General features: G+C 52.6%; 101 protein-coding genes and 1 pseudogene (1 of these 102 running past the window's edge). 51 read left to right on the plus strand and 51 right to left on the minus strand.

The annotated features are described in order from the left end of the window. Positions 1-165 precede the first annotated feature (165 nt). Positions 166-1701 carry a SpoVR family protein gene (locus tag D5398_RS09845; RefSeq protein ID WP_120507464.1) on the minus strand — a complete coding sequence of 512 codons (1536 nt, stop codon included), beginning with the start codon at positions 1699-1701 and terminating at the stop codon, positions 166-168. Positions 1702-2347: 646 nt separating this feature from the next. On the opposite strand from D5398_RS09845, the gene D5398_RS09850 reads away from it, so the two are divergent. Together D5398_RS09850 and dadX are read left to right on the plus strand one after the other, a co-directional pair. Continuing rightward, a complete protein-coding gene (locus tag D5398_RS09850) occupies positions 2348-3649 on the plus strand; it encodes a D-amino acid dehydrogenase (protein ID WP_120507465.1) in 1302 nt (433 codons plus the stop codon). Positions 3650-3721: 72 nt separating this feature from the next. Next, positions 3722-4798 carry a catabolic alanine racemase DadX gene (gene dadX / locus D5398_RS09855; RefSeq protein WP_120507466.1) on the plus strand — a complete coding sequence of 359 codons (1077 nt, stop codon included), beginning with the start codon at positions 3722-3724 and terminating at the stop codon, positions 4796-4798. Positions 4799-4823: 25 nt separating this feature from the next. On the opposite strand, the gene D5398_RS09860 is transcribed toward dadX, so the two are convergent. Together D5398_RS09860 and nadE are read right to left on the minus strand one after the other, a co-directional pair. Continuing rightward, positions 4824-6020 carry a multidrug effflux MFS transporter gene (locus D5398_RS09860; protein ID WP_120507696.1) on the minus strand — a complete coding sequence of 399 codons (1197 nt, stop codon included), beginning with the start codon at positions 6018-6020 and terminating at the stop codon, positions 4824-4826. Between the two features lie 150 nt (positions 6021-6170). After that, a complete protein-coding gene (gene nadE, locus D5398_RS09865; RefSeq protein WP_120507467.1) occupies positions 6171-7001 on the minus strand; it encodes an ammonia-dependent NAD(+) synthetase in 831 nt (276 codons plus the stop codon). Between the two features lie 468 nt (positions 7002-7469). Between nadE and D5398_RS09870 the strand changes: the two genes are divergently transcribed. Then, the gene (locus tag D5398_RS09870) at positions 7470-8234 is read left to right on the plus strand and encodes a DUF481 domain-containing protein (RefSeq protein WP_120133032.1); all 765 of its coding nucleotides are present in this window, start codon (positions 7470-7472) and stop codon (positions 8232-8234) included. 139 nt (positions 8235-8373) lie between these two features. On the opposite strand, the gene D5398_RS09875 is transcribed toward D5398_RS09870, so the two are convergent. The 3 genes from D5398_RS09875 to yeaG all read right to left on the minus strand — a co-directional run bounded on the left by D5398_RS09875 (position 8374) and on the right by yeaG (position 12173). Continuing rightward, positions 8374-8667 (minus strand): YdgH/BhsA/McbA family protein, encoded by a 294-nt coding sequence (locus D5398_RS09875; protein ID WP_120507697.1) that lies wholly within the window; start codon positions 8665-8667, stop codon positions 8374-8376. A gap of 262 nt (positions 8668-8929) precedes the next feature. Then, positions 8930-10204: a YeaH/YhbH family protein gene (locus D5398_RS09880; protein WP_120133031.1), complete on the minus strand. Its 1275-nt coding sequence runs from the start codon at positions 10202-10204 to the stop codon at positions 8930-8932. Between the two features lie 34 nt (positions 10205-10238). Beyond that, entirely contained in the window at positions 10239-12173 is a 1935-nt protein-coding gene (yeaG, locus tag D5398_RS09885; RefSeq protein ID WP_120507468.1) for a protein kinase YeaG, read from the minus strand. A 533-nt stretch (positions 12174-12706) separates the two neighbouring features. Here yeaG and D5398_RS09890 point away from each other — a divergent pair. After that, positions 12707-13456, plus strand: coding sequence for a MipA/OmpV family protein (locus D5398_RS09890; RefSeq protein ID WP_120507469.1), 750 nt, complete (start codon positions 12707-12709; stop codon positions 13454-13456). Between the two features lie 119 nt (positions 13457-13575). Beyond that, positions 13576-14430, plus strand: a complete 855-nt coding sequence (locus D5398_RS09895) for an aldo/keto reductase (RefSeq protein WP_120507470.1) — start codon at positions 13576-13578, stop codon at positions 14428-14430. 102 nt (positions 14431-14532) lie between these two features. On the opposite strand, the gene D5398_RS09900 is transcribed toward D5398_RS09895, so the two are convergent. Both D5398_RS09900 and gapA read right to left on the minus strand, forming a co-directional pair. Beyond that, positions 14533-15402, minus strand: coding sequence for a D-hexose-6-phosphate mutarotase (locus tag D5398_RS09900; protein WP_120507471.1), 870 nt, complete (start codon positions 15400-15402; stop codon positions 14533-14535). A 167-nt stretch (positions 15403-15569) separates the two neighbouring features. Continuing rightward, positions 15570-16568, minus strand: a complete 999-nt coding sequence (gapA, locus tag D5398_RS09905) for a glyceraldehyde-3-phosphate dehydrogenase (protein WP_013575362.1) — start codon at positions 16566-16568, stop codon at positions 15570-15572. Positions 16569-16918: 350 nt separating this feature from the next. On the opposite strand from gapA, the gene msrB reads away from it, so the two are divergent. After that, positions 16919-17332 carry a peptide-methionine (R)-S-oxide reductase MsrB gene (gene msrB, locus D5398_RS09910; protein ID WP_120507472.1) on the plus strand — a complete coding sequence of 138 codons (414 nt, stop codon included), beginning with the start codon at positions 16919-16921 and terminating at the stop codon, positions 17330-17332. 97 nt (positions 17333-17429) lie between these two features. After that, positions 17430-17702, plus strand: coding sequence for a YeaC family protein (locus D5398_RS09915; protein WP_120507473.1), 273 nt, complete (start codon positions 17430-17432; stop codon positions 17700-17702). A 70-nt stretch (positions 17703-17772) separates the two neighbouring features. Here D5398_RS09915 and pncA read toward each other — a convergent pair whose 3' ends face one another. From pncA to sppA, 3 genes are all read right to left on the minus strand, one after another. Beyond that, the gene (gene pncA / locus D5398_RS09920) at positions 17773-18402 is read right to left on the minus strand and encodes a bifunctional nicotinamidase/pyrazinamidase (protein ID WP_120507474.1); all 630 of its coding nucleotides are present in this window, start codon (positions 18400-18402) and stop codon (positions 17773-17775) included. Positions 18403-18421: 19 nt separating this feature from the next. Further along, positions 18422-19435: an asparaginase gene (gene ansA, locus D5398_RS09925; protein ID WP_120507475.1), complete on the minus strand. Its 1014-nt coding sequence runs from the start codon at positions 19433-19435 to the stop codon at positions 18422-18424. A gap of 157 nt (positions 19436-19592) precedes the next feature. Continuing rightward, a complete protein-coding gene (gene sppA / locus D5398_RS09930; RefSeq protein WP_120507476.1) occupies positions 19593-21446 on the minus strand; it encodes a signal peptide peptidase SppA in 1854 nt (617 codons plus the stop codon). Between the two features lie 179 nt (positions 21447-21625). Between sppA and D5398_RS09935 the strand changes: the two genes are divergently transcribed. The 3 genes from D5398_RS09935 to D5398_RS09945 all read left to right on the plus strand — a co-directional run bounded on the left by D5398_RS09935 (position 21626) and on the right by D5398_RS09945 (position 24663). After that, the gene (locus D5398_RS09935; protein WP_120507477.1) at positions 21626-22177 is read left to right on the plus strand and encodes an NAD(P)H nitroreductase; all 552 of its coding nucleotides are present in this window, start codon (positions 21626-21628) and stop codon (positions 22175-22177) included. A 223-nt stretch (positions 22178-22400) separates the two neighbouring features. Continuing rightward, positions 22401-24350, plus strand: coding sequence for a DNA topoisomerase III (locus D5398_RS09940; RefSeq protein WP_162940749.1), 1950 nt, complete (start codon positions 22401-22403; stop codon positions 24348-24350). Beyond that, positions 24343-24663: a DUF1496 domain-containing protein gene (locus tag D5398_RS09945; protein ID WP_120507479.1), complete on the plus strand. Its 321-nt coding sequence runs from the start codon at positions 24343-24345 to the stop codon at positions 24661-24663. The genes D5398_RS09940 and D5398_RS09945 overlap by 8 nt, the downstream gene beginning before the upstream one ends. A gap of 75 nt (positions 24664-24738) precedes the next feature. On the opposite strand, the gene D5398_RS09950 is transcribed toward D5398_RS09945, so the two are convergent. Both D5398_RS09950 and xthA read right to left on the minus strand, forming a co-directional pair. Beyond that, entirely contained in the window at positions 24739-25134 is a 396-nt protein-coding gene (locus D5398_RS09950; RefSeq protein WP_120507698.1) for a pyrimidine (deoxy)nucleoside triphosphate diphosphatase, read from the minus strand. 5 nt (positions 25135-25139) lie between these two features. Next, a complete protein-coding gene (xthA, locus tag D5398_RS09955) occupies positions 25140-25949 on the minus strand; it encodes an exodeoxyribonuclease III (RefSeq protein ID WP_120507480.1) in 810 nt (269 codons plus the stop codon). A 266-nt stretch (positions 25950-26215) separates the two neighbouring features. Between xthA and tyrR the strand changes: the two genes are divergently transcribed. Further along, on the plus strand, positions 26216-27790 hold the full coding sequence (gene tyrR, locus D5398_RS09960) for a transcriptional regulator TyrR (RefSeq protein ID WP_120507481.1): 1575 nt from the start codon (positions 26216-26218) through the stop codon (positions 27788-27790). Between the two features lie 84 nt (positions 27791-27874). Here tyrR and tpx read toward each other — a convergent pair whose 3' ends face one another. Further along, positions 27875-28378, minus strand: coding sequence for a thiol peroxidase (tpx, locus tag D5398_RS09965; RefSeq protein WP_120507482.1), 504 nt, complete (start codon positions 28376-28378; stop codon positions 27875-27877). 118 nt (positions 28379-28496) lie between these two features. Between tpx and ycjG the strand changes: the two genes are divergently transcribed. Both ycjG and D5398_RS09975 read left to right on the plus strand, forming a co-directional pair. After that, positions 28497-29474, plus strand: coding sequence for an L-Ala-D/L-Glu epimerase (gene ycjG / locus D5398_RS09970; protein ID WP_120507483.1), 978 nt, complete (start codon positions 28497-28499; stop codon positions 29472-29474). A 133-nt stretch (positions 29475-29607) separates the two neighbouring features. Beyond that, a complete protein-coding gene (locus D5398_RS09975) occupies positions 29608-31242 on the plus strand; it encodes an ABC transporter substrate-binding protein (protein WP_120507484.1) in 1635 nt (544 codons plus the stop codon). Positions 31243-31314: 72 nt separating this feature from the next. Here the strand turns inward: D5398_RS09975 and D5398_RS09980 are convergent, their stop codons facing one another. After that, positions 31315-32517, minus strand: coding sequence for an MFS transporter (locus D5398_RS09980; RefSeq protein WP_120507485.1), 1203 nt, complete (start codon positions 32515-32517; stop codon positions 31315-31317). A 119-nt stretch (positions 32518-32636) separates the two neighbouring features. On the opposite strand from D5398_RS09980, the gene D5398_RS09985 reads away from it, so the two are divergent. The 3 genes from D5398_RS09985 to D5398_RS09995 all read left to right on the plus strand — a co-directional run bounded on the left by D5398_RS09985 (position 32637) and on the right by D5398_RS09995 (position 35701). Next, a complete protein-coding gene (locus D5398_RS09985) occupies positions 32637-33578 on the plus strand; it encodes a LysR family transcriptional regulator (protein WP_120507486.1) in 942 nt (313 codons plus the stop codon). A 176-nt stretch (positions 33579-33754) separates the two neighbouring features. Further along, positions 33755-34738: a zinc transporter ZntB gene (zntB, locus tag D5398_RS09990; RefSeq protein ID WP_120507487.1), complete on the plus strand. Its 984-nt coding sequence runs from the start codon at positions 33755-33757 to the stop codon at positions 34736-34738. A gap of 285 nt (positions 34739-35023) precedes the next feature. Then, positions 35024-35701: a hypothetical protein gene (locus D5398_RS09995; protein ID WP_120507488.1), complete on the plus strand. Its 678-nt coding sequence runs from the start codon at positions 35024-35026 to the stop codon at positions 35699-35701. A gap of 54 nt (positions 35702-35755) precedes the next feature. Here the strand turns inward: D5398_RS09995 and ttcA are convergent, their stop codons facing one another. The 3 genes and pseudogenes from ttcA to D5398_RS10010 form a co-directional block, all read right to left on the minus strand. Then, positions 35756-36691 carry a tRNA 2-thiocytidine(32) synthetase TtcA gene (gene ttcA, locus D5398_RS10000; RefSeq protein WP_120507489.1) on the minus strand — a complete coding sequence of 312 codons (936 nt, stop codon included), beginning with the start codon at positions 36689-36691 and terminating at the stop codon, positions 35756-35758. 45 nt (positions 36692-36736) lie between these two features. Next, positions 36737-36952, minus strand: a pseudogene (locus D5398_RS10005) (tyrosine-type recombinase/integrase); the annotation flags it as partial. A gap of 106 nt (positions 36953-37058) precedes the next feature. Beyond that, positions 37059-37349 (minus strand): Bor family protein, encoded by a 291-nt coding sequence (locus tag D5398_RS10010; RefSeq protein ID WP_120507491.1) that lies wholly within the window; start codon positions 37347-37349, stop codon positions 37059-37061. Between the two features lie 747 nt (positions 37350-38096). Here D5398_RS10010 and D5398_RS10015 point away from each other — a divergent pair. Further along, positions 38097-39338: a diguanylate phosphodiesterase gene (locus D5398_RS10015; protein WP_120507492.1), complete on the plus strand. Its 1242-nt coding sequence runs from the start codon at positions 38097-38099 to the stop codon at positions 39336-39338. Positions 39339-39425: 87 nt separating this feature from the next. Here D5398_RS10015 and D5398_RS10020 read toward each other — a convergent pair whose 3' ends face one another. The 4 genes from D5398_RS10020 to ycgZ form a co-directional block, all read right to left on the minus strand. Continuing rightward, positions 39426-39683, minus strand: a complete 258-nt coding sequence (locus D5398_RS10020; RefSeq protein ID WP_120507493.1) for a biofilm development regulator YmgB/AriR family protein — start codon at positions 39681-39683, stop codon at positions 39426-39428. A gap of 106 nt (positions 39684-39789) precedes the next feature. Continuing rightward, entirely contained in the window at positions 39790-40125 is a 336-nt protein-coding gene (locus D5398_RS10025; protein WP_244216742.1) for a biofilm/acid-resistance regulator YmgB/AriR, read from the minus strand. Beyond that, on the minus strand, positions 40106-40399 hold the full coding sequence (locus D5398_RS10030) for a hypothetical protein (RefSeq protein WP_120507495.1): 294 nt from the start codon (positions 40397-40399) through the stop codon (positions 40106-40108). The genes D5398_RS10025 and D5398_RS10030 overlap by 20 nt, the downstream gene beginning before the upstream one ends. Before the next feature lie 106 nt (positions 40400-40505). Further along, entirely contained in the window at positions 40506-40745 is a 240-nt protein-coding gene (ycgZ, locus tag D5398_RS10035) for a regulatory protein YcgZ (protein WP_120507496.1), read from the minus strand. A gap of 295 nt (positions 40746-41040) precedes the next feature. Between ycgZ and D5398_RS10040 the strand changes: the two genes are divergently transcribed. The 3 genes from D5398_RS10040 (at position 41041) to D5398_RS10050 (ending at position 41844) form a co-directional block, all read left to right on the plus strand. Then, a complete protein-coding gene (locus tag D5398_RS10040; protein ID WP_244216743.1) occupies positions 41041-41241 on the plus strand; it encodes a hypothetical protein in 201 nt (66 codons plus the stop codon). A 109-nt stretch (positions 41242-41350) separates the two neighbouring features. Continuing rightward, entirely contained in the window at positions 41351-41584 is a 234-nt protein-coding gene (locus tag D5398_RS10045; protein WP_120133004.1) for a YgdI/YgdR family lipoprotein, read from the plus strand. 32 nt (positions 41585-41616) lie between these two features. Then, complete coding sequence (locus D5398_RS10050; RefSeq protein WP_112290154.1) at positions 41617-41844, plus strand: YgdI/YgdR family lipoprotein; 228 nt, start codon at positions 41617-41619, stop codon at positions 41842-41844. Between the two features lie 83 nt (positions 41845-41927). Here D5398_RS10050 and D5398_RS10055 read toward each other — a convergent pair whose 3' ends face one another. Beyond that, positions 41928-43727 carry a sodium:solute symporter family transporter gene (locus D5398_RS10055; protein WP_120507497.1) on the minus strand — a complete coding sequence of 600 codons (1800 nt, stop codon included), beginning with the start codon at positions 43725-43727 and terminating at the stop codon, positions 41928-41930. 265 nt (positions 43728-43992) lie between these two features. Here D5398_RS10055 and D5398_RS10060 point away from each other — a divergent pair, with 265 nt between their 5' ends. The 7 genes from D5398_RS10060 (at position 43993) to D5398_RS10090 (ending at position 54295) form a co-directional block, all read left to right on the plus strand. Next, on the plus strand, positions 43993-45327 hold the full coding sequence (locus tag D5398_RS10060; protein WP_415838462.1) for an alginate lyase family protein: 1335 nt from the start codon (positions 43993-43995) through the stop codon (positions 45325-45327). Continuing rightward, complete coding sequence (locus D5398_RS10065; protein ID WP_120507499.1) at positions 45324-47462, plus strand: heparinase II/III domain-containing protein; 2139 nt, start codon at positions 45324-45326, stop codon at positions 47460-47462. Before D5398_RS10060 ends, D5398_RS10065 begins: the two co-directional genes overlap by 4 nt. Before the next feature lie 10 nt (positions 47463-47472). Beyond that, entirely contained in the window at positions 47473-48249 is a 777-nt protein-coding gene (locus D5398_RS10070) for an SDR family NAD(P)-dependent oxidoreductase (RefSeq protein WP_120507500.1), read from the plus strand. A gap of 94 nt (positions 48250-48343) precedes the next feature. Further along, positions 48344-49054 (plus strand): FadR/GntR family transcriptional regulator, encoded by a 711-nt coding sequence (locus D5398_RS10075; RefSeq protein ID WP_120507501.1) that lies wholly within the window; start codon positions 48344-48346, stop codon positions 49052-49054. 249 nt (positions 49055-49303) lie between these two features. Beyond that, positions 49304-50173: a helix-turn-helix domain-containing protein gene (locus D5398_RS10080; protein WP_120507502.1), complete on the plus strand. Its 870-nt coding sequence runs from the start codon at positions 49304-49306 to the stop codon at positions 50171-50173. Between the two features lie 116 nt (positions 50174-50289). Then, complete coding sequence (locus D5398_RS10085) at positions 50290-51588, plus strand: MFS transporter (RefSeq protein ID WP_120507503.1); 1299 nt, start codon at positions 50290-50292, stop codon at positions 51586-51588. Positions 51589-51634: 46 nt separating this feature from the next. Further along, positions 51635-54295 carry a glycoside hydrolase family 78 protein gene (locus tag D5398_RS10090; RefSeq protein ID WP_120507504.1) on the plus strand — a complete coding sequence of 887 codons (2661 nt, stop codon included), beginning with the start codon at positions 51635-51637 and terminating at the stop codon, positions 54293-54295. Between the two features lie 73 nt (positions 54296-54368). Here D5398_RS10090 and D5398_RS10095 read toward each other — a convergent pair whose 3' ends face one another. Genes D5398_RS10095 through rstA form a run of 3 tightly spaced genes read right to left on the minus strand, consistent with a single transcriptional unit; the run spans position 54369 to position 57905 of the window. After that, positions 54369-55850, minus strand: coding sequence for a carboxypeptidase M32 (locus D5398_RS10095; protein WP_120507505.1), 1482 nt, complete (start codon positions 55848-55850; stop codon positions 54369-54371). Continuing rightward, positions 55834-57177, minus strand: coding sequence for a two-component system sensor histidine kinase RstB (rstB, locus tag D5398_RS10100; protein WP_120507506.1), 1344 nt, complete (start codon positions 57175-57177; stop codon positions 55834-55836). The genes D5398_RS10095 and rstB overlap by 17 nt, the downstream gene beginning before the upstream one ends. After that, on the minus strand, positions 57174-57905 hold the full coding sequence (gene rstA / locus D5398_RS10105; protein ID WP_120507507.1) for a two-component system response regulator RstA: 732 nt from the start codon (positions 57903-57905) through the stop codon (positions 57174-57176). The genes rstB and rstA overlap by 4 nt, the downstream gene beginning before the upstream one ends. Before the next feature lie 387 nt (positions 57906-58292). Between rstA and D5398_RS10110 the strand changes: the two genes are divergently transcribed. Then, entirely contained in the window at positions 58293-58712 is a 420-nt protein-coding gene (locus tag D5398_RS10110) for a hypothetical protein (RefSeq protein ID WP_120132990.1), read from the plus strand. Positions 58713-58779: 67 nt separating this feature from the next. Here D5398_RS10110 and D5398_RS10115 read toward each other — a convergent pair whose 3' ends face one another. From D5398_RS10115 to D5398_RS10125, 3 genes are read right to left on the minus strand one after another with little or no spacing between them, the layout of a single operon-like run. Beyond that, on the minus strand, positions 58780-60015 hold the full coding sequence (locus D5398_RS10115; RefSeq protein WP_120507508.1) for a c-type cytochrome: 1236 nt from the start codon (positions 60013-60015) through the stop codon (positions 58780-58782). After that, positions 60012-61775, minus strand: coding sequence for a GMC family oxidoreductase (locus tag D5398_RS10120; protein WP_120132988.1), 1764 nt, complete (start codon positions 61773-61775; stop codon positions 60012-60014). Before D5398_RS10120 ends, D5398_RS10115 begins: the two co-directional genes overlap by 4 nt. A 15-nt stretch (positions 61776-61790) precedes the next feature. Further along, entirely contained in the window at positions 61791-62540 is a 750-nt protein-coding gene (locus tag D5398_RS10125) for a gluconate 2-dehydrogenase subunit 3 family protein (protein WP_120507509.1), read from the minus strand. Positions 62541-62964: 424 nt separating this feature from the next. Between D5398_RS10125 and D5398_RS10130 the strand changes: the two genes are divergently transcribed. After that, positions 62965-64458 carry a YchO/YchP family invasin gene (locus tag D5398_RS10130; protein ID WP_120507510.1) on the plus strand — a complete coding sequence of 498 codons (1494 nt, stop codon included), beginning with the start codon at positions 62965-62967 and terminating at the stop codon, positions 64456-64458. Positions 64459-64534: 76 nt separating this feature from the next. On the opposite strand, the gene narL is transcribed toward D5398_RS10130, so the two are convergent. Further along, positions 64535-65185 (minus strand): two-component system response regulator NarL, encoded by a 651-nt coding sequence (gene narL, locus D5398_RS10135; RefSeq protein WP_112290142.1) that lies wholly within the window; start codon positions 65183-65185, stop codon positions 64535-64537. Beyond that, a complete protein-coding gene (gene narX, locus D5398_RS10140) occupies positions 65182-66993 on the minus strand; it encodes a nitrate/nitrite two-component system sensor histidine kinase NarX (RefSeq protein WP_120507511.1) in 1812 nt (603 codons plus the stop codon). Before narX ends, narL begins: the two co-directional genes overlap by 4 nt. A 359-nt stretch (positions 66994-67352) precedes the next feature. Here narX and D5398_RS10145 point away from each other — a divergent pair, with 359 nt between their 5' ends. From D5398_RS10145 to D5398_RS10160, 4 genes are all read left to right on the plus strand, one after another. Continuing rightward, entirely contained in the window at positions 67353-68771 is a 1419-nt protein-coding gene (locus tag D5398_RS10145; RefSeq protein WP_120507512.1) for a NarK family nitrate/nitrite MFS transporter, read from the plus strand. A gap of 163 nt (positions 68772-68934) precedes the next feature. Further along, positions 68935-69915: an alpha/beta hydrolase gene (locus tag D5398_RS10150; protein ID WP_120507513.1), complete on the plus strand. Its 981-nt coding sequence runs from the start codon at positions 68935-68937 to the stop codon at positions 69913-69915. A 48-nt stretch (positions 69916-69963) separates the two neighbouring features. Then, a complete protein-coding gene (locus D5398_RS10155; protein ID WP_120507514.1) occupies positions 69964-70884 on the plus strand; it encodes a LysR family transcriptional regulator in 921 nt (306 codons plus the stop codon). 99 nt (positions 70885-70983) lie between these two features. Next, positions 70984-71481 (plus strand): YjjA family protein, encoded by a 498-nt coding sequence (locus D5398_RS10160; RefSeq protein WP_120507515.1) that lies wholly within the window; start codon positions 70984-70986, stop codon positions 71479-71481. 43 nt (positions 71482-71524) lie between these two features. Here D5398_RS10160 and nth read toward each other — a convergent pair whose 3' ends face one another. The 10 genes from nth to D5398_RS10210 form a co-directional block, all read right to left on the minus strand. After that, the gene (nth, locus tag D5398_RS10165; protein WP_120507516.1) at positions 71525-72163 is read right to left on the minus strand and encodes an endonuclease III; all 639 of its coding nucleotides are present in this window, start codon (positions 72161-72163) and stop codon (positions 71525-71527) included. Beyond that, positions 72156-72854: an electron transport complex subunit E gene (locus tag D5398_RS10170; RefSeq protein WP_120507517.1), complete on the minus strand. Its 699-nt coding sequence runs from the start codon at positions 72852-72854 to the stop codon at positions 72156-72158. Before D5398_RS10170 ends, nth begins: the two co-directional genes overlap by 8 nt. Beyond that, a complete protein-coding gene (rsxG, locus tag D5398_RS10175) occupies positions 72847-73479 on the minus strand; it encodes an electron transport complex subunit RsxG (protein WP_120507518.1) in 633 nt (210 codons plus the stop codon). Before rsxG ends, D5398_RS10170 begins: the two co-directional genes overlap by 8 nt. 9 nt (positions 73480-73488) lie before the next feature. After that, entirely contained in the window at positions 73489-74541 is a 1053-nt protein-coding gene (gene rsxD / locus D5398_RS10180; RefSeq protein WP_120507519.1) for an electron transport complex subunit RsxD, read from the minus strand. Then, positions 74542-76647 carry an electron transport complex subunit RsxC gene (gene rsxC, locus D5398_RS10185; protein ID WP_120507520.1) on the minus strand — a complete coding sequence of 702 codons (2106 nt, stop codon included), beginning with the start codon at positions 76645-76647 and terminating at the stop codon, positions 74542-74544. It abuts the gene before it with no gap. 1 nt (position 76648) lies between these two features. Next, a complete protein-coding gene (gene rsxB, locus D5398_RS10190) occupies positions 76649-77215 on the minus strand; it encodes an electron transport complex subunit RsxB (RefSeq protein ID WP_047611978.1) in 567 nt (188 codons plus the stop codon). Beyond that, positions 77215-77796: an electron transport complex subunit RsxA gene (gene rsxA, locus D5398_RS10195; RefSeq protein ID WP_095922116.1), complete on the minus strand. Its 582-nt coding sequence runs from the start codon at positions 77794-77796 to the stop codon at positions 77215-77217. The genes rsxB and rsxA overlap by 1 nt, the downstream gene beginning before the upstream one ends. 40 nt (positions 77797-77836) lie before the next feature. Then, entirely contained in the window at positions 77837-78277 is a 441-nt protein-coding gene (locus tag D5398_RS10200; RefSeq protein ID WP_112291513.1) for a DUF2569 domain-containing protein, read from the minus strand. A 254-nt stretch (positions 78278-78531) separates the two neighbouring features. After that, a complete protein-coding gene (gene dcuC, locus D5398_RS10205) occupies positions 78532-79899 on the minus strand; it encodes an anaerobic C4-dicarboxylate transporter DcuC (RefSeq protein ID WP_120507521.1) in 1368 nt (455 codons plus the stop codon). Between the two features lie 219 nt (positions 79900-80118). Then, on the minus strand, positions 80119-81327 hold the full coding sequence (locus D5398_RS10210) for an FAD-dependent oxidoreductase (protein ID WP_120507522.1): 1209 nt from the start codon (positions 81325-81327) through the stop codon (positions 80119-80121). A 304-nt stretch (positions 81328-81631) separates the two neighbouring features. Here D5398_RS10210 and D5398_RS10215 point away from each other — a divergent pair, with 304 nt between their 5' ends. The 6 genes from D5398_RS10215 (at position 81632) to D5398_RS10240 (ending at position 87789) form a co-directional block, all read left to right on the plus strand. Next, positions 81632-82345, plus strand: coding sequence for a FadR/GntR family transcriptional regulator (locus D5398_RS10215; protein ID WP_120132973.1), 714 nt, complete (start codon positions 81632-81634; stop codon positions 82343-82345). Beyond that, the gene (locus tag D5398_RS10220) at positions 82332-83510 is read left to right on the plus strand and encodes an aminotransferase class I/II-fold pyridoxal phosphate-dependent enzyme (RefSeq protein WP_120507523.1); all 1179 of its coding nucleotides are present in this window, start codon (positions 82332-82334) and stop codon (positions 83508-83510) included. The genes D5398_RS10215 and D5398_RS10220 overlap by 14 nt, the downstream gene beginning before the upstream one ends. Positions 83511-83569: 59 nt before the next feature. Next, a complete protein-coding gene (locus D5398_RS10225; protein ID WP_120507524.1) occupies positions 83570-84850 on the plus strand; it encodes an ABC transporter substrate-binding protein in 1281 nt (426 codons plus the stop codon). A 63-nt stretch (positions 84851-84913) separates the two neighbouring features. Then, complete coding sequence (locus D5398_RS10230) at positions 84914-85837, plus strand: carbohydrate ABC transporter permease (protein ID WP_120507525.1); 924 nt, start codon at positions 84914-84916, stop codon at positions 85835-85837. A 10-nt stretch (positions 85838-85847) separates the two neighbouring features. Further along, positions 85848-86690, plus strand: coding sequence for a carbohydrate ABC transporter permease (locus D5398_RS10235; RefSeq protein WP_120507526.1), 843 nt, complete (start codon positions 85848-85850; stop codon positions 86688-86690). A 4-nt stretch (positions 86691-86694) separates the two neighbouring features. Beyond that, positions 86695-87789, plus strand: coding sequence for an ABC transporter ATP-binding protein (locus D5398_RS10240; RefSeq protein WP_120507527.1), 1095 nt, complete (start codon positions 86695-86697; stop codon positions 87787-87789). A 77-nt stretch (positions 87790-87866) separates the two neighbouring features. Here the strand turns inward: D5398_RS10240 and D5398_RS10245 are convergent, their stop codons facing one another. Next, positions 87867-89159, minus strand: a complete 1293-nt coding sequence (locus D5398_RS10245) for an MFS transporter (RefSeq protein WP_120507528.1) — start codon at positions 89157-89159, stop codon at positions 87867-87869. A gap of 142 nt (positions 89160-89301) precedes the next feature. Between D5398_RS10245 and D5398_RS10250 the strand changes: the two genes are divergently transcribed. The 4 genes from D5398_RS10250 to D5398_RS10265 all read left to right on the plus strand — a co-directional run bounded on the left by D5398_RS10250 (position 89302) and on the right by D5398_RS10265 (position 94115). Beyond that, entirely contained in the window at positions 89302-90201 is a 900-nt protein-coding gene (locus D5398_RS10250) for a LysR family transcriptional regulator (RefSeq protein ID WP_120507529.1), read from the plus strand. Between the two features lie 169 nt (positions 90202-90370). After that, positions 90371-91594 (plus strand): sugar metabolism global transcriptional regulator Mlc, encoded by a 1224-nt coding sequence (gene mlc, locus D5398_RS10255; RefSeq protein WP_120507530.1) that lies wholly within the window; start codon positions 90371-90373, stop codon positions 91592-91594. A gap of 209 nt (positions 91595-91803) precedes the next feature. Continuing rightward, complete coding sequence (gene bioD, locus D5398_RS10260) at positions 91804-92490, plus strand: dethiobiotin synthase (protein ID WP_120507531.1); 687 nt, start codon at positions 91804-91806, stop codon at positions 92488-92490. A 128-nt stretch (positions 92491-92618) separates the two neighbouring features. Next, the gene (locus D5398_RS10265) at positions 92619-94115 is read left to right on the plus strand and encodes an MDR family MFS transporter (RefSeq protein ID WP_120507532.1); all 1497 of its coding nucleotides are present in this window, start codon (positions 92619-92621) and stop codon (positions 94113-94115) included. Here the strand turns inward: D5398_RS10265 and D5398_RS10270 are convergent. The 5 genes from D5398_RS10270 to D5398_RS10295 all read right to left on the minus strand — a co-directional run bounded on the left by D5398_RS10270 (position 94112) and on the right by D5398_RS10295 (position 101479). After that, positions 94112-95770: an ABC transporter permease gene (locus D5398_RS10270; protein ID WP_120507533.1), complete on the minus strand. Its 1659-nt coding sequence runs from the start codon at positions 95768-95770 to the stop codon at positions 94112-94114. The genes D5398_RS10265 and D5398_RS10270 overlap by 4 nt on opposite strands. Before the next feature lie 48 nt (positions 95771-95818). Next, complete coding sequence (locus D5398_RS10275) at positions 95819-96760, minus strand: ABC transporter substrate-binding protein (protein WP_208645933.1); 942 nt, start codon at positions 96758-96760, stop codon at positions 95819-95821. A 77-nt stretch (positions 96761-96837) separates the two neighbouring features. Next, positions 96838-97587, minus strand: a complete 750-nt coding sequence (locus tag D5398_RS10280; RefSeq protein ID WP_120507535.1) for an ABC transporter ATP-binding protein — start codon at positions 97585-97587, stop codon at positions 96838-96840. 655 nt (positions 97588-98242) lie between these two features. Beyond that, the gene (araA, locus tag D5398_RS10290) at positions 98243-99748 is read right to left on the minus strand and encodes an L-arabinose isomerase (RefSeq protein ID WP_120507537.1); all 1506 of its coding nucleotides are present in this window, start codon (positions 99746-99748) and stop codon (positions 98243-98245) included. A 51-nt stretch (positions 99749-99799) separates the two neighbouring features. Further along, positions 99800-101479: a ribulokinase gene (locus D5398_RS10295; protein WP_120507538.1), complete on the minus strand. Its 1680-nt coding sequence runs from the start codon at positions 101477-101479 to the stop codon at positions 99800-99802. Positions 101480-101895: 416 nt separating this feature from the next. Between D5398_RS10295 and D5398_RS10300 the strand changes: the two genes are divergently transcribed. The 4 genes from D5398_RS10300 to araC all read left to right on the plus strand — a co-directional run bounded on the left by D5398_RS10300 (position 101896) and on the right by araC (position 106849). Next, positions 101896-102882 (plus strand): arabinose ABC transporter substrate-binding protein, encoded by a 987-nt coding sequence (locus D5398_RS10300; RefSeq protein ID WP_120132957.1) that lies wholly within the window; start codon positions 101896-101898, stop codon positions 102880-102882. A gap of 247 nt (positions 102883-103129) precedes the next feature. Then, complete coding sequence (araG, locus tag D5398_RS10305; protein WP_120507539.1) at positions 103130-104713, plus strand: L-arabinose ABC transporter ATP-binding protein AraG; 1584 nt, start codon at positions 103130-103132, stop codon at positions 104711-104713. A gap of 18 nt (positions 104714-104731) precedes the next feature. After that, positions 104732-105736, plus strand: coding sequence for an L-arabinose ABC transporter permease AraH (gene araH / locus D5398_RS10310; protein WP_120507540.1), 1005 nt, complete (start codon positions 104732-104734; stop codon positions 105734-105736). A gap of 177 nt (positions 105737-105913) precedes the next feature. After that, on the plus strand, positions 105914-106849 hold the full coding sequence (gene araC / locus D5398_RS10315) for an arabinose operon transcriptional regulator AraC (RefSeq protein ID WP_120507541.1): 936 nt from the start codon (positions 105914-105916) through the stop codon (positions 106847-106849). Between the two features lie 44 nt (positions 106850-106893). Here araC and uxuA read toward each other — a convergent pair whose 3' ends face one another. Next, entirely contained in the window at positions 106894-108078 is a 1185-nt protein-coding gene (gene uxuA / locus D5398_RS10320) for a mannonate dehydratase (protein ID WP_120507542.1), read from the minus strand. Positions 108079-108275: 197 nt separating this feature from the next. On the opposite strand from uxuA, the gene D5398_RS10325 reads away from it, so the two are divergent. Next, a complete protein-coding gene (locus D5398_RS10325) occupies positions 108276-108974 on the plus strand; it encodes a FadR/GntR family transcriptional regulator (RefSeq protein WP_120507543.1) in 699 nt (232 codons plus the stop codon). Between the two features lie 590 nt (positions 108975-109564). Here D5398_RS10325 and bcsG read toward each other — a convergent pair. From bcsG to bcsE, 3 genes are read right to left on the minus strand one after another with little or no spacing between them, the layout of a single operon-like run. Continuing rightward, positions 109565-111211, minus strand: a complete 1647-nt coding sequence (gene bcsG, locus D5398_RS10330; RefSeq protein ID WP_120507544.1) for a cellulose biosynthesis protein BcsG — start codon at positions 111209-111211, stop codon at positions 109565-109567. Continuing rightward, the gene (gene bcsF, locus D5398_RS10335) at positions 111208-111441 is read right to left on the minus strand and encodes a cellulose biosynthesis protein BcsF (protein WP_120507545.1); all 234 of its coding nucleotides are present in this window, start codon (positions 111439-111441) and stop codon (positions 111208-111210) included. The genes bcsG and bcsF overlap by 4 nt, the downstream gene beginning before the upstream one ends. A 5-nt stretch (positions 111442-111446) precedes the next feature. After that, positions 111447-113045: a cellulose biosynthesis protein BcsE gene (gene bcsE / locus D5398_RS10340; protein ID WP_120507700.1), complete on the minus strand. Its 1599-nt coding sequence runs from the start codon at positions 113043-113045 to the stop codon at positions 111447-111449. A gap of 218 nt (positions 113046-113263) precedes the next feature. Between bcsE and bcsR the strand changes: the two genes are divergently transcribed. The 3 genes in view from bcsR to bcsA are tightly spaced (at most 1 nt apart) and all read left to right on the plus strand, a layout consistent with a single transcriptional unit that may run on beyond the window. Continuing rightward, positions 113264-113464 (plus strand): cellulose biosynthesis protein BcsR, encoded by a 201-nt coding sequence (gene bcsR / locus D5398_RS10345; protein ID WP_120507546.1) that lies wholly within the window; start codon positions 113264-113266, stop codon positions 113462-113464. 1 nt (position 113465) lies between these two features. Further along, positions 113466-114191, plus strand: a complete 726-nt coding sequence (bcsQ, locus tag D5398_RS10350) for a cellulose biosynthesis protein BcsQ (RefSeq protein WP_120507547.1) — start codon at positions 113466-113468, stop codon at positions 114189-114191. Continuing rightward, positions 114188-115343: the beginning of a UDP-forming cellulose synthase catalytic subunit gene (bcsA, locus tag D5398_RS10355; RefSeq protein ID WP_120507548.1), read on the plus strand. It continues 1457 nt past the right edge of the window; the window shows 1156 of its 2613 coding nt (coding positions 1-1156); its start codon is at positions 114188-114190; its stop codon lies off the right edge, out of view. Before bcsQ ends, bcsA begins: the two co-directional genes overlap by 4 nt.

A 115343-nucleotide genomic window follows, 5' to 3' on the forward strand; every position in this document is an offset into this window, starting at 1 on the left:
AAATCAAGATGATAAATAAGGTGTGGGACGAGGATAGACCTGATGAGAGGAGTAAACTGCGAGGGGAGTCACAAAGACTTCTGATTTAAGCAGGAGTGAAATATATGCATGCTTTGCGCAAAGAAAAGGGCGCTTAGCACCCTTTTTTAATCAGAAAATGTGAATTTATAGCGGTGTCGGCCGCGGTGGGCAACGCTCGAGTAATTCAACGCTGCCGTCTTCATTGAGCTGCTCAATAAACACATCGAAGCCCCACAGGCGATGAACGTGTTTCATCACTTCACGACGGCTTTTATCGAGCGGCGCGCGATCTTGCGGGATATATCGCAATGTCAGCGAACGGTCTCCGCGTAAATCGACATTCCAGACCTGAATGTTTGGCTCATGATTGCTCAGGTTGTACTGCGCTGATAACTCCTGTCGGATGGCGCGATAGCCTTCCTCGTTGTGAATTGCCGCAATTTCCAGATAGTTATTATGATCGTCATCCAGTACGGTAAATAACCGGAAATCACGCATCACTTTCGGCGACAGAAACTGGCTGATAAAGCTTTCATCTTTGAAATCACGCATCGCAAAATGCAGTGTTTCCAGCCAGTCCGAACCCGCGATATCCGGGAACCAGTAGCGATCTTCTTCCGTCGGTTCCTGACAGATACGTTTAATGTCCTGCATCATCGCAAAGCCCAGCGCATAAGGGTTAATTCCGCTGTAATACGGGCTGTTATAAGGCGGCTGATACACCACATTGGTATGGCTGTGCAGGAACTCCAGAATGAAACGGTCGGAGACTTTTCCTTCATCATAAAGATGATTAAGAATGGTGTAATGCCAGAATGTCGCCCAGCCTTCGTTCATTACCTGGGTTTGTTTTTGCGGATAAAAATACTGGCTGATTTTACGCACGATACGCAATATTTCCCGCTGCCAGGATTCCAGCAGAGGCGCATTTTTTTCCATGAAATACAACAGGTTTTCCTGAGGCTCTGAAGGGAAGCGCCGCGCCTGTTCGGGCGCATCGACGCTGTCTTTACGCGGCAACGTTTTCCACAAAGTATTTACCTGGCTTTGCAGATATTCCTCGCGACTTTTCTGACGCGCCAGTTCTTCCTGTAAGGAGATTTTTTGCGGACGTTTATAACGATCGACGCCGTAATTCATCAACGCATGGCAGGAATCGAGCAGTCGTTCGACTTCGTCCACACCGTAACGTTCTTCACATTCGCTGATATAACGTTTAGCGAACAGCAGGTAATCAACGATGGAACTGGCGTCGGTCCAGCTTTTAAACAGGTAGTTATTTTTAAAGAAAGAATTGTGGCCGTAGCAGGCATGAGCCATGACCAGCGCCTGCATCGTGATGGTATTTTCTTCCATCAGATAGGCAATACACGGGTTAGAGTTGATGACGATTTCATACGCCAGACCCTGCTGCCCGTGTTTATAAAGTTGCTCGGTTTCAATAAATTTCTTACCGAACGACCAGTGAGTATAATTAATCGGCATGCCAATGCTGGAATAGGCATCCATCATTTGTTCGGAGGTGATGATTTCGATCTGATGGGGATAGGTTTCAAGCCGGTAAGACTTGGCCACCCGGTCGATCTCTGCAAGGTAGGTCTGCAATAACTCAAACGTCCAGTCCGGTCCATCGCTGAGACGCTTGTCCTCAGTTTTTTGCTTCTGGGTCACTGTTGTCATAAGCCGCACCCTCATTCAGTTATGGACGCTACAGAGTGTTTGATTCACAACCTTTTCTTAAGATTTCGCACGTCCATTGATAATCGTAGCTCAATCTGAGTGTGCTGTTTGATAAACACCATGGATCCCTTCCAGATTAAATCTATATCCTCATGGCTGATGGCTGTCAATTTCCCTGAAAAGGAATTTCAGCGCAGCAAAAGGCTACTGCTGATAGCGTTTTTCTGGTTTTCAGATTCATATGTCGCTTTTCTTCCCTTTATAAACCCCCGCAGTCCCTGAACCTCAAAATTTCACAATCCGTGAGGTAATAGTATTCTTGTCTTTGTTTATGGTTTTTTATTCTGGTTATTTAGCTTTTATTGAGAATAAAGCTCTGACCAAAAACCTGCTTTAGCGTGCCTTGAAGTTGATGATGTCATTGCTGTCAGTGAAATCACAAAACCATAAATTCCTTCTGTGAACGCCTGAATGTTGCGAGATATCGTTATTTATTTCCGGCTATTGAAATAAATGCTGGTATGAACGATAAATAATTGTGAAAGACCTCACGGTTATGGGTGCCTGTGTTGGTGTTTTTTCTCAGTCAGGTTAATTTCCTGGCATCAGAATATTATGCTTTGATTTGTTGTGGAGTGAAGTCGATATGCGTGTGGTGATTTTAGGCAGTGGTGTGGTCGGTGTCGCCAGTGCATGGTATCTGGCAAAAGCGGGACATCAGGTAACGGTCATTGATCGTCAGTCCGGTCCGGCAGAAGAAACCAGCGCGGGCAATGCAGGACAGATCTCACCAGGCTATGCCGCGCCGTGGGCGGCTCCCGGTGTTCCGGTTAAAGCGGTTAAATGGATGTTTCAGAAACATGCGCCACTGGCGATCCGCCTCGACGGAACTCAGTTCCAGCTGAAATGGATGTGGCAGATGCTGCGCAACTGCGACATGGACCATTATCAGACCAATAAAAGCCGCATGGTTCGCCTGGCGGAATACAGCCGCGACTGTATGAAAGCGCTGCGTGACGATACCGGCATTCAGTATGAAGGTCGTCAGGGCGGAACGTTGCAACTTTTCCGTACTGCGCAGCAGTTTGAAAGCGCGGCCAAAGATATCGCCGTGCTGGAAGATGCGGGCGTGCCCTATCAGTTGCTGGAATCCAGTCAGCTGGGGCTCGCAGAACCTGCACTTGCGCAGGTCGCGCACAAGCTGACCGGCGGTCTGCGATTGCCGAATGATGAAACCGGCGACTGCCAGATGTTTACCCGTAAACTGGCGGAAATGGCGCGTCAGGCGGGCGTGGTTTTCGAATTTAATCGCACAGTGGATAAGCTGCATGTGCAAAACGGGGAAATCACCGGCGTGCAATGCGGCGATGAACGGGTGAAAGCCGATGCTTATGTGGTGGCGTTCGGTTCTTATTCTACCGCATTGCTTCGCGATCTGGTGTCCATTCCCGTCTATCCGCTGAAAGGGTACTCCCTGACCATTCCGATTACCGACCCTGATTCAGCGCCTGTTTCTACTGTCCTTGACGAAACCTATAAAATTGCCATTACCCGTTTTGATGACCGCATCCGCGTCGGTGGTATGGCGGAGATTGTCGGCTTCAATCTTAAACTGGCACAGGCGCGGCGCGAAACGCTGGAAATGGTGGTAAGAGATCTCTATCCGAATGGCGGTAATGTCGAACAGGCTACGTTTTGGACTGGCCTGCGCCCGATGACGCCGGACGGTACGCCGATTGTCGGCCGCACACGTATCAAAAATCTGTATCTGAATACTGGGCACGGCACGCTGGGCTGGACAATGGCCTGCGGCTCAGGGCAATTGCTGTCAGATATTATGTCAGGCGTGACGCCTGCGATCCCATCTGATGATTTATCGGTTGAGCGTTACAGCCCGGATTTTATCGCGCGTCCTGCGGGCCCGCATAAAATGCATCCGGTAGGCTGAGTCTGCGGTCATCTTTTCCCATGCAGTGTCTGACGCTGCATGGGCTTTACATTGCCTATTGCCGGAGCTGGTATGCCTCGCCCGATTTCTGCCACATTATCTCTTTCTGCATTAACCCAAAATCTGAACATCATTCGTGGCCTCGCTCCTGACAGTAAAGTCTGGACCGTTGTGAAAGCCAATGGTTACGGACACGGTATTTCCCGCATCTGGCGCAGTTTGTCGTCCACCGATGGTTTTGCATTACTCGATTTCAACGAAGCCATTTTGCTGCGCGAAGCTGGCTGGCAGGGGCCGATTTTATTGCTGGAAGGATTTTTCACCGCCGAAGATTTGGTTATCGTCGGCAAATATCGCCTGACGACCGCTGTTCATAGCGACTGGCAGATTAAGGCGCTGGCGCAAGCACAATTTAGTCAGCCGGTTGATGTTTATCTGAAAGTTAACAGCGGGATGAATCGTTTGGGATTTTCCCCTGCGCACGCGGGCGCTGCCTGGCAACAGCTGCGTGAGCTGAAACAGGTGGGCGGGCTCACCCTGATGAGCCATTTCGCTACCGCTGACAGTGTCGAAGGTGTGGATGCACAGATGGCGGCGGTTAATCTTGCGGGACAAAATATCAGCGGACCCCGGTGTCTGGCGAACTCAGCCGCGACTTTGTGGCACCCGCAAACTCATCAGGACTGGATCCGTCCCGGGATTATTATCTATGGCGCGTCGCCAAGCGGTGAGTGGAAAGATATTGCGCATACCGGTCTGCAACCGGTGATGACGTTAAAGAGCGAGCTGATTACCGTGCAGGAGCTGAAGGCGGGTGACCGTGTGGGTTATGGTGGCCGCTACCTCGTGACCGGCCCGCAGCGGGTAGGTGTGGTTGCCTGCGGCTATGCGGACGGTTATCCGCGCCATGCACCGACCGGAACGCCGGTATGGGTGGATGGTGTTCGCACAACGACGGTGGGGACGGTATCAATGGATATGCTGGCGGTCGATCTCACGCCGTGTCCGCAGGCGAAAATCGGTTCGCCTGTCGAATTATGGGGTAATCATTTACCGGTAGATGATGTGGCGACGACCTGCGGTACGCTGGGCTATGAGCTGCTGAGTGCGCTTTCGCCCCGCGTACCTGTTTCAGTGACCGGTCAGTAACCGGGCAGAAACTAAAGTCAGATAACTAGTTTTCCAGACGGGTCAGACGGCCCGTCGATTTCTTACTGGCACGACGTGCCAGCATCGCCAGACATCCCCCGGCAAGCATCACCAGAGCCAGACTTAGTTTCGGCTGCAACGGTAACGCCATCGCAATAAAGCCTAGCAACGCGCCACCGGCCATTTGCACTGAACCTACCAGCGCGGAAGCCACCCCGGCTTCTGACGAGAAAGGTTCCAGTGCATAGCTGGTCGCAGGTCCCATCAGGAACGCCAGACCGGCGCAGGCGCTGGCCACCGGCAACATATATAACCAGGTTGCGGTCTGTTCAGCAGGCGGAACCAGGGTTATCCCTGCAATCAATCCCAGGCAGCCTATAAACATCAGAATACCGCCGGTTTTCAGGCACACCGGGCGTCCCACTTTACGGATGATCCGGTTGGCGATAAAACTCATCCCCATGATCCAGAATCCGTTTGCACCAAACACCAGCGAGAATTCCAGCGGCGTGAGTCCGGCAATATTCATCAGTACCGTCGGTGCCAGCGAAACATACGTCAGCGCCATACCCATCGCGCCAGCGTTAACCAGCGCGAAAGTGATAAAGCGGGCATTAAACAGAATGCGTGCATACTGACGAAACGGCAGTCCGGTATTGGCTTGCGTTCCGGCCGGACGGGTTTCAGGCAATTTGAAAATGACCAGCAGCAGAACCGCCAGCGTATAACCTGCCAGAGCCCAGAAAGGCGCACGCCAGCCGTAATATTGCGCAATCAGGCCACCAATCAGCGGCGCAAGAGCAGGAATGATATTGAGCGTGCCATTGAGAAATCCGTACGCGCGGGCGGCATCGTTGCCGCTCATCCGGTCACGGACACCACTGAATATCACCACTGACGTACAACACACCGCCAGCCCCTGAATGACGCGTGAGAGGAGAAACATCCACGGTGCGACGGCGGTTGCGGCAACGATCGCGCCTGCCAGATAAATCACCACGCCAATGATGGCGATAGGGCGGCGCCCAAATTTATCGACCAGCGGCCCGGCAACCAGCTGGCCGAGTCCCATCACCAGAATAAACAATGATATTGAGGACTGAATGACCGCTTCTGTACTGTTCAGGCCCAGGGCAATCGCCGGGATCGCAGGCAGGTAGAGGTCGATACCCAGAGGGCCAAGCAGCACCAGGCTCAGCAGCAGAAAGAGGAATTTTTGCATTGAAAACATCACTATCAGTCGTCCGAAAGGAGGCTAAGGGTAATGATTTAGTTAATGAATGGAAAGCGGCTTGTGATAATCGTGCATTAAGGGCTTGTGAATAAAAACGGACACCCGTCAGTGTCCGTTAACGCGCAGTTGATGGAAGGATTATTTTTTCTTCCAGAAATCATCAAACACCGTCACCGGTGGCTGGCGTTTGTGCTCAGTGCGCAGATACCAGCCTTCAATAATCGCAGCATATTTATCGTCGACTTTCTTGTCTTCAAGATAATCGTCGATCAGTTCGTATGTCACGCCCAGCGCAACTTCATCCGGTAAAGCAGGGCGGTTTTCTTCCAGATCAGCTGTCGGAGCTTTGGTATACAAATGTTCAGGGCAGCCCAGTGCTTTGAGCAACGCTTTCCCCTGACGTTTATTCAGACGGAAAATCGGGTTGATGTCCGTGCCACCATCGCCGTATTTGGTGAAGAATCCGGTCACGGCTTCTGCCGCATGGTCAGTTCCGACCACGACGCCTTTTTTCATCCCCGCAATGCTGTACTGCGCTTTCATGCGCTCACGGGCTTTTTCATTACCTTTAATAAAGTCACTCAACTCGATACCAATTTCGCGCAATGTCGCTTCGCTCGCCAGCACGGCATTCTTGATATTAACCGTCAGAACCTGATCAGGCTCGATGAACGCGATGGCATCCTGACAGTCGGATTCATCGGCCTGCACGCCATACGGCAAACGGACGGCGATGAACTGATAATCGGCTTCGTGCGTTTCTGTGCGTAATTCGTTAATTGCCATTTGGCAAAGTTTGCCGGTGAGAGTAGAATCCTGCCCGCCGCTGATACCCAACACCAGTGTCCTGATGAACGGATGGGCCAGCAGATAACTTTTGAGAAAATCGACGCTGACACGGACTTCCTGTGCGGCATCGATGTGCGGTTTAACGTGTAGAGCCTGAATAATCTCTTTTTGTAAAGCCATGACCACTCCTCCTGAAGGCTGCCTTCGAGGAACCCGAGGCAAAAATAAGACGTTATCAGGATAAAACTACCCCGCATCGCTCAAAAGGACAAGATTCAGCGACGAGTTCGGCGGAAATCTGTACGCTGCCAGCTCGCAACATTTCGAACCAAAGCGGCAGTAAAGAAGTAAAGTGTGGCACATGAGGAGTTATTACCGACCGGCATTGAAATAAGAAATCAATGAAGGGAAACGTAATGATTTTGTATGTTTCTATTGCTGGAAATATATGTCATTCGGAACTATCTAAAAAAGCCGCTTTATTAAGATATCCTGGGCTGAGTGCGTTATATTTGTTGCGGTAGAAATATTTGTATGCATGTGCCATCGAAATGGAGTTGCCAGGCTTGATTAACGGATCCTAATTAATGGCATACATCGTGTGGTTTTAATGTCGTTATTTGCCTTAAGTCTTATTGGGGAAGCAAAATGTTTTTTCGGGTTGTACGTCGTTTACCAGCTTGTGCCATCGTCTGTGGTGCAGCGCTGTTCAGTATCTCAAGCCTTGCAGACACCACCATCTTCACTGCGTTAGATGACCCTGCTCAGGCGAAAAAGCCTTTCGAGGGCAATGTTCAGGCGGGTTACAGCGCGCAAACTGGTAACACCAGCAACTCCACGCTGAATGCTGATACCACCATGACCTGGTTTGATACCAACACGGCTTACAGCCTGTGGGGTTCTGCGCGTAACACTTCTTCTTCCGGTGTGCGTTCATCCGAGAAATATCAGGCCGGTGGCCGTACCCGTTATAACCTTGATAACGCGAACTATGTGTTTGGTCAGGGTAGCTGGCTGAGCGACCGTTATAACGGTTACCGTTCACGTACTGTCGGTACGCTGGGTTATGGTCGTCAGATCTGGAGCGGTCCGGTTCACACGCTGAATCTGGAAGCCGGTCCGGGTGTTCGTCATGATGAATTTGAACAAGGCGGTAACACCACCCGTGCTCTGGCTTACGCTTCAGGCACTTACGGTTACCAGATCAGCGACACTGCACGCTTCACGCAGGGCGTATCTGTTTTAGCGAACGATGAAACCACGCTGAACTCAGAAACCGCGCTGACCGTTGCGATCAACTCCCACTTCTCACTGAAAGTGGCGTATGACGTAACCTATAACACCAAACCACCAGCCAGCGCGCCGGATAAAACCGATACTGTGACGTCTGTAAACCTGGTGTATGGCATGTAATTTCCCGTCCGGGAAATAATGCAAAAAAGCCGGAGGGAATATGCCTCTGGCTTTTTTTTGGATTATATCCAGTCTGTTTGCAGGTTTTTTACTGACAAAAAAACCACGCACTCTGCATGGTTTCGTTATTTCTGTGCAGTTACTTTTTCTCTGCGTCTTTATATACCGTGGCTATCGCTTCAAAATTCGGGCCTTTCTGGCCAGCGGCGATGATATGGTAATATTTACCGCCTTTCTCATCCGCCAGCTTTGACAACTCTTCGTGCAACTCACTTGGAGAACCGACTTTCCCACCTGATTCAGCTACTTTGATGTTGTCGATTTTTACCAGTTTATAGTGTTCGACTTCTTCTTTAGAGACTTGTTCAGCAGCCAAAGCGCTGAAAGAGAAGGCAGAAATAAGCAGGGTAGTAGCTAAAGTAATTTTTTTCATATACAGCATCCTTTTGTAGAGGTAAGTAATTGCTTTGCTCTCCTGAAGTTTAGACTGTATTTCAAAAAAAGACCGAAAGTCTTATTCGTTGTCGGAAATATCCTCTCTTTATCAGTGCGGCCAGCAGAAAAATACTGAAGGAAAGGGGGGTTAAAGTGGGGATGTTCTTTCACTTTGGCCGCGTTGAAAGAACAGAAGGATCCGAACATATAAAAAAACAGCTGGTAATAGAAATTAACCAGCTGTTTTCAAAGACTAAACATCAGTGATCCTGGACTTGCTTGTGAAAAAGCTCCCTGAATACCGGATAAATATCCTCCTGTTCGCGGATATGCTGCATGGCGAAATTATCGAATTTCTCCTGCAATACTTCGTATTCACGCCACAGCGTCTGGTGGGCGCGTCGGGTGATTTCGATATAGCTGTAATAACGCACCATCGGCAAGATCTTCTGTGCCAGAAGCTGGTGGCAAAGAGGGGAGTCGTCAGCCCAGTTATCACCATCGGAAGCCTGCGCGGCATAAATGTTCCACTGCGCCGGATCGTAGCGTTCCTTAATGACATCATCCATCAGTTTCAGTGCGCTCGAAACGATGGTCCCGCCGGTTTCCTGTGAGTAGAAGAACTCCTGTTCATCCACTTCTTTGGCCTGTGTATGATGACGGATATAGACCACATCGACGTTTTTATAGGTTCTGCTCAGGAACAAATAGAGCAGAATATAGAAACGCTTGGCCATGTCTTTGGTTGCCTGATCCATCGAGCCGGAGACATCCATCAGACAGAACATCACCGCCTGGCTCGAAGGCTCGGGGCGACGTTCGTAGTTGCGATAACGTAAATCAAAGGTATCAATGAACGGCGTTTTCGCGATTTTCGCCCGCAACTCGGCGATTTCTTTCCGCAGCCGTTCTTCTTCGAGTAACTGTGCCGGTTCGCTGTGCTCGACCTCGGTCAGCGTCGATTCCAGCTCACGCAGCTCCCGTTTTTTACCCGCAGTCATCGCCGTACGTCGGGCCAGCGAGTTTTGCAAAGAGCGCACCACACTGATATTGGCCGGTACGCCATTAGACGTATAACCGGAGCGGTGGGTTTTGTATTCGTTCAGCTGTTTATGCTGGTTTTTACGCAGGTTAGGCAGCGCCAGATCTTCAAAAAGCAGATCGAGATATTCGTCTTTGGAGATCTGGAATGAAAACTCATCTTCGCCTTCACCGTCCTGACTGGCTTCGCCCTGACCACTGCCGCCGCCACCGCCCCCTTGCGGTCGTTCGATACGGTCATTTTGCACAAAGTGGTCATTGCCAGGGTGAACACGGTGGCGTAAGCCACCGCGACCCTGATGGAACATGGGTTCGTTGATATCAGCATTGGGGATCGAAACTGACTCCCCGCTGTCCACGTCGGTAACCGAACGCTTGTTGATGGCCTCGGCAATCGACTGTTTGATTTGCGACTTATAGCGGCGCAAAAAGCGCTGGCGGTTCACCGCGCTTTTGTTTTTGCCATTCAGCCGTCGGTCAATGAAATACGTCATATTTCCCCCAAACGACGTTGCCAACGATCCTCTGTTACGAGGATTTTCTTACGCGCAGATACCATTCACACAGCAGGCGAACCTGTTTGCGTGTATATCCTTTCTCCATCATTCTGTCGACAAAATCATCATGTTTCTTCTGTTCATCGGTCGACGTCTTGGCGTTAAACGAAATAACTGGCAGCAATTCCTCGGTATTTGAGAACATTTTTTTCTCAATCACCGTGCGCAGTTTCTCGTAACTGGTCCAGTTTGGATTGCGGCCGCTATTGTTTGCGCGGGCACGCAGCACGAAGTTGACGATTTCGTTGCGGAAATCTTTTGGATTGCTGATCCCGGCTGGTTTTTCAATTTTCTCCAGCTCAGCATTCAGCGATTCACGGTCAAACAACTGTCCGGTATCCGGGTCACGATATTCCTGATCCTGGATCCAGAAATCAGCGTACGTAACATAACGGTCGAAAATGTTTTGTCCGTATTCTGAATAGGACTCCAGATAAGCCGTCTGGATCTCTTTACCGATAAACTCTGCGTATTTCGGGATCAGATAGCCTTTTAGATGCTCCAGATATTTTTCAGCGATGTCCTGCGGGAACTGTTCGCGCTCGATTTGCTGCTCCAGAACATAGAACAGATGAACCGGGTTGGCGGCCACTTCCACGTGGTCAAAGTTGAAAACGCGTGAGAGAATTTTAAACGCAAAACGCGTCGAAAGCCCGTTCATGCCTTCGTCCACGCCCGCATAATCACGGTATTCCTGATAGGACTTGGCTTTCGGATCGGTATCTTTCAGGCTTTCACCGTCGTAAACCCGCATTTTAGAATAGCTGCTGGAGTTTTCAGGTGTTTTCAGCCGCGACAAAATTGAGAAGCGCGCGAGCGTTTCCAGAGTTCCCGGTGCACAAGGTGCGTGGGCCAGTTCACTGTTGCTGAGCAGTTTGTCGTAGATTTTCATCTCTTCAGAAACACGCAGGCAGTAAGGCACTTTCACGATGTACACACGGTCAAGAAACGCTTCATTATTCTTGTTGTTACGGAACGTCACCCATTCTGATTCGTTGGAGTGCGCCAGAATAATGCCGTTGAAAGGCAGGGCAGAGATCCCCTCGGTGCCGTTATAGTTACCTTCCTGCGTGGCAGTCAGTAACGGATGCAGCACTTTAATCGGTGCTTTGAACATCTCGACGAATTCCATCACACCCTGGTTTGCGCGGCACAGAGCACCGGAATAACCGTAAGCATCAGGATCGTTCTGGGCGTGGTTTTCCAGTTTACGGATATCCACTTTCCCGACCAGTGCAGAGATGTCCTGGTTGTTTTCATCGCCCGGTTCAGTTTTGGCGATGGCAATTTGTTCCAGAATTGACGGCCAGACTTTCACGACTTTAAATTTCGTGATATCGCCGCCAAATTCATGCAGACGTTTTGCCGCCCATGGCGACATGATGGTGCCAAGATAGCGCGGAGGAATGTTGTATTCTTTTTCGAGAATATGCGCATCTTCCTGCGGATTAAACAGACACAGAGGATGATCGTTTACCGGACTGCGTTCGCCGTTGGCGCTCAGCACATAAATCGGTACACGTTGCATCAGGGATTTCAGCCGTTCGGCCAGTGACGATTTACCGCCACCCACCGGGCCCAGTAAATAGAGGATTTGTTTCTTTTCTTCCAGTCCCTGCGCGGCGTGTTTCAGGTAGGAGACAATCTGTTCGATAGCCTCTTCCATGCCATAAAACTCTTCAAATGCAGGGTAGCGTGCAACAACACGGTTCGAGAATAAACGCGACAGGCGTGGTTCAAGCGCGGTATCTACCATCACTGGTTCACCGATTGCCATCAACAGACGTTCCGCCGCATTGACATAAGCACTGCGATCTTGCCGTGCAATGGTAAGAAATTCCTGCAGTGTGAACTCTTCGTCCTTGGCAGCCTCATAGCGCTGGCGATAGTGGTCAAATATGTTCATACGATGCCCGTCCTTCGTTATTTTACCCTTCGTCTCTGGAACCACCACCTTGCTGTAATTCCAAATAATCGGGTAACGCACAGGTTAATGAGAGGTTTTTTAAGCGCTCCCGGAAGAAAGATCTCCCACCTGAATTACAGCAACCCTTATGCCAACTTGCAGAACCCCTTTGACGCTGACAGTAACGATGGTTTGTAAACTGTCGTGACTCTGTGGGACGGGCGACTGTTCAGGCTAAGTCTTTCATCTATTTATAAGCGTAGTTTGGCATTAAGAAAATTTCCTCTATGGCTTTGCCGTTTTTTAAGTCATATCAATGACTCAGTTCTCGGGAGTGCTCTGAAAAGCCTTGCAGGGCGTGCTTTGCAGAGCGGAAGTCCTTTCTTTAGTCATTTTTATTTCATATTTTGCATATAAATTATGCGATCAACCCGATTTTCTCGGGTAAGTCTTTTTCAAGAACGAGAAAAGCTAAGCGCTTCGTTTATGCTTCATTTACACTAACGGCGTTTTTTACTTAATGGAAATAAGCAATGAAAATTTCGTTTATAAAAACACTGTCCATCGCTGGCGCGGCAGTGATTTGCAGCCATGCTGCCGTTGCAGGGACATGGCAGTTAGGTGCATCTGCTCTGGTCGCTCCGGATCCGTATCGTGGAAATAATGACCACGTATATCCGGTGCCGATCATCAATTACGACAATGATGATTTCTACTTCCACACGCTGATGGCGGGCTACTATCTGTGGAATGACGACGTAAACAAATTCAGCGTGACCGCAAGCTACTTCCCGTTGAGCTTTGACCCAAGCGACAGTGACGATAAGCGCATGAAGCGCCTCGATAAACGTCATGCCACGCTGATGGCAGGCCTGGCTTATTCGCACAACGCCGAGTGGGGTACCCTCCGCGCAAGTTTCAACGCCGATACGCTTGATACCAGCAATGGGATGACTGCGGACCTGGGCTATTTGTATGCGATTAAAGGCTCTAACTGGGCCGTGGTGCCGGGCTTTGGTGTGACCTGGTTCAGCTCGAACCTCAACCAGTACTATTATGGCGTGACTAAAGACGAATCCCGCCGCAGTGGTTTCCACAGCTATTCCCCGGATGACAGCTTCAGCCCGTACGTTGAAGTCTCCGCGAAATACAACTTCACTGCCGACTGGCAGGGCTTTGTGACCGGCCGCTATCTGCGCCTGTCAAGCGAAGTGACCGACAGTCCGATCATTGAAAAAGACTGGACTGGCGTGTTGTGGACTGGTGTCACGTACACCTTCTGATGCAACGCACCTGTCAGGTGCTTACGATGCACATTAATGGGGCGTTTCGCCCCATTTGCACATTTATAGTTCATTAACTTTTTCGCCATTAAGAGTCACGACCCGACCGGAGGAAACAGATGAAAGCGAAGACCGTAAAGCTGCCTGATGGCACGACCGTACCCGCAATCGGACAAGGCACCTGGTATATGGGGGAGCGAAACAGTGAACATCGCTCTGAAGTGAATGCATTAAAGCAAGGGCTGGATGCCGGTATGACGCTGATCGATACCGCTGAAATGTATGCGGACGGCGGAGCGGAAACAGTGGTTGGCGAAGCGATAGCAGGGCGCCGTGATGACGTGTTTCTGGTTTCAAAAGTCTATCCGCATAATGCCGGTGGCGCGAAAGCCATCGTCGCCTGCGAGCAAAGTCTGAAAAGGCTTCAAACTGATTGTATAGACCTGTACCTGTTGCACTGGCGTGGTTCGATTCCGCTACATGACACTGTCGCCGCGATGGAGATACTACAGCAATCAGGAAAAATCCGTCACTGGGGAGTTTCCAATCTCGACACTGACGACATGCAGGCGCTGTGGAAAATCCCCGGTGGCGAACAATGTATGACGAATCAGGTGTTGTATCACGCAGCTGCCCGTGGCATTGAATTCGATTTGCTGCCGTGGAGTGAAGAACACGGCGTGCCGGTGATGGCCTATTGTCCGCTGGCACAGGCCGGAAAGTTACGCCAGGATGTCCTGACTGCGCCGGTGATGCAGAAAATTGCTGAAGGACGGGGAGTGACCAGTTCGCAGATTGCGCTGGCGTGGGTGATCCGTTCGGGTAACGTGATTGCGATCCCGAAAGCCGTTCAGCCGCAGCACGTAAAAGATAATGCCGCTGCAATGATGCTTAGTCTTAGCGATGACGAAATCGCACAAATTGACGCTGCTTTTCCGGCACCGAACTATAAAACGCCGCTGGATATGGTCTGAAATTTGCCATTCTTATCCGAAATCAGACAGCAAAAAGGGGCCCTTTGGCCCCTTAGTCATATATGCTGCATGGCTTGTGCTATATCACTGCTGCTAAATCACTTACTTGCGGACAGAGAACGTCACGACCAAACGCGCCGGGGTGGCGTGCGTAGAAATGTGCTTGTCGGAAACCTGCGCAGTTTCAACACAAACCATGGTTTTGTAACCGTCATCCGGCATATCCGCCATGCTGACAGACAATTCAGAACCCGGATTCCAGGCAACAACGTCAGAGTTGTTTTCATGGGCAACAACCAGCGTGCGTTTAAGCACCGGATCCACGATTTCACTGGTGGACTGCGGCTGGGTGTAGATGCGGTCAGTTTGGCCAGTGAAGGTCAGATCACCTTCAGTCTGTTTGGCTTTTGCGCCATCGACTTTATCGATAAAGCTGTTACCCAGGCCTTTGACGCTGACACTGGCAATATCACCGATATTGAAATAAGTGTGAAGGGCGCTGTTGGCTTCGAAATCACCGGTCGATTCAAGTTCGATATGGCAGGTTGCGCCGAGCGTGAAGCGTGCGGTCAGCGTAAATTCGTGCGGCCACAAAGCCAGTGTTTCAGGAGAGCTTTTCAGCGTTAACGTCAGGACAACGCCTTCGTCAGTTTCCTGATGATCAGTCAGTTCCCACGCCATGTTTCGTGCGAAACCGTGTGAAGGTTTGCCTGCCGGACCAAACCACGGCCAGCAAATCGGAATGCCGCCACGAATAGCGACGCCTTCTTTAAATGCACTGGCGCTGCTCATCCACAACACAGGCTCTTCGCCTTCAGGCTGCCATGACAGCAGATGCGCGCCTTGCAGGGCAATAGCAGCACGAACTTTCGGGTGAGTAACAACGAGCACCGGCAGTTCGTCGATAAGACGCTGGCTGACGGAGGTGGTGATCTGGTTTACGACCGGGAGAGAAAAGAGTTGTTCTGTCATTATCTAAAGTCCTGTCAGGGTTAAAACTTCTAAGATTTAGAACCAAGACTACACATGAACCAAACCCATCTGTTTGACCACACTCATGTGTTGATAAAAAAGTGCAACCGACAGAAAGCAAAAGGGCGACTTGCGTCGCCCTTCAATCAGTTCATTCACATCGCCAATTATTTGGAAACGTGAGCGATCAGATCCAATACTTTGTTTGAGTAGCCAGTTTCGTTGTCGTACCAGGAAACCAGTTTCACAAAGTTGTCGTTCAGAGCGATACCTGCTTTCGCATCGAATACGGAAGTCAGTTTTTCGCCGTTGAAGTCGGTAGATACTACGTCGTCTTCGGTGTAACCCAGAACGCCTTTCAGGTCGCCTGCTTCAGAAGCTGCTTTGATTACTGCGCAGATTTCTTTGTAAGAAGCTGGTTTTTCCAGACGTGCAGTCAGGTCAACAACAGAAACGTTAGGGGTAGGAACGCGGAACGCCATACCAGTCAGTTTACCGTTCAGAGCTGGGATGACTTTACCTACTGCTTTAGCAGCACCGGTAGAAGAAGGGATGATGTTCTGAGATGCGCCGCGGCCGCCGCGCCAGTCTTTGTGAGACGGGCCATCAACAGTTTTCTGAGTTGCGGTTGTTGCATGCACAGTGGTCATCAGAGCTTCAACGATACCGAAGTTGTCGTTGATAACTTTTGCCAGTGGTGCCAGGCAGTTAGTGGTGCAAGATGCGTTAGAAACGATTTCCTGACCTGCGTATTCTTTATGGTTAACGCCCATAACGAACATTGGGGTGTTGTCTTTAGAAGGACCAGTCAGAACAACTTTTTTAGCGCCTGCAGTGATGTGCTTACGAGCAGTCGCATCATCCAGGAACAGACCAGTAGCTTCAGCTACAACGTCAACGTTAACTTCGTTCCATTTCAGGTTAGCTGGGTCACGCTCAGCGGTAACACGGATGGTTTTGCCGTTAACAACCAGGTGACCGTCTTTAACTTCAACAGTACCGTTGAAACGACCATGAGTTGAGTCGTACTTCAGCATGTATGCCATGTAGTCCGCGTCTAACAGATCGTTGATTGCTACGATCTCGATGTCAGAACGTTCTTGAGCAGCACGGAAAACAATGCGACCGATACGGCCAAAACCGTTGATACCTACTTTGATAGTCATATATTCCACCAGCTATTTTTTTAGTGAATAAAAGGTTGGTTGTAAAATTACAAAAACCTTGCTGAGCGTCAAGCGGAATCGTGTCAATTATTGCTGTAAGTCAAAGCGACGACCTACTATTGCTCGCTTATTGCACGTTCCGTTTTCTTAATCGGCTTACAACCACATGGGGGCGAAAAACTGAATATAAAGGTCCGGAAGGTCTGTAGTGTGATCGCCATCACAAGTTGCGAGTCCTGTAACGCTGATGCCATACAGTTTAGGCCAAATGGGGCAGACCTGTTGTTAATTTTTTGTTATTATAAACTGTTATTTTAGTTGATTTTTATATTCGTCAGAGAACGATAAACATGAGTATTGAATTAAAATCTTCCTCTACCCTCGAGCAACTCACTGAAATTCAACGTTATGTCACGCAAGATCACGGTACAGAACCTCCGTTTTCCGGAAAGTTACTGCATAACCGCCGTGAGGGCCTTTATCATTGCATCGTCTGTGGTTCCGCGCTGTTCTATTCAGATACCAAATACGATTCCGGCTGCGGCTGGCCAAGTTTTTATCAGCCGGTACAACCGGAGGCGATTAAATATCTCACTGATAAAGCGCATAATATGCAACGTGTTGAGATACGCTGTTCGGGTTGCGAGGCGCATTTGGGACATGTTTTCCCGGATGGTCCAAAGCCGACAGGCGAACGTTACTGTGTGAATTCGGCCTCAATGCGTTTTACTGATGGTCAGAATGGCGATAAAACCGCCGGGTAGAGTGTCGTGAAAGTACGATGTAATCTACCCGACAAAATCGATTCAGCTATTATTCAAAACCTTTTGAATAATAGCGTGGAGCTGAGGGCTCAGTCAGATGGAAATTAATCAACTCATTGATGTAATGACGCCGGAAATCTATGCACGTCTGGTGCTGGCCGTGGAACTGGGTAAGTGGCCAGATGGTGTGGCGCTGACGCCGGAACAGAAAGAGCATAGCCTGCAAGCTGTGATGCTGTATCAGTCGCGTCACAACGTGGATGCCCAGCACATGAGCATCGGCACGGACGGGCAGATTGTCACTAAAAGTAAGCAGGAACTGAAACAGCAGTTCGCACAGGATACGCTGATAAAGCTTAAACCTGAGTAATTCAGTGACGCTCATGCATATAAAAAGGCGCTAAACAGCGCCTTTTTTGCTTTTACTCGGATGACTAAATTCAGCCAGCGATTTCTTTGGACGTACTGATCACCGCCCCCGCAACCCGCATAGCTTCAACGGCTTGTGCACTGTCTTCTGGCTGCAAATTGACGCCACGGCAGCCGTCGGTCAGCAGGGTGACTTCATAACCCTGTGTGAGTGCGTCGAGTACGGTGAATTTCACGCAGTAATCTGTCGCCAGTCCCATGACATACAGATGCGTCACCTTTGCCGCTTTCAGCCAGTCGTTCAGCACGGTGGCTGCGCGGTGGCCGTTATCGAAAAACGCACTGTAGCTGTCGATGTCGGAATTCGTACCTTTCTGTACGACAAAATCCACTAGCGGCAGATTCAGGGCGGGATGAAATTCAGCGCCGGGTTCCTGCTGAACGCAGTGAACCGGCCACCAGACTTGCGGCAGGCCATTCAGTTCGCCCAGTGTCCAGGGTTCGGCATGCGAATTGGTGGCAAAGCTGCGATGTCCGGCAGGGTGCCAGTCCTGTGACGCCAGTACGGCAATGTCCCGGCTTTTACACCACGCTATCATCTGATTTGCGACCGCAATAGTCGCGTCGCCGTCAGAAACCGCCAGCGCGCCGCCGCGACAAAAATCGTTTTGCAAATCGACCAGCAACAATGCAGATTTCATAGTGCCCCTTAAACGCCAATTATTCGGTGAGTTCGCCGCGCAGATTTTGCTGCATCAGCTCGCGGATTTCTTCCGGAGTATGCGTCTGGCTGAGCAGGTAGTGCAGTTTGGTCAGCGCAGCTTCGACAGTCATATCAAACCCGCTGATCACACCAGAATGGGCCAGTGCGTTACCGGTCGCATAACCGCCCATATTGACACGCCCTGAAATGCATTGCGTCAGATTCACCACTACGATGCCTCGCTCGGAGGCGTCTTTCAGCACTTTCAGCAGATCACCCTTTTGCGGCGCGTTGCCGACGCCATAAGAGCGAAGGATCAGCGCTTTCACCGGCTGCATCAGGAAGTTCTGGACGACTTCGGCAGAAATTCCCGGATAAATAGTCACTACGCCAATCGGCTGCGGGGTGATGTGATGAACTTTCAGCTTCGCAGCAGGCACGACGGGCAGCGAAGGCGTGGAAAGGCGACGGATGTGGATCCCGGCTTCCAGCAGGGGCGAAAGGTTCGGTGATGCAAAAGCATCGAAACCATCGGCATGCGCTTTAGTGCTGCGGTTACCGCGGTATAAACGGTTGTTGAAGAACAGGGTGACTTCGTTGACCGGATGATTGGCGGCGATGTACAGCGAGTTCAGCAGGTTGATCTGGCCGTCAGAACGCAGCGCTTCGAGCGGTATTTGTGACCCTGTCACAATGACCGGTTTGCTGAGATTTTCCAGCATGAAAGAGAGTGCAGAAGCGGTGAACGCCATGGTATCCGTGCCGTGCAGGATTACGAAACCGTCGTACTCGTCGTAATGTGCCTGAATATCATCGGCAATGTGCTGCCAGTCTTCCGGCGTCATGTCGGAAGAATCCATCAGGGGCGCATATTCCTGAATGGTAAATTCAGGCATTTCAGGTCGGTGGAATTCCGGCATCAGCGCCAGCTGACGTTGTAAATGTCCGGAAACCGGGATGTAACCTTGTTCAGAACGCTGCATACCGATTGTGCCGCCGGTATAAGCAACGTAAATAGATTTTTTAGTCATCGAAGATGTTCTTTTTTAGAAAGGTGAAAGCAACTGCGCTAAGTATAAAGGCTTCGTGGCTGGCGTCCCACCATAAAAAAGCCCGGAGTTCTCAGAGACGCTCCGGGCAGTGAATTATGGCGAATCTTTATCCCGCTGTATCACATAGAACGGAACGTTACTTCACGTCACCACAGGTCAGGCAAAGTGCGTAACGATTTTGCGGGTCATTCATGTTGCTGAACAGGTCAGCCTGTGATTTCAGCTCCATCGCCATTTTGCTCACCGGCGCAGGCAGATAAGCCTGAATCGCCGCTGGCAGCATGGCATGCACGGAAGCGCTCACTTGCGAGAACACCAGATCGCTCAGGCTTGGCTCGCTGACATACCAGTTAAGCTGCCATTTCGGCAGTTTCGCCAGATCAGCCGCTTTCTTCACGGCGTCATCGAAGTCACCCAGCTCATCCACCAGACCATTGGCCTTGGCATCAGAACCGATCCACACGTGACCTTGTGCAATCTGGTCAATTTCTTCAGGCGTTTTGTGGCGTGAATCGGCCACCAGACCGAGGAAGGTTTTATAACCGTTCTCGATGTTCAGCTGCATCATCTGCGAGAACTCCGGTGGCAGTGCTTTGGTGGAAGCAATATCCGCCAGCGGCGATGTCGCGACGCCATCAGTGTGCACACCGGCGTAATCCAGCGTGTTCTGATAAGTGTTGATTACGCCAAAGATACCGATGGAGCCGGTGAGGGTGCTCGGGCTGGCGATGATGTAGTTTGCTGGCGTTGAAATCCAGTAACCGCCGGATGCCGCCATGCCGCCCATTGATACCACGACCGGTTTGCCTGAGGCTTTCGCAGCAGCCAGTTCGGAGCGGATCACTTCAGAAGCGCTGACGCTGCCGCCCGGGCTGTTGACGCGGAACACAATCGCTTTCACTTTCGGATCCAGACGGGCATCACGAATTTGCTGGGCCGTAGTGTCACCACCGACTGCACCCGGTTGTTCTTCACCGTCGTTGATGGCTCCGGTCGCGAAGATCACCGCGATTTGCGGATCGTTATTGTCCGGTTTTGGTTTCGGCGAATAGTCGTAGATGCTGGTGTAATTAAAGTCTTTGGCGTCTTTATTCCAGCCAAACGCTTTCACCATATCGTTGTCCGCTTCGGTACGTGAAGCCAGCGTGTCCACCAGTTTGGCTTTCAGCGCGTACTGCGCCATATCGCCGCCGGTCGCCTGCATTCCCGCTAATACACCCGCCGCACCAGGAAACAATTGTTCAGGCGTTATCTGGCGGTTTGCAGAAACGGTATTGAGATAGTTAGTCCACAATCCACCAATCCAGCGGCTGTCTGCTTCCCGTGCCGCAGGGGACATATCGTCACGGATCAACGGTTCAACGGCAGATTTATACGTTCCGACGCGGAAGATATTGGTGGTGACTTTCAGCTTATCGAGCAGGGATTTGTAATACAGATTATTGGTAGCAAAACCGTGCAAGTCCACCGCGCCTTGTGGCGAAAGATAGATTTTGTTGGCATAGCTCGCCAGATAATATTGCGACTGATTATAGCTGTCCCCGATGGCATACACCGGTTTACCCGCGTCACGGAATTCACGCAGCGCCTTGCCGATGTATTGCATAGATGACTGGTCAGTACCGGTGAAATCGGTCAGCTGCAACACGATACCCGTAACGTTTTTGTCATCTTTTGCCGCACGAAGAGTATCGACCAGATCAAACAGGGAATTCTCCTGCAAACGGCTGCTCGACGTGCCCAGCAATTCGCGACCCCACTGACGGACTTTATTATTCACTGAAGGCTTATCTACCACAGAACCGCTGAGATCAACCAGCAGCGCACCCTTAGTTGTTTCAACCGGTTTGTCCTGTACGGCATACCAGATGCCCACGCCAGCCAGAATGATAAGGATCAGAAATACGTTGAGAATGAATTCTCTGACGAAATTAAGAAGACGCCAGGTCCACTTAAAAAAACCGGCGATAATTCGCCACAATGTGCGCATGGTCTCTCCAACAAGACAGATAAGTCCCGCTATCCTAATGACACGCCGGAAAAAAGTCAGCTATAAATCATGTCAGGATTTGGCAACGATGCATTATCTGAAAGCGCCTGATGCGTTGGAAAAAGGCGTAGCGGCTATGTTAACGTAAGGTAAATAGCAATTATTCTCAGGAGATTAAAATGGACGCTTTGGACTTATTACTTAACCGCCGTTCCGCTTCCCGTCTGGCTGCTCCTGCTCCGGCAGGCGAGGCGCTGCAAAACATCATCAACGCCGGTATGCGCGCGCCGGATCACGGTGCTTTGCAGCCGTGGCGTTTTGTGATTGCTGAAAACGACGGTCTGACCCGTTTCAGTGAATTACTGCGGGCTGCCGCCATCAAAGACGGCGCGGATGAAAAAGCTGTCGAGAAAGCCACGCAGGCGCCACTTCGCGCCCCGCAAATCATCACCGTGATTGCGGCGTGCAAAGAAAGCCCGAAAGTGCCGCAATGGGAACAGTTGCTTTCTGCCGGTTGTGCCGTTCAGGCCATGCAGATGGCCGCGCTGGCTCAGGGCTTTAACGGCATCTGGCGTACCGGTGCGTGGACCGATCACCCCGATGTGCGCAAGGCCTTTAAGTGTGGTGAGAACGATAAAATCGTCGGTTTCCTGTATCTCGGTACACCGCAACTGAAAGCGAGCCTGCAGGTCATCCCGACCGACAGCACGCCTTTTGTGACCCATTTCTAAGATTTAGCTGCTCGTTAATTAACCGGTTTTCATCGGGCTTTTCCGATAAAACCGGTTTTTGCTGCCTATTTGAGCGACCACCGTCGCGGATCCTTCTAACCGTCTTACTAATTGCTTCGCCAGCGGCTAACATAGCCATCTCTGCATGATGAGGACGTAGTGAAATGAAGGATGGGATAATGGAAATCTTTGTAGCGATCACCCCGCAGGCAGGTATGGCCTGATGCGTTTGTTCATTGCGGAAAAACCCAGCCTTGCCCGCGCCATTGCGGATGTCCTGCCCAAACCTCATCGCCGGGGCGATGGTTATATTGCCTGTGGCAACGATCAGGTCGTGACTTGGTGCGTCGGCCACTTACTTGAACAGGCGCAGCCCGATGCCTATGACAGCCGCTTTGCGCGCTGGTCGCTGGCCGATTTGCCGATCATTCCTGAAAAGTGGCAGCTTCAGCCACGTTCTTCCGTCGCCAAACAACTCAATGTCATTAAACGTCTGTTGCTTGAGGCGACGCAGGTCGTTCACGCCGGTGACCCGGATCGCGAAGGACAATTGCTGGTGGATGAAGTGCTGGATTATCTCGAACTTACGCCGGAAAAACGTCACGCCACCCAGCGCTGTCTGATTAACGATCTCAATCCGCAGGCCGTCGAGCGCGCCATTGACCGGCTGCGCGACAACCGTGATTTTATTCCGCTGTGCGTTTCCGCACTGGCCCGCGCCCGCGCTGACTGGCTCTACGGCATCAACATGACCCGCGCTTACACCATTCTTGGCCGCAACGCCGGATACAATGGCGTACTGTCTGTTGGCCGCGTACAAACGCCGGTGCTTGGGCTGGTGGTGCGCCGCGACGAAGATATCGAAAACTTCATCGCGAAAGATTTCTTTGAAGTGAAAGCACATATCGTCACGCCTGCCGAAGAGCGTTTTGTGGCGCTGTGGCAACCGAGTGATTCCTGCGAGCCGTACCAGGACGAAGAGGGGCGTTTGTTGCATCGTCCGTTGGCTGATCACGTGGTGGCGCGCATTGCCGGACAACCGGCGATGGTCACCGGCTATAATGATAAACGCGAGAATGATATTGCGCCGCTGCCATTTTCGCTTTCCACATTGCAGATTGAAGGCTCCAAAGCCTTTGGTCTGAGTGCCCAGCAAATTCTTGATATCTGTCAAAAATTGTATGAAACGCACAAATTGATTACGTATCCTCGTTCGGATAGCCGATACCTGCCAGAGGAGCATTTTGCCGGTCGTCATTCGGTCATCAATGCCATTAGCGTTCACCGCCCGGATCTGATGCCGCAACCGGTCCTGGATACCGATATACGCAACCGCTGCTGGGACGACAAAAAGGTCGATGCGCACCATGCGATTATCCCGACGGCACGCAGCAGCAATGTGAATCTGACCGACGATGAACGCAAGATTTATGGCCTGGTGGCGCGTCAGTATCTGATGCAATTTTGCCCGGATGCGGTGTACCGCAAATGCGTTATCGATCTGGATATCGCAGGCGGTAAGTTTATCGCCAAGGCGCGTTTCCTGGCCGAAGCTGGCTGGCGTACTTTGCTGGGCAGTAAAGAACGCGACGAAGAAAATGAAGGCACGCCCTTGCCGGTGGTTGCCAAAGGTGACGAACTGTTATGTGAACGCGGGGAAGTGGTTGAACGCCAGACCCAGCCGCCGCGGCCTTTTACCGATGCCACACTGCTTTCTGCGATGACCGGGATCGCGCGTTTTGTACAGGATAAAGAACTGAAGAAAATCCTGCGTGCGACGGACGGTTTGGGCACAGAAGCAACGCGTGCAGGGATTATCGAACTGTTGTTCCGTCGTGAATTTTTGTACAAGAAAGGGCGCTATATCCATTCCAGCGATACCGGACGCGCACTGATCCATTCATTGCCGGACATTGCCGGGCGGCCAGATATGACCGCCGACTGGGAATCGACGCTGACGCGTATCAGTGAAAAAAGCTGCCGTTATCAGGATTTCATGCAACCGCTGGTCGTGACGTTGCAGAATCTCATCATGCAGGCCAAAACGAACCGGGTGTCTTCGGCATTTCGCAGTCTGCCTTCCAAACCGGCGGGCGCTGCGGCGAAAGGCAAAAGCGCTCCCAAACGCCGTAAAGCGAGCACTAAAGGGAAGGAAGCAAACAGTGATGAATAACGTATTGATGAAAAATGTGCTGATGGCGTTACTGGCCGGTTCCGTGATGCTGTCTGCACCGGCGATGGCGAACCGCAGCAATATCGGTAATGGCGCGGATGTCGTGGTCCCTCTGCCGCCGCAAATCTGGGAAAACAGCGGCAGCAGCAACAATAATAACAGCGCGCCGACCTGCCACAACTGCTGTATCTACAATAATCAGAGTTACAGCGAGGGCGCGGTGGTGACAGCGGACAGCGTGGTGTTGCAATGCTCACGCGATCCGAACGTGGTCGGCACTAATGAACTGAAATGGGAAGTGTTGAAGAAATAACGCTTCCTTGATGACGGATAGAAAAAAGGCGCGGACTGTTTCCAGTTCCGCGCCTTTTTTGTTTGTATTCACATGCTATGAGACGAATTTCGCCAGATAGGCTTCAATCAATGGAATATCTGCCGGTGCCAGATCAAACGACAGCACGTCGGCAGGCGATACCCAGCGGATTTCGGAGTGACACTGTAACGTAAGCGTTCCTGAAAATCCGCTGACCCGCCAGCCGTGCAGGCGAATCAGCCTGGCGGGTTGCTGTAATTCGCTGGTGGCGACAAAATCTTCCACCGTCGCCGCGATACCCATTTCTTCCTGCAATTCACGCATTAATGCGGCTGGCTGGCTTTCTCCGGCTTCCACTTTTCCCCCCGGAAATTCCCATAAACCGGCCTGATCGCTGGACGCATCCCGACGGGCGAGCAGCAATTTCCCCTCGTGTTCTATCATGGCGGCGACCACGTCAATCGTCTTCATGGTCATTATTTCAGGTCAAACGTCGCCCAGATTGGTGCGTGGTCAGAGGGCTTTTCCATCCCGCGGATATCGTAATCGATACCGGTTGCCGTGCAGCGTGTCGCCAGCGGCGTACTTGCCATGATCAGGTCAATACGCAGGCCACGGTTCTCATCAAAACCGCGTGAACGGTAATCAAACCACGAGAACTTATCGGCCGCTTCGGGGTTTGCCGCCCGGAAGGTGTCAATCAGACCCCAGCCTTTCAGGCGTTCCATCCATTCACGTTCTTCCGGCAAGAAGGAACATTTGCCGGTACGCAGCCAGCGTTTACGGCTGTCTTCGCCGATACCAATGTCCAGATCGGTCGGGCTAATATTCACGTCACCCATTACCACTACCGGATTATTCACGGATAAGCTGGTGGTCAGATAATCCTGCAAATCACGGTAAAACTTCTCTTTAGCCGGGAATTTGGTCGGATGGTCACGGCTTTCGCCCTGTGGGAAATAACCGTTAATCACGGTCAGAATGCCCTGTGGTGTTTCGATATCGGTCATGATGATCCGGCGCTGAGACTCTTCGTCGTCATCTGGGAAACCACGGCGTACAGCCACCGGTTCCTGCTTAGTCAGCATGGCAACGCCGTAATGGCCTTTCTGCCCGTGATAGAACACGTGATAACCGTACTGACTGACATCTTCCAGCGGGAACATGTCGTCGTGAACTTTAGTTTCCTGCAAACCGATAACGTCAGGCTGGTGCTGTTCGATAATTGCCGCAAGCTGATGAGGGCGGGCGCGCAATCCATTGATATTAAAGGAGACGAACTTCATAGTCGGGAACCATTTGGCGATGAAATCAGAAGCGCGATAGTAGCAGAAAAAGGGCGTAATGGCGAAATCGCGATGCAGGGATATGTGAGGCCGGCGGCCAGAATAAACGTCTGTAAAAGCAAAACGTCTGCCTGAAAATCATGGCAAATGGATTTCATTCGGAGAATTATTTTGTCAACTTTTCGTGACAGTCTCTTCTTCCCGTGTACATGAAAGAGTATTATGACTGCAGCGATTTCCGCACCGGCTGAAAAAGGTCAACACTGATGCGTCTGGAAGTTTTTTGCGAAGACCGCCTGGGTCTTACCCGTGAACTCCTCGATTTACTGGTTTTACGCAGTATTGATTTACGCGGTATCGAGATTGCCTCGATTGGCCGCATTTACCTGAATTTTTCCCAACTGGATTTTGACACTTTTCGCGCCCTGATGGCTGAAATTCGCCGTATCGACGGCGTGACAGATGTCCGTACCGTATCGTTCATGCCTTCCGAACGGGAGCATCGGGCGTTGCGCGCTTTACTGGTTTCCATGCCGGAACCGGTTTTTTCCATTGATATAAAAGGCAAAGTCGAGCAGGCCAACCCGGCGGCGATGGCGTTGTTTGAACTCGATGAAGATAAAATCCGCAATGCGACGGCGGCGAGTCTGATCACCAGTTACAACGTTACTCGCTGGCTGGAAAGCGACAATGCCCAGCCGCACACTGAACGTATTGTGATCCGCAGCCAGGATTTTCTGATGGATCTCACGCCAATCCATGTAGATGACGAGAACGAAAAAGGCGGGATTGCCGGTGCTGTCGTTATGCTCAAATCGGCTGCGCGCATGGGGCGCCAGTTGCAGGACTTAACAGTTAATGATGACAGCGAATTCGACCACATCGTTGCGGTCAGCACTAAAATGCGTCACTTACTGGATCAGGCACGTAAACTCGCGATGCTGGATGCGCCGCTGCTGATTGTCGGTGATACCGGCACCGGCAAAGATTTGCTGGCTCACGCCTGCCATGTGCGCAGCGCTCGCGGCAAAAAACCTTTCCTCGGCCTTAACTGTGCTTCGTTGCCGGACGACGTGGTAGAAAGTGAACTGTTCGGCTATGCCGCCGGGGCATATCCGAATGCGCTGGAGGGCAAAAAAGGCTTCTTCGAACAGGCGAACGGTGGTTCGGTGCTTCTCGATGAAATCGGTGAGATGTCGCCGAGAATGCAGATCAAACTGCTGCGTTTCCTCAATGACGGTACTTTCCGTCGCGTGGGTGAAGAGCACGAAGTGAAAGTGGATGTGCGCGTAATGTGCGCCACACAGAAAAACCTGGTGGAACTGGTGCAGCGCGGAGAATTCCGTGAGGATTTATATTATCGCCTTAACGTGCTGAGCCTGACGTTGCCTCCGCTGCGCGAGCGGCCAGCTGATGTGATGCCGCTGACCGAGCTGTTTGTGGCGCGCTTCTCCGATGAACAGGGCATGCCGCGACCGAAACTGTCGTCGCAACTGGCAAACTACCTGACGCATTACGGCTGGCCGGGTAACATCCGTCAGCTTAAAAATGCGATTTATCGCGCACTGACGCAGCTGGAAGGCGGCGAACTGCGTCCGCAGGATATCGTTCTTCCGGACTTTGACGCGGAAGTCACAATTGGTGAGGAAGCGCTGAACGGTTCACTTGACGATATCAGCAAACGTTTTGAACGTTCCGTGCTGACCCGTCTTTACCGTACTTATCCGAGTACGCGCAAACTGGCGAAACGTCTGGGCGTCTCGCATACGGCCATCGCCAATAAACTGCGGGAATACGGCCTCAGCAGCCGTCGCGGAGAAACCGGCGAAAGCGAAGAGTAATTTCTTCTGCGGGTTCGCCCCAATAAAAAAGCAACGGATTGCTCCGTTGCTTTTTTTTCATCTGTCGTCTGTAGAAGCAAAAAATTATTTCAGAACAGTCAGCGCAGATTCATAGTCAGGCTCGGTGGTGATTTCGTTCACCAGCTCGCTGTAAAGCACGTTGTCCTGACCATCCAGAACTACAACAGCACGGGCAGTCAAACCAGACAGCGCGCCATCGGTGATGCCCACGCCGTAGTCGGATTTGAAATCACCGCCACGCAGGGTAGACAGAGTGACGACGTTTGACAGGCCTTCCGCGCCACAAAAACGTGACTGTGCGAAGGGCAGATCAGCAGAAATACACAAAACAACTGTGTTCTCGATTTCGCCAGCCAGCTGGTTGAATTTACGCACTGATGTCGCGCAAACGCCGGTATCAATGCTTGGGAAAATGTTCAGGACTTTACGCTTGCCTGCGAAGCTGCTCAGGCTGACATCAGAAAGGTCTTTTGCGACCAGGCTGAAAGGCTTGGCGACGTCGCCTTTTTGTGGGATTTTGCCTGCAACGCTTACCGGGTTGCTCTGAAAGTGTACTGTCTGGGTCATGATTATTTCCTATGTCCATTGGAGTCAAACGGCTTTCAGTTTAGGGTAACAATTGTAGGTTGGATATATAATAATTGCTAAATAGTTGTATCCATTATGCATAACCAAAGGAACTGCTATGAGAAGTGTTCGCTTTTATCCGGAAGCCTGGCCGCTACATACGCCGTTCGTGATCTCCCGCGGAACCCGTACTGAAGCCCGCGTTGTGGCAGTTGAAATCGAAGAAAATGGCATTCGCGGTATTGGTGAATGCACGCCATATCCGCGTTATGACGAAAGCGAAAGCTCCGTAATGGCACAAATCGCCAGCGTGGTGACGGCCATTGAGCGGGGTGCCAGTCGCGAACAGTTGCAACATTTGTTGCCAGCCGGCGCTGCGCGAAACGCACTCGACTGCGCACTGTGGAATTTGGAATCTCAGACCCGCGGCCTCAGTTTGTGGCAACTGACCGATACCCAGCCTCTGGCGTTGGTCAGCATGGCGCAGACGGTCAGCATCGGTACTCCTGAGGAGATGGCTCAGGCTGCACTGGCGCTGCAAAAGCAGGGCGCGACGTTGCTGAAAATTAAACTCGACGACCGCCTGATCGCCGAAAGGCTGGTGGCTGTTCGCGCCGCCGTTCCGAATGCCTCGCTGATTGTCGATGCTAACGAAGCCTGGCAAAGCGACGGACTGGCTGCGCGTTGTCAGTTGCTGGCCGATTTAGGCATTCTGATGCTCGAACAACCGCTTCCGGCTGGGGAAGATTCCGCGCTGGAAAACTTCATTCATCCTCTGCCAATCTGCGCAGATGAAAGCTGTCATACCGTCGAAGGTTTGCCTGCACTGAAAAATCGCTATGACATGATCAACATTAAGCTGGATAAAACCGGCGGTCTGACCGGCGCACTCATGCTGGCGCAGGCTGCGCGTGAAACAGGGTTTGATATCATGCTCGGCTGTATGTTGTGTACATCGCGTGCCATTCGCGCCGCACTGGTGCTCACCGCAGACGCAAAATTTGTCGATCTCGACGGCCCGACCTGGCTGGCGCAGGATGTCGAACCAGCACTGAAGTTTCATTGCGGTGGCATTGATATCGCCGGTTCCGCCTGAATTTTATCTCCTGCTGCTGCGGTTTTGTGCGCGAAGGCAAATCTGTAGCGATTTCTTATAGGGGATTGCGGCAGGTAATGATAAAACTCCTGAATGTTTCAGGGCGTAGCCCTTTGTCCGTTCAGGAGAATTTATGCCGCAGGGAAAATCATTTCCGCTTTTATCCTATTCCGTATGCGCTGCGCTGGTAGCTCTGACCCTTGGTCAGGCTATCGCCGCTCAGGTTCCCGCCGGTACGCAACTCGCTGCAAAACAGGAAATTGTCCGCCACATTAAAGATGAACCCGCTTCACTGGATCCGTCCAGGGTAGTCGGTTTGCCTGAGGCACAGGTTGCCCGCGATTTATTCGAAGGCCTGGTGAATCAGGACGCGACCGGTAAAAGCGTGCCGGGTGTTGCCGAAAGCTGGCAAAACCAGAACAATCAGGTATTCCTTTTCACCCTGCGCAAAGATGCCAGATGGTCGAATGGGGATCCGGTCACGGCGCAGGATTTTGTCTACAGCTGGCGGCGTCTGGTCGATCCGAAAGGTTCCACGACCGGTGCCTGGTTTGCCGCACTGGCCGGAATTGCTAACGCAGATGCCATCATCGCCGGAAAAATGCCCGTCGATAAACTGGGCGTAACCGCCGTCAGCCCGACACTTTTGCGCGTCACGCTGGATAAACCGGTGCCGTATTTTGTTAGTCTGCTGGCGAATTTCAGCCTGTTCCCGGTGCATCAAGCGACGGTTGAAAAGTTTGGCAATGACTGGACCAAACCGGGCAATCTGGTGGGCAACGGCGCGTATGTGCTGAAAGACCGTGTAGTGAACGAAAAACTGGTGCTGGTGCCAAATCCGCATTACTGGGACCACGCGCATACTGTGCTAACCAAAGTGACTTTCGTGCCGATCAACAAAGAGTCCAACGCCACTAAACGCTATCTGGCCAACGATATTGATATCACCGAATCATTCCCGAAAGATCAGTACAAAATGCTGATGCATGATTTGCCGGGACAGGTTTATACGCCATATCAGCTCGGCACTTATTATTACGCTTTCAATACCCGTCGCGCGCCGACCGACGACGCGCGTGTGCGCCAGGCACTCTCCCTGAGTATCGACCGTAAAATCATCGCCGAAAAAGTGCTGGGCACCGGCGAAAAACCAGCGTGGCGTTTCACCCCTGATGTCACCAACGGTTTCAAACCGGTCGAAAGCGAGTTGCAACAGTATTCACAGGAAGAACTGAATGCACAGGCGAAAAGCCTGCTGGCGGCGGCAGGTTACGGCCCGTCAAAACCGCTGCATCTGACGCTGCTGTACAACACGTCTGAAAGCCATCAGAAGATTGCCATTGCGGTGGCCTCGATGTGGAAAAAGACCCTGGGTGCGGATGTGAAACTGGTGAATCAGGAGTGGAAAACGTACATCGACAGCCGTAACACCGGCAATTTTGATGTGATTCGCGCTTCCTGGATCGGCGATTACAACGAAGCTTCGACATTCCTGTCGCTGCTGACTTCGACGCATAACGGTAATATCAGCAAATTCAGCAGTGCGGAATATGACAAAGTGATTTCCGACGCCAGCCGTGAAACCAGCGAGGCGCGCCGCAATGATGATTACAACAAAGCTGAACAGATCATTGCCGGACAGGCACCGATTGCGCCGATTTATCAGTACACCAACGGGCGTTTGATAAAACCGTGGGTGAAAGGATACCCGATCACTAATCCTGAGGACGTGGCTTATAGTCAGGAAATGTACATTCTGAAGCATTGATATCTGGTAAAATCCAGCATAAAAAAGCGCCCGCTGCACTTAACAGCGGGCGCTTTTATTTTATCTCACCGCTCAGCGTTTACGGCTGAACAGACGAACCAGTAACGCGGCACCTGCGGCGATGGTCGCCAGCATCACCACGCCTGACCAACCACCGGCTTCCAGCGCTTTACTGCCCAAAGCCGCACCAGCCGACATGCCGATAAATACGACAGTGAACAGCAGGGCGTTCAGTCTGCCGCGTGCCGCAGGTTCAAGGCCGTAAACCAATGTCTGATGCGCAACCAGCGTGGCCTGAATACCTAAGTCAAAACCGATGGCACTCAGCACAATTAGCGCCAGCTGGGCATGTGGCGACAACAGCGGCAGCAGGAACATCGCCGCAAAAGACACCATTACCAGCGCTGAACCCATCTGAGTGACACGCTCCGGGCCTTTTTTATCCGCTAACGCACCTGCCAGCGGCGCGGCTAGTGCACCTGCGGCTCCTGCCAGCCCGAATGCACCGGCCACAGCACTGCCAAGATGGAACTGTTCGTTAAGCATAATTGCCAGCGTTGACCAGAAAGCACTGAACGCCACCGACAGTAAACCCTGAGCCAGTGCCGCATGGCGCAGCGTTTTGTAACTGTTCCACAAACCAAACATCGAATGCAGCAGACCGGCATAACTGATGCGCGTATCCGGCGTGAAGCGTGGCAGAACCCGCCACAGCGCCACGCCAATCAGCGCAACACTCAGCGCAGCCAGCTGATACATCACCCGCCAGCCGAAATACTCTGCCACAAAACCGCTTAACACCCGCGAGAGCAAAATCCCGACCAGCAGGCCGGTCATCACCGTGCCGACCGTTTTTCCGCGCTGCGCCGGCGGGGCAAGATGCGCTGATGCCGGGACGATATCCTGCGCCATTGTCGCACCAATACCGGTGATCAAACTGGCCACCAGCAGACCGTGAATGCCCGGCACAAATCCGCAGAGCAGCAGGGCGGCGGCCAGTAAAATACTTTTCAGCAGAATAATGGTACGGCGGTCATGACGGTCGCCCAGCGGAATGAGAAATAAAATGCCCAGCGCATATCCGGCCTGTGTCAGCGTCGGGATCAACCCGACCGATGTGGTGCTGGCGTTGAGATTTCCGCCCATAATGCCGAGCATCGGCTGACTGTAGTAAATCGAAGCGACGCTGAGCCCGGCACCGGCGGCCAGAGTAAAAATGATTTTGCCGGAAAGGGCTGAGTCGTTAACAGCGGTAGTACCAGAGAGTTCTGACATAACGTAATTTCCTGATGAATGAGTTCACGGGTGGTGCGCGTTGAAAGCATTCTTCACGGAATTGGTTATAAGTGGTAGCCTGCACAAAGGTAAAACAGTTATACGTGAGGCGTATGAGCATGCCCGTCCAGACCCCCATCACCAGCGGCATTGACCGGATCGATCTGATGCAGACTTTTGTGCGGATTGTTGAAAGTGGCAGCCTTTCCGCAGCCGCTGTGCAGCTGAGCACCAGCCAGCCGACGGTCAGCCGTCGTTTGCAGTCGCTCGAACGCCTGCTTGGCGCGAAACTGATCCTGCGCACCACGCATGCCATGAAGCTTACCGACGATGGTGAACGTTGCTATGAACAGGCAAAACTCGTGCTGGAACGCTGGGCGGCGCTGGAAGACCAACTGAGCGGCGCAGGGGATGCACCGGTTGGGATTTTACGGGTACGCGCGCCGCACGCGTTCGGGCAGGATCAGCTTATTGCGCCGTTAACCCGTTATTTGCAGCGATATCCGAATCTTTCGGTGGACTGGATGCTCAACGACCGCACGCCGGATTTTATCGCCGAAGATATCGATTGTGCGATTCAGGTCGGAAATGTGCCGGATCCATCAATGGTGGCCATCTTGCTGGCGGAAGTGCCGCGCATCGTGGTGGCGACACCGGAATTATTACAGCAAAATCCAGTCAGACGGGTCAGCGAACTGAAAGACTTGCCCTGGATTTCCCTGAGTACTTTTTATCGAAATGACGTCACGTTGCGCCACGATAATGACGGGCATATGGAAAGTTGTCCCATCGTGCCACGTCTGGCGACGGACAGTTTATACGCCGTACGTAAAGCCGCGCTGTCGGGATTAGGCGCGGGCATAGTTTCCGCATGGGTGGTGAAAGAAGACCTTGAAGCAGGGCGTTTGCAGCGCGTATTACCGGGCTGGAATGCTTTGCCGCTGCCGGTATATCTGGTGTATCCGTATTCCAGTTATTATCCGGCGCGGCTGCGGAAATTTCTTGAAATGATGCGCAGCGTCATGCCGGAACTGGCAGAAATGCAGGCACCGGGCGGATAGAAATATTCTGCTATATCGCGAAACATTAAACAGAGTTGCCTTAACACCTTTTTCCAAATCCGGTGGCATGATCTGGCAATGCATTCAGGTGCGTGAATTCACCCTGATCTGACTTTTTGAATTTCAGTGACTTAACGCTAGACTTAAAAAGATAACGCAGAAAAGCGAGGAATATCGTGGAAGTTATTAAGGGAAAAGAATTACAAGTTTCAGATGCGGTTTACGCCTTGCAGATGGACGGTCAGGGCGGGGTGAATAATATCAGCCCGCAATGCGTCGCCAGCGAAGAAAAGCCCTGCTGGCTGCATCTGGACTACACACTCCCCGCCAGTGAGCAGTGGATTAACAGCACGCCTGTGCTACCCGATACCGTGCGTCAGGCGCTGGCCGGTGACAGCGTTCGTCCAAAAGTGGTGCGTGTGGGGGAAGGTACGTTAATCACGCTGCGCAGTATCAACCTCAATGCGGATTCGCGCCCTGATCAGCTGGTCACTATTCGCGTTTATCTCACGGACAAAATGATCGTCTCTACGCGACACCGGAAAGTGTTCTCGATGGAGGAGATGCTCAGTGATATGAAATCCGGCAGCGGGCCGAAGAATACCGGCCGCTGGCTGGTGGAAATTTGCGATGCGCTGACCGATCAGACCAGTAATTTTATCGAAGATTTGCATGACAACATCATCGATATTGAAGATGACCTGATGGAACAGCAGGTGCCGGAGCGCGGTCAGATGGCGCTGCTGCGCAAACAACTCATCGTTTTACGCCGCTATATGGCGCCGCAGCGCGATGTGTTTTCCCGTCTGGCCAGCGAACGTCTGCCGTGGATGAATGACGATGATCGCCGTCTGATGCAGGAAATCTCCGATCGTCTGGGACGCGGGCTGGATGATCTCGATGCCAGCATTGCGCGTACAGCAGTGTTGTCGGATGAAATCAGCTCGCTGATGGCCGACTCCCTGAACCGTCGTACCTATACCATGTCGCTGCTGGCGATGGTTTTCCTGCCAGCGACATTCCTGACTGGCCTGTTTGGCGTTAACTTAGGCGGCATTCCGGGTAATACGTCACCGTTTGGTTTCGGGATTTTCTGTGCCTGTCTGGTGGCATTAGGTGGCGGCGTGGCGTTGTGGATGAAGAAAAGCCGGTGGTTATAAGTCGTTAACCTGCTGAAAAAAAGCAAAAAAAAAGCCGGTCATAAGACCGGCGTCGTTCGAATTAAATTGTGCTATGCATTAATTCTAAAAATTTGGAAATAAGACAATATGGAGCACAACGCCCATCGCTTGACGTTGCATTCACCTGCGAAATAGATACTGCACCGATTCCGCGATTCTAATGTTGATTTCGCTCAATCTTTTTGAGGTTTATCGCTCTGTGAAGAGCACTGTCAGGCACTTTTGCCGGGTTGCGCTCACTTTTGGACAAAACAGGAGTTTGCTTTGCATACCAGGGAAATGATTCTTCAGGCATATGAAAATACGAACCATAAAACGCTGAATGTTTGGCACGAGCATACGGGAACGGGAGTTGTCAGGACTGAACCTTTTTATCATCCGGATCGTCTGGCCATCACCAGCGGCAACCGCGCCGGGCCGTCGATGAGCGGATTACTGGCAGATATCACAAAGGCGGCGCAGGGCGATGCACTGGCTGATGTCGCGCCACCGGATGGCCTGCACTTTACCTTTTTTGCCGTCACGCAGGCGCTTTACGATCGGCCTAAAGATGCGGAAGATCTCGACGGGCTGATTGAAATTTTTAACCAGCACTGCCGTGGTCATATAATGCATATCAGCGATTTGCGACTGATTGCATTACCGGATCAGCTGCTGCTGGCCGGATTTCCTGATGAAGAAAGTTTACGTGTGCGGCAGGCACTGGTGGACCATCTCCTCACTACGCAGTGGGCGGGGAAAATACGTGAGCGATTTCCGAATACTGAGATCCCCCAAATTTTCTGGCACAGCACGCTTATGCGCTACAGTGCGCAATATTTACCGTCGGCTTTGCGGGAGTTCTTCCTGCACAACCAGCAGCAAAACTTTGGTTCACTCAGCCTGCCGGTGAAACTGGTCATGACCAATTACAACTGGACTGACACTTTTACGCTGGCCTGAAAATGAAAAAGCCCGCGTAAGCGGGCTTCTGAGATGCAGATACGGGCGTGGAAATTATTTAATTTCTAACACGTTCAGACGCTCAACCGGTGAAGTGGTTTCATCATCTTCCGGCTGCCAGCCAACAGGTTGCATCGGGATATCTTCACGGTCAAAAGCCAGATCTCCGCCGTCAATCACTTCGCCACCATGCTTAATCCCTTTGAAATCAAAAAGATTCATGTCATTCAGATGTGAAGGCACTACATTTTGCATCGCGCTGAACATGGTTTCGATACGGCCAGGGTATTTTTTGTCCCAGTCATTGAGCATGTCACCGATAACCTGACGCTGCAGGTTTGGCTGCGAGCCGCACAGGTTACAAGGGATGATCGGGTATTCACGCGCAATTGCGAAACGCTCGATGTCTTTCTCGCGGCAGTACGCCAGCGGACGGATCACAATGTGTTTGCCATCATCACTCATCAGTTTTGGTGGCATTCCTTTCAGCTTGCCGCCGTAGAACATATTGAGGAACAAGGTTTGCAGAATGTCATCGCGATGGTGACCCAGCGCAATTTTAGTACAACCCAGTTCACTGGCGGTGCGGTATAAAATCCCGCGACGCAGACGTGAGCACAGAGAGCAGGTTGTTTTACCTTCCGGAATTTTATCTTTAACGATGGAATAGGTGTCTTCGGTGACAATCTTGTATTCCACGCCAAGCGTTTCCAGATACTCCGGCAGAATATGCGCAGGGAACCCTGGTTGCTTCTGATCCAGGTTAACCGCAATAAGTGAGAAATTCACCGGTGCGCTTTGTTGCAGATTGCGCAAAATTTCCAGCATGGTGTAACTGTCTTTCCCGCCAGAAAGACAAACCATAATACGGTCACCTTCTTCGATCATGCCGAAATCAGCGATCGCTTTACCCACGTCACGGCGCAGGCGTTTTTGTAATTTATTCAGATTGTATTGCACACTTCTATTATCTGTTTGATTTTCTTGCATTTTAGTTAGCGCTTTATTCATTTAGGGGCACTGTAGGGGCACGGCCTACAATGCGAGTTTCTGGTTTAGCATGCTGATCTGCTCGCCATTCATTTCCTGAATCCAGGCTGAATAGATCTCATAGACCATCTGGGCAGTTTCATGACCCATCGGCGCGGCAATAAAAGAGGGATTAGCCCCCGCAGTTAACATCCAGCACGCGTAAGTGTGGCGCGTATGATACGGATTACGCCGCCGAATGTCAGCGCGTTTTATAGCGGATTAAGAAAGGGAAGGGTTTGGTGGTAAAAGGTGGCGGCAAATGACAACCTGCTGACCCACTTTACAGTCAGCACAGCAGGTATTGATACACTCACTTTCGCGATAATTATTTCGCGCAATACACTCTGGCTTCGCGAGGCGTGTATATGCCAAGCGTGACAACACGAAGCAGCACATCCATACCGGATTCCTGCACTTCTGTACGAACAACTTTATTTGCGCCGCCGCAGATTAGGGCTGCATCTATAGTGTGTTCCTGCCCGATGCCATTAACGAAGAAAGCTTGTTTGGTCACGTGGGCGGGCTGTACGGCGACATCATCGTGGATCTTAAATGTTTGCTGAGCACAACCTGACAATGCTGTTACTGCAAGAACCGCGATCATTATTTTTTTCATAATAACTCATATTGATAATAAAGAAGTGAAACCATAGTTTCTTTCTTGCAGGGGGCTTTACATATCCGACCACTCGTTATTTTTAGTTATTAAACTCTCTGGTTTACTTCGTGTTGAAGTATGTAATGAAGGGTGTTTTTATTTGTTGTTTTAAGGAATTTCTAAGGTTGCTGAAAGGTTAATAGCTGAATGATAAGCATTAAAATAAACGGCTTCAGAATATTAGATAGAAGCCGCTGACAATGAGTATTAAGATGCACAGATAATTATTCGCAATACCCACCTTTGTGGTGCGATCCTGTGCCTCCATGCGGGTGCTCGCCTTTAGGACATGCACTAACGGAGAGGCTCATCAAACCGAAAACGGTCACGAAGATAATTGCCAGTAATTTTTTCATTCTCATCCCTTAACTAATAAAATATATTTTTTATTACAGAGGTGATTGATTTACGTTAAATCAATCACCTCATAATTCAATTTACCGGCCATCAGTGTGAAATACCTTGCGAAAACGCAATAATTTATAGGGAAACCGTATAATTTAATAAAATGAATATTTTGAATTAGCAGGGTTTTTAATTGATGCTATTACTTCGGTAATAGAAAATAAATCGATATGCTGCACAGACGCTGGCAGCACGATGTTACTAACGCGGAAAATTAAGAAAATGAACGGTTAGGAATTTTCCCTAAATGCAATTTCTGCTAACCTGAGGGCCTGAACCAGATCTCATTGGAAACATCCGATGCTTTTAACCCTCGTTTATCGCAGCCACATCAGTGAACATGTAAAGTCTGCCTCACTGGCAGAAATGGTGTCGCAAGCCAATGTTAACAACGAACTTTTAAGCATTACCGGGATCCTGCTTTTTGACGGGATGCACTTCTTCCAGTTGCTGGAAGGGCCGGAAGAGGCAGTCGATGCCCTCTATGGTTCGATTTGTCAGGATCAACGGCATCACAACGTGGTTGTTCTCATGCGTGACTATGCGCCGTCCCGCCGCTTCGGCAATGTGGGGATGGAGCTTTTTGACCTGCGCCATCATAACGAAGATGTCGTGCTTCAGGCGGTTCTTGACAGAGGAACGTCTAAATACCGGCTCACTTATGAAGACCGGGCGCTTCAATTCTTATGCACTTTTGTGCAGGCGCGTGAGAAGGAAAATTACCTCGAAATTCTTCCGGCGGATTCCTGGTCTTTCATCGCCGGTGAGCCCCTGAAACCACAAGTAGAATTTATATTTCCTGAAATGCAGGACTACAATTTTGCCTTCCAGCCGATTGTAGACCCGCTGAGTCGCGAGATCATTTCTTATGAGGCGACAATCCGCGGGCCGGAAGGGGGTTCCGCGATGGAGTATTATTCCCGGCTCTCCGGAACCACAATTTATGAGGCAGATCTCAAGACTAAAAAACTGGCGTTTGCCATGGCGAAGCAAATGGGGATCAGCGACAAAACGCTTTCAATCAAACTCTTGCCTATGACGCTGGTGATGATGCCGGATGCGGTAGGATTTCTGGTCAATGAGATAATCGCCAGCGGACTGGTACCTGAACAAATTGTGGTGGCAATCACCGAGAACGGTGTCATCACGCGTGAAGATAAGTTTTCAACTGCGATGAAACATCTAAAAGCCTCGGGGATGCGTCTGGCGATTGATGATTTCGGTGCAGGCTCTGCGGGATTGTTACTGCTGACTCAATGCCAGCCCGACAAAATTATGATTGATCGCAATATGATTTGTGACATCCATGCCAGCGGACCGAAACAGGCCGTCGTTCAGGCCATCATCAGGTTCTGCTCTGCGTTAGAAATCTCAGTTATCGCGACGGGTGTTGAAAAACCGGAAGAGTGGATGTGGCTGGATGCGGCTGGGGTGTGTAATTTCCAGGGCGAGCTGTTTGCTGAGCCGAGACTGGAGGGAACGCCGGTGGTCACATGGCCGGAAGTCACCTATGAATATCAGTCAGGCCAGCAGGCTTTCTGAAAACATGCAGGATACGCATGAAGTTTAAACAAACGAGCGCGGCAAATGCTATTTGCCGCGCTCGTTTAATCATGCTTTGCTGCTTATTTATAAAATATCATCATCAGGGGTGCGGTAAACGACATATTCAAGTGCTGCCAGATAAACATCCTGCTTATCTGCATCACTTTCCTGCTCAATCTTCTGAATCAGATTAAGAATAATATCTTTATGAGTAACAACTTCTTTTTGTTTTTTTAAGTTTTTATAAAGACGGATGACTGTTTCGTTTTCCAACAGAAGCTCAGGGTCTTCTGCCAGAATATAATCAGCCAATGTGACAGGAGTATAAGACACGTCTTGCATTTTAATACCCTCCGCAGTTGTTACTGTTAATCGTTGATAAATTTCCGCGCCAGAAGTCAGTGACTGAGCACAAGACATTAATGATAAAGCGGGTGTTCTTTAAGGGTCAAAATCCTGAATCGTCAGGCGTCATGCCTACGACCATTTCCAGCGCGCCGCGCAGAATATCCAGCTGTACAACATCTGATGTGGTTTCAAGCTGATTAATCAGGTGCAGTATGATGGCCTTATTGGTCACCGTACCTTTATTCGCCAGAATAAGACGAATTGCGGCACCCAGAACTTCAGCTTCACTGGAATAGAGTTCGCTCACGTTAGAAAAATGTTTATAAATACCTGTTTGACTGACTGCGTCTGTCATCGACTGAGATTGATTTGATACAACCGAATCATTGTGGCTTACTGCGCATTCGTTTGATGTATCAATGTTTTTTCTGGTCATCGGACGGCCCTTCAGCATTGAAAAAGTGTCGTACATTGTCGACGTCCCGTACCTCATAACTGACACGCGCACGCTTATCAGCCTGATCGTGGCGCATCTCATTAATGATCTGCTCCAGGGCGCTTTTTCGATTTAAGTTGTCAGCGCTTACAGCCATAAACTGTAATTGCTTAATGAGTCTGTCGATTGATATTGGACTTTTCGATTTAAGTAAGGATATTACTGCCTCACCAATCAGTTTATCCGTTAATTTTTCTTCGTTGCTTCTATACATATTATCAGCCTCTGAATATATGCTGACCAATGGTCTTGGGCAGATTAACTTAAGGTTCAGAGTTATTACTTTATTCCGTTGGGAATTACGTCATTATCTCAACTGATTATGAATCACGCTCAAGAACCAGACGAATTAGCTTCATGTAATGCTTTTCCTCTTCTCCACTGCCTGCGGATTCAACACGATTCAAAAGTTTCGAACATAATGCTTTACGATTGAGATTTTTGCCTGCTTCCAGAATTTCAACCACAACGCGTCCCATTGTTTCCTCTCTAGAAAAACCCTGACTGTATATAGAAGGGGAGGCTTCTGGTGACATTCCATCGTGCTGGTTCTGACGCATGACATATCCTCATGTTAATGTGTGCGTAGTTAATGATTACTTGTGTGACTATAAAGTTATACAAGATGTCGAAAGTTGTACAGGTATTTTTAGGAATAAGTGACATGAATACAGATTATTCTTAATCGCGAACCGGTTGAATTGGGACGGTTTGTGACCGAAACCCTGATCTTACCTCGTCCGTTAAACAACATTCAGAAAACATTATGGTAAAGGTTGGGTAAAAAGAGGCAACTTTTTTCAAAAACTGCCGTTAAACAAAGAGTGACCTTTTTGGTGTTATCTGGAGCTAACGGTGGAAAATTCAAAAGTGGCCTTTGAGGAAGCCTGCCGCATGGTGGGCGAGTGCTGTCTTATGTTTGCGCAAAGCGGCCAGGAAATCAGCCGTGAGCGGGTCGCTCTGTGGCTGGATCGTGTTCAGGAAGAGGCGGTTGATGCCGTTGGCCAACCTAATGATGCACTGCAACTGGCTATCGAACGACTTAAAGGCCGGTGATTAAATGACCATGGAACTTCCGTTTATCCTATTTTCCAAAGCCTTCGGAAAGAGTGACTATACTTAATTAGCTAATCGTTAAGTCAGAACACCTTTCAGGAGGAAATGTATGAAGAGGAATAACCTAATCGCCGCATCGCTGGCTGCCGTCTCAATTTTATTTGTGGCTGGCTGTGCTTCGAACCAGGCTATTAAAACGACGGACGGAAAAACCATCGTGACGGACGGGAAACCTCAGGTAGATGACGATACAGGTCTGGTGTCCTATAAAAACGCGGAAACCGGTAAGACCGAACAGATTAATCGCGACCAGGTTAAAAACATGAGCGAACTGGATAACTGATTTATCCGGGAAACGTATCAAAGGAGAGGATCATGAATAGGACATTACTTTTACCATTAGCGGCAGTGTTATGTGTGGCGGCTTTGTCTGGCTGCACGCGCACCAGTTATGCCATCCAGACGAATGATGCGCGAACCATCATCAGTGACGGCAAACCAAAAGAAGCCGATTCCGGCTTGCTGGAATATACCGATGCCAACGGTGTAAAACAGCAGATCAGCAAAACTGAAGTGAAACAGGTTACAGAACTTCCGAAGTAAATCCGGTGCTCAATCATTTTTGTCTGACATTAAAACCCGCTGATAAGGCGGGTTTTTTATGACATCAATTGCGGGAAGCCGCTCTATCTCTGCGACGTCGCCACATTCCGCTTCAATGCTTTTTCGGCCTGTGCGGCTTTCATGCCTTTCTCCGCGCTGCGATGTAAAATCCAGCCGAAAAGCAGAATGGACAGGGCACACAGCAGGAACAGGATCCGCCCCCAGAGTGGGTTCGGCACCAGCACCATCAGAAGTAAACCTGCACCCATGTACATTGAAATCCGGCCGATTTTATCGCGCTGTAACCGGTCAAACTCATCCTGTTCGTGGTCGGCATACACCGGCGTGTCCATGTCGGTGAAAAATTTCTGGCGCTGGGCGTCTCTCGCTGATGCTTTTTCACGATAGAACAGTGTGGTAAGACAGAAGAACCCGCCGGTAAAGACCAGATGCGCAAAGATGTTCCACATAATTGCCACATCCAGCAGTTCACGTTTCGTCAGGGTGATGCCCAGAAGACGGGCGACATCCGGCGCGGTAAACAGATTTGCTACCACGTAAGACACGCATAAACCAAACAACACAGTGACCCACGCCGCCCAGTCCGGCGTTTTACGGATAAACACGCCGAGGAACAGCGGCACGACAATCGGTGCCTGCATCAGTGTGCCGACTTTCATCATCAGGTCGAACAGGCTGACGGTCTGCATGGTGTGCATGTATTGCGCGACTAAAATGACCAACACGCCGTTCACCACGCAGGCAATCTGACCGACGCGGAGCTGATATTTATCGCTGCGCTCGCTGTTGCGGTTAACGATAGGTGTCCAGAAACTGCGCACAAAAATCCCCGAATTACGGTTCAGCGCGCAATCCATCGAAGACATGGTGGCGGCGAACAATCCGGCCATCAGCAAACCAACGGTGCCCATCGGCATCGCGCGCTCGGCGAAAATCAGATACACCGCATCAGTGGCGTTTTTGCCCAGCTCCGGATGTGCGGTTGCCGCGTCAGGATAAAGTATCGCCACAGCCCACGGCGGAATGAACCAGATAATGGTACCGACCAGCATCAGTACCAGCGCAAACAGCGCCGCTTTTTTGGCATTGAAACTGTCTTTAGCATTAAGGAAACGGTAGGAGTCTTGCAGGTTATTAATGCTCTGCACGTTCTTGATAAAGAAGAACAGGAAACAGGCCACCAGCAGGGAAATATAATGCGGACCCACGTCCGGACCGGTGATGAAACCGGAAGGGAATTCCGTCACCAGTTTCACCGGCCCGCCGACTTTAAACAACGCCACAACGGCGCAGGCGATGGAAATAATCGCGACCACCAGCGTCTGCACGAAATCACTCGCCACCACGCCCCACGCGCCGCTCAGCAGCGAAATCACCAGCACCACGATGCCCGTCACCCATAATGTCAGCGTAATGTCGTGCTGGAATACTGCGCTGGCAAATACCGCCAGACTGTTCAGCCATACGCCCGCACTGAGGATGCTCAGGGGGATAATCATCCAGGTGAAAAATTGTTCGTTACCTTTACCGAAACGATGGTTAATCGCCTCTGTGGCAGTATCAACGCGTAGCTGGCGGAAGCGGGCGGCGAACCACCACCAGGCGAGCAGATAGCCGAACACGTTACCGGCAAAAACGCTGACCACGTTAAAACCGTACCGGTAAGCCTGACCGGCTGCGCCGGTAAACGTCCAGGCGCTGAACTGGATCATAAAGGCAGTCGCGCCGACCATCCACCAGAGCATTCGCCCGCCACCGCGAAAATAGTGGCTCGAGGAGCCGGACGCCATCTTTTTGAACGCATAACTGATGGCAATCATTAAGACGAAGTAACCGATCATGACCAGAACGTTGATATCCATTGTCGTGACTCTCTCGTTTGTAGGGTGAGATATTTTTGGTTATGTATTGAGCAAGCGTAGAAGAGAGAAATGAAATTAAAAGTCGGACAAATAAGAAATGCTTAGTTTGTTATCGAATTGTGATTTCGGTCACTTATTAGGCGTGTTGTGGGGTTTTCAGTCAATTCTGACTGGCAAAATTTAAAGTTCGTTGCTTTATTAGTATGACTAAAGCGCGAAATTTCATCGGGACAACGGTGGGGAGCCGGGAGAAAACATGAAGTTAATGCAGTCCAGAAATGTGAACGGAATGACCGCTGGTGCGATGCTGCTACTGGCGCTGATGACAGGCTCTGCGGGCGCAATGGCAGCAGAACCGGCATTTTTGAATACGGCGCAAATGGTCGTTGTCCGTCAGCAATTGCGCGACCACACGGCTGCGCCGCAGACCACCGAAGCGTATAAGCATCTGCTGGCGGCGGCAGATTCCGCACTGAAAAAACCTGAACTGAGCGTGACCGACAAAGGGTTGACCCCGCCGGGCGGCTCGAAACATGACTATCTCAGTCTGAGTGCGTACTGGTGGCCGGACGACAGTAAACCTGACGGTCTGCCGTGGATCCGCAAAGATGGTCATGTAAATCCCGCCAGTAAAAACGATCAAAGTGACGGCGTGCGGCTGGCTGATTTTACCGCACGTGTGCAGAACCTGACGCTGGCCTGGTATTTTTCCGGCGAACAGAAATACGCGGATAAAGCCGCCAGCCTGCTGCGCACCTGGTTTATCACGCCACAAACACGCATGAACCCGAATCTGAATTTCGCGCAGGGCGTGCCGGGCATCTCGCCGGGGCGCAACGCCGGTGTGCTGGATGGCCGCTATTTTTCCACCCGCATTGTGGATTCGCTGGTGCTGCTGCGCGGCAATCCTGCGTGGACGGACAATGACGAACAGCAAATGCGCGGGTGGATGCGCGATTATCTGACATGGTTGCAGGGCAGCAAAATCGCGAAGAAAGAAGGGCGCACGCAGAACAATCACGGCAACTGGTATGTGACACAGGTTTCGGGTATTGCGTGGTATCTGGGCGATAACACGGTGATTGGCGACATGGCGAATCTGATGAAAAGTAAGCTGGATGTGCAACTGAAACCCGACGGCACGCAGCCTGCCGAACTGGCGCGCACACGTTCTTTCCATTACAGCTATTTCAATTTACAGGCGATCAGCATGATGGCGGTGCTGGCGCAAAAAAAGGGTATCGACCTCTGGCATTACCAGACGCCGCAGGGTGGCAGCGTACTCAAATCGCTCGATTTCATGGCGCGCTTTACCGATCCGGCGGTGCCGTGGCCCTACAAATCTCTTGATCAGATCCGCGTACGTCCCGTGCCGTTACTTTCCTGGGCGGATAATTCTACCGGCGAAAAGCGCTATGAGCAGCAAATCCGCAGCGCGACATTCACCTTACCGCCAGTGGCGAAATCCGCTTCCGGTGGCTATCACGAAGACGTCACGCGGGGAGCGGTAATGGAGGCCGAAAGCGAAACCTGGCTGCTTTCCCTGCCATCGTTTGCGGCGGGATATGTTGCGCCACATGCGCCGGAGGATAAAAAATGAATCACTGGCAGCCGTTGCTGATAAGTCACAGCGAGGCGGAGAAACTCCGTGATCAGCGGGATGCGGATTCTCTGCTGGGCGCTGCGCTGCGGGCGCAAATTGCCACGCTGGAAAAGATGCTCGCGCAACCGCTGAACATTCCCGGTCATGGCGAAGCGGGTGGTCCGGAGCATACGCAGCACAAGCAAAATTATCTGGGGATAAACCTGGCCGGACGTTTATTTCTGATCACCCATGAGCCACGATATTTTGATTATGCGCTGGCGCTGCTGAACGGTTATGCCGCTGTTTATCCGACGCTTGGCAGTGCGACCAGCAAGGACAGTAATTCGCCTGGTCGCCTGTTTCATCAGACGCTGAACGAAAACATGTTCTGGCTGTACGCTGTTGAAGGCTATCACTGCCTGATGCCGTCACTCGACGCCGCACAGCGGGAACATATCGAAGCTAATGTGTTTCGCGTGATGGCGGATGATGCGCTGCACCGGCATACCAAAGATTTTGATATTGTACATAATCACGGTATCTGGTCGGTAGCGGCTGCGGCCATCAGCGGATATGTGCTGGGCGATTCTTCGCTGGTGGAAAAGGCGCTGTACGGCCTGAAAGGTGACAGTGAGAGCGGCGGATTCTTTGCCCAGCTTAGTCAGCTTTTTTCACCGGACGGTTATTACATCGAAGGGCCGTACTATCACCGTTTCGCGCTGCGGCCGCTTCTGTTACTGAGCGAGGCGATTGAACGCCGTCAGCCAGAATTAGAGATTTACCCGTTCCGCGATCAGATCATCCGCAAAACCTGCGAAGCCCTGATGCAGACGGCTTTCCCCGACGGCACCTGGCCTGCGCTGAATGATTCATCCAAAACCATCAATATCTGCGATGACGGTGCGGTGATCGCCGCCAGCGTCTGTTATTCCCGTTACGGTCACAATCCGCAGTGGATTGCTGCCGCGCAACAACAGCACACCGTTTGGGTCAGCGCCGCCGCGCTGGACTTATCCGCCGCGTTGCAAAAATCGCCTGCGCAACCCCTGAACTGGGGCAGCGTTGAACTGCGTGATGGCCCCGAAGGGACGCAGGGCGGCATCGGGATTTTGCGCAGTGCTGCAGAAAGTCAGGACATGGCGCTGCTGTGGTACGGGCAGCATGGCAGCATTCCCCGCCTGCATTCGGCGCTGAATCACGGTCACTTTGACGGCCTGCATCTCAGCCTTTTCAGCCGCGGAAGCGAATTCCTGCGAGATTATGGCTTTGGTCGTTGGGTGAACGTCGAGCCAAAATTCGGCGGGCGCTATATTCCTGAAAACAACAGTTACTGCAAGCAAACCGTTGCTCATAACACCGTGGTGGTTGACGGGCTAAGTCAAAATAAAGGCGACAGTCTGGAGGCCGAAAAACGCTGGGGCGAACCGCATTTCTTCGTGACGAAAAATCCGGCAGAACAGGGCATGAGCGCCCGGCTGAAAAACTACACGCAAGGCGTCGACCAGCAACGCACGGTACTGATGCTCAGCCTGCCGGAACTGTCATCACCCCTGATAGTGGACGTCTTCCGGCTGAACAGCGCACAGCCACATCGTTACGATTATTGCCTGCATCATCTCGGTCAGTTTGTCCGCACAGACGTTGCGCTGGAAGCAGCAAACACGCTGAAACCGCTGGGCAAAGAACATGGCTATCAGCATTTATGGGATTGCGCGCGTGCGCAAATTGCAGCCGGTGATTCGGCGTTATTCAGCTGGCTCGATGGCGACAGTTACCACACGCTGGTCAGCGCCTTCCCGAAAGGCGGCGAACTGATTATGGCGCGCACCGGTGCGACCGATCCGCATTTCAATCTGCGCAGCGAACCGGCTTTACTGCTACGAACGCACGGCACGAACGCTATTTTTGCCAGCGTGTTTGAAACTCACGGCTATTTCGATGAAGCGACCGAAACCTCCATCGATGCACGTGGCAAGGTGGAGCGTATCAGCGTGGTCAGCCATGACGATGAACAAACCGAACTGAATATTTTCTTTGCCGCCAACCGGACGTTGAACGTTCGCATCAGTAACTGCGCCGCACCGGCAGCGGAAGACGCTTTCAGCGTGGCGTGGCAATCCGTCTCACCTCTGAACATCCCTGAATCATAAAGGAGTCATTATGTTTAACGATTTGAAAGGTCAGCGTGTTTTGATTACCGGTTCAACCAAAGGTATCGGTCTTGCCGCGGCGCAGGCATTTGCTGCGGCGGGTGCGAAGGTCGGGATCAACGGCCATCGCCAAGATGCCAGTCTCGATAAACTGGCGGCGGAGATTGCCAAAAACGGCGGCGAAGTGGCGTACTTTGGCGCAGATGTGACGAAATCGGCTGAGTGCGAAGCGCTGGTGGCAAACTTCGTCGAACGTTTTGGCGGCATCGACGTGCTTATCAATAACGCGGGCGGTCTGGGCGGACGTCAGGGGCTGGAAAACATCGACGACGAATTTTACGACCATGTCATGGATTTAAACGCCCGTTCGGCGCTGATGGTGACAAAATTTGCCATCCCGCATTTACGGCATGCGGCGAAACAGAGTGGTAAAACCACGTCGGTGATCAGCACTGGTTCGATTGCCGGACGCGAAGGCGGCGGGCCGGGAGCCAGTCTGTACGCGGCTTCAAAAGCCTGGCTGCACAATGTTCACCGTAACTGGGTGAAGGAATTCACTAAAGACAACATTCGCTTCAACGTCATTTCGCCGGGTACCATTGATACCGTTTTTCACGCAGATAAAAGTGCAGAAGTGCGCGAGAAAATCTCCGGTTCCATCGCGATGGGGCGTTTCGGTACCTCTGAAGAACTGGCTCCGTCGTACCTGTTTTTCGCTTCGCACGCCTGTAGCGGTTACATCACCGGACAGATATTAGACGTCAATGGCGGCCAGATGGCGCCGTAGCGCACAGTTTGGATGTTTCAGTGCGGCGGGCGCATGCAGCGCGCCGTCGCCTGAACTATGATGTCGGCAATCTGCACAGTAAAAAGGGAAGACTATGACGATGCAGTTTGAAACAGCCGCAGGCATGACCCGTGGCCTGAATACGCATATCGCCCGTGATATCGCACGCAAAATTCTGTCGGGTGAACTGGCGTCGGGAGCCATTTTGCCGAGTGAAATTGAACTGGGCGAACAGTTTGGCGTCAGCCGCACCGCGCTGCGTGAGGCGCTGAAATTGCTGACCTCGAAAGGATTACTCGAGTCGCGTCCTAAAATTGGTACCCGCGTTAAAGAGCGCGCGCAATGGAACATGCTCGATCCGCAGCTGCTGGAATGGATGCAGGGCATGGAAGCGACAGAAGAAATCTATCACCAGTTTCTGGAATTTCGCAAAGCCATTGAGCCGCACGCGACCGCGCTGGCCGCCGTTAATGCCAGCAAAGAACAGCGCATTGAACTCTCGCGGATTTACCGCCAGATGTGCCATGTCGCTGAAAATTTTGATGCTGAGCAGTGGGTAGATATCGATACCAAATTTCACCGGATGATCTTTATTGCCTCCGGCAACTGTTTTTACGTGCCGTTTGGCAACGTGCTGACCACCATTTTTAAATGGTTCTTTGAGTATTCCTCAAAAGAAGGGGGCATGTGCCTGAATGAGCATAAAAGGATTTATGAAGCGATTATGGCCGGAGACGAAGGTGCCGCATTTTCAGCGTCGCTGAGCCTGATGAAAGGGCATAAGCACCGGTTGCATCAGACTTAACATCATCAACATCATTCTAATCTGTTCCCGCAAGCGCAGCGTAGCCTGCGCTTTTTTATGTCATGTGATCCGGATATGGGATTTCTGATACAAAAATGAAACAAATGTCACGGGGGGTTACGCCACAGTGCCAGTTCATCGTATAGACTTGTCATAATTATTACGGTTTAATATTTTTATCGACAGGATATATTTAATGATGCTCGAAAATTGCCAATCGATAATATTAATTATAAGCCCGGTGAATGCATGAAAATACTTAAAGTCAGTGATTTCTTTCTTTCCGAAGAACATGCTTTTAGTTTATTTGATATGAACCGTCAGTCGATGGAAGATGTACACGGTCATGAATTCGATGAACTGGTAATAGTGCGCAATGGCAGCGGGTTTCATATCATTAACGATCAGGCGGAATTTATCCACAAGGGCGATTTTTTCATCGTCAGTGCGCATGATGTTCACTGTTATGAATCCACCAATAAGTTGTCTATCACTAATATTCTGTTACACAAAGAAAGGTCATTTCATTTCATCAATAATATTGGAGAGCTGACGGCGGGCATTAAAGAATATACGGCGTCGATGAAAAAGAGACGTGCCGGATTAACAGATGAGGAACTGGCACAAGTTATCGAACTGACTGATAAGATAACCCGTCAGTGTGACGCCCGATATGATAAAGCTTACTTTGCTATGGCGGAGTCTTATCTGTTATCGATGATGGTTATGCTGTATCAGTGCTCCACTCGCAGGGAATGCCGGGCCACTCCGACGGATTCCGGTAAGCGCCATCTGCTGAACTATTTACGCGAAAATTACACGTGCAATATTAACTGGGATTATTTGTGTGAAGAAAGCGGTGTCGCGAAAAGAACTATGTTCCGGTTTATAAAAGAGATCACCGGATATACACCCGAAAAGTTTCAACAACGCTACCGTTTATTGAAAACACAGGAGCTATTACGCACCTCAGATCTAACTATCGGGAAAATAGCAACGCTATGTGGGTTTTCCACCCCCTCCCGCTTGACGGAGGCTTATAAGAAACAGTTTGACCGCACACCCACTCAGGAACGGATGCGGGTGAGTAATAGTGTCATTGCAACACAGGGTAATTAGGCAGTGATTTTTATAAAACCCCCTTATTAAAAGTAATAACAAAAACCATAATAAAAGTAAAAGAAAGGATCTCTCACCGACTTATTAATTCACCGTCACCTCTGAAGGACATTATTATGTCAACCACTAAACAACTTAATCCCTGGTACGTCGGGGTGGTTTCCGGTATGGCGTCATATATAGATTCTGCCGCTATTGTTTCCAACGGAACTGCGCTGGTGATATATCAGAAAACGATCGGCACTACTGTTGTTCAGATAGGCATACTTTCCGGAATATTAACACTGAGCATTGCGCTCGGCGCACTCACGGGTGGAAGGCTGGGCGATTGTTACGGCAGGCGTAAAGTGTTTATTGCCACGATGGCGATGATCATCACCGGCACCTTGCTGCTGGCGTTCGGCGATACCTTCCCGCTGCTGCTGGCCGGTACCTTGCTGGTCGGGCTGGCAACCGGAGCTGATTTACCGGTTTCGCTGGCAACTATTGCCGAAGCAGCAACTGATAAAAATCGCGGCAAGATTATCGGGTTGTCGAACCTGCTGTGGTTTTTAGGTATCGGCACGACGATGGCGATCTCCTCCATTGTGGGCGGATGGGGGCGGCCTGGCGCACAGATTATGTATCTGCATGTTTGCACCGTGGCCGTTGTTTTGCTGGTTTTACGCTGCACAATCCCGGAATCGCCGTTGTGGCTGACCGCGCGTAATGAACGCCGCGCCGGAATCGTGACGGTTCGTGCACAAAAAGCAGCATTTAAAGATCTCCTGCACGGAAAATACCTGTGGCCTTTTGTTGCTCTGTGCGTGTTCTATGCATTTACCAATCTGGCTGCGAATACCGGCGGTCAGTTCGGGACGTATATTGCGGTCAATGTGGTGGGAATTTCCGTCGAACAAAACTCGATGTGGAATCTGCTGACGATGCCGGTCGGAGTATTTTCCGGGATCATGTTTATGCGGTTTGTCGATACGTCAAAACGTATTCCCGTGTTTATTCTGGGTGCCTTTTGTTTCGCGGGTGGATTCTTCCTGCCGGTAATATTTAATTTCTCTCCGGCGTCCTGGTTCTGCTGTTTATTCTTCACGGCAATAGGCAGTGGTCTGGCTTTCGAAGGAATAATGAAAGTCTGGTCGCAGGAATCCTTTCCGACCATGCTGCGGTCTACTGCACAAGGCGTGATCGTCGCGGTCTCAAGATTATTATGCGGCGTACTGGCATTTATTACGCCGCTGCTGCTCAATGCCGGTCCTCAGGTCCTTTATACCTTGTTATCCGCGACAGTGGCCTGCGGATTGTTCATCGGCTGGATCTGTTTCCACGGCAAACAACGAAACGAATTTAACAGCGAAGCCGGTGTGCTTATTAAAGAATCAGCCTCTGAATATCCGGTATCTGCTGTAAAACAACTTTAATTATGCATTTCAACGCTCATGAGAATTACACGAGGAGTCACATATTATGCTCGCAGTCACCAGACTTACACTGAATCAGGAATCCGCATTATCAGGCGTACAGGAACTTCCTGTGCTGGGCTGGGAAATTGAAAGTCCCAGGAGAAATGTCCGTCAAACTGCGTACCGTATCCAGGTCAGTCATGAAAAGAGCTTCGATAATATTTTGCTTCATAGTGAATGGCAGCAATGCGAGCATTCAAATAATGTCACCCTGACCGAACTGATGATGACCTCCTCGCAGCGTTATTTTATTCGTGTGCAGGTGCGGGATGATCAGGGCGAAACCAGCAACTGGAGTTCGGCGGCAGAAATGATTTCCGGCGTACTTTATCCTCACGAGTGGCTGGCTGATTTCATTTCTGGCGAAAAGCCCGCAGATAAAATTCATTCCGCAGGCACTTTATTGCGCAAATCATTTGTCCTTAACCGTGCGGAAGAAATTCAGTCAGCGTTTATTCATGTCAGCGCACTGGGGCTTTATGAATTACATCTTAATGGTCTTAAAGTCGGAGAAGATGCCCTGACGCCGGGCTGGACGAGTTATCACAATCACTTACTTTATCAGACCTATAATCTGACCGGATATCTGAACAAGGGTGAAAATGTCCTTGGCGCGATAACGGGCGCTGGCTGGTATAAAGGAGATATGGGTTTCAGTCGTCATCGTAATTATTATGGCGAACAAACCGCGCTTATTTCACAGCTGATCATTAATTACAAAGATGGAACGCAGGATATTGTGGTTAGCGATGAAAGCTGGAAGGCCCATGATTCTGCCATTATTTTTTCAGAAATTTATGACGGTGAAATTTATGATGCGCGCAGGGAGGTATCAGGCTGGTGCGAGAAAGGTTTCTCCGGGGATGGCTGGCGTCCGGTGAGTCTGATGACGCATGAAAAATCTACGCTGGTTGCGCAGGGAAGTAACACCGTGAGAAAAATGGAAGAACTCAAACCTGTTCAGATGATTACCACGCCGCAAGGCGACACCGTGATTGATTTCGGGCAGAACCTCAGTGGTTGGGTGGAGTTTAACGTTCGCGGCAATGCGGGCGATAAAGTGGTATTGCGCCATTTTGAAGTGCTGGATGCTGACGGCAATGTGTATCTGGATAATCTGCGTACGGCCACGCAGCGCACGGAATACGTGCTTAAAGGTGAAGGCGAGGAAACCTGGCATCCGCACTTTACCTGGCAGGGTTTCCGCTACGTAAAAGTGGAGGAGTACCCGGCACGGCTGGATCTGACAAACTTTACGGCCATTGTTTTGCATTCTGCGATGGAGCAGACCGGCTATTTCGCCTGTTCAAATCCGCAACTGAATCAGTTGCACCACAACATTTTGTGGGGGCTGAAAGGTAACTTTGTCGATGTGCCGACGGACTGCCCGCAGCGTGATGAGCGACTGGGCTGGACGGGGGATGCGCAGATTTTTTGCCGCACGGCGAGTTATCTGATGCAAACCCGCAATTTCTTTGCCAAATGGCTGACCGATCTTCGTTATGACCAGACTCCGGAGGGCGGCGTGCCGCATGTCATTCCGGACATCCTCACCGGGCACTGTGAAAAAGACCGTTTGCTGTCTGAAGGCGGTACCCATTCCGCGTCGGCGTGGGCGGACGCGGCAGTGATCAATCCATGGACGATGTACCTGATGTATGGCGATACCAAAGTGCTGGAAAATCAGTACGCCAGCATGAAAGGCTGGATTGATTTTATGACGGCACATGCCGAAAACCATATCTGGCACTACAGCTTACAATTTGGTGACTGGGTGGCGCTGGACGCCAAAGAGGGGAGTTACTTCGGTGCCACACCAAACGACCTGACCTGCACGGCGTATTACGCTTATTCCACGCAATTGTTCGCCAAAACGGCCAAAGTGCTGAAGCGTGATGCAGATTTTGAACATTACGATGCCCTGCATCAGGCAATTGTCAGGCGTTTTCAGGAGGAATTCTTCACGCCTTCCGGGCGACTGGCTGCCAGAACGCAAACCGCGCACATTCTGGCGCTGTATTTCAATCTGGTGCCTGAAGCGTTTCGCGAGAGAACAACCGATACGCTGGTTGAATTGCTCAATGAACACGATGGTCACCTGGTCACCGGTTTTGTCGGCACACCGTATTTCTGCCACGCGCTTAGCCAGAATGGGCGCATTAAGGAAGCCTGGAATTTACTGCTGAAAGACGATTTCCCGTCATGGCTTTATCAGGTGAAAGCCGGTGCCACCACTATCTGGGAACACTGGGATGGCATTAAACCGGACGGCAGTATGTGGAGCGCTGATATGAACTCCTTCAACCATTATGCCTACGGCGCGGTGGGCGAATGGCTTTACCGCGTGGCGGCGGGGATTGAGGCCGACGAGGAACACCCCGGATTCAAGCATTTCATCATCAAACCGTTGACCGGCGGCGGCCTGAGCTGGCTGGAAACTCGTTATCAGTCAGTGTACGGCGCAATAGGCGTTCGCTGGGAAGTCAGTGGTAAAGAGGTGAGTCTGTGTGTGAAGGTTCCGGCAAATACCTCCGCCACCCTGGTGCTGACAGACGGTGAAGCGCTACTCGAAGCTGATGGTGTTGATTTTATCCGTAATACTGAAGGATTTAGCGCAGAGATTGGCTCAGGGGAATACCGGCTGAAATATCACGTAGCGGATTAAATGGTTAAAGAGATAAATCAGTAAAACGCCTCCTTGACGAAAAGGAGGCGTTTTTGTTTTATTTGCAGAAAAATTACAGGTAACGGTTTTCCAGATGTGCACGGAAGAACGCCGGATTCAGCGTTTCTCCGGTGGCATTCTTAATCAGCTGATCCGTTGAGAAACGGCTGCCGTGCTGCCAGATATTTTGCTGCAACCACTGGAACAACGCCGTCAGGTCACCGCGCACGATATCGTCCTGCAACGTTGGAATAGCTTTGTTGGCAGTCTGGAACAACTGCGCGGCATACATAGCACCCAGCGTATACGTCGGGAAATAACCAAAACCACCGTCGGTCCAGTGAATATCCTGCATACAACCGTCGCGGTAGTTCCCGACTGTATTGATGCCCAGATATTCCTTCATCTTGCTGTTCCACAATGCCGGAATATCATCGACTTCGATTTCGCCTTCCATCAGCGCTTTTTCGATTTCATAACGCAAAATCACGTGAGCCGGATAGCTCAGTTCATCAGCATCAACACGGATGAAACCGGGCTGAACGCGCTGATTCAGCTTCATGAAGTTGCTTTCATCCAGCCCTTCACGATGACCGAACTGCTCGATAACCAGCGGATAGACAGATTTCAGGAAGGGTTCGCTGCAACCTAATTGCATTTCAAACAGCAGACTCTGGGATTCATGCACACCCATTGAGCGGGCGCTGGAGACCGGCTGGCCGAGCCAATCTTTCGGCAGATTCTGCTCGTAACGCGCATGACCGGTTTCGTGGATCACCCCCATCATGGCGCTGAGGAATTCTTCTTCGTTATAGCGCGTAGTGATACGCACATCCTGTGGCACACCGCCGCAGAACGGATGCGCACTGACATCCAGACGACCGGCACCAAAGTTAAAGCCCAGACGTTCCATCACTTTCAGGCCGAGCTGGCGCTGCTTTTCGATGTCAAACGGACCTTGCGGCGCAATGCGGGTTTCGGATTTTTGCTTTTCGACCACGGTCTGCAACAAATCCGGCAACCAGGTTTTCAAATCGCCAAATAGAACATCGAGCTTTTGCGACGTCATACCCGGCTCGTATAAATCGAGCAGGGCATCGTAGCGGCTGATGCCCGCGGCTTCTGAACGCAACTGCGCTTCCTGACGGCTCAGTTTCACCACTTCTTTCAGGTTATCAGCGAAACCCTCCCAGTCGTTGCCCTTGCGCTGAATACGCCATGCCTGTTCGCAGCGAGCACCCGCCAGCGATTTTGCCTGCACCAGACTTTCCGGCAACAGAGCGGCCTGCTGATAATGACGGCGCATTTCACGCAGATTTGCCTGTTCGACGTCATTAAGCTGTTCGCCGCTCGCCTGTTCCAGCCATTCACCCACTTGTTTCGCGGTGAGGATCTGATGCGTCAGCACGCTCAGTTCCGCCAGCGCTTCCGAACGGGCTTGTCCGCCTTCCGGAGGCATCATAGCGGCTGCGTCCCAGCCTGCGATTGCCGATAAATGGCCAAAGCGGGAGAGGCGGGCGAAAGTGTCGTGTAGTTTTTTATATGCGATGGTCATTATGGCTCCCTTCCTGATTTTCATTATTAGGCTGTTCAACAGCCAGATTAAATGTGGGTTTTACCGGCCAGCTGAAACGCAAGCTGGCGCCGCCCAGCGGGCTGCTGTCAACGGCAATGCGCCCCTGATACGCCACGGCGATGGAATGAACGATGGCTAGCCCCAGCCCGCAGCCGCCGGTGGCACGATCGCGGCTAGGATCCAGGCGCACAAAAGGCTCAAAGATCCGCTGGCGTTCTTCCGGCGGAATGCCAGGCCCGTCATCTTCGACTTGCAGGCTGGCCAGTTCACCGTCGAGCCACAGGCTGACGCGCAGGGTTTCCTGCGAATAACGCAGGCCGTTATTGACCAGGTTGTCCAGCACACGCTCCATCAGGCGTAAATCTACGCCGCCGAAATCGCTGTTTTTCGGCGCGTCGTAAAGGATCGTGCGCTCGGTGATCATGCGGAAATCATCGACTTTATCTTCCAGCCATTCTGCCAGATTGACTTTTTCCAGATTCAGCGTCACCTGCGGCCGGTCAAGGCGCGCATACGTCAGCAGTTCATCAATCAGCGCTTCAAGCTGTCCGATATCCCGGTTGATGGCGTTTTGTTCCGCCTCGGGTAGATTTTCGCTGATGGCCAGCCGGTAACGCAGGCGAACCAGCGGTGTGCGAAGTTCATGCGCGATGCCGTCGATCAGCAGTTTTTTACTGGCGACCAGCGTGCTGATGTTGTCCGCCATCTGGTTAAACGCTACGCCCAGCCGGTTCAGGCTGGAAGTCGAATCAAAATCAATGCGCTCGTCGAGATGCCCGTTGCCCAGGCGCAGCGCCGAGTTTTCCAGACGCAGCAGATCCTGCCAGTGCGGACGCATCCACAGGAAGACAGGTAACGCGAGAGACAGGCCGATGAGCATGAGCAGAACGAAATCGAGCACGCGCATTTCGTGCATATAAAACAGATACGGGATCGGCCCGACCACCAGCACGTAGTGGCTGCGCGGTACCCGCTGGATAAACGTATATTCATCATCGAGTGCGACGATTTCGCCGTCTTTCAGGCGCTGATCGAGCAGCGGGCTGAGTTTGCGTTTACCGAGGGGTTCAATGTGCAGTTTGAAAGACAGATTCAGGTCCAGCGTATTGATGGTCTTATTCCAGTCTTTGATCGGGATTTCCCTGAGCTCACTGCGCATTAAATAGAGTGAACTTTTCATCAGGTCGTTCATAGACTGCCGGCCAGTTTTCTCTGCGGTCACTTTATAGACCAGCCCGACCAGCATCGCCATGACCATAAAGCAGACCAGCAGCAACAAAAAGAACTGGATGAAAAGCTTTTTCATTCCTGCAGAGACTCCCAGGCGTTAGGGGCAAACAAATAGCCTTTGTTGCGCACGGTTTTAATGCGGAATGGTTCCAGGGTGTTGTCGTACAATTTACGACGCAGGCGGGAGATTGCCACGTCGATGCTGCGATCCAGCCCGTCATAGCTGACGCCACGCAGGTTTTTCAGCAAGGCTTCGCGATCCATAATGCGGCCAGCGTGAGTCGCCAGTTCCCACAGCAAATCAAAGTCAGAAGTGGAGAGCACAATCGTTTCATCGACCAGCGTCACTTCGCGGTTAACCGGATCAATGCACAACTGACCAAAGTGCAGCGCATTGCCGCCTTTCAGTGTCTGAACCGGTTGCTCGCTTTGAATGGTCTGCGCCGGACTCTGGCGTAAATGCAGGCGTAAACGCGCCAGAAGCACCGCTGGCGGCGTCGTTTTCAGAATGTAATCGTTAGCGCCCATTTCCAGCGATAAGATGTGGTTCATGTCGCTGTCGAGCGAGGTCAGCAATACGATGGGTCCGGGGAATATAGGCCGTAAATCGCGGCACAACGTCATGCCGTCTTTGCCGGGAAGCATGATGTCCAGCAGGACAAGATCGGGTTTTTCTTTCTCAATGCGTGCCTGCGCGGTATCGCCTCGCGGCTCCACCAGAACATCGATATCGTGTTTACCCAGATAGGCGGCGATCAGGTTGCCGACTTCTACATCATCTTCTACAAAAACGATTTTATTCATTGGCTTGCTGCTTTTAGAAATCCGGTGATTAGCATAGCGTGACCCGCCTGACGGCGCCATCCTGCTAGCGTAATAGAACATGTCAGTTTTGCGGCGTTAATTCCAACTCCGCGAAATACTTTCGATAAATTCTGAAATGACAAATTTTGTCTGCCCATGCAATAACTGCTCAAACTTAAGCACCCAAACCGACTGGCAAAGCATCCGTGAATTATGCCATTATATAGATGAATATCTTCATCGTTACAGATTGATTTGCCTAATTGAATAGCATAAAGAAGGATCGGCATAAACCCGCGCGCCGGGCCGGACTTCCTATGCCCGACTCATACGTTCAAGACTCGTACGTTCAATTGAACAGGCCCTGACCAGGAAGAGGAAGAGGGGATGAATGAAAACCGCCTGGTACCCGATGCGCGCAGTCAAAAAGCGTCCTTTGACTATATGGAATATTTGTCCGCATCCTGCAAAAAGAAATGGAGTTTTGTTGACGCGATTTACGGCGTGATGCCGTTCTTCGGCATGGTACTGAAATCCCGTTCTAAGAAAGAAAATTCCAGGCAGGAAGCCTTACGCGCACTGGCGTTACAGGTAGTTTCCACCCAGGTCAGCGATGAGACCAATATCGTCCGGTTGATTGAACTGGCCGAGCAGCAAAATATGTACAGCATTGATATCAACCTGCCGTACTCACTGACCGAAGAACAGCTCACCGCAATAAAAGTGGAATGCAAACATCTGGTGCAGTTAAGCCAGAATAACGATCATCTGTTAGTACAGATTATGCAGATGCCTTCCCAGCACTGATTTCTCAGTGATGCTTGCAAAAATAAAGGCCGCTTTCGCGGCCTTTATCATGTCTGCAGTTTCCCGCTTATTTCTTTAGTTCTGCACGCAGGTCTTTCACGTCTGAGGCTGATACCGGCGCGGCGGCATTTCCCCAGCTGTTACGGATATACGTCAGCACGTTGGCCACATCGGCGTCGCTCAAGTTGGCATCAAACGAAGGCATCGACGGCGCCGTCGGTTTGCTGTCGGTCGCGACCGGGCGGCTGCCCGTCAGCACGACGCGGATAAGCGATGTCGCGTTGGTCTGATTGATGAGCGCCGAATCGGCCAGACGCGGGAACAAACCTTCCTGACCTTTGCCTTCCGGCGTATGGCACGCAGAACAACGGTCAGCATAGATATGTTTCCCGGCCATCATGGCGTTATCTTCCGCTTTCACCGGCGCCGGAGCTTTATTCCCGCTGTCGTGACCGCTGTCTTTCAGATAGACCGCCACGGCTTTGAGATCTGCATCCGTCCAGTGCTGTGAAGAGTTGGTGACTTCTTCTGCCATCGGGCCGGACGCCATATCGAAGCGGTTAGAACCGGTCTTCAGATATTGCATCAGATCTTCCTGGGTCCAGTTGCCGATACCGGTGTGCTTATTGCTGGTGATGTCCGGTGCAACCCAGTTTTCTACCACTGCGCCTTGCAGGAATTCGCTGTCTTTGTCGCCGCCAATCATATTTTTCGGCGTGTGACAGGTTCCGCAGTGTCCCAGGCCTTCAACAATATAAGCGCCGCGATTCCATTCGGCAGACTTATCCATCTGCGGTTTGAATTCGCCTTTGTTGAAGTTCAGCCAGTTCCAGCCCATCAGACTGGTACGCACGTTGAACGGGAACGGCAGCTGGTTGGTTTCGACTTCATGATGCACCGGTTGCAGGGTTTGCAGATAAGCCCAGATCGCGGCGTTATCTTCACGGGTGACTTTGGTGTACGCCGTGAACGGCATCGCGCCGTACAGACGTTTTCCGCCGTGACCGATACCTTCAGACATCGCGCGCTGGAAGTCGTCGAAGCTCCATTTGCCGATACCTGTTTGCGGATCCGGCGTGATATTTGCACCGACCAGACGACCAAACGGCGTTTCAATCGGTACACCACCGGCGAAAGGTTTGGCATCCGGCGTCGAGGCGGTATGACAGGCCGCGCAGTCGCCCACGGTGGCCAGATAACGCCCGCGTTCTACCTGCTCGAATGAGCCGTCGCCCGCGGCGTGTGCCAGACCGGAAACGCTCAGTGCCAGTAATCCGAGTGAGAATGACGTTAACTTTTTCATGCGATCATCTCTCCCGGTTTTTTCAGATAGAAATTACGGATGGCATGAGCGGCTTTAAACGCCAGCGCACCCACGGTGCCGGTCGGGTTGTAACCTGGGTTCTGCGGGAAGGCAGACGCGCCGACCACAAACAGGTTTGGCACATCCCAGACTTGCAGATGTTTGTTGACTGAACTGGTGGAAGGATCCGCACCCATCACAAAGCCGCCGACCACGTGTGAAGACTGATACGGCGTACCGTTCCAGTGGCCTTTCATCGGGTTAGCGACCAGCTGACGCGGGTTCATCGCTTTGGCGATTTCAGCAACTTTACCGGTGCAATAGGCGGCCATTTTCAGGTCGTTTTCCGGGAAGTCGAAGGTCACACGCAGCAGCGGACGGCCCAGCCGGTCTTTGTAATTCGGATCGAGCGACAGATAGTTGGTTTTAGTGGTGTAGCTGCTGGCCTCACAACCAATCGACATCGAGCTGAGATAATTGGCGACTGTGGCTTTTTTCCATTCGGAACCCCATTTTGGCGTTCCCGGTGGCACGGGTCGGTAACCAATAGGCGCGCCGCCGATGGGGGTTACACGGATACTGCCGCCGCCGAAGAAGCCGAGACCGCTGTGGTCAAAGTTATCGTTGTTAAAATCATCAATGCCCATTCCGACCGCGCCTGCGCCGATGAACGGGTTGAAGTTCTTGTCATCGAAGAACAGTTGCACGCCGTTGGCGGTCTGATAAGCATAATTACGACCGGTGGTGCCGCTTAACGTAACCGGATCGTACGGTTTGCCGATACCGGAAAGCAGCATCAGGCGCACGTTTTCAAAAGTGAATGCACTGACAATCACCAGATCGGCGGGCTGTTCCCACTCGTCACCGGATGAATCGATGTAAATCACGCCGGTCGCGCGTTTGCCGGTGGAATCGGTCAGCACCTGCATGACTTCACAGTTGGTACGGGCTTCGAAATTCTCTTTGCGGATCAGCGCCGGTAACACGGTAGTGATGGCGCTGGCTTTCGAATAGTTTGCACAGCCATAGTTGGTGCAGAAACCACAGTACGTACAGGGCCCCATTTTCACGCCGAGCGGATTGGTGTAAGGCTCGGAAATCAGCGAAGAGGGTACCGGGAACGCTTTGTAGCCCATGTTGCGCGCCGCTTCAGCAAACAGCGTCGGGCCATAAGGCTGATCCATCGGGCGGGTCGGATATTCAATGGAGCGCATCCCTTCATACGGGTTACCGCCGTCATGATGTTCGCCTTTCACATTGCTGGCTTTTCCGGAAACACCGGCCAGCCGCTCAAAAGAGGCGTAATGCGGCTCCATCTCTTCCCAGTCGGTGCCCCAGTCCTGCAACACCAGCTCTTCCGGGATGGCATTTGCGCCGTAACGTTCGGTCAGATGGCTTTTCAGGCGGAATTCATCCGGCTGGAAACGGAAGGTAATGCCCGCCCAGTGATTGCCTGCGCCGCCGGTGCCGTTACCAGGGTGGAAAGAACCCCATTCGCGCATCGGCAGGGCAGTTTGCGCCGGATTGTTACGGATAGTGATGGTGTTCTGGCGGGTGCGCAGCATCAGTTCCTGACGGCTGTTGTAGCGCAATTCGTCGGTGACGGTCGCCACGTTAAAATCACGGGCAGTATCGCGCCACGGTCCGCGCTCAATCGCCACCACATTCAGGCCTTCGTCGCATAATTCATTGGCGATGATCGAACCGGCCCAGCCGAGCCCGATAACCACCACGTCGGTTTTAGGTAATTTCTTTGCCATAATGTTGTTCTGCCCTTAGCTTTTCATTTTCCATGCGTCGCCGCCCGAAATACTCAGCGGTTCCAGATCGAGTTTCTGGTTATGTTTGCCGACATATTCGCGGTAGTCGTAGCGTGCGCCAGGGAAGCCCAGCATTTTCCACGACACCATATTGCGGTTACCGCCATAAATAGGATCGGCGAAGAAACCTTCCATCGTATTTTTCAGCGCAATGGCGAAGAACAGTTTGGAATCGATCCCATCGAGAGCTATTTTTCCGTCTTCCAGACCGGACAGAATTTGGTCCTGCTGGTCACCGGGCAAGTCCTTGAACAACTTCTGGTGCTGAGACTGGGTATATTTATCCAGTGCAGCCAGGCCGAGACGGTAGCGTTGCTGGGGAACCAGCGGAGACTGATCGCCTTGTTCCGGCGTGCCTTCCTGGAAAGGGCCTTCCATATAAAGGCGGGCGTAGGTGCCGTAGAAACCAGCCAGCTGACGGTCGATAAACACAGCGCAACCGGCTTCTTTGCCGCCGGCACTCAGATTATCGGCAGGTACCAGACGGTCTACGATAGCTTCCATTGCAGCGGCTTCAGCGTCAGTGAAGAACGCCCAGCCATCGATGTCAATTTGGGGCGGTGGGCTCGCGTCAAAGGGGCTCCACACGGGCGTTCCTTTAAGCGTGACTGCGTTAGCGGCTTTGGCTGCGCCCAACACCGCTGAGGCTGCCGTGAACGAGAGGATCTGCCGGCGAGTGACACCGGGCAAAGTTTTTTTGCTCATTTAAGTTCCCTGTTTTTTAGAAGGGCTAAGTGTTGCAACAACGGGCTATAAATGGCGTTCATCGGCCTGTTTTGGTCAGTGAAACATCCGCAGGTGAAAACGCCATTCTGATTTGAGATACGCTCTGCATAAGCAGTCGGGTGGCATCAAAAATCGTTAACCTGCTAAGAATAAATGAAAACACTCTGTAAAGAAAAATGGTTGATGTGTCAAAAATGTTATCAAATGTGTGTGAATTAGTACTTCTGATGTAATTTTAGATGAAATTTTGTGATCTGATGACAAAACATCCATATATTCATCAAGGAAATGAATGTGGATGATTTCATTTAAGGAGGAGGGGGTTGTGACCTTTTGTGGCATGAAGGTTGAATTATACTGCTCGTAAGGTAAGATCGAATCTTACTGGCAAAATGTGTAAGGCATGACAAACGTCACAGATTTTTTTTCTGATTTATTGAAGCGTTACGCGGCCCCTGCCATCCTTGCAGGAGGAACTGCTCTCTATGCTGTAAGCGCCAGTGCGCTGACGGCAGACCCTGCCGAATACAGCGCCCTCAGCTATAACCTCAGCGGTTTTCTTCCCGCCAGCGACACTCAGTCAACGTTTAATACCGGCGCTGCACCTCAGACCAATGCTCTGCCAAGCCTGGGCAGCCAGTACATTAAAAATGACACCGGTCCGAGCGCCACTGAAAAACAGCTGGCGACGACACTTAAAGAACTGGGTACCACCACCAGCGACAGCGACGATCCGCTGCGCATACAGGCCGAAACGCTGGCGCTGACTCAGGCCGCCAAACTGGTTCAGAAAGAAACCAGCAGCTTACTTTCGCCACTGGGCACGGTCAGCACGACACTGGATGTCACGGGGCATAATCTTGACGGCAGTTCCGGTCAGCTTTTCAGCCCGTTGTACAATTCTGAAAACAATCTGGTCTACAGCCAGATTGGGCTGCAAAGTGCCTCGGATGCCACGGTGGGTAATTTCGGTCTGGGCCAGCGCTTTAATACCGGCTCGTGGATGCTGGGTTACAACGCTTTTATCGATAATGACTTTGACCATCAGCTGACGCGCGGGAGTCTCGGCGCAGAGGCCTGGACAGATTATCTGCGTTTCTCGACCAACTATTATCAGCCGTTTTCCTCCTATAAAGCCGACAGCAGTACGTCTGCTCAGTTACGACGTCAGGCACGTGGTTACGATATTTCGACTAAAGGTTATTTGCCGTTTTATCGCCAGCTGGGCGCATCGCTCAGTTACGAGCAGTATTTTGGGGATCAGGTCGATCTGTTCGGTAATGGTACGCGCCAGACTAATCCTTCAGCAGTTTCATTCGGACTCAATTACACGCCGGTACCGCTGGTCACAGTGATGGCGGAGCATCAGGCGGGGCAGGATGGTGATAATCAGGATCTGGTCAAACTGACGCTGAACTACCGGCTGGGTGTACCGCTCGCTCAGCAACTGTCATCACAGAATGTGGCGGTGGCGCGATCGCTTCGCGGAAGCCGGATGGACATGGTGGATCGCAATAATATGCCGGTGATGGAGTTTAAACAGCGTAAAACGTTATCGGTCTATTTAGCCACGCCGCCGTGGTCATTACAGCCGGGCGAAACTGTGCCGCTGAAACTGCAATTACGCGCGCTGAATTCAATCGTGGCACTCAGCTGGCAGGGCGATACACAGGCGCTGAGCCTGACGCCACCGGCGAATAACCGTAACCCGGACGGGTGGAGCGTCATTGTGCCGCCATGGGACAATTCGCCGGGCGCGACCAACAGCTACCGGCTTTCCGTCACGGTCGAAGACAGCAAATCACAAAAAGTGACCTCCAACTGGATCACCCTCAATGTGTCCCCGCCACTGACCGCGCAGCCGCAATACGGCGATGACGCGGGGCTGAATTTTTAACTGATATCACTGATAACCTTGCTCCTCCCTCTGCGAAGGGGCAGGCCGCGAGAGAGTTTAAAAGGTTAACATCGGGTTAAAGCACATTGCTCTGCAACACCCAAACCGCAGCTTCGACGCGGGATTTCAGTTTCATTTTTTTCAGCAGATGTTTGACGTGAACTTTCACTGTGCTTTCGGTGATATTCAGACGGCGGGCGATCATTTTATTCGGTAAGCCTTCAGCAATCAGCTTGATGATGTCACGCTCGCGCGGCGTCAGGGACTGAATGTCGCGGTCTCCGCTCGGGCGGCTTTCACGCAGGCTGGCGGCCAGCACCGGTGTCAGGGCTTCGCTCAGCACCATTTTCCCCGCAGCGGCGTTGTGCAGCGCGGTCAGCAAATCTTCCGGCTCCATATCTTTGAGTAAATAACCGTCCGCGCCGCGCTTGAGCGCCGTCACCACATCATCTTCATGATTGGAAACGCTGAACACCACAATGCGCCCGGAAAGCGAGGTCTGGCGCATGCTGTCGAGCGTATCGAGACCGTTCATGCCCGGCATATTCAGATCCAGCAAGATCAGGTCGGGATCGAGCTGTTTCGCCAGTTCCACTCCCTGTTCGCCGTTGCTCGCTTCGCCAATCACCTTCAGGCTGGTATCCAGCGCAATCAGCTGTTTAACGCCGTTACGCAGCATCGGATGATCGTCAATCAGCAAAATAGTGGAAGGGGTCATGTCGTTCATACTTGCTCCTGGGGATTAATGGGCAGGGCTTCCGGACGAAAACGAACCGTCACTTCGGTGCCGCCGTCCGGGCGTCGGGCAACCCGACATTTACCATGTAAGGTACTGGCGCGATCCTGCATGATGATCAGACCATAATGATTTTGTCGCTCGACATTCGGCGAAATACCCTCGCCGTTGTCGCAAATACGCAGGGTGATTTCACCGTTATCGCAATGCAGGGAAAGCGAAACCTGCGTTGCCCTGGCGTGCTTATAAACATTATTCAGCGCTTCACGCGCGATATGCAGCAGATGAATACCCTGATTAGCCGGTACAGAACGCGGCGGGATCTGATAATTGAAATCTATTGTCAGACCCATGCGGCGTGAGAATTCATCGGCAGTATGTTGCAGCGCCGCCCTGAGACCGGGGGTATTCAATGTTAGACGGAAGGTGGTGAGTAATTCACGAAGCTGACGGTAAGCAGTGCTCAGTTCGTCACGCATTTGTTGCAGCAGATTCTGATCTTCTTCGCTGAAATCACCGGCGTGCATTTGCAGACAGGCGACCTGAATTTTCAGGCATGAAAGCGACTGAGCCAGTGAGTCGTGCAGTTCGCGCGCAATCGCCGAACGTTCTTCCATCAGCATCAGCTGTTGCTGATGTTCGGCCTGACGCGCCAGCATCAGTGTACTGGTCAGTTGCTCAAGCAGGGTGCTCACCAGTTGTTGCTGGGCGTCATTGAGATTTTCACCCGGCGGCAGTTGCGCCAGTAATACGCCGTAATTTTCACGCTCATCGCGCAGACTCCAGCTCAGTGACTCGCTGTTATCATCGGGATGTCTGCCTTCTTGCGGACTGAGCGGCGGGCGGGGCGACGTGTTACTCAACTCCTGAAACACTCCGGCATTAAACACTTCGGCGCTGTTATTTTCGTACTGTCGCAATTGCACTCCGTTCAGCGGCGTCAGTGATTGCAATTCTTTCAGCACCGGCTCCATCCGCGCTTCGAGCGGCTCGCTGGTGTGAAGCTGACGGCTTACGCGATACAGATAATCCAGCATCTGATTTTTCTGCTGCAAGTCGGCGGTTTTCTCCGCCACGCGTTGCGCCAGATTATCGACCATTTCCGCCAGCGCCAGAGACATGCTGTTAAGGGAATCGCCGAGAATATCCATTTCGTTATGGGCGTCACCATTGGCGACCCGGTTGCGCTGATAACGATGGCTAAAATCACCGGCGGTGATGGCACTGGCTTGTGAGAGCAAACTTCTCCACGGAGCCAGCAGGTGACGGCGCAGGAACCAGATGGTCAGCGCCAGAAGCAAAAGGGTCACGGCGACCAGACCGCGCTGGATTAGCGAAATCTGTTGTAAATGGTATTCAGTTTTATGTTCCAGTTCGGCGACCAGCGTATCGAGCTGACCGACGAATACGGCGATATTGGCAGACACATCCTGCGGATGCTTCGCGGTGAGAATCTGATAGCGCAGCGTTGTCTGCCAGTAATTACGCAGCGCCTGAAACTGCGGTTGCAGGTTTTCGCGCTCAACGGCCACAAGCAAATCGGCACTGTTCTGGTCGGCTTCTATCTGGCGAATATAAGCGATGCTTTTATCTTTACCTTCCAGCGGCACTTCGGACAACAAACGGTAGCTTTGCATGCGCAGCGAACCGGCTTTATTGATCGCGTGGGCATTGCCTTCAATACTTCCCGCCATCCACGCAGCCATACTCATCCCGCCAATACCCAGCAGGCCAAGCAGCAACATCAGTAATGTTGTCTGGCTGACCAGTGAAAGAGATGGCAAAACACGTTTAAGCATGGAGAGAATTCCTGGAATTTATCGGGACATTGAAAAAGTGTGGATTACCACAGTCCTGTACAGAGTGGGCATTTTTTATGATCAGGGGGAGTTTCCCTATACCTCTTTATGATTACTCCTTTATTTCCATCCTGAACCTGTCGGCAAAAATGAGGCAAGGATCTCTTTATCAACTTTATGAATAATAGCAGTTTATTGGAAATTCGCCGGATACTCATAAAGGACTTGTGGTCATTTTTACGCCGTGATCCACCTGCTGTTGCGTTGATTTGCATCAACATCGAGAGGCGGGGCTCTACCTAGTGTGTGCGACATAACTTAATCATTACAACAACAATGCGTTGCCACCCGAGGTACACATGTCACATACATCAGCTTCACCGGCGGAAAAACCGTCACGCCTGTTACAGGACTGGCGTCCGGAAGATCCGGCATTTTGGGAAAAAACCGGTCATAAAGTTGCCAGCCGAAATTTGTGGATTTCTGTTCCCTGTTTGCTACTGGGTTTCTGTGTCTGGATGCTGTTCAGCCTGGTTTCGGTCAATCTGAACAAAGTCGGTTTTAACTTCACTACCGACCAGCTGTTTATGCTGACCGCCATCCCGTCAGTTTCCGGCGCACTGTTGCGTGTGCCGTACTCCTTTATGATCCCGTTATTCGGCGGTCGCCGCTGGACGGCAATCAGCACCGTTTTCCTGATCCTGCCATGTGCATGGCTGGGTTTTGCGGTACAGGATACCAGCACCTCTTACAACGTCTTCCTGATCATCGCGCTGCTGTGCGGTTTTGGTGGCGCAAACTTCGCGTCGAGCATGGCCAATATCAGCTTCTTCTACCCGAAAGCGAAGCAGGGCGGCGCACTGGGTCTCAACGGTGGTCTGGGCAATCTGGGTGTGAGCGTGATGCAGCTCGTCGCTCCGCTGGTGATTTCTCTCGGCGTTTTTGCGGCGTTCAGTGATAAACAAACGCTGACGAATGGCTCAGACATGTGGCTGCAAAATGCCGCGTGGATCTGGGTGCCTTTCCTGTTGATCGGCACCATTGCTGCCTGGTTCGGAATGAATGACCTGGCGTCTTCTAAAGCGTCAATCCGCCAGCAGTTGCCGGTACTTAAACGCGGTCACTTGTGGATCATGAGCGTGCTGTATCTGGCGACTTTCGGCTCCTTTATCGGTTTTTCGGCCGGTTTTGCGATGCTGACCAAAACACAGTTCCCTGATGTCAACATTCTGCAGTTCGCCTTCTTCGGCCCGTTCTTCGGTGCGCTGGCGCGTTCTGCGGGTGGCATGTTGTCTGACCGTCTTGGCGGTGTCCGCGTGACGCTGGTGAACTATATCGTGATGGCTATTTTCGCCGGACTGCTGTTCCTTACCCTGCCGGTTGGTGGCGTAGGCGGTAACTTCCCTGCGTTCTTCGGGGTATTTATGGTGCTGTTCCTGACGGCCGGTCTGGGGAGTGGTTCTACCTACCAGATGATTGCGGTGATCTTCCGTAAACTGACCACCGATCAGGCGAAAGCACGAGGCGCAAGCGACGATGAAGCCCTGCGTGAAGCAGTGACCGATACCGCCGCGGCGCTCGGTTTTATCTCTTCCATTGGTGCTATCGGCGGGTTCTTTATCCCTAAAGCGTTCGGGACTTCACTGGCGATGACCGGTTCACCGGCGGGCGCGATGAAAGTCTTCCTGGTGTTCTACGTGGTGTGTGCATTGATCACCTGGCTGGTTTACTTACGCAAACTGAACAAAGGTTTTGCGACCAAACAAGTCAGAAAGTAATCAGTATAGATATAATGAAAGGGGCTTCGGCCCCTTTTTTGTATTCTGGTCAACATGAATTACTGAACGTAATCAGATATAAGGCATAACCATTCAGGCTTTTTAAAACCTGCGCAGGGCGTGATATATAACAGGGTAAATCATTTCTGATAAGGATCCCGTGATGAAAACTGCCCACCTGGTAGACCCCGAGCTGCGCCCGTTACTGGAACAGATGCCGGAGCGCGTTCTTGAAGCCTCCGTTCTGCCTGCCATGCGCGAGCAGCGTCAGGCGGCGGCGCTGGAAAGCCTTTTACAGGACGATGGCCTGCCTGTGACCCTCACTCAGCATCACATTTCCGGTGGCGAAGATGCGCCAGCGGTGCGTGTTGTGGTGATCTCGCCGCAGCATGAGCGAAAAGGGCGGATGGGTATTTTGCATATTCACGGCGGCGGTTACGTGCTCGGCAGCCCGGAACAGTCGACACCCTTGACGCGCCCGACAGCGGCACAACAAGATTGCGTCATTGTTTCAGTGGATTATCGCCTTGCGCCACAAACGCCTTTCCCCGGCCCGCTGGAAGACTGCTATGCCGCGCTGGTCTGGATGACAGAACAGGCCGATGAACTGGGTATCGACCCGGCACATATCGGTGTGATGGGTGACAGTGCCGGTGCAGGACTGGCGGCCTCACTGGCGTTGCTGACCCGCGACCGTGGCGGTCCGACACTGGCGTTTCAGAATCTGATGTATCCGATGCTCGACGACCGCACGGTCACGGATCCCCACCCTAATCCGGTGACCGGCGAATTCTCCTGGACGCGTCAGGACAATCTTTTCGGCTGGCACGCGTATCTCGGTCATGAAGCGGGTCTGCCGGACATTTCCTGCTACGCTGCCGCTGCCCGCGCGGAAGATTTGGGCGGATTGCCTCCGGCCTGGATAGGCGTCGGTTCAATTGATTTATTCCTCGACGAGAATATGGAGTACGCCCGCCGGTTAATCCGCGCCGGTGTGCCGGTTGAGTTCAGCATCTATCCTGGCGGATTCCACGGTTTCAACGGCGATCCGGCTTATGCGCTGGCGCGTCGCGCCCGTAAACAGCGCCAGGATGCCTTAGCGGGCTTTAATCCGCTGCGTCATACACATGACTTTGGCTTATAATGGGAAACATTCCCTCAGGCAAAACAACCGGCTGAATCAGATACTCAATTGGACATTAAACAACTCATCTACCTCTGTAATCTCGAGCGCGAACGGCATTTTGGCAGGGCGGCGGAAGCCAGCTTTGTCAGTCAGCCGACGCTGTCGATGCGCCTCAAGAACCTCGAAAAAGAACTCGACCTTAATTTGATTAACCGCGGTAATAACTTTGAAGGTTTTACCGCCGAAGGCCTGCGGGTACTGAGCTGGGCGCGGGAAATCGTCGCGGTCTATGAAGGTCTGAAACTCGAAGTCGAATCGCTGAAACAGGGATTGAGCGGCACATTGCGTATCGGCGTTATGCCGCAATGCAGCGTCTCGCTGGCGCAGCTGATTAAAGCGGTCAGCGAAGCGCATCCGGGACTGGATTACCGGGTGTCGGAAGTCAGTGCCGATCAGCTGATTGAAGCGCTGAGCAGTCATTCGGTGGATGTGGGTATCGGTTTCTTTGAGTTCTCGACGCTCAATGAGCTGCGATTCCAACTGGTGCCGCTCGACGACGGTGGCGTTGACGTGGTGTATCACCCGGACCATTTCCCGCAGTTGCAGGACATTGAACTGATGACCGCTGAACAGGCGGTGGCATTGCCGTTATGTCTTTCTGAACCGAGCCGTTATTTCCGTCGTTATCTGGATAATTTTTTCCGTCAGTCCGGGCTGGAATTGCATCCGACGCTGGAAAGCACATCAATTTTCCAGCTGATGCAGGGCGTGTTTGTCGGCATCGGCTGTGCGCTGGTGCCGCGTGGGCATCTTATTGATGAAATGCATCCTGCTCTGAAACGTTGCCCGCTGGATATCACGCCGATGAGCCGCCACGCCGCACTGGTGGTCGCCGAAGGGGGAAGGGCAACGCCGCTGGCTCAGCACTTTTTCACCGCAGCCGGTGTCTGGCTGGCGCAACAGCAAACGCTTAAAATGGCTAAATAAACATGTTCAGTCAATTTCCCTCCGGTATTCCTATTGATGTAATGAATATTTAAGCCCAAGCTTTGCCGCGAAACTTATGTGAAATGGATGGAGTAAAACATGAAAACTTTGAAAGCGGTTGTTCTGGCGATGGCCTCTGCGGGTATTTTGCTTTCAGCAGGCGCACAGGCCTCGAATAATCTTCTGGGACAACTGCAGCAGGCTGCCAACGACGGACTGAATGGCACCAGCAGCAAAACCGGTTCTGCCGGCACCACATCTTCGCTGACCTCGCTGCTCAGCGGCGGCGACAGCGCACTGACCTCGACCAGCGCATCCAACGCGGCGGGTGTTCTGCAATATTGCGTGAAGAATAATGTGCTGTCCAAAGCCAGCACCGAAAACGTGAAAGACCAGCTTCTGGACAAACTGGGGATCCAGAACGCGTCCGGCGCAGAAAGTCAGGATTATCAGCAAGGGCTGGGCGGTTTACTGAAAACCGGCAAAGATCAGAGTGTGGATCTGAACAACCTCGGCAGCGGTCTGACGCAGGTAAAAGAGAAAGTGAAGACCAAAGCGTGTGATGTGGTACTGAAGCAGGCGAAATCGTTTATTTGATTTTGACTTTCTCCTCCCCCTTCGCGGGGGAGGAGCTGGTACGTCACTCCGCATAAACCTTCTCTTTACTCTCGCACAAATCCTCGATCAGACAGCTCCCACACCGCGGTTTGCGTGCAATGCAGGTATAGCGACCGTGCAAAATCAGCCAGTGGTGACAATCGAGTTTGAACTCTGCTGGCACCACTTTCAGTAATTTCTCTTCGACGTCATCGACGGTTTTCCCCGGCGCAAACTTGGTGCGGTTACACACGCGGAAAATGTGCGTGTCCACGGCGATGGTCGGCCAGCCGAAGGCAGTGTTGAGCACCACATTTGCGGTTTTACGCCCGACGCCCGGCAGGGCTTCCAGTGCGACGCGGTCTTCAGGGACTTCGCCGCTGTGTTTTTCCAGCAAGATACGGCAGGTTTTGATCACGTTTTCGGCTTTGGCATTGAACAGGCCGATGGTCTTGATGTATTCCTTCACGCCGTCCACGCCAAGCGCCAGAACAGATTCAGGAGTGTTGGCGACCGGATACAACTTTGCCGTCGCCTTATTCACGCTGACATCCGTGGCCTGCGCGGAAAGCAGAACCGAAATCAGCAGCTCGAACGGTGTGGTGTACACCAGTTCGGTCGTCGGGTGCGGATTGTTGTCCCGCAAACGGCTGAGGATCTCGACGCGCTTTTCCTTATTCATGCACACTTCCCTTTGGCAGACTTTCTTCAGCGGCAACGTGCTGCACCGCTTTACGCGCTTTCATGCGCTGATCAATCATGTATTTCCCCGCCAGCAGCAGGCCCAGGCCGATAAAGGCTCCCGGCGGCAGCATTGCCAGCAGGAACGGATTATCCAGATGCAGTACTTCGACACGCAACACTTTCGCCCAGCTGCCGAGCAGTAAATCCGCGCCGTTAAACAATACGCCGCTGCCGAGAATTTCACGCATCGAACCCAGCACGAACATCGCGCAGGTGGCACCCAGCCCGGTCATCGCACCGTCAAGCGCAGCCAGATGGACAGGGCTGCTGGCAGCGCAGGCTTCGGCGCGTCCGACGACAATACAGTTGGTCACAATCAGTGGGATAAAAATCCCCAGCGCCTGATACAGGCCGAACGCATACGCGTTGATCAGCATCTGCACGGTACTCACGACGGAGGCGATAATAAGGACGTAAATCGGGATGCGGATTTCATCCGGGATCCACTTACGGAACGCGGAAATCATGGCGTTAGTACAGGTCAGCACCAGCGTGGTCGCCAGCCCCAAACCGAGGGCGTTGGTGGCGGTGGACGTCACGGCCAGCAGCGGACAAAGCCCGAGCAGCTGCACCAGCGAAGAGTTATTGGTCCACAGACCCTGAACGATTATCTTTTTGGCTTCACTCATCACGGGCTCCACAAGGGGTGAGGTGGGAAAGCTGAGACGGTACCGTCCCGATAAATAATGCCGTGCGTTTTACAGAACGCACTACGGCACGCGGTGTAATGGTCGCGCCGGTAAACTGATCAAACATACCGCCATCTTTCTTCACTGCCCAGCGCTCATCGGTTGCGCCATTAACGGTCTGATTGGCGAAATGCTTGATCCAGTCGGAAATACGCACTTCAATTTTGTCACCCAGTCCCGGTGTTTCATGCTGTTCCAGCACGCGGGAACCGTAAACTTTGCCATGAAAATCAGCAGCTACCAGCAATCGAATCGCACCGGAATAGCCGTCAGGCGCGGTGGTTTCGACCACAGCTGCCACCGGTTGACCCTCTTTGCGCGCCAGATACATCCGGTGTGGTGTGACAGTCCCCAGGGATGCATCGGTGACGTTGTAACATTCATTCTGCATGTCGTTATCGTAGACACTGGCCGGGATCACCTGATCAAACAGCGATTTTTGCTGTAACAGTGCCTGATGTTCAATCGTCGGCTTGGTCATCAGATTGACCAGCGCCGTCATGCCGGTCATCAGTGCGCCAAAGAAAGCCAGGATCAGGCCGTGGCGTCGCATTGTTGCTAACATAATTCTTCCTCAGCGATGCCCGTAAACGCGCGGTTGCGTGTAGTGATCAATCAGTGGCACGGTGATATTGGCCAGTAAAACTGCAAAAGCGATGCCATCCGGATAACCGCCGTAACTGCGGATAAGCCATACCAGTAAACCAATCAGCGCACCAAAAATCAGACGGCCTTTCGGCGTGGTGGAAGCGGTCACCGGATCAGTTGCGATAAAGAACGCGCCGAGCATCGTCGCGCCGGAGAACAGCCCGACCAGCGGCGAGGAATAACTTTCCGGTGCCAGACCCCACGCAATGCCTGCGCACACGGCCAGCATGCCTAACATCGCCACCGGAATATGCCAGCTGATGATTTTACGCCACATCAGGAACAGACCCCCGGCCAGGAACCCGAGGTTAATCCACTGCCAGCCAATACCGGCCAGCGTGCCGCCAAACAGCGGTGTGCCGAGGATTTGATCGGCGGTATGCCCTGAACGCAGACCGGTTTTAAACGCATCCAGCGGGGTGGCCTGCGTCACGCCATCCACGTTCATATTCAGCTGATACGCGGTCAGGTCCTGACTGTTGTGGCCGGTAAAAATGGTCAGCAACGTATCGGCGAATCCGACGTGATGATGTTGCAGGGCATCCGGCGGCAGCCAGGTGGTCATCTGCACCGGGAACGAAATCAGCAGCACCACATAACCGACCATCGCCGGATTAAACGGATTCTGTCCAAGACCGCCGTAAAGCTGTTTGGCAATGATGATGGCGAAAATCGTGCCGAGCACCACCATCCACCACGGGCCGAGTGGCGGCAGGCTGACGCCGAGTAAAACCGCGGTCAGCAGGGCGCTGTTATCGCCCAGACGTTTTTTCACCGGCAGTTTGCGCAGTTGCAATACCGCGCCTTCTGCCAGCAGGGCAATCACGATAGCCAGCGTCAGCTGAACCAGCGTGCCGTAACCAAAAAACCAGACCTGAGCGATCAGGCCGGGAATACACGCCAGGATCACCATCATCATGATGGTGCTGGTGTTCTGGCGGTTATGCGTAAAAGGTGAACTTGCGATCCTGAAGGCCATCTATTCCTCGTTCGACATTGTCTGAGCGGCTTTACGGGCCTTAACTCGGGCGATCGCTGCAGCCACAGCGGCTTTGCGTGGATCGCTTTCTTGTTGTGATGTTTCTTTTTCTTCCGGTTCAGCGTCCTGCGCTTCACTCAGTGCGGCGGCTTTCTTCGCTTTGGCACGGGCGATAGCAGCAGCCACAGCCGCCTTGCGTTTGTCGTCTGCTGAAGGTTCAGCAGGTGACGTTGTCACATTTTCTTCTGTATTCACCGGTTGCGCGGCGGCGGCTTTTTTTGCTTTCACACGGGCGATGGCTGCGGCAACGGCGGCCTTACGGTCATCCTCTGCCGGAGCCTGCGGGGCCACTGCCAGCTCGCTTTCTTTTGCCTCAACGACGACGCCGGTATTTCCGGCTTTCTTCGCTTTTACGCGGGCGATAGCCGCAGCCAGGGCAGCTTTGCGGTCATCTTCCGCAGAGGGCGGTGATTCAGGCACCGGCTCAGAAGCCACCGGAATCTCCTGTTCCGCTGCGGCTTTCTTCGCTTTCGCTCGGGCAATAGCAGCGGCCAGCGCGGCTTTGCGCGGATCGGCTTCGGCAGATTGTTCTGCCACGATTTCAGTGACCGCTGCTTCTTCCACTGGCGCTTCGTCCAGCTTCACGGCCGCTTTCTGATGTTTCTCTTCACGCGCTAACTTCTCGCGTTCCATGCGCGCTTGTTTAGCTTCGAAGCGGGCTTTGGCTTCAGTCGCGCGGGCAGTTTCGCTGTCGATGGCGCGGATTTCGGCCTTTTCCTGACGGTAATACTGCACCAGAGGAATGTTGCTCGGGCAGACGTACGCACAGGCACCACATTCGATACAGTCGAACAGATTATGCTTACGCGCTTTCTCGTGTTCTTCACCTTTACTGAACCAGTAAAGTTGCTGTGGCAGCAGACCTGCCGGGCAGGATTCTGCGCACAGGCTGCAACGGATACAGGCTTCTTCCTGCTCGGGCTGACCGAGTTCAGATTCAGAGGGTGCCAGCAGGCAGTTGGAAATTTTGACCACAGGCACATTAAGCGACGGCAGGGTAAAGCCCATCAGAGGGCCGCCCATAATCACCATTTTTTTGTCGCCCTGTGGCTGCAATTCGCCTTCACGCATCAGATGTTCAATCGGTGTGCCCAGACGCGCCCAGACGTTGCCGGGTTTTGCCATTGCTTCGCCGGTGAGTGTCACTACACGCTCAATCAGCGGTTCGCCGTCGATAATTGCGCGTTTAATGGCAAACACGGTACCGACGTTTTGCATCAGCACGCCGATGGACGACGAATGATGGCCTTTTGGCACTTCAAGACCGGTCAGAATTTTGGTCAGCTGTTTCGCGCCGCCGGAAGGGTATTTGGTCGGGATCACCCGCAGCTCGATGCGCACACCATCAGCCTGTTCGGCTTTGATCGCCGCTTTAAAAGCCGCAACGGCTTCGGGCTTATTGTCTTCGATGCCAATCAGCACGCGTTCAGGATGCAGCATATGACACAGAATGCGCGTGCCTGCGAGGATCTCGGCGGCATGTTCCTGCATCAGCCGGTCATCAGCGGTGATATAAGGCTCGCATTCGGCGGCGTTGAGGATAAGCGTGCGTGTAGATGTCAGACCGCCTGCCAGTTTGCTGGCCGTCGGGAAACCTGCACCGCCCAGCCCGGCGATACCGGCCTGGCTGATCTGCTGATTCAGTTCACCGGCAGAAAGCTCGCGGTAATCGGCAATCAATTCACGCTCGCACCAGATATCAAGACCGTCGGCTTCGATCAATACACACATTTCTTTCAGGCCGGAAGGGTGCGCGGTGATATGCGGTTCGATGGCGGTGATCACGCCCGACGTTGGCGCATGTACCGGCACGGTACGGCCACGGCCTGTGGTCAGCGGCTGACCTTTCAGAATGCGGTCGCCAGCTTTTACACACAGCTCGCCTTCAGGGCCAAGATGTTGCTGAAGAGGGATGATAAAGCGCTCAGGCAGCTGCACGTGGCGCAGCGGAACGTGGCTCGACTGAGTCTTCATTTCCGGCGGATGAATACCGCCATCAAAGTCCCAGACTTTGTCTTTTTTGAGCGCGGCAAACAGATTAAACATGTTACTCCGCATGGATGACCTGAACCGGAATGGACTGCAAATCCCATTTCCAGTTTGCGGTGGTGGTTTTTACCGGCAGCATTTCGATGCAGTCGGTCGGACACGGCGCGACGCAAAGGTCACAGCCGGTACATAAATCGGTGATCACGGTATGCACGGCGCGGGTGGCGCCCACGATGGCATCGACCGGACAGGCCTGAATGCACTTGGTGCAGCCGATGCAGTTGCTCTCGTCGATGTAGGCGACTTTGCGCACCGGCACAGCTGCGGCGGCATCTTCGCCCATCGGTTGTGGTTCGACGTTCAGCAGGGTGGCCAGTTTGAGCATTACCGCTTCGCCGCCCGGCACACATTTATTGATGTTGTCGCCATTGGCGACCGCTTCGGCATAAGGTTTACAGCCGGGATAGCCGCATTGTGCGCACTGGCTTTGCGGCAGAATATCGTCAATCTGATCGACAACAGGGTTGCCTTCGACGGCAAAACGGCGTGATGCATAGCCCAGCAGCAGGCCAAAGACCAGTGCCAGTGCGGTCAGCGCGCCAATCGCTACCCATAATTCAAACATTAGAATTTCACCAGACCTGTGAAGCCCATAAAGGCTAATGACATCAGGCCAGCCGTAACCAGCGCAATCGAAGAACCTTTAAACGGAGCAGGGACATCAGCCACCACCAGACGTTCACGAATGGCGGCGAACAGCACCATCACCAGCGAGAAACCGAGCGAGGCAGCGAATCCGTACAAAGCGGACTGCATAAAGTTGAACTGCTGGTTGATGTTCAGCAGTGCCACGCCGAGTACGGCGCAGTTGGTGGTGATAAGCGGCAGAAAGATACCCAGCAGGCGATAGAGCGACGGGCTGGTTTTGCGTACCACCATTTCGGTGAACTGCACGACAACGGCGATCACCAGAATAAAGGCCATGGTGCGAAGATACACCAGACCCAGCGGCATCAGGATGAAAGTGTTAACAATCCATGAGCAGATATTCGACAGGGTGATAACGAACGTGGTCGCCAGCCCCATACCGATCGCGGATTCCAGTTTCTTGGAAACACCCATAAACGGGCACAGGCCAAGAAACTTAACCAGTACGAAGTTATTTACCAGCACAGTGCCGACAAAAAGTAATAAATAAGAGGTCATGACAATTGCCCGGACATAATAAACATTAAAAACTTCAGGGTTATTCCGTGAAGGTTTCTTTTACCCGCAATGAGCGCTTGAAATAAGGCACAAAGACTGCGGCGGCCAATAAAGGTAACAATAAGTTACGAACGGCCAAATCATCGGTAACTGGCGAGAATGCAAAGGCTTTTACCGCCAGAAGCACCGTACACAATAACCAGATAATATACATTTTCGGTAAGGCTCTTGCGCGCTTACAGAATTGCCACAATACCGCGACGGTAAATGCCCCCATCGCCAGCGTGGTCACCACGGAGAAATACCATTGCAGGGTAAATGCCTGCGAGTTGGTGAATAAGTATTCACGGGATTCCGGCACAAATAATGCCATTGAAAACAGAAACAGCATTAATACGACGCTCAAGAGCGTCACAATCAGATACGCCATCGGGGCCAGTAACCAACCGCCAATACGTTTATAGCCCGGATTATTCGACATAAAAGCTTTTCTCACGCTGGTTTTGCCATCAAATCAGCACAGGGAGAGTTCCCCGACCTTCAAGGCGCAGTAGCTTAACCTGTGAGAGGCATTCTCGTTATCGTATTTATGTGATCAATACCTTAATCCTTCATGCCGTCTCTGTGTTGAACGCCTTCACGCGCCCCGGTCAGATACTTTTGTATGCTGCCGGGGACTTGTTCAGTTGCCGCCTTGATACAGCCTGAATGCTTCAGGTATTAAAACGGGGAGGTTTAGTGAACTGGCACCAGAATTTCAGTGGCGATAACCACCACAATCAGGCCAACCAGCACGGGAACAGAAGTTCGTTTTACCACTTCGAAAGGGGATATTTTTGCCATACCGGCCACGGCCACGACGACGCCGGAAACCGGTGAAATGGTGCGTCCCAGGTTAGATGCCTGCAACATCGGGATCACCAGATATTCAGGGTTGATGCCCATTTTGGCGGCCAGTTTCGGAATGAGTTCGACGAACGCATAGAAGGAGGCGTTACCGGAGCCGGTGGTCATGGCGGCAAGTACGGTGATGACCACCAGAACTAACATCATGACAATGCTGCCTGAGCCGAAGTTTTGTGCCAGTCCGATCAGGCTGCTGATAAACCCGACGGTGCTTAATCCCTGGGCAAACACGCCAGCTGCAACCAGCAGCATCACCACGTTGGCGAAGGCATCCGCCATACCGCGATAAGCCACGTCCAGACCGGCAAAGACTGCCTTGCCGTTACGGTTACGCAGCGTTTCAATGATGGCGGTCAGTAACATACAAATCACCAGAATGGTGATGATATGCAAACTCGGCCCCCATTTTCCGTCAAAAATCAGCACACCGATAATCGGCGTGAAAGGCAAAATGGCATAAAAAGCGGGAGCGTTGGTTTCGACCACATCGTCTGCATTGGAGTCGATGGTATCGACCTGCGTGCTGGTATCGCGTTTATCCAGATAGCGCTGCCAGAAGAAGTGCGCAACCGCCATCGCTACAATGGCAGCAATTGAAATCGGCAGGGTGACTTTAAAGGCAAAATCCACCAGAGGCATGTTTGCTGCCTGCGCCGCCAGCACCACATCGCCGGAAGTCGGGGAAAGAATAATCGCCGCCGGAGATGCACAAATTGCCGCCGCTGCGCCACGACTGATGCCGACGTTGACCATAATCGGGAACAGGGTAGCCATCAGCAGTACGCCCAGACCGGTCGCCGAAGATACCGCCAGTGACATCAGGCACGCCAGTATATAAGCGGCGACCATCAGAATGTAAGGGGAGTTGATCATCTGCAACGGGCGGGACGCCAGTTTGACGACCACATCGTTAGCGCCGATATGGGTCATATACGCCGCGAAACCGCACAGCATCATAATCATCATGCCGAGATCGCCGCCGCGGCTCATCAGCAGGATTTTAACGTATTCAACAATATCCGTCGCATTCCAGCCGGTACTTTTAGTGCCTTCCGGCAGGATGCTGTGACCCATGATTGCGCTGATAATCAGCAGTAATAAGCCACCTACCATCAAAACGCCGGTGGGTGAATAGCCTTTGATGATATAGCGGCCAACAAACACGGCGACCACCAGTCCGATCAGTAATTCCAGCATGATTGTATTCCCCGAGATTAAATTTGGATCCAAGTGAAAGGCGGGCACTTTGCCGAAATAGCTGAACGGGCGTAATGACGCTCATCAATTATGGGTGATGAAAAGGCAGGGAATATCAAAATATGTGATGTTTAACCAGGGCCAGACTGAGCTGATTTGGGATCGGCGGTTTTGCTGCCCCCCAAATCAAGGGAGCAGCCTGAGCCGGTGGCCGAAAAATCAAAGTTTCGGGATCTCCCGATAAAATCCGACGCCAATCAGGCGGCCAAATAAAAATGGGATGAATTTCCGACCGCGCAGCCATGCTTCCATCCGGGATGGCGGGCGGGTGCGTTTTTTCTGTCCTGCTTTGCTGATCATGATCTGCAAGGCCTGCGTCGCCCAGGTCGGGAACGTCCGGCGGCGCTGGATGCGTTTTAAATGCCGCAACGTCAGGCGTCCGGCTTTCAGCGGTTCGGTGATGATATTCGCCGTCGCAACAGCATCCTGAATCGCCAGATTCACGCCGACACCCCCGATAGGCGACATCGCATGAGCCGCGTCGCCGATACACAGCAGCCCCGGTTTAGCCCATTCTTTCAGGCGGTCGATGCGGATCACCAGCAGACGCACGTCATCCCAGCTGAGAATATCCTCCGCCAAACGCGGACGTTCGAATGGCGACACTTCGGTGAGCAGGTCCAGGAAGGGCGCGATGCCCTGTGCTTTGAGCGTATCCAGACTGTCTTTTGGGATCGAATACCCGCACTGCCAGTAATCTGCGCGATCGATCATGATGAAGTTTTTCTTCGGGCCCCGATGCCCCATCGCCCACTGCGGATCGTCCGGACGTTTGTGGATTTTCAGCCACAGCACGTCACGCGGTGCGCCGTAACGACGGATTTCCATCCCGGCCTGTTCGCGAACGACGGAGTTACGTCCGTCGCATCCCACCACCAGACTGGCATTGAAACGCTGCGTTTCGCCGTTCACTTCGGCCAGAACACCCGAGACCTGACGTTTATCTTCCAGTAACGACAGCACCTGCGCATTGTGAATGAGCCGGAAGTTCGGCAGCTGGGCGGCCTTACTGGCAATGAAGTTAAGGAAATCCCACTGCGGCATAAACGCGATGAATTTGCACTGCGTCGGCAGGTGGCTGAAGTCCGCCAGCGTGGTTTCTTTGCCGTTGATTTCGCCGTAGAGCTTTTCCGCACGCTGATGCGGCAGGGCGAGGAACTCCTCAAGAAACCCCAGTTGCCAGATGATGTCCAGCGTCGAGGGATGGATAGTATCGCCGCGAAAATCGCGCAAAAAATCACGGTGCTTTTCCAGCACGGTGACGTCAATCCCCTTACGCGCCAGAAGATATCCCAGCATTAAACCTGCGGGACCCCCGCCGACGATGCAGCAAGACGCTGCTGCGCAGGACTCAGTGTTCGGTGTCATGCCAACCTGCCTGAACGGATGAATTTACATGATAACAATTATCATTTGCACCAGTGTGCGTCAATCCATCCCGTGCTACATCACAGAACATTTCCTGCACAGCGCCATAACAAATCCCTGTGTTTTTGCACCACCGCGATCTGACCTTTACTGTCCGTTTTGGCTGTCATTCGCTCAATTTGTCTGTAAATTATTCAGTTAGCGGTCATTTTTAAAACTGGCAGACTAATTGCAAAGTGGTCCACAGGTTGAGTTGTTGGGCCAATTTTGGTCAGTACCCCAGAAGCCCTGTCCGGAGAAGCCAATGAGCGGCGAAATGAATTTATTGCATCCGATCGCGCCACAACAAAGCGACACGCTGGTGCTGGATGCCCTGACCCGTTATGTGGCGCAGTCCGGCACCCGAATCGGCGAAAAATTACCACCGGAGCGCGTGCTTGCCGAAGGGCTGGCGGTTAGCCGCAATACCGTACGCGAGGCGCTGAAACGCTGGGAAGCGCTGGGGATTATCGTGCGCAAAAAAGGCAGCGGTACGTTTTTGCAGTCTGAGATTGCCGCCAACGACAGCTTTTTATCCCTGCGTTTTAAAAATGACTCCGCCACCATGCTGCACGCGCTGGAAGTGCGCCGCATCATCGAATGCGAAGCCTCGGCGCTGGCGGCGGTGCGCGCGACAGAAAGCGATTTGCTGTTTATCGAACAAAAACTCGATGTGATGGAAAAAGTCCATCTGAGCGTCGGTTCTGCCGGTGCGGAAGACTGGCAGTTTCACGCGGCGATTTACAGTGCGGCGCACAATCCGCTGCTGTTGCAGATGGTCGGCGGTATCTACGACCTGCTGCATGCTTTTTTCGAATCACCGCCTGAGCAGGCGCTGTTCAGCGACTCATTCCCGCTGCACCGCACCTTATTTGAAGCCATTGCGCGTCGCGAACCGGAAACCGCGCGCAGGCTGAGCAACGACATTCTGAACATAACTGAACGTGACATGAAGGAAGTGATCAATGCAGCAAGATGATAAGAGCCAGCCTGTTGAGTTAAGTGAGAACACCCGTTTAGTGCACGATGCGCGCCACGATCGCGGGGCGATTTCCCCGCCGATTTACCAGTCCTCATTATTCAGTTTTACCGATTATGACAGCATGATCGCCCGTTTTCGCGGCGACAGCGATCACGCACTCTATTCCCGCGTCGATAACCCGACCGTAGTCGAGTTACAAAAAAAGGTCGCGCAGCTTGAAGGCGGCGAAGCCTGTCTGGCATTCGGCAGCGGTATGGCGGCGATCAGCAACGCCATTCTCAGCGTGGCCGGTCCTGGCGACAAAGTGGTGTGCGTGAATCATGTTTATCCCGATACCTACCGCTTTCTTCGCGGGTTCTGTACCCGTTTTCAGATTGTATCTCAGTTCGTTGATGGCGGTTCTCTGCCCGCGCTGGAAGAGGCGATTCAGGGCGCGAAACTGCTGTATCTCGAAAGCCCGAACAGCTGGGTGATGGGCGAACAGAATCTGCGCGCCATCGCGGAGCTGGCGAAAAAATACGGCGTCGTGACGATGATAGACAATAGCTGGGCATCGCCGGTATTCCAGAAACCGCTGGCGGCGGGTATCGATCTGGTCATTCATTCTGCATCCAAATACATCAGCGGGCACAGTGACGTGGTGGCCGGCCTGGTGATTTCGGGTCAGGAACGCATCAGTGCCATCAGCCGTTATATCAGCCCGTTTTTGGGCGGGAAATTGTCCGCCAATGAAGCCTGGCTGCTGCTGCGCGGCCTGCGCACGCTGCCGCTGCGTATGCGTCAGCATCACGAAAGTGCGCTGGAACTGGCACGCCGTTTACAGGGGTATTCGCGCATCACACAGGTGAATCATCCGGGGCTGGATCCGCTGCCGACTTCAACGCTGACCGGCTACAGCGGTCTGTTCTCTTTCGAACTCAGTGACGGCATCGACATACCGACGTTTTGTAACGCATTGAATTTATTCCGCATGGGTGTCAGCTGGGGTGGTTTTGAAAGTCTGGTGATGCCCGCCATTTCTGTGCTCAATCAGGCCGGTGAGTTTAATTCGGCGATTGATTTTGGCGTGTCCCCGCGGGTTATCCGCATTTCTATCGGGCTGGAAGATACCGAGGATTTATGGCGCGACCTGAAAAACGCCATCGAAAGCGCCTGTTCCTGAGGCATTTTTTGAAAGCCGTTCCTGTGTTCCGACTTTTTTCACCGTGGAGAATCAAGATTATGCGACACCCGAAACGCCATTTGCTCAGTCTGCTGGCGCTCAGCGCCAGTCTGTTTTCCAGCGCCAGTTTTGCCGCCACCAAACTGACGCTGGTGGAAGTGATCACCAGTCCTGCGCGTACCGAAATGCTGCAAAAAATGTTAACTGCCTACAAAACGCAGCACCCTGATGTTGAGATAGAAGTGGTGTCACTGCCGTGGGGGCAGGCGTTTGAAAAGCTCGGCACCATGATCCAGAGCGGACAATATCCTGATGTGGTGGAAATGCCGGATACCTGGCAGGGGCTGTATGCCAGCAACGGCATGCTGGCAGATCTCGAACCACGCCTGAAAGGCTGGTCGGGCACGCCGGATCTGACCGACAAAACGCTGACCATGGCGCGTTCTTCCGGCGGAACCGCCACCATGATCCCTTACGGCTTCTATCTGCGGGCGATGTTTTGGAATAAAAAGCTCTTCCGGCAGGCGGGGCTGACGGAAGCACCGAAAACCATGGATGAGTTTATGGCGGATGCGAAGAAAATCAGTGCGCTGGGCAACGGTATCAGCGGCTATTGCATGCGCGGTGGCGTGGGCGGCACAAACGCCTGGATGATGTTTATGGCGGCGATGAACGGCTCGCCGGACTTCTTCGATAAAGATGGCAACAGCACGCTGACGAATCCGGGTGCTATCAAAGGCGCGCAGTTCCTGGTGGATATGTACCAGAAAGGCTACGCGCCAAAAGACAGCGTTAACTGGGGCTTTAATGAAATCGTTTCAGGATTCTACTCCGGCAAATGCGCGATGCTGGATCAGGATCCCGATGCGCTGATTGCTATCAAAAACAGCATGAATCCGGACGATTTCTCAGTGGCACCGATGCCGCTCGGGCCGAACGGCAAAGCCTATCCCACTATCGGCTACACCGGCTGGTCGATGTTCAAACAGAGTAAACATCAGGATCAAAGCTGGGATCTGATTTCCTTCCTGAGTAACAAAGAAAACAACCTGACCTGGTCGAAATTTGTCGGCACCTTACCGATTTATAAAGGCGCGGAGCAGGATGCGTATTACCACGCGCCACAATTTGCCGGATGGTTTGCTGAACTGAACAGCCCGGATTACATCCCGCTGACCATGCCGACGCATCTCAAAGGCTGGGGCTATTTTAACTCGGTGATTGTGAAAGACAGTTCTCAGGAAACGCTTCTCGGCCAGAACGACACCGAAAGCATGGTGAAAGACTGGGCGAAATACCTGACGAAAGAACAGAAAGCCTGGCTGGCTGCGCAGAAGTAAACCGGCTGACTCCGGCATGAGTCTTCTGCCGGAGTTCCACATTTCTTTTAATGGAGACGCGTCATGATGTTGGACGTTTCAGAGCCAGACACCGCTGCCGCGCCGCGCTTCCCCCGTTTGCGGGCGCTGCTGGAACCCTGGGTTTATCTCAGCCCGACGCTGGTGCTGATTGGGCTGTTTATCTTTGTTCCGATGGCGATTGGCATTTCGTACGCTTTTCAGAACATCCAGTTGCTTAATCCTTTCGATACCGGCTGGGTGGGGCTGGATAATTTCCGCACCATGTTTGATGACCGGCATTTTTATGCCGCGCTGCGCCATACCTTTAACTGGACGCTGACCTCGCTGGTATTGCAGTTCGTGCTTGGGCTGGGATTAGCGCTGTTACTTAACCGTGAATTCCACGGACGCCGCTGGGTGCAGGCGCTGGTGTTTCTGCCGTGGGCGGTTCCGGCGTTTCTTTCCGGCCTGACCTGGGCGTGGTTGCTCAATCCGGTCATTGGCATTTTGCCTTACTGGCTGACTGATCTGCATATCATTTCCGAACCGTACAATATTTTATCGGATCCGCAACTGGCGCTGTATGGGCCAGTAGTGGCGAATGTCTGGTTTGGTATTCCGTTTTTCGCCATTACTTTGCTGGCGGCATTGCAGTCGATTCCGAAGGATTTATATGAAGCGGCGTCGATGGACGGCGCGACCGGCTGGCAGCAGTTTCGCAAAGTCACGTTGCCGTTTCTGGCACCGATGATTGCCATTACGGTGATGCTGCGCACCATCTGGATCGCCAATTTTGCCGATCTGATTGTGGTGATGACCGACGGCGGACCGGCGAATTCCACCTCGATCCTCTCGAGTTTCATCTTCACCACGGCGTACCGCAAACTCGACTTTGGATATGCCTCGGCGATGGCAGTTTTCCTGCTGGTGCTGATGACCTTTTACGCGCTGGTGTTACTGCGCATCCGCCAGCAGTTGCTGAAATAAGGAGCCTGCGATGAATGCACTGTCATTAAACACATTACTGCGTAAAGGCGGACACCGGCTGGGAATATTGTTTTATCTGCTGTTCGCGCTGTTCCCGATTTACTGGCTGATCAAAATCTCAATCACACCGGACAAACTGCTCTACAGCGAAGGCGTGCGGATGTGGCCGGGCGAGATGACATTTGTCCATTTTCAACGCGTGTTTACGGAAAGTCAGTTTCCGCTGTATTTCTTCAACAGCCTGATCGTGTCTTTCGGCACGGCCTTTCTGACCACGATCATCGCCGCCGGTGCCGGTTTTGCGTTTTCCCGCTTCAGTTTTCGCGGCAAAACGGTGATGGCCGCGCTGCTGCTGTTTACACAGATGTTCCCGCTGGTGATGATCCTCGCGCCGATTTACAAAGTGATGGCACCGCTCGGGTTGACCAACAGCCTGCTGGGGCTGGTGCTGATTTACACCGCGTTCAACGTGCCGTTTGCCACGTTTCTGATGCAGTCGTTTTTCGACAGCATTCCTAAAGATCTCGAAGAATCCGCGATGCTCGAAGGATGCAGCCGTTTTATGGCGCTGCGAAAAGTCATTATCCCGCTGACCTTACCGGGCATGGCGGCCACCTTAGGGTTCGTGTTCACCGCCGCGTGGAGCGAACTGCTGTTCTCGCTGATGCTCATCAACAAAAACGAAGTGATGACCTTCCCGGTGGGATTGCTGAGCTTTGTGTCGAAATTCGCAGTTTCCTGGGGCGACATGATGGCAGCGGCCGTGCTGGCGCTCATTCCTGCCTGTCTGTTCTTTGCGTTCATTCAGCGATACCTGGTTCAGGGGCTGACTGCCGGTGCGGTAAAAGGATAATTTTATGGCTCAGATTACGATTTCCGATCTTCAAAAACGTTACGAAAATGTCGAAGTGCTGCGGCACATTAACCTGACCATTAAAGACGGCGAGTTTGTGGTGCTGGTCGGGCCATCAGGTTGTGGTAAATCGACCCTGTTGCGCACCATTGCCGGGCTGGAACTGGCGACGGCGGGGGACATTCATATTGGTTCGCGACTGATGAACCAGGTCGCACCGAAAGATCGCGATATCTCGATGGTATTTCAAAGTTATGCGCTGTATCCGCACATGACCGTGGCGCGCAATATGGGATTCAGTCTCGAAGTGCAAAAGCGCCCGAAGGCCGAAATCGAGGCCGCCGTGAATAAAGCCGCCGATATTCTCGGACTGACTGCGCTGCTGCATCGCCGTCCGAAAGAGCTTTCCGGCGGACAGCGCCAGCGTGTGGCGATGGGCAGGGCGATCGTGCGCGAACCGCAGGTATTTTTATTCGACGAACCGCTTTCCAACCTCGATGCTCAGCTGCGCGGGCAGATGCGTATTGAAATCAAAAGCCTGCATCAGCGGATGAAGAATACCATTGTGTATGTGACGCACGATCAGGTCGAAGCCATGACGCTCGCCGACCGCATCGTGGTGCTTAATCACGGTCTTATCCAGCAGGTCGGAACGCCGCTGGAACTCTACGACACACCGGCTAATAAGTTCGTCGCCAGCTTTATCGGTTCACCTTCGATGAACTTCATCAACGGCACGCTGGAACTGGGCGATTCTGCGCCGCAGTTGCGGATCAATGCGCAATTAACGCTGCCGGTTGATCCTACCATTGTGAATCTGCAAAGCGGCGCCGGGGTGATTTATGGCGTCCGTCCGGAAGCCATAGTGCTGTGCGCCGAAAGCGCACCCGGCGCGATACCGCTGGACATCACGCTTATCGAACCGACCGGCCTGAGCGAACTCATCCACGGCAAATTTGGCAATGAAAGTCTGAGTGTTTACAGCATGGTGAGATCGAATGCCGCGCCGGGCGACCGCGTGTGGGTGCAGATTGATACCGCGCGGATGCAGTTGTTTGAGGCGGATAGCCAGAGGCGGCTGGGGAAAATTGGGGAATGAAAGCAGCAAATTTTTTGCTCGGGAATGAGTAAATCTCTGTCGGCTCCCTCCCCTTCGTAGGGGGAGGAGCTAACACGTTAAACCGCTTTTGCCTCAGTTAAGCTCATCAGCTTAAACCCAACCCCAACTCCGGCTATTAGCATCAGACTGATAAACCCGGTGATCCCATACCATCCGTAGGCGTGCCAGAAGAAGCCGCCCAGCGTACCGGCGACGCTCGATCCCGCGTAGTAACTGAACAGATATAAAGACGAGGCCTGACCTTTAGCGCGGCGAGCACGGCGGCCGATCCAGCCGCTGGCGACGGAGTGGGCGGCGAAGAACCCGCCGGTGACCAAAATCATGCCGATGAAAATCAGCCAGACCGGTGAAAAGGCGGTGATCAAAATGCCCAGCAGCATCAGCATGGTTGCGCCGATTAAGACTGGACCCCGGCCATAGACGCCGGTCAGCGCACCCGCTTTTGGCGAACTGTAAGTCCCCATCAGATAAACGATGGAAAGTATCCCGACAATCGCCTGACTCAGATTGTATGGCGATGAAAGCAGCCGATAACCAATGTAGTTAAACATGGTGACGAAGCTGCCCATCAGCAGGAAACCTTCGGCGAAAAGTAACGGTAAACCGCTGTCACGCCAGTGCAGTTTAAAGTTGATCAGCAGTTTGCGAGGTTTGAGCGAACTGGCGCGGAAATGTTTTGAAGGCGGCAGGATACGCCAGAACATAATCGCTGAAGCGAGGGCGAAGAGGCCGACGGCCGCGACGGCGATACGCCAGGAGAAGAAATCGGTCATAACGCCGCTGACTAAACGCCCGCTCATGCCGCCGATGGAGTTCCCGCTGATATATAAACCCATCGAGAAGGCGACCACGCTCGGGTGAATTTCCTCGCTCAGGTAAGTCATGGCCACCGCCGCCACGCCGCTGAGCGACAAACCGATCAGCGCACGCATGATGAGAATGCCATCCCAGCTTTGCATAAAAGAACAGACCAGCGTGCAACCGGCGGCGAGAAGTAACGCCACCACCATCACCGATTTGCGCCCGACGGCGTCCGAAACCGGTCCGGTAAACAGCAGGCCAATCGCCATAAGACCGGTTGATAACGACAACGACAGGCTGCTGGTGGCCGGAGAAACGCCGAAATCATGGGATAACACCGGCAATATCGGCTGCACGCAATATAACAATGCAAACGTCGCCAGGCCCGCAGAAAACAGAGCGAGCGTGACGCGGATAAATTGCGGCGTACCACGTTTGATAAAAGGCGTTTTCAGACCGGAGCGGGCGACAGGCGATTCAGGATTTAATTCGTCGTCATTAACAGAATCTTGAGCAGGTGCAGCGGAAATCCGCCGGGAGGTTTTCACTGGAATTCCTTAATACGATGAGCTGTAAAACTAAATTTTATAATGTATGAAAATTTTAACAGTGGCCGTTATATTGTCTAATATATTAATCAATCAGAAACGATATGTTTAAAGTATCAATAAGGATGAAGCGGGCACTGTTATGAGCCACATTGAGTTGCGTCATTTACGTTATTTCATCGCGGTCGCGGATGAACTGCATTTTGGCCGGGCGGCGGAGCGTTTGCATATCTCTCAGCCGCCGCTGAGCCAGCAAATTCAGGCACTGGAGTCGCATGTCGGTGCGGCGCTGTTTTACCGTAATAACCGCAGCGTGCGTCTGACGCAGGCCGGTCAGGTTTTTCTGGCAGAAGCGCGACAGATTTTACAACGTGTGGATGACGTTTCGGCGCAGGCGGCGCGAATTCACCGCGGGGAGTCGGGTAATCTGACGCTCGGACTGACATCCTCTGCGCCGTTTTTAAGCAGAGTTTCAAGCACATTGCATCGTTTTCGCCTGACATATCCTGACGTGAATATCCGCATCGAACAGCTCAACAGTAAGCAGCAAATCGACCCGTTGCTGGAAGGCCGGCTCGATCTGGGGATCATGCGCAATGGCGAATTACCGCCGGAACTGCAACATCACCTGGTGCTGACCGAACCCCTGATTGCGGTGGTGCATAAAGACCATCCGCTAAACACCCTGGCTGACGGCGAACTGACATTTCAGCATCTGGCCGATCAGCCGTTTGTGTTTTTCTCCAAGGATGTCGGCACGTCGCTGTATGACGATATTCTCGGGCAGCTGAAAGCGCAGGGGATCACACCCTATATCACGCAGGAAGTGGGGGAGCCGCTGACCATTATCGGGCTGGTGGCGGCCGGGCTGGGCGTATCGATTTTACCCGCGTCGTACCTGCGTATTCAGGTGGAAGGTGTCCGCTATCTGCGCTTTGGCAATCTGCATGGCACCACGCAGTTATGGCTGGTGAATCACGCGACGCGGCCCCTCACGGCGGCGACCCGCGCGTTTATGGCTTTGTTGCTCCATGATGACTGACGGACTTCGGATGCAAAACATGCTGTATTTCCAGTCAATTCCGAGGGTGTTTTCACGCAATTTGTGCACCAAATCACATAACGAATCAAATAGTTGACGACATATGACAAAAACTCCAACATAGCCCTAATCTTTATTTTGAAGCGCGAAAATAACAGGAGCTCCTTGAGTGATCCCCGACGGGCAACCAGGACATATCGACCAGATTAAACAAACCAATGTCGGTGCTGTGTACCGCCTGATAGATCAGTTTGGTCCCATTTCGCGTATCGAGCTTTCGAAAAAAGCACAGCTGGCTCCGGCCAGTATCACCAAGATTGTCCGCGAGTTATTACAGGCTCATCTGGTGCTGGAAACGGAGTTTCAGGATCCCGGCAGTCGCGGGCGTCCGGCGATTGGTTTAGCGCTGGATACGCAGGCCTGGCACTATCTTTCTGCCCGTATCAGTCTGGGCTCTATTACCCTAGGTTTGCGTGATCTGAGCAGTAAACTGGTGGTGGAAGAAGTGCTGCCATTGCCGGAACAGGCTCCGCAGCCGCTGCTCAAACGTATTATCTCTGAAATCGATCAGTTCTTTATCCGCCATCAGCGCAAACTTGAACGCCTTACCGCCATCGCCATTACCCTGCCGGGGATGATTGATGCGCGCCGTGGCATTGTTCACCGTATGCCGTTTTATCACGACGTTTTTGATATGCCGCTGGGCGATACGCTTTGCGCACACACCGGTCTGCCGGTATATGTTCAGCACGATATCGGTGCCTGGACGCTGGCGGAATCGCTGTACGGCGCTTCCCGCGGCTGTAAAAATGTCGTTCAGGTGGTAATTGACCACAACGTCGGCGTTGGGGTAATCACCAGCGGGCGCGTTCTGCACGCGGGCAGCAGCAGTGTGGCGGAAATTGGCCATACGCAGGTGGATCCTTACGGTAAACGTTGTTATTGCGGTAATCACGGGTGTCTGGAAACCGTTGCCAGTACGGACAGTATTCTCGAACTGGTGCGTCAGCGCCTGACGGTACCGGTTCCAGCCAGCTTACTGCATGGGGTTTCACTGACCATTGAAGCCGTCTGCGATGCCGCTAACCGTGGCGATCAGCTTGCGCGTGATGTGATTATCAGCGTCGGGCAGAGCGTGGGGCGAATTCTCGCGATCATGGTCAATTTGTTTAACCCGGAAAAAGTGCTGATCGGATCACCGCTTAATTTATCGCAGGATATTCTCCATCCCGCGATAATGTCCTGTATTCAACAGCAGTCACTGCCCGCATATAGCGAAAATATCAAACTCGAATCAACGCAATTTTATAATCAGGGAACGATGCCCGGTGCGGCATTAGTGAAGGACGCTTTATATAGTGGTTCTCTGATAATAAAATTACTGCAAGGTTAAGTTTTATATAACCTTAGGCTATTTCTTTTAAAGAAATAGCTATAAGCCTTGAGGCATTTTCGCTCAGAGAGTCGACAAAACATTGCGCTAACGCAAACCCCTCTCATCTCGCATCGCCTAGACTTTCTGTCGATACTTTGTCTCCGGCGGTGTTTTCTTACCGGAGACTATCTTTCAATAAGACGGAGAGATCCCGGAGCCTGAATTCCATGTTAACGCATTTTTTCGTCACGGGTACGGATGCCCGTGTAGGTAAAACCATTGTCACACGTGCCTTGCTTCAGGCTTTAGCTGCGCAGGATCGCTGCGTTTTAGGCTATAAACCTATTGCAACAGGCAGCCAGGAGTTGGCCGACGGGGTTCGAAATAAAGATGCGGTAACTCTCCAGCAGTCATCTTCTATTTCTTATCCTTTTAATAAAATAACCCCTCTGGCGTTGGCGGATGAAGATATTTATGCCAGCCAGATCCCCGAAAATGTTTTTGAAATAATGACTAACGGCCTTAATTTCATGCGTCAGGAAGCCGATTCAGTGGTTGTTGAAGGATGTGATGGCTGGAGAACGTTGATTACTCCGCATCTTTTTTATTCTGAATGGGTACGCCAGCAAAATATGCCGGTGGTATTAGTGGTCGGTATTCAGGAAGGCTGTGTCAGCCATGCGTTATTAACAGCGCAGGCGATTATTGCAGATGGTTTGCCGTTGCTGGGGTGGGTGGCGAATCGCATTAATCCGTGCCTTGCTCACTATCAGGAAACTATCGAAGCGATCAGTGCCAATATTTCGGCGCCAATGCTTGGCGAAATTCCTTATCTGCCACGTGCAGAAAGCCGCGATATGGCAAAGTTTATCGACCTTTCCAGCTTCAATCTTAAGACGCTGACTAAAGCCTGACAGTGACGTTGTCACCTGTTTCTTCATGCTGAGGCTCTGAGTGCAAAAACTCAGAGCCTTTTTTATGACTATAATTAGCCATCTGCCTGAGTGCGCTTATCACAACAATTCTAAAGAAAATAAAGAACATGGCCGTCAATCATTGTGAAATCAAAACATCTGCTGTTAAACCCTCTCATCGTCCGCTAATCCTGACTGCCTGCATGTTGTCGATGTTTATGGCCGCCGTCGAAGTGACGATTGTCGCGACCGCAATGCCGACCATCATTGGCGATCTCGGCGGTTTTTCGCTGCTCGGCTGGGTATTCGCCGTCTACCTGCTGACCCAGGCGATCACGGTACCCATTTACGGGCGGTTGGCCGATTTATATGGCTGCCGGAAAATGTTTTTCATCGGCACCACGCTGTTTCTGATCGGTTCTGTCCTGTGCGGATTCGCGCCGTCGCTGGCCTGGATGATTGGTTTTCGCGCGTTGCAGGGGCTGGGTGCGGGAGCCATCACGCCGATTGCGACCACGCTGATTGCTAATGTGTATGGCCCCGAGGAAAGGGCGAAAGCGCAAGGCTATCTGTCCAGCGTGTGGGGCGTTTCAGCGATAGTCGGGCCACTGATGGGGGCGTTTATTGTTTCCCATTTTCCGTGGGCGGTGGTGTTCTGGGTCAATGTGCCGATTGGTCTGATAGCGATGGCGATCCTTATCAAATACCTGCCGCCGGACGGTCAGCGTAAACAGCACCAGCTGGATCTGGCCGGAACCGCGTATCTCACGCTGTCAGTCGCTGCGTTATTGCTGGCGTTGTTACAGGCCGAAACACTGGGCTACTGGGCGCTGGCATTGCTGGCTTTCGCGGTTCTCTGTGGCGGGTTACTGGTACGTCAGGAACGTAAGACGCCTGAACCTTTATTCCCGCTGGCGTTGTGGGACAGTAAAGTGATTATTGCCGGTAATATTGGCGGACTGATTATCGGCGCGACCATGATGGGGATCAGCGCGTTTCTGCCGACCTATGTGCAGGGTGTGCTGGGCGGAACGCCGCTGGAGGCGGGTACCACGCTGGCGCTGATGTCGGTAGGCTGGCCGCTGGCAAGTATGTTCAGCAGCCGCATGATGCAGGCGACGTCATACCGCATAACTGCCGTGACCGGTGCATTATTGCTGGTGGCCGGAAGTCTGGCACTGTTACTGCTTTCACCGTCCTCTGGCTTGTGGATGGCGCGCCTGGCAGCATTTTCTATCGGCGCAGGAATGGGGCTTTGTAACACCACATTTATCGTTTCGGTGCAAAACAGTGCAGAACCGGCGATACGGGGAATTGCCACTGCCTCGACGCTGTTCACCCGTATGCTCGGCTCGGCCATGGGGACGGCGGTACTGGGTGCCACGCTGAATCTTAATCTGGAATACCGGCTGCCGCAGGTGAACGATCCGGTGCAACAGCTGATGGAAAAAACCACGCGCGGTGCGATGGACAGCGGCCTGCTGAATCAGCTCACAGAAAGCGTTGCCGCCTCATTACATTGGGTATTTGTCGTGTCGGCGGTGATTTCAGTTCTGGCGGTTGCCGCCGGGTTACTGATCCCCTCCGGCGACCGCCCGCAGCGTGAAACGCAGCGCGAAAGTTAAGAAGTCTGACGTTGCTGTAGCCTGAATGCGATTAACATCAGCGTCAGGCTCAGCAGCACCGCAATGGATGCCATCGCCATTCCGTCGCCCACCGAACCCTGCTCGAACTGCCGCCAGACATAGACTGATACGGTCTGCACGCCCGCCGGTGACAGCAATAACGATGTCACCAGTTCTCGCGAGGCGACCGCAAATACCATCATCATTGACGCCAGCAGGCTTGGAAATACCAGCGGCAGCAGGATCAACCGCAGCGTCTGCGCAGCGCTCGCGCCGTGAACCCGTGCCGCGGCGTCGAGATTTCCACCAATCTGCTTTAACGCCGCACTGACATAGCGCACCGGATAAGGCAGCAGCAGGCAGCAATACGACAGCAACAGGATCCCCCAGGTGTTGTACGGCGTGACCGGCCAGAAACTGCGGTTCCAGGCCAGGATCAGCCCGACGCCCACCACAATGCCCGGCAGTGCCGCCGGAAACAGTGAAAGTCCGTCGATGATTGCCGCACCGCGAATCTTGCGTGCCACCACCAGCCATGAGGCCAGAAAACCCGTCGCACCGGCGATCAGCGCCGTAGCCAGCGCCAGACTGAGACTGGTCGACAGCGCACTGAGCGCATCACCGTGCGCGGCAAACAGGTTATCAAAGTGTCGTAATGTCAGATTGGAAAACGCCAGACCGCCGGAAAGCGTACCGGAGAATGCTGTCACCAGCGTCGAGACAATCGGCAGCGCGACGGCAACCAGCGCCACAAGGGTAAATAACGTCAGCACCGGCAGCGTCCAGCCCGCCAGCGATTTTTGCGTGATATCCGCCGGTTTGCCGGTCATGCTTTCAACATTTTTTCCGGCCAGCACGGCGCGCTGAACGCTGTAGGCACACAACGCAATGGCCACCAGCAACAGGGAAAGCACCGCCGCACCCGGCATATCAATCGGCCAGTCGGCCAGACGCTGCTCGATGCCGGTGGTCAGCATCAGAATGCCGCTGCGCGAACCTAACGCGCCCGGCACGCCGTACTCTTCTATCGACAGGGTAAACGCCAGCAGCAGGCTGGAGGCAATGGCCGGTAATGCCATCGGCAACGTGATGCGGATAAATGCCCGCCACGGCCCCGCGCCATGAATGCGCGCCACATCCGCCAGGCGACTGCCGCTGGCGGCCATGCTGCGGGATACGGCGAAATAGACCACCGGAAAAACGTTAAGCGTCATCACCACCACCATCCCCGGCAGTGAAAACAGAAAATCATTCAGATGCAGCCACGGCAGTAACTGCTGGACATAGCCGTTGGTCTGCAACGCCAGCATCCACGCCAGCGCGGCGATATAAGGCGGTAATAAAAACGGGATCAGGAATACCACATCCCAGAGCGCGGCGCCGGGCAGAGCGAACAGTCCGCGCAATGCCCCCAGCGGGACGCCAATCAGCGCGCTGCATAACGCCACGCCAAGTCCGACCTTCAGCGTAGTGGCAATCAGCTCCCGCAGTGCGGGTTCGGCAAAAACGCGGGTAAATGCGCTGAACGGTGTCGAATAACTGCCGGTATCCAGATGTGGGAAAACCGCCTGCAAAACGACAAATGCCACCGGCACTGCGACCAGTAACAGCAGCGCAATGCCCGTCACGCCCGGTAAAAAAGCGTTTCTATTCATGGTTCAAATCTCAGAAGCGGGCTGTTTTATCAACAGCCCGTGAAGGGATTATTGCTGGCCGAACAGCTTCGCAAAGCGGTCGAGGACGTCTTTACGTGACGCTGAAGCCTGTGACGCTTCCGGCAGCAACTTCAGTGATTTGAACAGCGGGCGTTTGGCGTCGATATCCGTACGGGCGGGCATCAGCCAGGCATCGGCCACCAGTTTTTGGCCTTCAGGTGACAGCACGTAATCGATAAACGCTTTGGCTTCTTTCTGCTGCTGGCTGGATTTGAGGATCATCATCGGGCGCGGCGCGATCACCGTGCCGCTGCTTGGGAAAATCACTTTGACCGATTCACCATCCTGCACGCTGCCATAAGAAACGTAGTCCACCGCACCAAAGACAGCAGCTTTCGCACCCTGCAGAACCGGCGTCAGCGCCTGCGCGTTAGGGCCAGCGATAATCATGCCGTTGGCTTTCAGATCCTCAAACAGCTTCCAGGCCTGCTGCGCGTGGGCATTTTGTAACCCGATCAGCAAATCTAAAGAGGCACCGGAAAGTGACGGATCCGGCGTGGTGACTTTGTCTTTGAATTCCGGTTTGGCTAAATCGCCCCAGTCTTTCGGCTCGGTGGTACCGCTTTTGGTGTTCCACACGATACCCAGTGCAGAAATACCCTGCGCGACGTAATACGGGGTTTTGAATTGTGCCGGAACCTGCGCCGCATTTGGGCTCTGATATTCCAGCAACCAGCCGCGCTGCCCGAGATCGGTGGCGGTGTCCCAGGATGCGGAGATTAAAACGTCGGCGCGCGGATTGGCCTGTTCGGCTTCCAGACGCGCCATCACTTTGCCGGTGGTGGCCTGAAATACATCGACTTTTACGCCGGTTTGTTTTTCATAGCCTGCCGCCAGTTTTTTTGCCAGTGAGCCCGGCCCGGCGGTGTAAAGCGTCAGCGCCTGAGCGCTGCCTGCTGCCATTGCGAGAGAAAGAGTCATTGCTGTCATTACGCCTGTTTTGGTACGGGAAAACGTTTTTGTCTTTGTGTTGTGTGTGCGGTTCATCATTTTCATTCCATCAAAGGTTAAGCAACAAAAGGTGAAACAACGGAAGGGTCAATCGGGTCAATGCTGGCGATCGCGCCTTGGTCCATACGCGCAATGCGATGAGCAAGGGCGCGGGCTTCATGCTGATCATGGGTGACGTATACCGCCGTGGTGCCGAGCTGGCGTAACAAGGTCGCCATCTCCTCGCACAGACTTTCACGTAAGTCGCGATCAAGATTCGACAGCGGTTCGTCGAACAGCAAAATGCGCGGTTCAGCCACAATGGCACGGGCCAGCGCCACGCGCTGTTGCTGACCGCCGGAAAGCTCAGAAGGGCGGCGAGAGACAAAATCCGCCAGCCCGACGCGTTCCAGTGCGGCCATCACTTTTTCGTGTTGCACTGCGCCACGAATACCGCGCATCTGTAATGGAAACGCGACGTTCTGGCGTACAGACATGTGCGGCCACAGGGCGTAATCCTGAAACGCCATCCCGAGATTGCGTTTTTCCGGCGGCAGGCTGAGTTTTCCGCTGGCAACGATTTCGCCGTCGAAACTGATTTGTCCCGACGCAGGATGCAGTAAACCCGCCAGCATTTTCAGCAGCGTACTTTTCCCGCATCCCGAAGGGCCGAGCAGGGCGAGGATCGTACCTTCCGGCACGGATAAATTGACGTGATTGAGCACCGGGTTGCTCCCAAAGAAATGGGACACCTGATGTATGGCGATGGCGGGAGGAGAAGACATGCGCGCAGGCGCATTCCCGCCGTGATGAGCTGGAATGGTCATGGTTGGTACTATCCTCTTTGGGACTTAATTGTGCTGGTGAGCGTAAAGGGGGAATGTGACGGATGGATGACACCTTTTGGAAAGGTGTGGAAATTGCCCTGGCGGGCGAGCACCAATTCAACTTCAAAACCGTGGGCGTCGGCCCACACCGACCAGAGACCCGGTAACGCGCGGGCCTCTGGACTCCGCGCTTTTTCACTGCGCGCTATCGCTGGGACGATGGACATGTTTCGGCACATTGGTGAGTGGCGCAAATTCAGGTGCTTCGCACTGCCTTCTCTCGGTCTTCGAGCCAAAGGTCTCGAAGCCGCTCCGTTCAGCTGAATTTTGAGCACGCCAATCCACTTTTTAAACGAGGAGAATCGTCTGTTTTTGAATTTAAGATGGTGCGGGCATTCAGAAAGCTTGCTGAATGAGAGGTTGCAGACCTGAGGCTGCAATCCCGAAATGAAGGCACCGCGAAGCGGCAAGATTTCCAGCCTGTCGCTGTTGTTTCTGAAACATAGCCAGCGAGCGGAGCGCGTGTTGAAAAAGCGTGGGGAAATCCAAAAGGGGAAAAGCACTTTCCCCTTTTGGGCGGTTTCGGCGCAGCGCGTTAAGTGATCACTGCTCGCAAGAAACCGAAATATTCACAAAACTTTTTTAGAAGCAGCCATTAATGGCTGCAAAGTTTGTAATACACCTCATTCCACCGGATCTGATTCTTGAAGTCCGGCAACGTCGTGTCGTTATCAATCACCAGCAGTTCAATCCCGGAAAACTCTGCGTACAACCGCAAAGCGTCAACATCCAGTGCCTGCGAGAACACGGTGTGGTGCGCGCCGCCGCCGAGGATCCAGGCTTCTGCTGCTGTCGCCAGAGAAGGCTGGGCTTTCCAGATAGCGCGGGCGACCGGCAGTTTTGGCAGCGGATGCGGCTGTTCAACGGTATCCACAAGGTTTACCAGCAGACGGAAACGGTCGCCCATGTCGATGACGCTGGCGTTAACCGCCGGACCTGCCGGGGTAGAGAAAATCAGACGCGCCGGATCCGCTTTGCCGCCTATACCGAGATATTGCGCGTCCAGCAGGGGTTTATCTTCTTTGGCAATCGACGGGCACACTTCCAGCATGTGCGAACCGACCACCAGGTCGTTACCCGGTTTGAAGTTGTAGGTGTAATCTTCCATGAAAGATGTGCCACCTTTCAGGCCGCTGGCCATGACTTTCATGATGCGCAGCAAGGCGGCGGTTTTCCAGTCGCCTTCGCCACCAAAGCCGTAACCTTTTTGCATCAGGCGTTGTACTGCCAGCCCCGGCAGTTGTTTCATGCCGTGTAAATCTTCAAAGTTGGTGGTGAACGCGCCGAATTTACCCTGCTCAAGGAAACGCGTCATACCCAGTTCGATTTTCGCCGCATCCAGCAGGTTTTCACGACGCTCGCCGTTAAGTTTCACCGCATCGGTCAGACGATAGGTGGCTTCATACTCTTCCACCAGCGTATCGATATCACCTTTACTGACTTCATTGATGACGCTGACCAGATCACCAATGCCGTAGGCGCTGATGCTGTAACCGAACTGAATTTGCGCTGCCACTTTATCGCCTTCGGTGACTGCGACTTCACGCATGTTGTCGCCAAAACGCGCCACTTTCAGGTGCTGACTTTCGTTTTTCGCCGCAGCTACGCGCATCCACTGAGCGATGCGGCGATGCGACTCACCGTCCTGCCAGTGACCGGCGACCACGGTGTGTTGCTGACGCATACGGGCACCGATGAAACCAAATTCACGGCCACCGTGCGCGGTCTGATTCAGGTTCATGAAGTCCATGTCCATGGTTTCCCATGGCACTTCGGCGTTGAACTGGGTATGGAACTGCAACAGCGGTTTATGCAGGATGCTTAAGCCTGCAATCCACATTTTGGCCGGAGAAAAGGTGTGCAACCAGGTGATAATGCCCACGCAGGCGTTGTCATAGTTGGCGTCGCGGCACAGCGCGGTGATCTCATCCGGTGTGGTTACCAGTGGTTTAAGCACCAGTTTGACCGGTAAACCGGCTTCGCTGTTCAGGCTGTTGACCACCTTCTCGGCGTTCTCTTTTACCTGACGTAAGGCTTCCGGTCCGTACAGATGCTGACTGCCAATGGCGAACCACACTTCGAGATGTTTAAACGCGTCCATTTATAACTCCTGAATATCGGATATGTGAAATAGAAATTTATAAGGTCAAAACTAATGCGCCGGTTTCGCTGCAAACAGCGGTTCAGTGGTGGCACACCATTGCTGATAACGTTCGTACAGGCGCTGATACAGTTCGACGCGCTGCGGATCCGGAAGCAGGGTACGTTCGATGCTGCAGGCCATTTTTTCCTGCGCGGCGGGTACATCGCTGAATTCTCCGGCGGCGACGGCGGCAAAAATCGCCGCACCCAGTGCGCAGCACTGATCGGAAGCGACGATTTGCAGCGGACGGTTCATGGCGTCGGCGCATACCTGCATGATGACCGGTGATTTACGCGCAATACCGCCGAGCGTCAGGACGTTTTCCACCGGAATATCCTGCTGTTCGAAACACTCCATAATGGCGCGTGCGCCAAAGGCGGTGGCGGCGATAAATCCGCCAAACAGTTCGGGTGCCTGCGTGCCTAAATTGATATCGGTGATAACGCCTTTCAGACGCTGATTAGCAAATGGCGTACGGCGTCCATTGAACCAGTCGAGCACCAGGGGCAGGTGATCGAGTTTCGGATTAGCAGCCCAGGCTGCGGTCAGATCGGTCAGCAGATTTTTTTGCAGACTGTCCAGCTGCGTTTTCATTTCGGGATGCGCTTTGGCGGCCTGAATCAGCGGCCAGCTCAGCAGACGGCTGAACCAGGCGTACATATCGCCGAAAGCAGATTGTCCGGCTTCCATCCCGATCATATCCGGCACTACGCTGCCTTCGACCTGACCGCAGATCCCGGCAATGGCGCGGTCGTTCACGCGTTCTTTGTCAGCGATCAGAATGTCGCAGGTGGAGGTGCCAATCACTTTGACCAGCGTATAAGCCTGTGCACCCGCGCCGACGGCGCCCATATGGCAGTCGAATGCGCCACCCGAAAGCACGACGGAAGCAGGCAGGCCGAGGCGTTCAGCCCATTCCAGCGTCAGGGTGCCGACAGGCTGTTCAGCGGTAACGGTATCGGTAAACAGCGGATACGGCAGATGTTCGACCAGCAGCGGATCCAGTGCGGCAAAGAAATCTTTAGGAGGCAGACCGCCCCACGAAGGGTGCCAGAGCATTTTGTGTCCGGCGCTGCAACGTCCGCGCATGACTTTGTCCGGTGCTGTGGTGCCGGATAGCAGGGCGGGCACCCAGTCGCACAGTTCGACCCAGGAAGCAGCGGCTTTTTTCACGGAATCATCGGCGCGGGAAACGTGCAGGATCTTCGCCCAGAACCATTCTGAGGAATAAACGCCGCCGATATAGCGGGAATAGTCGGGGAAATCACCGCTGCGGCAAAGGCGGTTAATTTCTTCGGCTTCTTCAATCGCGGTGTGATCTTTCCATAATACGAACATGGCGTTCGGGTTTTCGGCAAATTCCGGATTCAGTGCCAGAATATTGCCTTCATTATCTACCGGGGCAGGCGTAGAACCGGTGGAATCGACACCGATACCCACGACGCGCGCAGCCCGTTCAGTGCCCAGACGTTGCACGACATTTTTAATTGCCTGTTCCATCGCTTCTATATAGTCGAGCGGATGGTGGCGGAACTGGTTTATTGCCGCGTCACAGTAACGGCCTTCATTCCAGCGCGGGTAATAAACCACGTCCGTTTCCATCTCCGCACCGGTCTGACAATCTACAGCCAGTGCCCGGACAGAATCGCTGCCAAAATCAAGACCAAGAGCAATCGCACCTTGCGTCATTCTTTCTCACTCCTTCAGGTTTGCCGTAGTCATTACGGCGGCGAATCGAATTGCTCTAACAGTAGGAGGATGCAAAAAAGTGAGTGAGGAGGCGTTAGCTGGAAGTATGCACAAATCTGCTCCCAATGATGTTTCTGTGAGGTTGGTCAAATGTTAGCGTTTGGCTAAAATCGCTATATCTATGTACAAACCTGCTGTTTTCCCGTCGTGTGATAGCGCTCTACATTCTGCTGCAAAATTACCGCTAAAACTTAACCCGTCTTACAAGAGAGTGTGACGTAAATCCGCTAGAAACCGGACTTCGCCGTGCTTTCACTTTGTTTCTTTACACTACTGATAACGTTTTCACGATGGCGGCCAGCCAACAGGTTCCGGGCCGGGATCGCGAGAAACAACAATAAAAGTCGGAGAACATCATGCATAAATTCACTAAGGCGCTGGCAGCAGTTGGGTTAGCGGCTGTTATGTCACATTCAGCTATGGCAGCCGATAATCCGAAGCTGGGTTTTCTGGTTAAACAGCCGGAAGAACCGTGGTTCCAGACCGAATGGCGCTTTGCAGATAAAGCCGGTAAAGACCTGAACTTTGAGGTCATCAAAATTGCTGTGCCGGACGGTGAAAAGACGCTGAATGCCATCGACAGCCTGGCGGCGAACGGCGCGAAAGGTTTTGTTATCTGTACACCGGACCCGCGCCTTGGGCCTGCGATCATGGCCAAAGCACGCAGCTATGACATGAAAGTTATCCAGGTGGATGATCAGTTCGTGAATGCCAAAGGCAAGCCAATGGAAGAAGTGCCATTAGTGATGATGGCGGCGACCAAAATTGGCGAGCGTCAGGGGCAGGAACTGTATAAGGAAATGCAAAAACGTGGCTGGAAAGCAGCCGATACCGGCGTGATGGCAATTACCGCAGATGAGCTGGACACCGCACGCCGTCGTACCAGCGGGTCGATGGATGCGCTGAAAGCGGCCGGTTTCCCGGAAAAACAAATCTACAAAGTGCCGACTAAATCTAACGATATCCCCGGCGCACTGGACGCAGGCAACTCCCTGCTGGTTCAGCATCCTGAAGTCAAAAACTGGCTGATCATCGGCATGAATGACAACACCGTTCTCGGTGGCGTGCGTGCAACAGAAGGTCAGGGCTTCAAAGCCGCGAACGTCATCGGCATTGGCATCAACGGTGTGGACGCGGTGAATGAGCTGTCAAAAAGCTCACAAACCGGCTTCTACGGTTCCCTGTTACCGAGCCCGGATATTCACGGTTATAAAAGTATCCAGATGCTGAACGAATGGGTCACCAAAGGCGTTGAACCACCGAAATTTACCGAAGTAACAGATGTTGTCCTGATCACCCGCGACAACTTCAAAGAAGAGTTGAAAAAGAAAGGTCTTATGTGATCTTCAGATGTGGTTGAAACAAGCAATACCCCTAAATAATTCGAGTGGCAGGAAGGCGGCAAGTGAGCGAGTTCCGAATTACTTACATAGGTAAGGGATTCGGGTGAGTAAGCGTAGCCAACGCATCTGCGACTTGAAGTATGAAGGGGAGAGACGCTGCTGCATAACGGACGACAGGGAGACGTTGAACTGTTTTCTGCTGTGCAGTGGCGTGCATTCAACTTTACTTAATTTCCAGGTAGCCACTATGACTCAGCAATCTTCAAACAAGACGCCTTTGCTGACACCGTCACTGACGGAGTTTGATGCGGCCACGCCGTATCTGGAATTCCATGACATTGGCAAAACTTTTCCGGGCGTGAAAGCGCTGGACGGGATTTCCTTCAATTGTTATGCCGGGCAGATCCATGCGCTGATGGGCGAAAATGGCGCGGGTAAATCCACGTTGCTGAAAATCCTCAGCGGTAACTATCAGCCTTCTCAGGGCAATATCCATATCAGAGGGCAGCAGGTCGCTTTCAACAACACCACCGATGCGCTTGATGCCGGTGTGGCGATCATTTATCAGGAATTACATCTGGTGCCGGAAATGACGGTGGCAGAAAACATTTATCTCGGGCAAATGCCAAGCAAACACGGGTTTGTAAACCGCAAATTGCTGCGCTACGAAACCAAAATCCAGCTCGAACATCTCGGGCTGGACATCAGTCCGGATATGCCGCTGAAATATCTCTCCATCGGTCAGTGGCAGATGGTAGAAATCGCTAAAGCGCTGGCGCGTAACGCCAAAATCATTGCGTTTGATGAGCCGACCAGTTCGCTGTCTGCCCGTGAAATCGAACAATTATTCCGGGTTATCCGTGAGTTGCGTGCAGAAGGGCGTGTGATTTTGTATGTGTCACACCGTATGGAAGAGATTTTTGCATTAAGTGACGCTGTCACTGTTTTCAAGGATGGCCGCTATGTGCACACCTTTGACGACATGACACAGGTGGATAACAGCAAGCTGGTGCAGGCGATGGTGGGTCGTAATCTGGATGATATTTACGGCTATGCGCCACGTTCGCACGGCGAAGTGCGTTTACAGCTGGATCAGGTGAAAGCGCCGGGGGTGAAAACGCCGATCAGTCTGAGTGTCCGTCAGGGCGAAATTGTCGGCCTGTTCGGGCTGGTGGGTGCCGGTCGCAGTGAGTTGATGAAGGGATTATTCGGCGGCACGCGCATTACCGGCGGCACGCTGCGGCTCGACGGCAACGTGCTGAACATCCGCAAACCGGCAGACGCGATCCGCCAGGGCATTATGCTGTGTCCGGAAGACCGCAAAGCCGACGGCATCATTCCGGTTCACTCGGTGCGTGACAACATCAACATCAGCGCCCGCCGCAAAACGGTGAAAGCGGGGTGCCTGATCAACAATGCCTGGGAAGCGAAAAATGCCCGCAAGCACATCGAGGCGCTGAATATCAAAACGCCGAGCGATCAGCAGTTGATCATGAACCTTTCCGGCGGTAATCAGCAAAAGGCCATTCTGGGCCGCTGGTTATCGGAAGACATGAAAGTCATTTTGCTCGATGAACCGACGCGTGGAATCGATGTGGGTGCCAAACATGAAATCTACAACGTGATTTATTCACTGGCGAAACAAGGCATTGCCGTGCTCTTTGCATCCAGTGATTTACCGGAAGTGCTGGGTCTGGCAGACAGAATTGTGGTGATGCGCGAAGGTGCAATTTCCGGCGAACTGTTCCATGACGAAGCCACCGAAGAAAAAGCGCTGGGGCTCGCCATGTTGCGGACACCAGACCTTGATTCTGCCCCTGACGCTGCCTGACTGAGGAGCAAAAATATTATGTCGAGTATGACAACCAATTCAGCCAAACCGGACCAACCTTCAGCGGCATCGCGCAGCGGACAAGGTCTGATGCGCATCTGGGACAGTTACGGCATGTTAGTGGTGTTCGCCGTGCTGTTTCTCGCCTGTACTATTTTCGTGCCGAATTTCAGTTCCTTCATCAATATGAAAGGACTGGGACTGGCCATTTCGATGTCCGGCATGGTGGCATGCGGGATGCTGTTCTGTCTGGCATCCGGTGATTTCGACCTGTCCGTCGCTTCGGTCATTGCCTGTGCGGGCGTCACCACGGCGGTGGTCATTAACATGACCGAAAGCCTGTGGATCGGCGTCGCGGCCGGTTTAGTGCTCGGGATGCTGACCGGTTTGCTCAACGGTTTTGTTATCGCACGCCTGAAAATCAATGCGCTGATCACCACACTGGCCACCATGCAGATTGTGCGCGGTCTGGCGTACATCATTTCCGACGGTAAAGCGGTAGGCATTGAAGACGAACGCTTCTTCGCGCTCGGCTACGCCAACTGGTTGGGGCTGCCGGCGCCAATCTGGCTGACGGTGGGCTGTCTGATTATCTTTGGTCTGCTGCTCAACAAAACCACGTTTGGCCGTAACACGCTGGCGATTGGCGGTAATGAAGATGCGGCGCGTCTGGCCGGTGTGCCGGTGGTGCGTACCAAAATTATCATCTTCGTGCTTTCCGGGCTGGTGTCGGCGGCAGCGGGGATCATTCTGGCTTCGCGCATGACCAGCGGACAACCAATGACGTCGCTGGGTTTTGAGCTCATCGTCATATCTGCCTGCGTATTGGGTGGCGTTTCGCTGAAAGGCGGCATTGGTAAGATTTCCTACGTGGTATCAGGGATCCTGATACTGGGTACGGTAGAAAATGCCATGAACCTGCTGAACATTTCCCCGTTCTCGCAGTACGTGGTACGTGGTCTGATCCTGCTGGCGGCGGTTATCTTCGATCGCTACAAACAGAAAGCCAAAAAGACCGTTTAACCGGGTTTTGTGATAACGCTTTCACAGTCTGATAGCTGCGGCATTTAACGCTCCCACCGGTTAAATGCCGTAAAAACGCGTGTTTGTTCACAAATTAGTAACCTTTACTGGCAGCGTTTTCACCGCCGATTAGAATGGATGAAAAGTCCATAGCCACGTGAAGTTTCGGGAGGTTCGATGTATCACCGTATGATTCAGGATCAGCAGCAAAATCCGCTGCTACCGGGTTACAGTTTCAACGCCTATCTGGTCGCCGGTATGACACCGATCCTCGCTGACGGGCCACTGGATTTCGCCATTGACCGTCCGGGGGGCATGAAAGGATTTATCCTTAACCTGACGGTAAAAGGGCAGGGCAAAGTCTTCGACGGCGAAGACACGTTCTACTGCAATCCCGGCGATCTGCTGTTGTTCCCGCCGAAAGCCCGCCATCTTTACAGCCGCTCCGCCAATGCGGATTCCTGGTATCACCGCTGGGTGTATTTCCGCCCGCGCGCTTACTGGGCTGACTGGCTGGAATGGCATACGAAAACCCGCGACGTCGGGCGTCTGTCATTGCCTAATAACACGCTGTTGCTGGAATTCGACCGGCTGTTTGCCAATATTGAGCAAACACAAAAGTCCGGACGTCGTTTCTGTGAAGAGCTGGGGATGAACCTGCTGGAGCGTCTGTTGCTGCGTGCAATGGAAGAAGATCCGCAGAGTCCGCAAAAAATTATGGATCCGCGCGTTATCGAAGCCTGCCAGTTCATAACCGGCAATCTGGCCGGGGAGTTGCGTATCGACGAAGTGGCGCGTCACGTATGCCTGTCGCCATCACGGCTGGCGCATCTGTTCCGCGAACAGGTGGGGATTAATATTCTGCGCTGGCGCGAAGACCAACGGGTGATCCGCGCCAAGCTGCTGTTGCAGACCACGCAGGAATCCATCGCGACCATTGGCCGCGTGGTGGGATATGACGATCAGTTGTATTTCTCGCGGGTATTTCGCAAACGGGTAGGGGTAAGCCCGAGTGATTTCCGCCGCCGCAGCGTGGAGATTAACTATCCGGCTAAACCGTATAAATCACATCCATGGCCGGAGCAGGAAAATACGGTGGCATATCATTTTTGAGTTTTGCCTTTGCACCTCCCCCTGCGCAGGGGGAGGAAAAAACATTACTCGGCAAAGAAACTCTGTTTCAACGCACGTTCCACACCGCGAAGTTCCGCTAATCCCCGCAGGCGTCCAATCGCCGAATACCCCGGATTGGTTTTCTTGTGCAAATCATCCAGCATCTGATGGCCGTGATCCGGACGCATCGGGATGGCGCGCAGATTACCGGCGCGGCGGCGGGTTTGCTCTTCGGTCAAAATCGCTTTAATTACCGCGACCATATCCACATCACCGTCCAGATGGTCGGCTTCATGGAAGCTGCCTGGCACTTCTTCACGCCGCGTGGCGCGCAGGTGGATGAAGTGCACACGGTCAGCGTAATCAGTCATCATTTTCACCAGGTCGTTATCTTCACGCACGCCGTAAGAACCGGTGCAGAAGCAGAAACCGTTGTGAATACTGTCGACGGTTTCTTTCAGCCATTGCATGTCTTCAATGGTGGAAATTATGCGCGGCAGACCGAGGATAGGGCGCGGAGGATCATCCGGATGAACCGCCAGACTTAATCCACATTGCTCTGCTACCGGCACAATGCTGCGCAGGAAGTGCGCCATGTTTTCGCGCAGTTTGGCTTTGTCGATTCCGTCGTAAGTCGCCAGACGGGCGCGGAACTGATCCAACGTGTAGCCTTCTTCTGCACCCGGCAGACCGGCGATGATGTTAGAAACCAGCTGGTCTTTATCTGCCTGCGTCATCGCCGCAAAGTATTCTGACGCTTGTTCCTGTTCTTGCGCACTGTAATAAGAGGTCGCGCCTTCGCGTTTAAGCAAATGCAATTCAAATGCAGCGAAAGCGATATGGTCGAAGCGCAGGGCGCGGGAACCGTCCGGCAGCAGATACCCCAGATCGGTACGCGTCCAGTCGAGAACCGGCATGAAGTTATAGCAAACCGTATCGATGCCACATTCAGCCAGATTGCGGATGGATTGCTGGTAGTTAGCAATGTGCTTCTCAACATCTCCGCTGCGGGTTTTGATTTCCTCATGCACAGGAATACTTTCCACCACGGACCACACCAGACCTTTGGCTTCGATGATCGCCTTACGTTTTTTGATCTCTTCTACCGGCCAGACTTCACCGTTAGGAATATGGTGCAGGGCGGTGACCACGCCAGTTGCGCCAGCCTGACGCACATCATCAAGCGAAACCGGATCGTTCGGGCCGTACCAACGCCATGTCTGTTCCATGTGTTTTCCTTAAAATTGTTAACTGACTCTCTGAATGTAGTTGACGCATGGCCGGTGATAAGTTCAATCTTAATGCGCGGTCTGGTCAGGTGGTCTGCTGGTCAGGCCATCAGACCGACATATGATTCAGTATCAAACCGATGATTAATGTGACCTGGATAACAGATCTGCGATTCAGCAAGAACACGGAGACAATAATGGAATTACCAACCCTGAAGGTGGAACGGCTGTATCGCCAGATTTCAAACGTACTGATTAACTGCATCAATACCGGACAGTTTGCGCCGGGTGCGATGATCCCGTCCGAACGCGACCTTTCCAAACAGCTGGGCGTCAGCCGTTCTTCCATTCGCGAAGCGTTGATTGCTCTGGAGATCACCGGATGGGTGGAAATCCGCACCGGCAACGGTGTATATGTCAGCGACCCGCTTCCGCAGACCACACCAGCGGCTCAGACGGTCAGCAATGAAGAAGAATTCAGCCTGCAATCGCTGGTGAAAGCGCGTCAGATGTATGAAGCGATGACGGCAGAACTGGCAGCGATCAACGGCACCGACGAGCAGCGTGTGAAGCTGAAAGAAATAGCCGATGAGTTAAACAAGCTCAATGCCAACAACGATGCTTTTCTGGAAGCCGACCGCCGGTTCCATCTGATGATAAGCGAAATGACTGGCAACGAAGTGCTGCACGATATGATGGGGTATCTGTGGGATAAACGTCGTTCCCGCCGCTTTATGCGCCTGGAAAGTCATTACACCGAAGTGGATTTCGCCCGCGAGATGAATGCCGATCATCAGGGCATTTTGGACGCCATTCTGGCGAAAGATGGCGCGGGGGCGAAGGCAAGAATGAGCCGACATTTGCAGCATGTGTATGACCAGCTATTTGCGGAGTGACAGTATCAATACCGGACACAGGCAAAACCTTGGGTTGCCACCCAAACGGGCCTCAAGAGGCGCCTATCGCCGCGCCTCTTAAGAATCTCCGGCTCTTTCACTGCGCGCTCTGCTCGCTGGCTATGTTTCATAAGCCACAGCGATAGCCGCAAAATCCCGCCGCTGCGCGGTTCCCTCCCTTCGGGTTACAACCCGCGTAAAAGACACGCGGTTTTCCACCTCTCGTCCGGCGGTATTTTGGAACCGGCCTCAGGCTTCTACTTCACAACCTTGCTTGTTTTATTTTTGATTTTTTAAAAGCTGCGGGCGATTCAGAAATCTTGCTGAGCGGAGCGGCTTCGAGACCATAGGCTCGAAGACCGAGAGAAGGCAGTGCGAAGCACCTGAATTTGCGCCACTCACTGATGCGCCGGAACATGTCCGTCGTCCCAGCGGCAGCATGGTGTGAAAAAAGCGCGGAGTCCAGAGGCCCGCGCGTTACCGGGTCTCTGGTCGGTGTGGGCAGATGCCCACGGTCTTGACCTCAAGGCCAGTTTGGGTGGCAACACCAAGGGGCTGAGAGTGTGGGCGGCGAGCCCACAAACCAACCGTCAGCTCGGATACGGCACCCATCCTCCGCCGTTCAGCCGGATATAGATTTTCCCCTGATATTCCATCACCACCGAGTTTTCATTTTCAGAAACCAGCGGAGTTTGCGGCAGGTTCGAACCGAAGGTTTTCCAGTCCATCGTCTGGGTGGTGAATACTTTACCGTCCACCGCGCGCGCGACCATTTCTGAAATCGCCTGATAGCTGCTCTTTCCGTCGATTTTCATTGGCGATGGCGCATGCGGCGCCTGCATACCAAAGAACTTCACACCGACCGGAATGTGAGTAATGCCCGGACTCGGGATATCACGCAGACCGGAAATTTGCATTTTGTCGCCCACCAACGCTGCACCATGCTCAGGCACAACGACCAGCATCACTTTACGACCGGATTTATCCAGCTGATCCATAAAGGCGTTCAGCTGAGTCAGCAGCGTCTGGGCGCGGTTATGGTAGTCCGCACCTTTATTACTGCCGACGTAACGGTTGCCGTCATGCAACGGGATCAGGTTGAAGAAGGTTGCGGTACGTGCAGTCCCGGCTTTTTCCTGATTTTCCAGCCAGCGGGAGAACAGCTGACCGTCGTTGAAGATTGGCGAGCCATCGAAAGAGGTCAGTTCATAACCCAGACCGGCCTGCGACATCAGCGGAGCTTTCATGTCAGCATCATCACGCAGATTGCCGATGTAATTACCGAACTCGCCGGTGTGATCCATCGCCAGCTGAGAGGTGAAGCCAAGACGCGCCAGATCGTCAAACAGATAACATTGCTGACCGGCTGGCTGATACAAATCGTGGTGTGATGGCTGGCCGCAGCTTGCGCGCAGCAGACGAATCGATGCCGGACCACTGTAAGCGGTGGCGGAGTTGAAATTGCTGAACACAAAATCAAAGCGCGACCATAGCGGTGAGTTCGATAGATTCACGGCGTCCAGATCAGACCAGGCCAGTGAACAGATATTGATGACCAGCAGATCGAAAGGCTGGGCATCAGCAGGTAGTGCATCAGGAAACTTCGTCGCTTTGCGGCGTTCGTTTTGATAGAACTGATCCAGATACGCATTCAGATTGGCATTGGTCGGCGGACCGCTGACGGTATTGTCAGTGCCAGAGGGGGCCACTTGTGCCGGAGCGGCAACCGTATTTTGTGCCACCACCGGAGCCGGTGAATGCGTAAACAATGGCGTGATCAGGCCGCTGAAATTCACCCACAACAGGGCTATCACGGTGAATGTGGTCAGACGCAGCCATTGTGAAATGAACAGATAACCGACCAGCAGTGCGAAACCGACCGCAATCCATTCCCAGTTGATGAAACGATCAACCAGTTCAAGCAAGTAACTGACGCTGAAACCCGCGACATCAGCGCCCTGATTAACAATGGAATGCCAGCCCGGCAGCCAGGTATCGTGATAAAGCAGCGCCAGCCCGAATGGCAGGGCAACCCATTGCCGCCAGCGATGCAGACGCAGGGATCGCAGAGGGAATAACAGCACCGCCGCAAAAACCAGATTGCTCAGTGCGTCAAAATTCAGATAACCCTGTGAAAGCAAAACGAATTTAAGTAAGAAATAATAGTTCCAGGCGCCGAGACCGCGCCAGGATTGCCAGATCCGCAAACGCGGAGAAGAGGAGTGCGATTCGTTCATAATGAAGTTTTGGATTTCCCTGTAGCCGCAGAATTATCAGGCAATGTAGCGGATCGTTTCCGGCTCTTATTGATGGTGCTCATCGTCATCGGTGTTAAATAACGCGGCGAAAAAAATTGCATCGCAAAACGGTTTTTCCAGCGCGGTAACCGGCTGCGCAGGGCATATCCCAGCGGGATAAAAATCACCGCCGCCAGAATAAAAATTTCGATAATGTCCTGAATGTCCATTTCTCTTACTCCGGCGTCTGAATAACAGGCGTATCGCTCAAGGCGAGCGTAACGGGAACGGGCTGATGAACCTGCGCCCGTTTGATAGGTTCGGGTTTATGCGCGACAAAAGGCTGCGCCTCTGACACAGGTTTTGCCACCGGCGGTTTGGCGGCCAGGCGGCGAATTTCTGTCTGAATATCCAGTTCATGGCTCCAGAATGTCTGACTGGTAAAGACCTCTTTCACCGGCAGATTAAACAGAAAAGCCAGAACATTTTCGACATCGCTGACCTGACAGTTTGACAGGAACAAATACAGATGACGCTCTGTGATGGTCAGAATATCGCCGTCGCGGCGCAGCGAACAAAGCGACATCGCCTGCTGCGGGCTGATCCCGGCGGCCGGGCGCAGCGAGATCAAAATTCCGCGTGATTCTGTCGCCAGGGCGGCATGATCCCAGATATCGCGCATCACTTCGCAGAATACCGGCAGCGGCAGATAACCTTTATGATGCGTTGGCAGGCGGCTGTCGAGCAACACGTCGATATCCTGTGGCACATGGCGGGTGAACGTCAGGTTTTGCAGATCGTCCAGTAAGGTCAGGAAGTTGGAAAGACGCGCAGCGTGCGGCACGACCAGATTAGCGCCGCAGGCTTGCAGCAAACGTTGATCGACATAACGCAGGGAAGAATTCATTTCACGCACGACAATTTTCAAAGCATTCCCGCGCTGAATACGTAAAAGATGGATCTGACGCGCCAGCACTTCCACTTCATCATTCCCGGCAAGCGCAAAAATCACCGTGGCGGAGCGGGCGTGTGTCGCTCTTTCGGTCAGCGCTTCATTACTGTCAAACAGGAACCAGCGTTCGGAAAGTGCAGGCGCACCTTCGAGAACTGAACGCTCTGCCAGCAACATCCACTGGTCATCACCGGTTTGGGCAGATACCGGAGAAGGGGCGTTTTTCTGGATTTCCCAACCGTTTTCACGAGGGGTGATGGGATAAAGCGTATTCGCCTCGACGCCCAGATTGTCATGCCACCAGGAAATGCCCCACTGATTCGGTTCCACATCGGTCTTTAAATCGGCAAGACCGTATATATTGCGATGGTATAAATGTAAGCGGGATTTAACAGCATTAATGCCGGTGCCGTAGCAGATAATAAGGAGTGTTGCGCCTTTATTATTCGCGCCTGACCGAATTTTACTCAGCCAACGGGAAAATTGTTTTTCATTTACTTCCTGACATCGGTTTGCAGGAAGTAATAAAATCATTAAGGAAGTAACATAATTAGGCAAAAGATTAATATCGGCAGGCAACCCAAGAAACGCACTTTTACCCTCGCTGAACTGGTAATAAAACGTTTGCTTCGGGTGATTTTGCAAATGCGTAAGAAGAATATTGTCGTCGGGTAGTCTATTTTCATCTTCAGCGCAAATTAAATTGTGCTGCGGGAAAAACAGGCTGACAGGGACCTCTCCCCGCTGAGCTTCAAGCACTTGTCCGCTCAGACGATATGCCGCTTCCTGGCTGTCAGTATTGACCCAGTAAAGCCCCTGAGCCTGCATCTGGGCTAAACCATTCCAGAATTGCTTCATGCCCAATGAAAAGGAGAGTGCCATATAGTTAATCTGCTTCTGTTTGGTTCTGATTAAAAGACGGTTTTGATTAAAAGTCTGCTGGGACACACTGGTAAATGTGAGTATAATAAATTCTATCATTGCTACATTAAATAATCATAATTCTTCACAATATTGTTTGATACTAAAATACCTAAGAGTACAGGGCAATTTGTCAGCACTGAAGTATCAGCATTTGGATTGAAGCAGGGAGAGAACCGGTGGGAACCAATATTACAAGCTCAGATGATTCCGAACCGTTCAAAGATGACGATTTCCATGCGCTGAGTCACCTTTTTTCTCTTTCAGAATTACATTACGTAGATATAGCCCGTAAAGAAAAAATTCCGCAACTAATGTCCCGCTGGCCATTATTGGCTGAGTTGGCGCAATTCGCTGAACACAGCGCGGAGAAAAAATAATATGGCTGTCATCGCGTTACAGGGTTTTCGTGGCGGCACCGGCACCACGTCGGTAACTGCGGCGCTGGCCTGGGGGCTCGCGCAACTGAATGAAAAAGTTCTGGTAATCGACTTTTCGCCGGAAAACATACTGCGATTGCATTTTGGCATGCCCTTCGCTCAGACGCGCGGCTGGTGCTCAGCGCACAAGGCCGGCGAAGCCTGGCAAAAAACAGCAATGCGTTATCACTCCCATCTCGATTTTCTTCCTTATGGTCATGTTGCTGGCGAAGATGCCAGTCATGCTGAATTCGACTGGAAAAAAGCCATCACGCAGCTCAAAAATACCGGTGTTTATGACTGGATCCTGATTGATGCTCCGGCGGCAGACCCTCTGCCTGCGCAGGCGGTGGCCGACAGCACGGTGGTGCTTTTGCACGCCGATACCCAGTCTCACCTCCGGTTACACCAGCACGAGCTGGCGGCGAATGGCCGCTATTTGCTCAATCAGTTCATTCCTTCCAGCCAGTTACAGCAGGATATTCTGCTGTTGTGGCAAGAAACTTTGCCAGCATTGATTCCGGTGATTTTACATCGTGATGAAGCGATGGCGGAATCGCTGGCGGCGAAACAACCGGTCGGTGAATGGAAAGATAACAGCAAGATCGCCCGTGAAATAAATACGCTGGCGAACTGGTTTCTGCTCAATCTTCGTCAGCCGAACACGGTGCGGAGTCCGGCAACATGAACGGCCTGCTGAACGTCTTTCTTGTGCCCCCGGTCATGCAGGAATTGCAGTACCGTTACCGCCGGTACCGTCAGGCAAAGTCCTCGCGTATCGCTTGCGGCATGATGATTTTTTGTGTGGCGGTGTGCTGGCTGTTTCTGCGATTTGAGTCACCGGCCTGGCAGCGTGTCGGGGCGCAACGTACCCGCTGGTATCCGCAAATATCACCTGCACGCGTGCGCCTGGCCGATCCGTTACGTTACCTGGTTCAAAGCCTGTGGTTGATGATAATTATCCCGGCCGGGAAAACCCGCGGCGGCATCGTTTATACACAGTGGCCGCAAAAATTGCGGGAAAAAACCCACAACTGGCTGGAATCTTTGCCAAAAAAGGTGAAGCAAAATCCGCTGGAAATTCGTATCACGCGTCGTATCGGCAAAATGAATCGCGTGGGCAGACGGGTTCTGATGCTGATGGCAGGGCTGGTGGCGTTTACGCTGGCCATGTTCTGTATTTCTCAGCCTTTTGGTTATGTCGCTCAGTTTATTTTCGTGGTGCTGCTGTGGAGCATTGCGATGGTTATCCGCCGTATTCCGGGGCGTTTCCCGGCGCTGATGATGATCGTTCTGTCGCTGACCATTTCCTGCCGTTATTTATGGTGGCGCTACACCTCGACGCTGAACTGGGAAGATCCGCTGAGCCTGATTTGTGGTTTATTGCTGTTGGGGGCGGAAACCTATTCCTGGACGGTGCTGGTTCTGGGTTATATCCAGACAATATGGCCGCTGAATCGTAAACCGGTGCCGATGCCGGAAGATGTGTCGACCTGGCCGACGGTTGACCTGATGATCCCAACCTATAATGAAGATCTCAGCGTGGTAAAACCGACGTTGTACGCTGCGCTCGGACTGGACTGGCCACGTGAAAAACTCACCATTTACCTGCTCGATGACGGTAATCGTCAGGAGTTCGCCGATTTTGCGCATGAAATCGGTATAAAATACATTGCGCGTGAAACGCATGAGCACGCCAAAGCCGGTAATATCAATAATGCGCTGAAACAGGCAAAAAGTGAGCTGGTAGCGATTTTTGACTGCGACCATGTGCCGACACGTTCTTTCCTGCAACTGACCGTCGGCTGGTTCTTCAAAGATAAAAAACTCAGCATGATGC

Source organism: Rahnella bruchi (genome assembly GCF_003614975.1).
In the GTDB taxonomy this organism is placed as follows: Bacteria; Pseudomonadota; Gammaproteobacteria; order Enterobacterales; family Enterobacteriaceae; genus Rahnella; species Rahnella bruchi.

What these genes read in the sequence shown, in the direction of transcription:
- D5398_RS09845 (WP_120507464.1), bottom strand. Translation starts at nt 1,701, where the DNA reads ATGACAACAGTGACCCAGAAGCAAAAAACTGAGGACAAGCGTCTCAGC.
- D5398_RS09850 (WP_120507465.1), top strand. Translation starts at nt 2,348, where the DNA reads ATGCGTGTGGTGATTTTAGGCAGTGGTGTGGTCGGTGTCGCCAGTGCA.
- dadX (WP_120507466.1), top strand. Translation starts at nt 3,722, where the DNA reads ATGCCTCGCCCGATTTCTGCCACATTATCTCTTTCTGCATTAACCCAA.
- D5398_RS09860 (WP_120507696.1), bottom strand. Translation starts at nt 6,020, where the DNA reads ATGCAAAAATTCCTCTTTCTGCTGCTGAGCCTGGTGCTGCTTGGCCCT.
- nadE (WP_120507467.1), bottom strand. Translation starts at nt 7,001, where the DNA reads ATGGCTTTACAAAAAGAGATTATTCAGGCTCTACACGTTAAACCGCAC.
- D5398_RS09870 (WP_120133032.1), top strand. Translation starts at nt 7,470, where the DNA reads ATGTTTTTTCGGGTTGTACGTCGTTTACCAGCTTGTGCCATCGTCTGT.
- D5398_RS09875 (WP_120507697.1), bottom strand. Translation starts at nt 8,667, where the DNA reads ATGAAAAAAATTACTTTAGCTACTACCCTGCTTATTTCTGCCTTCTCT.
- D5398_RS09880 (WP_120133031.1), bottom strand. Translation starts at nt 10,204, where the DNA reads ATGACGTATTTCATTGACCGACGGCTGAATGGCAAAAACAAAAGCGCG.
- yeaG (WP_120507468.1), bottom strand. Translation starts at nt 12,173, where the DNA reads ATGAACATATTTGACCACTATCGCCAGCGCTATGAGGCTGCCAAGGAC.
- D5398_RS09890 (WP_120507469.1), top strand. Translation starts at nt 12,707, where the DNA reads ATGAAAATTTCGTTTATAAAAACACTGTCCATCGCTGGCGCGGCAGTG.
- D5398_RS09895 (WP_120507470.1), top strand. Translation starts at nt 13,576, where the DNA reads ATGAAAGCGAAGACCGTAAAGCTGCCTGATGGCACGACCGTACCCGCA.
- D5398_RS09900 (WP_120507471.1), bottom strand. Translation starts at nt 15,402, where the DNA reads ATGACAGAACAACTCTTTTCTCTCCCGGTCGTAAACCAGATCACCACC.
- gapA (WP_013575362.1), bottom strand. Translation starts at nt 16,568, where the DNA reads ATGACTATCAAAGTAGGTATCAACGGTTTTGGCCGTATCGGTCGCATT.
- msrB (WP_120507472.1), top strand. Translation starts at nt 16,919, where the DNA reads ATGAGTATTGAATTAAAATCTTCCTCTACCCTCGAGCAACTCACTGAA.
- D5398_RS09915 (WP_120507473.1), top strand. Translation starts at nt 17,430, where the DNA reads ATGGAAATTAATCAACTCATTGATGTAATGACGCCGGAAATCTATGCA.
- pncA (WP_120507474.1), bottom strand. Translation starts at nt 18,402, where the DNA reads ATGAAATCTGCATTGTTGCTGGTCGATTTGCAAAACGATTTTTGTCGC.
- ansA (WP_120507475.1), bottom strand. Translation starts at nt 19,435, where the DNA reads ATGACTAAAAAATCTATTTACGTTGCTTATACCGGCGGCACAATCGGT.
- sppA (WP_120507476.1), bottom strand. Translation starts at nt 21,446, where the DNA reads ATGCGCACATTGTGGCGAATTATCGCCGGTTTTTTTAAGTGGACCTGG.
- D5398_RS09935 (WP_120507477.1), top strand. Translation starts at nt 21,626, where the DNA reads ATGGACGCTTTGGACTTATTACTTAACCGCCGTTCCGCTTCCCGTCTG.
- D5398_RS09940 (WP_162940749.1), top strand. Translation starts at nt 22,401, where the DNA reads ATGCGTTTGTTCATTGCGGAAAAACCCAGCCTTGCCCGCGCCATTGCG.
- D5398_RS09945 (WP_120507479.1), top strand. Translation starts at nt 24,343, where the DNA reads ATGAATAACGTATTGATGAAAAATGTGCTGATGGCGTTACTGGCCGGT.
- D5398_RS09950 (WP_120507698.1), bottom strand. Translation starts at nt 25,134, where the DNA reads ATGAAGACGATTGACGTGGTCGCCGCCATGATAGAACACGAGGGGAAA.
- xthA (WP_120507480.1), bottom strand. Translation starts at nt 25,949, where the DNA reads ATGAAGTTCGTCTCCTTTAATATCAATGGATTGCGCGCCCGCCCTCAT.
- tyrR (WP_120507481.1), top strand. Translation starts at nt 26,216, where the DNA reads ATGCGTCTGGAAGTTTTTTGCGAAGACCGCCTGGGTCTTACCCGTGAA.
- tpx (WP_120507482.1), bottom strand. Translation starts at nt 28,378, where the DNA reads ATGACCCAGACAGTACACTTTCAGAGCAACCCGGTAAGCGTTGCAGGC.
- ycjG (WP_120507483.1), top strand. Translation starts at nt 28,497, where the DNA reads ATGAGAAGTGTTCGCTTTTATCCGGAAGCCTGGCCGCTACATACGCCG.
- D5398_RS09975 (WP_120507484.1), top strand. Translation starts at nt 29,608, where the DNA reads ATGCCGCAGGGAAAATCATTTCCGCTTTTATCCTATTCCGTATGCGCT.
- D5398_RS09980 (WP_120507485.1), bottom strand. Translation starts at nt 32,517, where the DNA reads ATGTCAGAACTCTCTGGTACTACCGCTGTTAACGACTCAGCCCTTTCC.
- D5398_RS09985 (WP_120507486.1), top strand. Translation starts at nt 32,637, where the DNA reads ATGCCCGTCCAGACCCCCATCACCAGCGGCATTGACCGGATCGATCTG.
- ttcA (WP_120507489.1), bottom strand. Translation starts at nt 36,691, where the DNA reads ATGCAAGAAAATCAAACAGATAATAGAAGTGTGCAATACAATCTGAAT.
- D5398_RS10010 (WP_120507491.1), bottom strand. Translation starts at nt 37,349, where the DNA reads ATGAAAAAAATAATGATCGCGGTTCTTGCAGTAACAGCATTGTCAGGT.
- D5398_RS10015 (WP_120507492.1), top strand. Translation starts at nt 38,097, where the DNA reads ATGCTTTTAACCCTCGTTTATCGCAGCCACATCAGTGAACATGTAAAG.
- D5398_RS10020 (WP_120507493.1), bottom strand. Translation starts at nt 39,683, where the DNA reads ATGCAAGACGTGTCTTATACTCCTGTCACATTGGCTGATTATATTCTG.
- D5398_RS10025 (WP_244216742.1), bottom strand. Translation starts at nt 40,125, where the DNA reads ATGACCAGAAAAAACATTGATACATCAAACGAATGCGCAGTAAGCCAC.
- D5398_RS10030 (WP_120507495.1), bottom strand. Translation starts at nt 40,399, where the DNA reads ATGTATAGAAGCAACGAAGAAAAATTAACGGATAAACTGATTGGTGAG.
- ycgZ (WP_120507496.1), bottom strand. Translation starts at nt 40,745, where the DNA reads ATGCGTCAGAACCAGCACGATGGAATGTCACCAGAAGCCTCCCCTTCT.
- D5398_RS10045 (WP_120133004.1), top strand. Translation starts at nt 41,351, where the DNA reads ATGAAGAGGAATAACCTAATCGCCGCATCGCTGGCTGCCGTCTCAATT.
- D5398_RS10050 (WP_112290154.1), top strand. Translation starts at nt 41,617, where the DNA reads ATGAATAGGACATTACTTTTACCATTAGCGGCAGTGTTATGTGTGGCG.
- D5398_RS10055 (WP_120507497.1), bottom strand. Translation starts at nt 43,727, where the DNA reads ATGGATATCAACGTTCTGGTCATGATCGGTTACTTCGTCTTAATGATT.
- D5398_RS10060 (WP_415838462.1), top strand. Translation starts at nt 43,993, where the DNA reads ATGCAGTCCAGAAATGTGAACGGAATGACCGCTGGTGCGATGCTGCTA.
- D5398_RS10065 (WP_120507499.1), top strand. Translation starts at nt 45,324, where the DNA reads ATGAATCACTGGCAGCCGTTGCTGATAAGTCACAGCGAGGCGGAGAAA.
- D5398_RS10070 (WP_120507500.1), top strand. Translation starts at nt 47,473, where the DNA reads ATGTTTAACGATTTGAAAGGTCAGCGTGTTTTGATTACCGGTTCAACC.
- D5398_RS10075 (WP_120507501.1), top strand. Translation starts at nt 48,344, where the DNA reads ATGACGATGCAGTTTGAAACAGCCGCAGGCATGACCCGTGGCCTGAAT.
- D5398_RS10080 (WP_120507502.1), top strand. Translation starts at nt 49,304, where the DNA reads ATGAAAATACTTAAAGTCAGTGATTTCTTTCTTTCCGAAGAACATGCT.
- D5398_RS10085 (WP_120507503.1), top strand. Translation starts at nt 50,290, where the DNA reads ATGTCAACCACTAAACAACTTAATCCCTGGTACGTCGGGGTGGTTTCC.
- D5398_RS10090 (WP_120507504.1), top strand. Translation starts at nt 51,635, where the DNA reads ATGCTCGCAGTCACCAGACTTACACTGAATCAGGAATCCGCATTATCA.
- D5398_RS10095 (WP_120507505.1), bottom strand. Translation starts at nt 55,850, where the DNA reads ATGACCATCGCATATAAAAAACTACACGACACTTTCGCCCGCCTCTCC.
- rstB (WP_120507506.1), bottom strand. Translation starts at nt 57,177, where the DNA reads ATGAAAAAGCTTTTCATCCAGTTCTTTTTGTTGCTGCTGGTCTGCTTT.
- rstA (WP_120507507.1), bottom strand. Translation starts at nt 57,905, where the DNA reads ATGAATAAAATCGTTTTTGTAGAAGATGATGTAGAAGTCGGCAACCTG.
- D5398_RS10110 (WP_120132990.1), top strand. Translation starts at nt 58,293, where the DNA reads ATGAATGAAAACCGCCTGGTACCCGATGCGCGCAGTCAAAAAGCGTCC.
- D5398_RS10115 (WP_120507508.1), bottom strand. Translation starts at nt 60,015, where the DNA reads ATGAAAAAGTTAACGTCATTCTCACTCGGATTACTGGCACTGAGCGTT.
- D5398_RS10120 (WP_120132988.1), bottom strand. Translation starts at nt 61,775, where the DNA reads ATGGCAAAGAAATTACCTAAAACCGACGTGGTGGTTATCGGGCTCGGC.
- D5398_RS10125 (WP_120507509.1), bottom strand. Translation starts at nt 62,540, where the DNA reads ATGAGCAAAAAAACTTTGCCCGGTGTCACTCGCCGGCAGATCCTCTCG.
- D5398_RS10130 (WP_120507510.1), top strand. Translation starts at nt 62,965, where the DNA reads ATGACAAACGTCACAGATTTTTTTTCTGATTTATTGAAGCGTTACGCG.
- narL (WP_112290142.1), bottom strand. Translation starts at nt 65,185, where the DNA reads ATGAACGACATGACCCCTTCCACTATTTTGCTGATTGACGATCATCCG.
- narX (WP_120507511.1), bottom strand. Translation starts at nt 66,993, where the DNA reads ATGCTTAAACGTGTTTTGCCATCTCTTTCACTGGTCAGCCAGACAACA.
- D5398_RS10145 (WP_120507512.1), top strand. Translation starts at nt 67,353, where the DNA reads ATGTCACATACATCAGCTTCACCGGCGGAAAAACCGTCACGCCTGTTA.
- D5398_RS10150 (WP_120507513.1), top strand. Translation starts at nt 68,935, where the DNA reads ATGAAAACTGCCCACCTGGTAGACCCCGAGCTGCGCCCGTTACTGGAA.
- D5398_RS10160 (WP_120507515.1), top strand. Translation starts at nt 70,984, where the DNA reads ATGAAAACTTTGAAAGCGGTTGTTCTGGCGATGGCCTCTGCGGGTATT.
- nth (WP_120507516.1), bottom strand. Translation starts at nt 72,163, where the DNA reads ATGAATAAGGAAAAGCGCGTCGAGATCCTCAGCCGTTTGCGGGACAAC.
- D5398_RS10170 (WP_120507517.1), bottom strand. Translation starts at nt 72,854, where the DNA reads ATGAGTGAAGCCAAAAAGATAATCGTTCAGGGTCTGTGGACCAATAAC.
- rsxG (WP_120507518.1), bottom strand. Translation starts at nt 73,479, where the DNA reads ATGTTAGCAACAATGCGACGCCACGGCCTGATCCTGGCTTTCTTTGGC.
- rsxD (WP_120507519.1), bottom strand. Translation starts at nt 74,541, where the DNA reads ATGGCCTTCAGGATCGCAAGTTCACCTTTTACGCATAACCGCCAGAAC.
- rsxC (WP_120507520.1), bottom strand. Translation starts at nt 76,647, where the DNA reads ATGTTTAATCTGTTTGCCGCGCTCAAAAAAGACAAAGTCTGGGACTTT.
- rsxB (WP_047611978.1), bottom strand. Translation starts at nt 77,215, where the DNA reads ATGTTTGAATTATGGGTAGCGATTGGCGCGCTGACCGCACTGGCACTG.
- rsxA (WP_095922116.1), bottom strand. Translation starts at nt 77,796, where the DNA reads ATGACCTCTTATTTATTACTTTTTGTCGGCACTGTGCTGGTAAATAAC.
- D5398_RS10200 (WP_112291513.1), bottom strand. Translation starts at nt 78,277, where the DNA reads ATGTCGAATAATCCGGGCTATAAACGTATTGGCGGTTGGTTACTGGCC.
- dcuC (WP_120507521.1), bottom strand. Translation starts at nt 79,899, where the DNA reads ATGCTGGAATTACTGATCGGACTGGTGGTCGCCGTGTTTGTTGGCCGC.
- D5398_RS10210 (WP_120507522.1), bottom strand. Translation starts at nt 81,327, where the DNA reads ATGACACCGAACACTGAGTCCTGCGCAGCAGCGTCTTGCTGCATCGTC.
- D5398_RS10215 (WP_120132973.1), top strand. Translation starts at nt 81,632, where the DNA reads ATGAGCGGCGAAATGAATTTATTGCATCCGATCGCGCCACAACAAAGC.
- D5398_RS10220 (WP_120507523.1), top strand. Translation starts at nt 82,332, where the DNA reads ATGCAGCAAGATGATAAGAGCCAGCCTGTTGAGTTAAGTGAGAACACC.
- D5398_RS10225 (WP_120507524.1), top strand. Translation starts at nt 83,570, where the DNA reads ATGCGACACCCGAAACGCCATTTGCTCAGTCTGCTGGCGCTCAGCGCC.
- D5398_RS10230 (WP_120507525.1), top strand. Translation starts at nt 84,914, where the DNA reads ATGATGTTGGACGTTTCAGAGCCAGACACCGCTGCCGCGCCGCGCTTC.
- D5398_RS10235 (WP_120507526.1), top strand. Translation starts at nt 85,848, where the DNA reads ATGAATGCACTGTCATTAAACACATTACTGCGTAAAGGCGGACACCGG.
- D5398_RS10240 (WP_120507527.1), top strand. Translation starts at nt 86,695, where the DNA reads ATGGCTCAGATTACGATTTCCGATCTTCAAAAACGTTACGAAAATGTC.
- D5398_RS10250 (WP_120507529.1), top strand. Translation starts at nt 89,302, where the DNA reads ATGAGCCACATTGAGTTGCGTCATTTACGTTATTTCATCGCGGTCGCG.
- bioD (WP_120507531.1), top strand. Translation starts at nt 91,804, where the DNA reads ATGTTAACGCATTTTTTCGTCACGGGTACGGATGCCCGTGTAGGTAAA.
- D5398_RS10265 (WP_120507532.1), top strand. Translation starts at nt 92,619, where the DNA reads ATGGCCGTCAATCATTGTGAAATCAAAACATCTGCTGTTAAACCCTCT.
- D5398_RS10270 (WP_120507533.1), bottom strand. Translation starts at nt 95,770, where the DNA reads ATGAATAGAAACGCTTTTTTACCGGGCGTGACGGGCATTGCGCTGCTG.
- D5398_RS10275 (WP_208645933.1), bottom strand. Translation starts at nt 96,760, where the DNA reads ATGACAGCAATGACTCTTTCTCTCGCAATGGCAGCAGGCAGCGCTCAG.
- D5398_RS10280 (WP_120507535.1), bottom strand. Translation starts at nt 97,587, where the DNA reads ATGACCATTCCAGCTCATCACGGCGGGAATGCGCCTGCGCGCATGTCT.
- araA (WP_120507537.1), bottom strand. Translation starts at nt 99,748, where the DNA reads ATGGACGCGTTTAAACATCTCGAAGTGTGGTTCGCCATTGGCAGTCAG.
- D5398_RS10295 (WP_120507538.1), bottom strand. Translation starts at nt 101,479, where the DNA reads ATGACGCAAGGTGCGATTGCTCTTGGTCTTGATTTTGGCAGCGATTCT.
- D5398_RS10300 (WP_120132957.1), top strand. Translation starts at nt 101,896, where the DNA reads ATGCATAAATTCACTAAGGCGCTGGCAGCAGTTGGGTTAGCGGCTGTT.
- araG (WP_120507539.1), top strand. Translation starts at nt 103,130, where the DNA reads ATGACTCAGCAATCTTCAAACAAGACGCCTTTGCTGACACCGTCACTG.
- araH (WP_120507540.1), top strand. Translation starts at nt 104,732, where the DNA reads ATGTCGAGTATGACAACCAATTCAGCCAAACCGGACCAACCTTCAGCG.
- araC (WP_120507541.1), top strand. Translation starts at nt 105,914, where the DNA reads ATGTATCACCGTATGATTCAGGATCAGCAGCAAAATCCGCTGCTACCG.
- uxuA (WP_120507542.1), bottom strand. Translation starts at nt 108,078, where the DNA reads ATGGAACAGACATGGCGTTGGTACGGCCCGAACGATCCGGTTTCGCTT.
- D5398_RS10325 (WP_120507543.1), top strand. Translation starts at nt 108,276, where the DNA reads ATGGAATTACCAACCCTGAAGGTGGAACGGCTGTATCGCCAGATTTCA.
- bcsG (WP_120507544.1), bottom strand. Translation starts at nt 111,211, where the DNA reads ATGAACGAATCGCACTCCTCTTCTCCGCGTTTGCGGATCTGGCAATCC.
- bcsF (WP_120507545.1), bottom strand. Translation starts at nt 111,441, where the DNA reads ATGGACATTCAGGACATTATCGAAATTTTTATTCTGGCGGCGGTGATT.
- bcsE (WP_120507700.1), bottom strand. Translation starts at nt 113,045, where the DNA reads ATGGCACTCTCCTTTTCATTGGGCATGAAGCAATTCTGGAATGGTTTA.
- bcsQ (WP_120507547.1), top strand. Translation starts at nt 113,466, where the DNA reads ATGGCTGTCATCGCGTTACAGGGTTTTCGTGGCGGCACCGGCACCACG.